Origin of the sequence: Mesorhizobium sp. B3-1-6 (genome assembly GCF_006439555.1) — a bacterium.
Lineage (GTDB): Bacteria > Pseudomonadota > Alphaproteobacteria > Rhizobiales > Rhizobiaceae > Mesorhizobium.
On the sequence record NZ_VFTM01000002.1, the window covers coordinates 50,363 to 162,873 of the forward strand.

Below are 112,511 nucleotides of genomic sequence, written 5' to 3' on the forward strand. Positions count from 1 at the left end.
CACAAGCCCAGTAAAGCACCGCTATTGCCGCTGCGGATTCTGGCGCCGGACCACCGATTCGCGGCGGCGCAACTTGGCTGATTTGTTCGCATCGCCTGCCGGTTTCATGTGCTCTTGTCCGCAATTCAGGCATTTGCGGCAATTGCTTTTCAAACCTCTCTGGAATCGGTCATTTCCCTTGACCTCACAGGAATAATCGCCTTCGATGCGTTTCGTGAATGGGAGGCAGCGCATCGGCAACCGATGCGGGTCCGGGAGTGGGCCTTGAAGTGGGAGCTGCGTTCACAAACGAAAAAAGATCAAGCGTCGCCTGGCGATAGGGGCGCCTGTAACAGAAAAGGGTCTGTGGGTCATGAAACACATTGCAATCGGCATTCTTGGCGCCGCCGCGCTCGGGTTCATGGCGTCCGCCGCTTCGGCCGGCACGCTCGATACCGTGAAGCAGAAGGGCTTTATCCAGTGCGGCGTCTCGACCGGCCTCGCCGGCTTCTCGGCGCCGGACGACAAGGGTGACTGGAAGGGCATCGACGCGGACTTCTGTCGCGCCGTTGCGGCCGCTGTCTTCGGTGACGGCTCCAAGGTCAAGTTCACGCCGCTCAGCGCCAAGGAGCGTTTCACCGCCCTGCAGTCTGGCGAGATCGACATCCTGTCGCGCAACACCACCTGGACCAGCAACCGCGACAGCGCGCTCGGCCTCGATTTTGTCGGCATCACCTACTATGACGGTCAAGGCTTCATGATCAACGCCAAGAAGCTGCCCGGCGTGAACTCCGCGCTGCAGCTTTCGGGCGCCGCCGTCTGCGTACAGAGCGGCACCACAACCGAGCTCAACCTCGCCGACTACTTCAAGAAGAACAAGATGGAGTACAACCCCGTCGTGTTCGAGAAGCTCGAAGAGGTCAACGCCGCCTATGACGCCGGCCGCTGCGATGCTTACACCACCGATCAGTCCGGCCTCTATGGCATCCGTCTGACGCTCTCCTCGCCGGCCGACCATGTCGTGCTGCCCGAGATCATTTCCAAGGAGCCGCTCGGCCCGGCCGTGCGCCAGGGCGACGACCAGTGGGCGCATATCGCGCGCTGGACGTATTTCGCGCTGCTCAACGCCGAGGAAGCCGGCATCACGCAGGCCAATGTCGACGAGATGAAGACGTCGACCGATCCGAACATCCAGCGCCTTCTCGGCACTGAACCCGACGGCAAATACGGGGCCGATCTCGGCCTCTCCAACGACTTCGTTGTCAACATCGTCAAGGCGGTCGGCAATTACGGCGAAATGTTCGAGCGCAATGTCGGCTCGGGCAGCCCGCTCAAGATCGCGCGCGGCATCAACGCGCTGTGGACCAAGGGCGGCCTGCAATACGGTCCGCCGATCCGCTGATTGAAACGTGATCCGGGAGGCAGATCGTCTGCCTCCCGGTTTCTCTTTCCAGGGGACGGTCCATGGCTTCGCAGGAAATTCTTCGCGGGGAGCCGAGTCGCGGCTCCTTCATCAATGACCCGAGAATACGCAGCCTGTTCTTTCAGACGCTGGTCGTGATCCTTCTCTTTGGCTCGATCTGGTGGATCGTCAACAACGTCATAGAGAACCTTCAGCGCCTGCACATCGCTTCAGGCTTCCAATTCCTCAGAAGCAGGGCCGGCTTCGACATTTCCGACACGCCGATCGCTTATACCTCTGACTCGACCTATTTCCGCGCGCTGGTCGTCGGTTTGCTCAATACGATCATCGTTGCCGTCGCCGGCATCGTGCTTGCGACCATCGTGGGCTTCGCCATCGGTATCGGCCGCCTGTCGCAGAACTGGCTGATCCGCAAGATCTGCACCGTCTATGTCGAGATATTCCGCAACATCCCGCCGCTGCTGGTCATCTTCTTCTGGTATTCCGGCGTGCTGGCCGTGCTGCCGCCGCCACGCGAGAGCATCCACCTGCCTTTCGGCTCCTTCCTCAACCAGCGCGGCTTCTATTTTCCGCGCGCCGTTTGGGGGGATGGCTCCTGGCTGATCGGCGTCGCACTGCTGCTCGCCATTGCAATGGCCTGGTTCGTCGCCCACAGGGCGCGACAGCGGCAGAAGGCGACCGGTCAGCAATTTCCGGTCTTCTGGACATCGGTCACGCTTATCGTCGGCCTGCCGGTGCTGGCCTACCTGCTTAGCGGCATGCCGCTCACGTTCGATTTTCCGAAGCAGTCGACCTTCAACCTGACCGGTGGCTTCTGGGTCAAGCCGGAATTCCTGTCGCTGTTGCTGGCGCTCTCCTTCTACACGGCGGCCTTCATCGCCGAGATCGTGCGCGCCGGCATCAGGGGCGTCAGCAAAGGCCAGAGCGAAGCAGCGGCGGCACTCGGCCTCCGCTCCGGTCCGATCCTGCGGCTTGTGGTCATCCCGCAGGCAATGCGCATCGTCATCCCGCCGCTCACCAGCCAGTATCTCAACTTGACCAAGAACTCCTCGCTGGCGATCGCCATCGGCTATCCGGACCTCACCGCGACCGCCGGCACGGTCCTCAACCAGACCGGCCAGGCGGTGGAGGGCGTGTTCATCATGATGATCGCCTATCTGGTGCTGAGCCTTGTGACGTCCTTTGTCATGAACATCGTCAACGCCAGAATGGCGCTGGTGGAGAGGTAGGGCCATGCAGGAACACGATATGTCTTGGGTGCGCACCGAGATGGCGCTTGCGCAGCCGGCCCCGCCTACCGAACGCGGCGCCTATGCCTGGGTGCGCAAGAATCTGGTCGGTTCGGTCGGCGACACCGTCCTCACAATTCTCGGCATCGCCATCGTGCTGTGGATCCTTCCACAGGTCATCAGCTGGGCTTTCCTCAATGCCCAGTGGACGGGGCCGGACCGCACCGTCTGCACCACCGTCACACAAGGCGGCATCCAGCCCGACGGTTGGACCGGCGCCTGCTGGGCCTTCGTCAACGCCAAGTTCGGCCAGTTCATGTTCGGCACCTATCCGATCGAGGAGCGCTGGCGGCCGATCCTGGTCGCCATCCTGTTCGTGGTGCTGTTGGTGCCGATGCTGATCCCGCGCGTGCCGGGCAAAAGACTGAACGCGATCCTGCTTTTCGCGGGATTGCCGGTCGTCGCCTTCTTCCTGCTGCTCGGCGGTGTGTTCGGCCTGCCGGCTGTCGAGACCGCGCGCTGGGGTGGGTTGCTGGTCACGCTCAGCCTTTCTTTTGTCGGCATTGCGGTGTCGTTGCCGCTCGGTGTGATCCTGGCGCTCGGCCGGCGCTCGAAGATGCCGATCATCAAGGTGCTTAGTGTCATATTTATCGAGACGGTGCGTGGCATCCCGTTGATCGTGGTGCTGTTCTTCGCCAGCGTCATGCTGCCGCTGTTCCTGCCCGTGGGCGTCACCTTCGACAAATATCTGCGTGCGTTGATCGGCGTGTCGCTGTTTGCCGCCGCCTATATGGCCGAAGTGATTCGTGGTGGCCTGCAGGCGATCCCGAAGGGCCAGTATGAGGGCGCCGACTCGCTCGGCCTCGGCTACTGGCAGAAAATGGGCCTGATCGTGCTGCCGCAGGCGCTGAAGCTGGTCATCCCCGGCATCGTCAACACCTTCATCGGCATGTTCAAGGACACCAGCCTGGTGCTGATCATCTCGATGTTCGACCTGCTCGGCGTGGTGAAGCAGAATTTCGCCGATGCCAACTGGGCGACGCCGCAGACCGCGAAGTCCGGCCTGATCTTTGCCGCCTTCGTATTCTGGCTGTTCTGCTTCGGCATGTCGCGCTATTCAATGTACACCGAACGCCGGCTCGACACCGGCTATAAACGATAAAAAGGGAACAGGTTATGGCCACCGAAAACGCCGTCAGCGCGGAAGAAATCAAGGTCAACGCCGCCAAGATGCACATCTCCACTACCGATGTCGCCATCGACATCGTCGGCATGCACAAATGGTATGGCGAGTTCCATGTGCTGAAGGACATCAACCTCAAGGTGATGCGCGGCGAGCGCATCGTCATCTGCGGTCCGTCCGGTTCCGGCAAGTCGACCATGATCCGCTGCATAAATCGGCTGGAGGAGCACCAGAAGGGCAAGATCATTGTCGACGGCAAGGAACTAACCAACGATCTGAAGAAGATCGACGAGGTGCGCCGCGAGGTCGGCATGGTGTTCCAGCATTTCAACCTGTTCCCGCATCTCACCATCCTCGAGAACTGCACGCTGGCGCCGATCTGGGTGCGCAAGATGCCGAAGAAGCAGGCCGAGGAGATCGCCATGCATTTCCTCAAGCGCGTCAAGATCCCGGAGCAGGCCAACAAATATCCGGGCCAGCTCTCGGGCGGTCAGCAGCAGCGTGTGGCGATCGCGCGCTCGCTGTGCATGAACCCGCGCATCATGCTCTTCGACGAGCCGACCTCGGCACTCGATCCGGAGATGATCAAGGAAGTGCTGGAGACGATGGTGGGGCTGGCGGAAGAGGGCATGACCATGCTGTGCGTCACCCATGAGATGGGCTTTGCCCGCAAGGTCGCCAATCGCGTGATCTTCATGGATCAGGGCCAGATCGTCGAGCAGAACACGCCGGCCGAGTTCTTCGATCATCCGCGCCATGAGCGCACGAAGCTCTTCCTGTCGCAGATACTGCACTGAGGCGGAGCCCGGTAACAGGTTGCTCGGAGGTTGCTCGAACCACCCCTCGGCTTCGTCATTCTAGGGCGAAGCAAGGAGCGAAGCGACGCGGCGCAGACCCTAGAATCCATGCTGTGACATCGAGGTGTTGCTGCGGTTCAGAATTCTGCACCGTCGCGCCCTACGGCAGAGGTCACGGCATGGACCCTCGGGTCAAGCCCGAGGATGACGAAGTCACGAACGGGTTCGGCCAATCTCGAGAGCTGCGACAAATGTGGCCGACTTACCGCGCCTGATGCGAAAATTCCTGCGATATCTGGCAATGTTCGTCGCAGCGGTGGTGCTTGCCGCCGCGCTCGGCACGCTGGTGCCGCGCCCGCTCTGGCCAGCCGCCGCCCGAGGCGAGGGGACGCGGCACATATTGGTGCTGAGGAACCCGATCCACACCGACATCGCCGTGCCCCTCGATGATGGCGTGCGCCGGCGCTTTGCCTTTCTCGCCGACGCCGGTCTGCCGATCGAGGCGCCAGGGGCGCGCTACATCGTCTTCGGCTGGGGCGGCCGCGCCTTCTATCTGGAGACCCCGACATGGTCGCAGCTGAAGGCCGCGCCGGTGTTGAAAGCGCTCACTATCGACGCTTCGGTGATGCATGTCGATGTCGCCGGCGCGATCAAGGAGCAGCATCCCGCCGTCGCCGGCTTCGACATCGACGAAGCGCATTTTGCGGCGCTGCTCGACCATATCGCGGCGAGTTTTCGGCAGGGGCCGGGTGGCCCGATGGCGATCGAGAATGCTGGGTATTCAACCTTCGACCGCTTCTACGAAGCCAACGGCCATTTCAACGCCCTGGTCGGCTGCAACACCTGGACGGCGGCTGCGCTGCGCACCGCCGGCCTGCGCACGGGATGGTGGAACCCGCTGCCGGTGACGCTGTGGTGGTCGTTGCGGTTGTATGATTAATGCATGTCGCGCAAAAGTGTGCAGCGGTTTTGCGATAGCGACATGCATGAAAACAAAGGCTAAAGCGCGTCGCCTGAATCCGCTTCAGCGCGACGCGCTTTAGTAGCAATTGGCGAGCGCCTCGTTCCTTCGCCCCGCCTATCCGGTCGTCTGCCGCTCTACCGCCTGACCACCTTCCGCTCCTCCCAGCCATAGAGCCAGTCCAAGTCCGCGACGAGCTTCTCCGCCGGCCGCGTCGCCAGCACCAAGTTGCGGACGATCGCCACCGGTCCCCTGGCATGCCAGGCCAAGCGATTGAGCGCGCCGCGTTTCAGCACTTTTTCGACGCGCGGCCGTCTGAGATTCTCCCAAACCGTCAGGCTCTGCCTTGGATCGCCCGGAAAATCGGCGACCAGATTGGCGAGCATCGAGGCGTCCTCGATCCCCATCGCCGCGCCTTGGGCCGCGAACGGCGTCATGGCATGCGCGGCGTCACCGATCAGCGCGATGCCGTCCGGCGTTGCCCAGCGGCGCTGCTCGACCGTGTGAATGGGGAACGCCGTCCAGGGGCCGGCGAGTGCCACCAGCCTCGACAGTGCCGCCGCCGTGCCTCGGATGGCGCCTGAGAGGATCGCAGGGTCCGCATGACCGGACCAGCCTTCGGCGATGCGCTCGCCCTTGGTGAAGGCCGCAAGGTTGAAGGCGCGGCCCTTGCTCACCGGATAGGCGACCATGTGGAAGCCGGGATGCAGGAAGGTGGTGACGCAGTTTGCGGCGCCGATTTGCGCAAAGGCCTGGCCGGCGGCACTTTCCGCAGGGACCGTCGCGCGCCAGGCGAGCTCACCCGAAAAGCGACTCGCCGCAAAGCCGGCCGTCCTGGCAAGCCCCGCGCGAAGCGAAGACCAGACACCGTCCGCTCCGATCAGCAGGCCGCCCGTGACACTCGTCGTTTTGCCGTCGATCTCGACCGTCGCGGTCACGCTTTGCGGGTCGAGGGCGATGCCGCTCACGCGCGCCCCGGTGACAAGCTCTATATCTGGCCAGTCCGCAGCCGTGGCCATCAGCGCTGCCTGCAGGTCGGCGCGGTGCGCCACCAGATAGGGCGCGCCCCAGCGTTTTTCTCCGGCTTCCCCAAGCGGCACACGCGCCAGCTCGCGCAGGCTTCCCGCGTCCTTCAGCACCACCGCTTGCGGCCGGATCGCGTTGGGCAGCAGGCGGTCGAGCACGCCGAGCCGGCGCAGGATGCGGGTCGCGTTGGGGGAAAGCTGGAGGCCGGCCCCGGCCGCTTCGAGTTGCTTTGCCTGCTCGAACAATTTTACCGGGAAGCCGCGCTCGGCAAAGGCAAGCGCCGCCGTCAGCCCGGCGATGCCAGCCCCGGCGATGACGATTTGCCGGGACCGTGTTTCAGCCATGATCTAGCAGTCGTTCATGATCTGCAGGGTCAGGCGGCCTGGTCGACATAGAGGCAGCCGGCCGGCTGCGTTTCCGTCGCCTTCAGCGACGGCGAATAGCGATAGAGCGTCGAGCAGTAGGGGCAGACCTTCTCATTGTCGTCGCCCATGTCGAGGAACACATGCGGATGGTCGAAAGGCGGATTGGCGCCGGTGCACATGAATTCCTTGACGCCGATCTCGATGACCGGGTGGCCCGCGTCGTTCTGGAAATGGGGAATGCTGCCGCCTGCCATCGTCGTCTCCAATTGGGTTCGGCCAGTGGGTGTGACCAGTCTGCATCTGGAGCATAACAGGTCCGTTTGCAAGATCGATGAAATCAAACTGTCGCAAAAGGCTGGCAGAGGATAAGTTGAGCCGGTTAAGCGCATGGGGCCGGTATCGGAGCGATTCCGTGACGATCATGCGTCACAAAGACATGTTAGAGCGTCGTTGAACGGCAATATGCGGCGCCTCCTAGGGACGGCTGCGGGCAAGAGCGGGAAACCATGAACGAACTGAAGCCTGTGCAGAGCGAGTTCATCACCGTCGAGGCGGCAAGCCCGGACGGCGGCAATCCCGACCGTTTCGTCAACCGCGAGTTCTCCTGGCTGCAATTCAACCGCCGCGTGCTGGAGGAATCGCTGAACGAGCACCACCCGCTGCTCGAACGCGTCCGCTTCCTGTCGATCTCGGCAGCCAATCTCGACGAATTCTTCATGGTCCGCGTCGCCGGCCTTGCCGGCCAGGTGCGGGAGGGCATCGCGCTGAAAAGCCCTGACGGCCGCACGCCCGAGCAGCAGCTCGAGCAATTGCTGCGCGAGGTCGAGCGCCTGCAGGAGGACCAGCAGAAGAGCCTCTCGGCGCTGATGGTCCTGCTCAACAAGGAAGGCATCGAAAGCATCACCCGCGATGCGCTGACCAAGGACGAGAAGGCCTGGCTGGAGGAGCATTTCCAGGAGCAGGTTTTCCCGGTGCTGACGCCGCTGTCGATCGACCCGGCGCATCCGTTTCCGTTCATTCCCAATCTCGGTTTTTCCATCGCCCTGCAGTTGCGCCATCGCAAGAATGGCGAGGAGATGAGCGCGCTGCTGCGCCTGCCGGTGGCGCTCAAGCGTTTCATCCGCCTCCCCGACCGCAAGAACCATGTCCGCTTCATTCCGCTGGAGGAAGTGGTCGGTATCTATATCGGCAAGCTTTTCCCCGGCTACGAGGTCAAGGGCTCCGGCACGTTCCGCATCATCCGCGACAGCGACATCGAGGTCGAGGAAGAGTCGGAAGACCTGGTGCGCCTGTTCGAAACGGCGCTGAAGCGACGCCGGCGCGGCTCGGTGATCCGCATCGAGTTCGACACGCTGATGCCGGCCGCGTTGCGGGACTTCGTCGCCGGCGAGCTCGGCGTCTCGTCGAGCCGCATCAGCGTGCTCACCGGTCCGCTGGCGCTCAACCAGATCTCCGAGATCGTCGCCATTCCGCGCGACGACCTCAAATTCACGCCCTACAATCCGCGCTTTCCCGAGCGCATCCGCGAGCATGGCGGCGACTGCTTCGCCGCCATCCGCGAGAAGGACATCGTCGTCCATCATCCATACGAGTCCTTCGACGTGGTGGTGCAGTTCCTGCGCCAGGCCGCCGCCGACCCGGAAGTGGTGGCGATCAAGCAGACGCTCTACCGCACCTCCAACGACAGCCCGATCGTGCGCGCTCTGATCGACGCCGCCGAGGCCGGCAAGTCGGTCACGGCACTTGTCGAGCTCAAGGCGCGCTTTGACGAGGAAGCCAACATCCGCTGGGCGCGCGACCTCGAACGCGCCGGCGTGCAGGTCGTGTTCGGCTTCCTGGAGCTGAAGACCCACGCCAAGATGTCTTTGATCGTGCGCCGCGAGGATGGCCGGCTGCGCAACTATGTGCATCTCGGCACCGGCAACTACCACCCGGTTACCGCCCGCATCTACACCGACCTGTCCTTCTTCACCACCGACCCGACGATCGCGCGCGATGTCGCGCAGCTCTTCAATTTCATCACCGGCTATGCCGAGCCCGCCGAGGAGATGCGCCTTGCCGTATCGCCCTTCACGCTGCGCAACCGCATCCTGAAACACATCTCGGACGAGATCGTCCATGCCCGCGAAGGCCGACCGGCGCGCATTTGGATGAAGATGAACGCGCTGGTCGATCCGACCATCATCGACGCGCTTTACGACGCCAGCCGCGCCGGCGTTGAGGTCGACCTCGTCGTGCGCGGCATCTGTTGTCTGCGGCCGCAGGTGCCGGGTCTTTCCGAGAATATCAGGGTGAAATCGATCGTCGGCCGCTTCCTCGAGCACAGCCGCATCTTCTGCTTCGGCAACGGCCACGGCCTGCCGTCGGACGAGGCGGTCGTCTACATCTCGTCGGCCGACATGATGCCGCGCAATCTCGACCGCCGCGTCGAGACCCTGGTGCCCATCACCAATCCAACTGTGCATGAACAGGTGCTTGGCCAGATCATGCTGGGCAACATCATGGACAACCAGCAAAGTTTCGACGTATTGGCTGACGGCACCTCCCGGCGCGTTGTGCTGGAGGAAGGCGAAGAACCGTTCAACGCGCAGGAATATTTCATGACCAATCCGAGCCTCTCCGGACGGGGCGACGCGCTGAAATCGCATGCGCCCAAGCGCATCGCCCAGTTCAAGCGCCGCAAGAAGAACGGCGCCGCGTGATTGCAGTTTCCCAGGGCCGGCTTCAGGACCGGCGGCCGCTGTCGATCATCGACATCGGATCGAACTCGATCCGCCTCGTCGTCTATGAGGGGCTGGCACGCTCGCCCACGCTTCTGTTCAACGAAAAGATGCTGGCCGGCCTCGGCCGCGGCATCGTTTCGACGGGCAAGCTCGACCCCGAGGCGGTGACGCGGTCGATGGAGGAATTCCGCCGTTTTCGCGCGCTTTCCGATCAAGCCGGCGCCGAGCATATGTATGTGCTGGCCACCGCGGCGGCGCGCGAGGCAGGCAACGGCCCCGATTTCATCCATCGCGCCGAGGACGTTCTGAAAACCGAGATCCGCGTGCTCACCGGTCGTCAGGAAGCCTATTATTCAGCGCTCGGCGTCATTTCCGGCTTCCATCCGGCCAACGGCATCGCCGGCGACCTTGGCGGCGGCAGCCTCGAACTGATCGACATCAATCGCGAAACGATCGGCGAGGGCATCACGCTGCCGCTCGGCGGCCTGCGCCTGCAGGATATGGCGAAGAACTCGCTCGTCCAGGCGCAGAAGATCGCGCGCCAGGAACTGGCGCGGGCAAAGCTGCTCAAGGGCGGGCAGGGCAGGGTCTTCTACGCCGTCGGCGGCACCTGGCGAAACCTCGCCAGGCTGCACATGGAGATGACCAACTACCCGCTTGGCGTCATGCACAACTACGAGATTTCGGCCGATAGCGCGCAGGCTTTCCTGAAGCAAGTGGCCAAGGGCGAGGTCGAGAAGGTGAGGGGCATCGAGGGCGTCTCCAAGAACCGCCGCTCGCTGCTACCCTACGGCGCAGTCGTGCTGCAGGAGATCATGACGGCGATGCAGCCCTCGAAGATCGTCGTTTCGGCGCAAGGCGTGCGCGAGGGGTTCCTCTATTCGCTGCTCGACGCCGAGGAACAGAAATCCGATCCGCTGATCTCGGCCGCGGAGGAACTGGCGCTCTTACGCTCGCGCTCGGTGCACCATGCGCATGACCTGGTCGAATGGACCGGCAAGGCGTTCAAGGCCTTCGGCATCGACGAGACGGAGGACGAGGCGCGCTACCGCCACGCCGCCTGCCTGCTCGCCGATATCGGCTGGCGCGCGCATCCCGAATATCGCGGCAGGCAGTCGCTCAACATCATCGCGCACGCTTCCTTCATCGGCGTCGACCATCCGGGCCGTGCCTATCTGGCCCTGGCCAACGCATACCGCCATGACGGCATCTTCAACGACGGCATCGCGCCGGAGATCAAGGCGCTGGCGCCGCCCAGGCTGCTCGAGCGCGCCCGCGTCCTGGCGGCGATGATGCGCGTGGTCTATCTGCTCACCGCGGCGATGCCTGGCGTAATGCCGCGGCTGAAATGGGAAAGCCGCGGCAACGGCGCGCTGGCCCTGGTGCTGCCGGCCTCGCTTTCCGACCTCTATGGTGAGCGCCCAGCCGGCCGGCTGGCGCAACTGGCACGTATCACCAACCGCCGCCTCGTGCTGGCGGTCGAGGGCGGGCCGAGCGTTTCGGTGAAATAACGGATCAGGTGACGTCGGCGCCGATCCCGAACCCACGCCCGTCAGCCGACCATGCGCCGGCGCCGGCCATGGCGAGCGCCAGGAAGCCGCCGGCAATGGCGACGTCCTTCATCAGCATCTGCTGGTGTAGGAAGGCGAGGGTCGCATCTCCACCGCCTTGGCCGTAATGGCCGATGAAACCTGCAACCACACAGAAGGCGGCAAGCAAAAGCGCCACGATCCGCGTCTGGAAACCGACAAGGATCAAAAGCCCGGCAATCAGCTCGAACAGGCCTGTGCCCCAGGCGGCCAAGGTCGGAAGCGGCAGGCCGAGGCCCGTGAAATAGCTGATCGTGCCGCCGATATTGGTGAGCGCCTGGAAGCCCGACGGCACAAAGAGCGCGGCCAACAGAAGCCGTGAGACCAGAAGCAACGCGTTGCGAAACATGGCCAACTCCCTTGCCGGCGTATGAGGCCGGCTGCCGCTGCAGTCTACGCCTGCAACGAAAAAGCGGCGCGGAAAATTCCGCGCCGCTTGCGTTTAGGGCTTGGGAGGGGAGCAATTCCAGGAAAAGTGTGAAGCGGTTTTCCGTCTGGAATTGCGTCAAACAACAGTGCCTCAGGCGCGCTTTGCGTCGATCGAATAAGCGCCGGCGCCGGACGAGGCGAGCAGCAGGAAACCGCCGGTGATGGCGAGGTTCTTCATGAAATGGATCATCTGGTTCTGATCGGCCCAACCGGTGTGGGCGACAAGAGCGGTCGCAATGGTGAAGATCGCAAGCACCCAAGCGGCGATCCGGGTCTGGAAACCGAGGAGGACAGCGAGCCCGCCAAGCAATTCGATCAGGCCGACGACAACGGCCGTCACGGTCGGCACCGGCAGACCCATCGCGCCGAAATAGCCGGCGGTGCCGGAAATGGCGGTGAGCTTGCCGAAGCCGGAAAGCAGGAAGATGGCCGCGAGCAGGATGCGGCCGAGCAGGATCGTCGTGGAGCTGTTGGACTGGGCGCCGGTACCGGCGATGGAAGAGTTGATGGACATGGCGGTTCTCCGAATGGGTTGAATACCCAGTCAGATAGACGATGTGGACTGTTCACTAAAAGCCGCCTATGTGGTGACACATTGTTCACAGAAAGATGTTTCGACATTTGCCCGGGCGGGCGCGAAAATCATGTCGGCGGATTGGTTGGAGGGAGTAAACTGTGCTGCCGCAAAATCCCTATCGCTTCGTCATCCACGGGGGAAGCAAGGAGCGAAGCGACGCGGCGCAGACCCGAGGATCCATTCCGTGACTTCAAAGCAGCCGCCGCGGTGGAGATTCTGCTCATGGATTCCAGGGTCTCCGCGACGGAGCCTTGCTTCTGCTTCGCCCTGGAATGACAACATCGGTTGCGGCAGCCTGCAACTGTCGAATGGGGGAGCTGTGCTTACCCCGGATGCGTCATGTCCTCCGGCCGCACCAGCCGATCGTAATCGGCTTCGCTGACCAAGCCGGTGGCCAAGGCCTCCTCGCGCAAGGTCGTGCCGTTCTTGTGCGCGGTCTTGGCGATCTTGGCGGCGTTGTCGTAGCCAATGGTCGGCGCCAGCGCCGTCACCAGCATCAGCGAGCGCTCGAGTGCTGCCTTGATGTTGTCCTCGCGTGCCTCGATGCCGATCACGCAATTGTCGGTGAAGGAGACGGAAGCGTCGGCAAGCAGCTGCACCGACTGCAGGAAGTTGTAGGCCATCAGCGGATTGTAGACATTGAGCTCGAAATGGCCCTGGCTGCCGGCGAAGGTGAGCGCTGCATTGTTGCCGAACACCTGCACGCAGACCTGTGTCAGCGCCTCGCACTGGGTCGGGTTGACCTTGCCGGGCATGATCGAGGAACCCGGCTCGTTTTCCGGAAGCGACAGCTCGCCGAGGCCCGAGCGCGGGCCGGAGCCGAGCAGGCGGATGTCGTTGGCGATCTTGAACAGCGCCGCCGCCGCCGCGTTGATCGCGCCATGCGAGAATACCATGGAATCGTGTGCCGCGAGCGCCTCGAACTTGTTCGGTGCGGTCACGAAAGAAATGCCGGTGATCGAAGCGATGCGGTCCGCCACCTTTTCCGCGAAGCCGACCGGCGCGTTGAGGCCGGTGCCGACGGCGGTGCCGCCCTGGGCCAGCTCCTGCAGCCCGGGCAGCGTCTGCTCGATGCGCTTGATCGAGGAGGCAACCTGCGCGGCATAGCCGGAAAATTCCTGGCCAAGGGTCAGCGGCGTGGCGTCCTGCGTGTGCGTGCGGCCGATCTTGATGATGTGATTGAAGGCGCGGGCCTTGGCGTCGAGCGCCTTGTGCAGATGATGCAGCGCAGGGATCAGGTGATGCACGACCCGCTCGGCGCAGGCGATGTGCATGGCCGTCGGATAGGTGTCGTTCGACGACTGGCTCATGTTGACGTGGTCGTTCGGGTGCACCGGCTTCTTCGAACCCATGACACCGCCGAGCATCTCGATCGCCCGGTTGGAGATCACCTCGTTGGCGTTCATGTTGGACTGCGTGCCCGAACCCGTCTGCCACACGACCAGCGGAAAGTGCTCGTCGAGCTTGCCGTCGATCACTTCCTGCGCAGCGTCGACGATCGCCTTGCCGATGGCCGGATCGAGCCGTTTCATCTCCATGTTCACTTCCGCCGCGGCACGCTTGACGATGCCGAGCGCGCGCACGATCGAGGCCGGCTGCTTTTCCCAGCCGATCTTGAAATTGCCCAGCGAACGCTGCGCCTGCGCGCCCCAGTAGCGGTCGGCCGCGACCTCAATGGGGCCGAACGTATCGGTTTCGGTTCTGGTCTTTTCAGCGCTCACGGCAAGTCTCCGTCTGTCGATTTGGGCAAGGGCGTATCGCGTTGCACAAACCGCATCAAGCGGAGATTGCGGGCGGGGAAGATGCAAATCGGTTGAAGGGCGCGCCTCTTCCTTCTCGCTCTGGGCGAGACGGCGGTGACGGCCAATCTCCCCCTCGTGGGAGATGCCCGGCAGGTCAGAGGGGGGCGCGAAGGATCACGGCGTTTGGAAATCCTTCGGGCTGTTTCGAACAGGAGCGAAGGGCTGGCGGGACAGCACCCTCTCTGGCCTGCCCGCCATCTCCCCCACAAGGGGGGAGATCAGCACCCCAGCGGCGGCCCGACAATATCGATGCCGTTCTTGGCGCACAGGCTCGTCAACACCTCAATCATCTCCGGCGTCGGCGCTGCCGCCGGCGGCAGTTCGGCTCGCTCCGCAGGGCGACTAGCCTTGCGCACCATCGTCTCGAAATCCGAACCGCGCGTGACGGTGAGCGTATGGGCGCCTTCGAGAGACTCGACCTTGTAAGTGTGCGGCAGGCCTTTCGGAGCGAGCACCGTTTCGCCGGCGCCGGCAAGCCGCTCGCGGCCGTCGACGACAAAACGTATCCGGCCTTCGAGGATATGAAACACCTCGTCCTCATTGCGGTGCACGTGCAGCGGCGCGGAATCGCCGTAGGGCTGGCGGTGCTCGATGATGCAGATGCCGTCCTCGCCGTCGGCCGACGAAACCTGGATGGCAACGAGCGTGTTGTTGAACCAGAGGAGTTCCTTGCCTGCGATCGTCGTGTTGATCATTGTCATCATTGCTCTCCCTTGTTGAGTGCCGACAAAGCGGCTTCGACGGCGACCTAAGCAAGGACGAGCCGGTGATGGAAATCGAATGATCGTATGGGGCGGATTGATGCGATGAATTTGAACGCGCTCGACCTCAATCTGGTGAGGGTGCTCGACGCGCTGCTGCGCGAGAAGAGCGTGACGCGCGCCGGCGAGCAGATCGGCCTCAGCCAGCCGGCTGTGAGCGCCGCGCTCAACCGCCTGCGCCATGCGCTCAACGACCAGCTCTTCGTGCGCCGCGGCAACGACATGGTGCCGACGCCTCGCGCCGAAAGCCTGGCGGAGCCGGTGCGCGCGGCGTTGCGCGAGATCGAGCGCGCCTTTCAGCCGGCGACCGATTTCGATCCGGCAAGGCTGGAACGGACCTTCACCTTCATGGGCGCGGATTTCTTCTCAATGCTGCTTATGCCGCCCTTCGCCGCGCGCATTGCGGCGGTGGCGCCCGGCGTATCGTTCCGTTTCCTCGACAGCGCCATCGGCGACGTCTCGAAGCTGTTGCAGGACGATCGGATCGACCTTGCGCTGGAGCGCCCGCTGGAGGTCGCGGAGTGGGTCTCAAGCGTGGCGCTGTTCGGCTCGCCTTTCGCCATTGTCGCGGCGAAGGACAACGCCGCGCTCGGCCAGGCCGGCATCGCCGAGGGCGAAGAGGTGCCACTCGACCTCTTCTGCGCGCTGCCGCATGCGCTGCGCTCCATCGATGGATCGATGTCGGGCTTCACCGACGATGCGCTGGGCAGGATGGGCCGGGCGCGCCGCGTCATGCTTGCTTTGCCGCACTTCCAGGCCGTCGCGCTGGCCGTGGCGAACGGGCCTTATCTGGCCGCGGTTCCAACGCAGTTCGCTGTAGCGGCGGCAAAATCCCTGCCGATCGGCATCTATCGGGCGCCGATCCCGATACCATCGCCGGCGGTCAGAATGTACTGGCACGCCCGCCGCGATGATGAGCCACCGCATCGCTGGATCCGCGAGCAGATACTCGATGAGGTGGGAACGCTCGGCTTCAAGGACTGGGACGGCACCGCAAGTGCTCTCCCGGGGGTATAGCTGCCGTTGGAGCGGGAGTGCAGCGCCGAGCAACGCGGACGGTCAAGCGCGGGAGCGATCGCCGGTATGAACCTTATCCGGCCGAGGCTAACCCGACCGGCGCGGGCTGGCGCAGGCCCAGCCGGCCCGCGACGAAATCCTTGACCTGGCGCACGGCCTGTTCGCGCGTGACGCTGCCCGGCTGCAGGCCGAGCCTGAGCCATAGGCCGTCGATCAAAGCGGTGACGCCAAGCACGATCTCCTCCGCCAGTTCCGGCGAAGCGAGGCCGCGCAGGCCGGACAACAGGTTCGAGCGCATGCGCGCGTGGATGACTTTCTGGATGCGCGCCAGCTTCTCGTCGCGCGGCACCTCGGCGCAGAGTGACAGCCAGGCATGGCAGAGCGGCGGCAGGAACAAATGCTCCTCGAAATTGCCCTCGATCACCGCGTCCAGCCGTTCCATCGGCGTCCGCGCTCGCTGAAGCCGGGCCACCACGGCGTGACAAAGCACGGCGTTGGCTTCGCGCATGGCGTGCTCGAACAGCTCCTGCTTGTTGCGGAAATAATGCAGCACAATGCCCTTCGAGGCGCCGGCCTGGGCCGCGACCTTTTCCAGCGTCGCGCCGGCGATGCCTTCTCGCTCCAGAACGGCGAAAGCCGCCTGCCGCAATTCCTTGCGGCGTATGTCGCTGAGACGCGTGAGTTTCACCGGGTCGATCCTCGCATGACGAATCTATGTTGACATTTTCGTCCGTTCAGATCAACAATTGACCAATGGGACAATAACATGACCAAATGGTCAATGGCCGATACGAGGAGAACCGGAATGTTGCGCATGCTTGCGAATGGCGTCTGTGTCGCGGCGCTGATGCTGGCTTCCCAGGTGGCTGGCGCCGCCGAGGCCGAAGGCTGCAAAGCGGTTCGCATGGCCGAGCCCGGCTGGAACGATCTCGCCTTCACCACCGGCGTGGCCAAGGTGCTGCTCCAGGCGCTCGGCTACGAGCCGCAAAGCGAAGTGCTCGGCATCAACGTCATCTATGAAGGTATGAAGAACAAGGACCTCGACCTGTTCCTCGGCTACTGGGATCCGGCGATGGTCACCTATTACGAGCCCTACAAGAAGGACGGCTCGATCGAGAATGTGCGCGTCAACCTGGTCGGCGCCAAATACACTTTCGCCGTGCCGACCTATGTCTGGGATGCCGGCGTCAAGGACCTGTCGGACCTGCACAAGTTCGCCGACAAGTTCGGCAAGAAGATGTATGGCATCGAGCCCGGATCCAATCAGCTCATGATGGACGCCATTGCCGATCCGCAATACGGCCTCGACGGCTGGCAGGTGGTGGAATCGAGCGAGGCCGGCATGCTCTCGGAGGTCGGCTACGAGATCAAGGAGAAGCAGTTCATCGTCTTCCAGGGCTGGGCGCCGCATCCGATGAACACGATGTACGACTTCAAATATCTGACCGGCGGCGACAAGTTCTTCGGCCCGAATTTCGGCGCCGCCACCGTGACCACCCAGGTGCGCAAGGGTTTCCTGCAGGAATGTCCCAACGTCGCAAAGTTTCTGAAGAACCTTGCCTTCGACATCGACATGGAAAATGTCGGCATGGGCTACCTCATCAATGACGGCATGAAGCCGGAGGACGGGGCGCTGAAGTCGATCGCCTTGCACAGGGATCGCCTCGATGCGTGGCTGGCCGGCGTCACCACCTTCGATGGCAAGCCCGGCCTTGCCGCGGTCAAGGAAAAGCTCGGACTGTGAGGCCGGCGCGATCGGAGTCTGAGGAGCGGGAGGTAGAGCAGGCCGCCTGGGCCGGGCGCAAGCGCATCGCCGAGGTCGGCGGTCTCGACCTTGCCTATGTCGAGATCGCCGGTTCGGAGCCGCCGCTTGTCCTTGTGCATGGCTTCACCGACACCAGCCGTAGCTTCTCGCTGCTGGCGCCGCATCTTCCCGGCCGCCGGCTTATCATGCCGGACCTGCGTGGCCACGGCGGCTCGCAGGCGGGCGAGGGCTGCGGCGTCGCCGATTTCGCCGACGACATTGCCGGGCTGATCCGGCGCCTGCGGCTCGACCGGCCGGTCGTCGTCGGGCATTCGCTGGGTGGCATGGTGTCGATCGCGCTGGCCGCTCGGCATCCGGAACTGGTCGGTGGGCTGGTGATCGTGGCCAGCACGCTGAGGCCCGATTTCGGATCGCATCACCAACTGATCGATGGCGTGGCAGCGCTTCGTGATCCGATCTCGCCGTCCGATCCTTTCTATGACTGGTGGCATGCCTGCCGGCCAGGTGTGCCGCGGGCCTTTCTCGCCGGCCTCGCGAAGGACGCGTCCGCGATTCCCGCGGCGCGCTGGCGCGCCATTCTCGAAGAAGTCCGCCGCACCGATCTGACCGCCGCGGCGCGGGCCGTGCAGGTCCCGACACTGATCATCGCCGGCGGGCGCGACCCGCTCTTCGGCGCGGCGCACCAGCACACACTGACCGGGGCGCTGGCCGGATCGCGCCTGGTGTGGGCACAAGATTGCGGTCACAACCCGCATTGGGAAGACCCGGCCTTTGTCGCCGAGGCAATAGCGGGCATGCCGCCGGCCGCATGACTATCTCAGCAGCGAACGGGCCGTAGGCGTCAGACGCAACGTCTCTGCCGGCTTTGTGGAAGCGGCTTGCAAGGCTTCATGGATCGCCCGCCATGCCGGCGAAGCGGCGAGGGCGGCCCGACGGCCGGCGTGGGCATCGCCATCGTCGAACCCTGCGACGATGACGAAGACGTTTCAGCGGCACGCACGGGTAAACGCGGAAAGGTGTTTTCGGCATGCTCGCTGACGAAGGCGCCGAGCAGCCGGGTGCCATTTGCCGCGAGCAGCGGGACCGCCTCCGCCTCGAAACGCCCGGCAAAACCGGCCTCGGCGCCTCGCTGCAAATGATGAATCGAAATCTCAACAAAACCAGGCAAACGCCTTCCGCCGTTCATACTTTCAGCTTCGGCGGCTGTCGGCCGCTGTAAGTCTGAGAGGTCGAACTCCGCACCCCGCCATGCCGGTTTGAGCAACAACACGTTGTCGGAATCGATCATCGTCGCATTGGCGGCATCTCGATGCGCCGCCCAGACGGGGCCGCCATAGAAGGCGCTCAGCGCGTCCTTTCTCGTCTCCATATCCTCGAAACCGCGCAGCCAGACGAACATGTCGGGGCGGTCGAGATCGCGGAACTGGCCGATGACGGTCATGCCGTCGCTTCCTGCGTTTCGACGAACTCCCGATCGAACAGCGCGATCAGCGTTTCGCGCTGCCCGGGCTTCAGCGTGTATTGCCGAAGCTCGACGACGGGTGAGGCAAGGCGGGAAGGTCGGTTCATGGTCAGAAACTCAAAACAGGGTGATCATCCTGTTTTATAAACAGACCGGTTGTCCTGTTTTGTCAATCTGGTATCGTGGTTTTTCCCTTCTCCCGTTGCGGGAGAAGGTGGATCGGCGCGCAGCGCCGAGACGGATGAGGGATGTTCCAGCGGAGTGAGACGCTGGCTTTCCCCGGGGCACCCCTTATCCGCCCTCACTTCGTTCAGGTACCATCTCCAACAAGCGGAGATGGGGAGATCGCCATGGCGATACGCAAGAAACGCACAAACGACCCGGAAGGCATGCGCCGGCGCGTCCTCGACGTGGCGGAGGACTCCTTCCAGGCGCGCGGCTATCACGCCTCGAGCCTCGGCGATCTGATGGCCGCGGCCGGCGTCACCGGCGGCGCGCTGCATCACCATTTCCCGACCAAGAAGGCGCTGGCGCTGGCGGTGATCGAGGAACGGGTGGCGGCGGCGGTCCAGGAGACCTGGATCGATCCGGTGCTGGCGGCATCCTCGGCCCGCGAAGGCGTGCGGGCCGTGTTCGAGGCGGTGGCTGCGGAGCTGCAGCAACAGGGCTATGTGCGCGGCTGCCCGCTCAACAACCTGGCGCACGAGCTGTCGCTGGCCGACGATGAATTCCGCCTGGCGCTCGCCAGGATCTTCGCCGGCTGGCGAAGGGCGATCGCCGATAAGATCCGGGCCGACCAGCTGGACAGCGGAAAGGGCGGGACCGATCCCGATCGCTTCGCCGCGCTTGCGGTGGCTGCTTATTCCGGCGCCATGTCGATGGCCAAGACGTCACAGGATGCAGGGGTGCTGCGGGAGTGTCTGAGGGCGCTGGAAGGTTTCGAGCCATCGCAGAGCGGGTTGACGGCAAAGCGGCGGCGTCGCGTGTTGCCGCGGCGGATGATCGGTTGATGCCGGCGGGGCACAGGCGTGAAGGATCGCGTCGTTTGACAATTACACCTCACTCCCTCAACGGCTTGATCGTCTCGAATCCCACCTCGCTCTGCGCGCTCGTCCCCTCATCGTACCGCCGTGCCAGCACCGCCTGCAGGTCGGGCGAGTAGAGCGCCGTGAACGTGTCGATCACGTTGCCCGTATCGCCGGTGATCGTTTCGCCGACGACGAGCACGTTGTATTTGCAGTCGCCGAGCTTGTAGGTGTCCTTGCCCTTGACGGCCAAAGCCAGTGTCTCGGTGCCCTTCGGCGCCTTTTTTGAAGACAGTCGCACGAATTCGGTCTTGCTCTTGGCGCCCGCTTTCAGCGGGAACAGCTTCTTGAGGTCGCCGAGCGGGATCATCGACAGCCGTCCGGTGTCACTGTCGCGGAACACTTCGATCAGCCCGGCATAGAGATACTGCGTCTGCGGCGAGTCCGATTCATACTTGTTGGCGACCGCGACCATGCCGCCGGACGCCGGCCGGAATTCGCTGCGGATGCCGGCCTTTTCGAGCGCGAAGCCGGCTTTGGCGGTTTTTGCGTCCACGCAGTCCGCGGCCTGCGCGGCGCCGGCGAGCATGGCGAACGCCATGCCGGTTATCAGGATTTTCATGCCTTCCTCCGCTGGATGCATGTGCCAAAGCAATGACAGACCCCCGCCGCGCTGTCGACCCAAGAGCTTGTCATGCCTTGGCATGAAAAGTCTCCAGGCGCTGGGCCGGGCATTGAACTGGACGAGGCGGTTCAAGGGTGTTTAATCGGGTGACGATGAATCGCTCTTCGCCAACAACCGTTTCGCGCCGCATCTTCATGGCTCGGTTGGGCGGCCTCGCTGCCGCCGGGGTCTTTCCGCGCGTGGCCTTCGGCCAGACGGGCCGGCGCATCCAGCCGGTCGACGCCACCTTCCTCTTCATCGCCGATATCCATGCCTGCCGCATGGCGAGCGGGCTCAGCCCCAACTGCCTGCAGGAAGGCAAGACCGATGCAGCGCTTCTGCGCAACGTCGCGGCCCTGAACGCCATTGCCGACAAGGAGTGGCCGGCCGAGATCAACGGCGTTTCCACCGGGCTGCATTCGGCCGGCACCCGCATCGGCACGCCGCTCGGCCTCGTCACTGGCGGCGACATCACCGACGATGGCGGCGGCCAGGTCACCGAGCCCAGCGAAGGCACACAGCTTCTGCAGTTCTCCCAGCGCTATCAGGAAGGCGTCGGGCCGGACCGCGTTCACATCCCGGTCTATGTCGGGCTGGGCAACCACGATCTCGACCAGAACGGCTCGCCGCCGCATGTCGACTGGTATCGCCGCGAACTGCGCGACTATGTCGAGGTCAACCATCGCCCCGGCGTGTTCTTCAAGCCGCCGGTGCCGGCGACCGAATATGACGTCGACACCGACTGCTATTCCTGGGACTGGGGTGGCCTGCATCTTATCCAAACGCACCGCTTCGCCGGCGACACCGGCCATGGCGCGCCGAGCAGCCTGCCTTGGCTGAAGCAGGACCTCGCCACCTATGCCGGCGACGGTCGTCCAGTGATCTTGTTCCAGCACTATGGCTGGGACACTTTCTCGATCGAGCGCTGGGATCCGGTGAAACGCACATACGATGACGACGGCTCCGGCCGCCCGCACTGGTGGGGCGAGGCGGACCGCCAGGCGCTGCTGGCCGCGATCAAGGGCTATAATGTCATCGCGGTCTTCCACGGCCACCAGCACGAAGTGCCGATGATCTACCAGCGCGACGGGCTCGATATCGTCAAGCCGAAGGCGGCCTATATGGGCGGCTTCGCGCTGGCGCGCGTGACGGCCGACAAGCTGGACGTGGTGCTGGGCGAAGCGGCCGGCGACCACGGCGAGATGGTCTTCACCAACGCCTTGGCCAAGCAATTCCAGACATGAAAAGGCCGCCTCGCGGCGACCTCCATAGTCCTGTCGTCAAGGCAAACTGCTGAGCGGTCAGAACGCCCTTTTGACCTTGTCCTTCACGTCGCCATAGCCCTTCTGCACCTTGCCGGCGAGCTTGTCGGCAGCGCCTTCGACCTGGGTCCGCCGGTTGCCGGTGGCCTTGCCGGCCGCCTGCTTGACCGAACCCTTCATTTGCTTGGCAAGACCGGCGACCTGATCCCTGTTCACCATGCGCGCATCTCCTGGATGGAGCCTGGATGCGAGAACCGCATCTCGCGTCCAAACGGACGCGGAGTTTTTTGGTTCCGCAAACCGGCGGCGCGACAATGACTTTCGGCTCGAAGGTGAAGCGGTTAGGTTTGCGCCGCAACCAGCATCAAGAGAGGTCAATCTTGGCGGAATTCACCCTCTATATCGGCAACAAGTGCTTTTCGTCCTGGTCGCTCAGGCCATGGGTGGCGATGAAGCACCTGGAGATCCCTTTCGAGGAGGGCTTCGTGCGGCTGCGCACGCCGCAGACGGCCGCCAACCTCGCCAAGGTGTCGCCGACCGGCCTTGTGCCGGTTTTGAATCATAAGGGCAGGATCGTCTGGGAAACGCTTGCCATCCTTGAGTATCTTGCCGATCTCTACCCTGGGAAGAAGCTCTGGCCGGAAGACCTCGGCGCCCGTCAACTGGCACGCTCGGTGGCGACCGAGATGCATTCCGGCTTCCGCGAGGTGCGCTACGGCTGGCCGATGAATCTGCGCCGGCCGAAATCCCATAAGCCGCTCGATGCCGAGGGCGAGGCGCAGCGGACGAGGATCGAAGCGATCTGGCGTCGGTGCCGCGAGCAATATGGTGACGGCGGCCCGTTCCTGTTCGGTCATTTCACCGCGGCCGATGCGATGTATGCGCCGGTGGTGACGCGCTTCGACACCTATGGCGGTGAGCTGGCGCCCGTCACCCGCGCCTATGTCGATGCGGTATTGGCGACGCCCGCGATGCGTCACTGGTATGCGGAAGCCGCCAGGGAGCCCTGGCCGGAGCCCGGGCCGCACGAACAGGATTGAGCGCGGCCGGGTCCGCAAATTGCGTCGACTGCGCTGATGGGGGACTTCAAGCCCTGGCGGCGCGGCCTATGTGAAGAAGCGGGCCGGGCTCCTGGAGATTTCTCATGACCACCGCAAATTCAATACTCACGGGCAAGGTCGCCCTTGTCACCGGCGCTTCGTCCGGCATCGGCGAGGCCACCGCTGTGGCCCTTGCCGCGGCCGGCGCGAAAGTCGCGGTCGCCGCCCGTCGTGCCGATCGCCTCGAGGCACTGGTTGCGCGCATCGAACAGGCGGACGGCAAGGCGCGCGCCATCGAAGCCGACATCGCCAAGGCCGGCGACATCACCGCGATGGTCGACAAGGTCATATCCGAGTGGGGACGGCTCGACATCCTCGTCAACAATGCCGGCGTCATGCTGCTTGCCCCCGCGGCCGAAGCCGATCTCGACGACTGGCGCCAGATGATCGAGCTCAACCTGATCGGGCTGATGGCGACGACCAAGGCGGCGCTGCCGCACTTGAAGGCTTCGAAGGGCCATATCGTCAACGTCTCCTCGGTGGCCGGCCGTGTCGCCAACCCGGGCGCGGCCGGTTACGCGGCGACCAAATTCGGCGTGGTGGCTTTTTCGGAATCGCTGCGCCGGGAGGTCTATGCCGACAAAGTGCGCGTCACCGTCATCGAGCCGGGCCTTGTGCGTACCGAACTCGGCGATCACATCACCAACGCGCAATCCAAGGCCGGCCTCGAACACCGTCTCGCCACGATGGAAGCGCTGACCGCCGAGGATATTGCGAACGCCATTTTCTATGCCGTCAGCCAGCCGCCAAGGGTCAACGTCAACGAGATACTTATCCGTCCGACAGATCAGGAGCGCTGAGCAATAGAAAACGCCTCTCGCGCGTGTTACGGCGCGGGAGGCGCTTTTGCCGTCAACCGTTCTCGATTGCTCGTGAATTGCCGACGGCTTGAGTAGAAACGGCTTGCCATGACATTGGTTCCGCAGCCGACGAATTTTTTTGTCCTTTTTGCGGATAGTCCCAAACGCCCGCCACGATGTGATAGGAATGCTGCAAGGCCAGGGATGCGGACGTCCGCAATTTAATCTGACGCCATGTTGCTTTGTGCGTGGTCATGGCCGAAAGACGCTCTGCCATTTCGGCATCAGCCTCCGGGCAGGAGAAGATTTTGACCGCTATCTTGAATGAATCATGTGGGCAGGCCTTGCCGAAACCGGCAGGCACACGCTGATGGCCGCCAAACGCGTGCCATCAACGCCGATCGCCGCCGATGCGACCATCGCCGACATGGTCGACACCCTTGACAAGCCGATCGAATATGTTCGCCGAGTGCTGGAAAGGCTCGAACGCTGCAAGCGCGCGCATGGCGATGCCCAGGTGCGCGTTGGCGTGCGCGGCCGCGCCGAAGCCCCGAACTACCTGATCGAGTATGTGCGGGAAGACGCCAAGACCCGTCAGCGCACCAGCTATCAGGATGCCGCCTACAGCGGCAGCACGCATCGTGAGCTGGCGCCGCACCACATCGAGGATGCCAGGAACTGGTCGCCCGAGGAAATGAACATCACCGCGGTCTCGGCGCTGATCGGCCGCTTGCGCAACCCCAATGCGCCATCATCGCGCTTTTCTGACGAGGACTGACATGGCCATAAAATTCTCCGCCAAGGACCAGCCGGCAGCTCCGCCCGCCACTGCCAAGCCAGCCAAGCCGGCGGCGAAGCCGGATGCGTCCGCAGAGGTTGCGACCGATCTGTTCAAGTCGTCGGCCGAAGCGCCGGCGCGCAAGACCAGAAAGAAGTAGCGCCCTTGCCGCAGGACGCCGGTCGCACAGCCAGGCCGCTCGGGCTGCCCGGTCAGTCCTTGGTGTCTGTCGACGAGGATGCCGGTACGGTCGACGTATTCGATTGCCAGAGCTGCGGCGCCTGCTGCTCTTATTCGGCCGACTGGCCGCGTTTTTCGACCGAGGATGACGAACAGCTCGACCGCATTCCGGCCGAGCTGGTAGCTGCGGACCAGTCCGGCATGCGCTGCGAGGGCGGCCGATGTTCGGCGCTCACCGGCGAGGTGGGCAAGCACACGGCCTGCGGCATCTATGATCTCCGCCCCGATGTCTGCCGCGCCTGCATGCCGGGCGGTGACGACTGCCTGATGGCGAGGGCAGCGCATGGGCTCGAACTGCCTATCTCCCCGCTTGTGGGAGTTGAGGACTGGTCCGCCTAGCGGACGCGAAGCCAAGTGCTTGGCTTTGCGGAGGACGAAAACCCGGCAGGGCAGAGGGGGGGCGCTGTCCCGTCGGCGTCTCAGCCGAGCTTCGATCGGACATCCGAATAGATTTCAAAGAAAAGGGACTGAGAGGCCGCGTTCCTTCGCGCCCCCTCTGGCCCGCCGGCCATCTCCCCACAGGGAGGAGATCAAGCTCTCCGCCGCTTGCCGACACCCATTCCTCCCGGTACCTTCCCGTCGGGCAGGGCTGCGGAGGAAATCCATGAGCATCGAATTCCTGTTGACGTCGCTGATCATCGTGGCTTCGCCCGGCACCGGCGTCCTCTACACGCTGAGCGCCGGCCTCTCGCGCGGCGCGCGGGCTTCAATTATCGCCGCCTTCGCCTGCACGCTGGGCATCATCCCGCATATGGCGGCCGCGATCACCGGCCTCGCAGCGGTGCTGCATACAAGCGCCATCGCCTTCGAGACGCTGAAATATCTCGGCGTCGCCTATCTGCTCTACATGGCCTGGAACACGTTGAAGGAAAAAGGCGGCCTCCGCATCGATGAGGACGCCGCGCCGCGCTCGACCGCCAGGACCATCACCTCCGGCGTCCTGGTCAACATCCTCAACCCGAAACTGTCGATCTTCTTCTTCGCCTTCCTGCCGCAATTCGTCAGCACCAACGAGCCGCATGCGCTGCCCAAGATGCTGGAGCTCTCCGGCGTCTTCATGCTGATGACCTTCATCGTTTTCGCCATCTATGGCGTGTTCGCGGCGTCGGTGCGCAGCCACATCGTGTCGCGACCGAAAGTGCTGACCTGGATGCGCCGCAGCTTTGCCGCCGCCTTCGTCATGCTCGGAGCCAAGCTGGCGCTGGCCGATCGCTAACGGACGGTCAGCCCTCGGTTTCGGAAGCCTCGTCGCTTCCGGAACCGGCCGCAGCCCGGACCCCGAGCCGCCAGGCAGAAGGCGGGACGCCGATCATCTTCTTGAAGGCGCGGCTGAACGCCGCTTCGGATTCATAGCCGATGTCAGCAGCGATGCTGGCGACGTTGCTGTTGCCGGCGCTGAGCAGTTCCGAGGCGATCTGCATGCGCCATTTGGCGAGATAGTGCATTGGCGGCATGCCGACGATTCTGGTGAAGCGCTCCGCAAGCACGGTGCGCGACAATGCCGACTCCTTCGCCAGCGCATCCACCGTCCAATTGTGAGCCGGCCGGTCGTGGATCAGCGCCAGCGCCTTGCCCAGATGCGGATCGCGCAGGCCCGCCAGCCAACCGGTCTGTTGCGGCGGCAGCGATTCCACATAGCGGCGCAGCACGTCGACGAACATCAGCTCGCTGAGCTTGGTGAGCACTGTTTCGCTGCCGGCCCGCTTGTCAGCCACCTCCGAGACCGCCTGCCTGATGAACTGGCCGAGCCACCCGCCGTCGCCCCTGGCGTCGCCGGCCTTGATGGCCGGCGGCAGCGCTTCGAGCAGCGGATTGAAGGGCAGGGCATCACAGGCGAGATAGCCGCAGATCAGCCTGACCGAGCGCGAGCCGCCGCCGGCGCAGTTGATGTAGAAAGGCATTCGGCCCGCAGTCGCTATGTCGAGCACGTCGGCCGTCGGCGGGTCGGCGCGCAAGTCGGGATGACTCGACATGATGTGCGGGTCGCTTCTGGTGAAGACCACGACTTCGCCGGCTTCCATCGGGATCGGCTCGTCGCCGATGATCCGCGCGAAGCAGTGGCCGGCCGTTACCACATGATAGGAAATCAGGTGATCCGCGCCGGGAAGTACCTTGGGCAATATCGACGACGGCGCGGGCGAATGGACGGCCCACGGGTCGTGGCCTTCGATGTCGAAAAACGTCGCGCCGGTGAGGCGCACCGTTTTCAAAAGGTCAGAAAGAGCATCCCCGGCCATTCCACCCATTTCCCGCAAGCCGCGCGGCAATCCGGCGCGACATCCCTTTCCAGTTCCGGACGAGCTGTCAAGTAAGGCGGACGCCCCGTCATTCCGTTCAATGGCGGAAGCTTTAAACCCCGACAGCGCTGTGCGGTGCCGGCTCAACCGGCGCTGAGCACGGTCGAACCAAACCTGGATAAGGATCGAAAGTCATGACGGTACATAAGGGCGGGTGTTTTTGCGGCGCCGTGGAAATCGAAGTCCACGGAACCGCCGAGGCAATGGGCTACTGCCACTGCGGTTCCTGCCGGTCGTGGTCGGCGTCTCCGGTGAATGCCTTCACGCTGTGGAAGCCACGGAACGTCAAGGTCACCAAGGGCGCGGAGCTTCTATCCGGCTTCAAGAAGTCCGAGATGAGCGACCGCCAGTTCTGCACAAAATGCGGCGGTCATCTGATGACGGATCATCCGCCGCTCGGATTGGTCGACGTCTATGCCGCCACCATACCGACGGTGGAATTCAAGCCGGGGGTCCATGTCAACTACGCAGAGACGGTCCTGCCGATGAAGGACGGACTGCCGAAGTTGAAGGATTTTCCCGCCGAGCTCGGCGGCTCCGGCATCGCCGTCCCGGAATAGGTCCGGACGATGGCCGACGATTTCAGACAACCGCAATTCACGACAGGAGGACAGCAATGGATATCGCGACGTTTCGCGCCACGCAGGAGCCGATCAAGGATCTTTATCGCAAGGACGCGCGGGCAGCACTTCTTACCTTGAAGGCCAGGGGCAATGCCGACGACTCGAAGGTGACCTGCAAGGTCGAGACCGGACGCGGTCTTGCCTTGGCGGGCATCCATCCGAAGGCCGGCGGCAGCGGGCGGGAGCTTTGCTCCGGCGACATGCTGCTGGAGGCGCTGATCGCCTGCGCCGGCGTCTCGATGCGGGCGGCCGCGGCCGTGCTGGAGATTCCGATCAAGTCGGCGGAGATTTCCGCCGAGGGCGACGTCGATCTTCGCGGCACGCTCGGCGTCACCGAAGGTGTGCCGGTCGGCTTCAAGGAAATCCGCCTGCGCTTCGACATCGAGTCGGATGTCGAGCAAGGCCGGCTGACCCAGCTCATGGAACTCACCGATCGCTACTGCGTGGTCTTCCAGACCATCCAGCGCAGCCCGAAGACCTTCGTAAAACTCAACCGGGTTGTCTCGTAGGTCGCGGCTTGCCCGGGATCCAGATCCTGGCGGGGACGGATTCCGGACTGGGCCTGAGCGCGGCTCTTCCGCGCCAGGCCCTATCCTTTCACATAGCCCATCGCCTCGACGATTTGCCCATCCGCGACACGCATTAGGTTGACCCCGCGCAGCGAACTGCCGTCGGACATCCAGAAGCGCCAGCGGATCGTAGCGCGGTCGCCGGCGACGAACGTCTCTTCGACATCGAAGCGGGTGCCGGGTCCGGTGGCGATCGCCGACCACAATTCGACGCAGGCGGCCTTGCCGATGCGGCGGGCGCCGTCCGGCGCCGGCGTGGTGTTCTCGATCACGCAATCCTGCGCCACCAGTTCGTCCAGTGCCGACGGATCGTGACGCTGGAAGACGTCGTTGTAGCGCCGCATGATTTCCGCCGTCTCGGCGGAGCGCTTGGCCGCGGTGATGTCGATGATCAATTCCTGGGTCATTGGATTTTCCTCCTTCCGTTTCAGTGGTCTGCAAGGTTCGCCTTGAGCGTGATTGAGGCGACGCCGGCCAGTGCCCGCGAGACGAGGCAGGCTGCCTTGGCCTTTTGCGCCAGCCGCTCGAAGTCCTCGGCCGAGATGCCGGCGATGCTCGCCTCGGTCTCGAGCTCGATGCGGGTAATCGTCGGCCCGGCCGTGGTCGCGCCGAGATGCACGTTGGCAATGGTGTGGATGCTCTTGGCCGTGTGGCCTTCGCCGCCGAGTATGGCGGTAAGCGCCATCGAGAAGCAGCCGGCATGCGCGGCCGCTATCAGCTCTTCCGGATTGGTGCCCGGGCCGTTCTCGAAGCGCGACGGGAAGGAATAGGCGCCTTCGAACACGCCGCTGCCCAGCCGCAGCCGGCCGGATCCTTCCTTGAGCGTGCCCTGCCACTGGGCCGAGGCTTCACGGATTGTCATGGCTGGTCTCCTCTCTGTTTGCAGGAAAGTGTGGTGGTCACGCGCCATCGATGACGACCTTGCCGAAGACGTCGCCCCGCTGGAAATGACGGCAGGCCTCGCGCGCCTCGGCAAAGGGGAAGACCTTGTCGAGGACGGGTTTCAGCCGGTGCGCGGCGACAGCGGCAAGCATCGCCTCCAGCCCGTTGCGGCTGCCGACGAACAGCCGGCCGATGGTGACGAGGCTGCGCTGGTAGACGGCGCCCGGGATCTCGACCGATTTGCCGTTGTGGTCCTGCACGGTGAGCAGCACGATGCGCCCGTAAAGCGCGCTGGCGATCAGCGATTGCGTAAAAGTCGCCGGGCCGCCCGTCTCGACGACGAGATCGATCCCGCCGGTCGCCTCGCGCAATTTCACGCCCCATTCCGGCGTTCCGGCTACCGCGATGACGAGGTCGGCGCCGAGCGTCCGCAGCCTTTCGGCTTTCTCGGCTCGCGAGGTGACGGCGGCCACGCGACAACCCATGAGCTTAGCGAACTGCAGCGCAAACAGCGCGACGCCACCTGAGCCAATGGTGAGAATCCATTGTCCGGGCTTTGGAATCTCGGCGCCCGTCAGCGCACTCCAGGCGGTCAGCCCGGCGCAGGTGAAGGTCGCCGCCTCTTGCCAGGAGAGGTGGTCGGGCAGCCGCACGGCCCATTGCTCGTCGAGCAGCGCGTATTCGCAAAGCATGCCGTCCAGCGTGCAGCCGAGCTGATCGACGATGCCCGGATGCATGCGGCCGTCGATCCAGCGCGCGAAATAGCTGCCGGTGACGCGGTCGCCGATGGCAAAGCGGGTCGCACCGTCGCCGACTGCGACGACTTCGCCGGCGCCGTCGCTCAGCGGCACGATGCCGGCGCGGGGTGCCAGAGGATAGGTGCCGTTGAGGATCATCGTGTCGCGGCGATTGAGCGAGGTGGCGCGCACCCGCACGACGATCTGACGCGGACCTGGCTGCGGCATCGCCTCCTCGCGCAATGCCAGTTTGTCGATGCTGCCTTGCCCCTCGAGCCGATAGGTTTGCATTGTTGTCGCTCAAATATGTAGACCGATTTACATATTATGTAGACCGATTGTCATATTAGGGGCAAGTCCTATAATGCAAGCTCCTGACAGAGGTTGACAGTCGAGAGGTCGACGTGGCGACGGACACACGCACCCGCATGATCGAGGCGACCGGGCTGCTCATTCGGCAGCGTGGCTATCACGGCACGTCGCTCAACGACATTTTGAGCGCCAGCGGCGCGCCCCGCGGGTCGCTCTATTTCCATTTCCCGGGCGGCAAGGACCAACTGGTCATCGAAGTGACGCGCGCCAGTGTCGCCGATGTGACCGAGCGGCTTGGCGCCGCGCTGTTGGAGGAAAGCGACCCAGCCGTTGCCGTGCACCACATCTACCAGTCGGTGGCCCGCATGCTGGAAGAGAACGAATTCTCGCTCGGCTGCCCGGTCGCGCCGTTGGTGCTCGATGCTCCGAACGATGTGCCGGACCTGGCTGAAATCTGCCGGTCGGCCTTCGAGCAGTGGATCGGACTGCTGCGCCAGGCTTTCGTCAGGGCAGGGGTGCCGGAGCGGCGCGCGCAGGCGCTGGCCCTGCTGGTCGAATCTTCGCTGGAGGGCCTTATGGTGATCGCCCGCGCCACCCGCGACCGCACGCCGGTCTTGACTGTCGCCGACGAAGTGGCCGCGCTGATCGAGCAAGCGGTGCTTGCTGGCAAGGTAGCCCGGGAGGCGGACGCTACCGCCTTAGGATAAAGGGCTTTGCCGGCTCCGGAAATATCGGCTTAACTCCCCAGGTCTTGCCGCGACGGGGCGGCCGGCGAAGCGGTTTCGGGAGCAGGCGTTGGGGCGCAGACGGTCGGATCAGGCGGTTCGCGGACCGCAATTTGCCAGGTATCTCGACTGGAACCGCGCATTTCAAGTACAACGGCCTCCGCCGAGATGGCGCTTTCCGGCTCGGGGAGGTGCCTGCCGGCGGCGTTGACTGGACGCCGCTGCTTTCGCGCCGGCCGCTGCAACCGGACACGCGCCATGTTTCTCGCGTGGCAGAAACGAGCGGGCCGGTTTCCTGCTGGCCGAGCAAGGTATTTCGGTCGACCTCGCGGAAAGGCTGGTCGCTGCGCGGCCTCTAGCGGATGGGCCGTCGCTTCCTTCGTTGGTGTCGATCTGGAAGGCGTGAAGGCCATGCTGGACGGACCGGGCAATGAAGGCTGAGGGAAAGCTCGCGGCCGGCCTGAAGGCGTTGCGGCGACTTATCTTCACGGCGAAGCGATTTCGTTTCGGAATGCCGATCAAACGTTGATCGCCCCGATAATCCTCGCAAAACAAGAAAGGGCGCCTCTCGGCGCCCTTTCCGTATCAGCTTGGTAGCCTGGATTAGAAGTCCATGCCGCCACTCAAGCCCGTTTGCGGGCTTGAGCAATGTTAGTTGATGGGCGTGCTTTATGGACTTCTTAGAAATCCATGCCGCCACTCAAGCCCGTTTGCGGGCTTGAGCAATGTTAGTTGATGGGCGTGCTTTATGGACTTCTTAGAAGTCCATGCCGCCACTCAAGCCCGCTTGCGGGCTTGAGCGATGTTAGTTGATGGGCGTGCTTTATGGACTTCTTAGAAGTCCATGCCGCCCATGCCACCCATGCCGCCGCCAGGCATACCGCCGGGCATGCCGCCAGCCGACTCCTTCTTCGGAGCCTCGGCGATCATGGCTTCGGTGGTGACCAGCAGGCCGGCGACCGAGGCCGCGTCCTGGAGAGCCGTGCGCACGACCTTGACCGGATCGACGATACCCATGGCGATCATGTCGCCATATTCGCCGGTCTGGGCGTTGTAGCCGAAGGTCGCGCCCTTGTTCTCAAGGATCTTGCCGGCAACGATCGATGCTTCCGCACCGGCGTTGGACGCGATCTGACGGGCCGGAGCCTGCAGGGCGCGACGAACGATGTTGATGCCAGCGGTCTGGTCGGAGTTGGCGCCGGTTGCCTTGATGTTCAGCGAAGCGCGCAGAAGCGCGACGCCGCCGCCGGGAACAATGCCTTCTTCGACGGCCGCGCGGGTCGCGTTGAGGGCGTCATCGACGCGGTCCTTCTTTTCCTTGACTTCGATCTCGGTCGCACCGCCGACGCGGATGACGGCAACGCCGCCGGCCAGCTTGGCGAGACGTTCCTGCAGCTTCTCCTTGTCGTAGTCCGAGGTGGTTTCCTCGATCTGCTGCTTGATCTGGGCAACGCGGCCCTGGATCTCGGCCTTCTTGCCGGCGCCGTCGACGATGGTGGTGTTCTCCTTGGAGATCGACACCTTCTTGGCGCGGCCGAGCATGTTGAGGCCGACATTCTCGAGCTTGATGCCGAGGTCTTCGGAAATGACCTGGCCGCCGGTGAGGATGGCGATGTCTTCCAGCATGGCCTTACGGCGGTCACCGAAGCCCGGCGCCTTGACGGCGGCGATCTTCAGGCCGCCACGCAGCTTGTTGACGACCAGCGTGGCCAGAGCCTCGCCTTCGACGTCTTCCGAGATGATGACCAGCGGCTTCGAGGTCTGCACGACAGCCTCGAGGATCGGCAGCATGGCCTGCAGGTTGGAGAGCTTCTTCTCGTGGAGAAGGATGTAGGCGTCTTCCAGGTCCGCAACCATCTTGTCGGCGTTGGTGACGAAGTAGGGCGACAGGTAGCCGCGGTCGAACTGCATGCCTTCGACGACTTCGAGCTCGGTCTCGGCGGTCTTGGCCTCCTCGACGGTGATGACGCCCTCATTGCCGACCTTTTGCATCGCTTCCGCGATCATCGAGCCGACCGAGGCATCGCCATTGCCGGCGATGGTGCCGACCTGGGCAACTTCTTCCGAGGTCTTGATCTTCTTGGCGTTCTTGATCAGCGTCGTGACGACGTCGCCAACGGCGAGGTCGATGCCGCGCTTCAGGTCCATCGGGTTCATGCCGGCGGCAACCGCCTTGTGGCCTTCCTGGACGATCGACTGCGCCAGAACCGTTGCGGTCGTGGTGCCGTCGCCGGCGATGTCGTTGGTCTTCGAAGCGACTTCGCGGACCATCTGTGCGCCCATGTTCTCGAACTTGTCCTCGAGCTCGATTTCCTTGGCGACGGTGACGCCGTCCTTGGTGATGCGCGGGGCGCCGAACGACTTGTCGATGACGACGTTGCGGCCCTTGGGGCCGAGGGTGACCTTCACCGCGTCGGCGAGGATGTTGACACCGCGCAGCATGCGCTCACGGGCATCGCGGGAGAATTTTACGTCTTTGGCAGCCATGTTTTAGCTCCTGGCAGGGGCTCGGGAAGAGCCCGAAGATGAAGATTCAGGTGAGGCCGATGATCAGCCGATGATACCCATGATGTCGGATTCCTTCATGATCAGAAGGTCTTCGCCATTGAGCTTGACTTCGGTGCCTGACCACTTGCCGAACAGGATGCGATCGCCGGCCTTGACATCCAGCGGCACGAGCTTGCCTGCTTCGTCGCGGGCGCCGGAACCGACGGCGATGATCTCGCCTTCCTGCGGCTTCTCCTTAGCCGTATCCGGGATGATGATCCCGCCGGCGGTCTTGGATTCGGATTCGACCCGGCGAACGACCACGCGGTCATGAAGCGGGCGGAACTTGGACTTTGCCATGTTTTCTTCCTCGAATGAGAACGGTGAGAACTGTTCCTCCATCCGGCGAGGCCGGATATGGGTTAGCACTCACCAAAGACGAGTGCTAACGTGGCGCTGAAATAGGCCGGCGCCTTGCCGGAGTCAAGGCGCGCGCAAGGGGGAGGCGACGCGAAATTTTTCTCACGCGGAACGCCAGCCCGAAAAGCACCGGGTGTCGCGAGGCGCCGACGAGCAATCTCGTCCGTCAGTCCCGGCGCTTCGGCGACCGCAGCACCAGCAGCGGGTAGCGTTCAGCGAGCCCGTATGTGCCGGTCGAGGCCAGCCGGACATCATCGAAGAAGGTCTGGGCTTCCTCGATGAGTGCTGCCGCGGGGGCGAAATTGTAGATGACCGACGAGTTGCGGTAGACGTCGATGGTTCCGATGACCGGCAGCTCCCATCCTGTGCGAGCCGCAAGCTCTTCGCGATCCGGAAACAGCGCTTCGAATTGTTCGAGGATGCCCCTCACCGGTATCGTGTAGTCAGGCGCGCCGCCGATTGCGGTCATCGCCACGCGCCATTTGAGCTCGTGGAAGGTTGCGACGCCGCCGCTCAGCGCCAGGGCGCGGATATCCTTCGGGTCGTCTGGAGTCCCGGGGGAAGCATAAAGCCTGATGCCGGCGCGCCCGTCTGCTTTCAGCGCACGCGCGATCGAAGCAAACAGTGTGCGCCTGGGGTCCGCGGCGCCGATGACCGTGAGGCATCCATCGCCGATCAGCGCATCGACGCTTGCGCCTGGAAACGGCAGGTCGAACCAGTCGCCTTGCACCGCCTTGCGCGTTTCGGTGTCGCCTGGCCAGATGCCGGCAATCATGTCGGCGGATTCGTCGACCGCCGTCATACTGGCACCCAGCCCGGCGAGTTCCGGCGTCACGCCGAACATCACGACGTGCGACCGGGCAAGGTCGAGCTCGCGGTCGTAAGTTTCGACCACCTCCGCCGGCGGCCGCAGAGGTGAGCCGAGCAACTGCCAGTGCTTGCGAATTGCATTCCAATGTTGCGTCATGCAAACCCCAGCCCAGCAGCGCGTTGTATTCGATCGAATAATCGACGACGCTCGATAAGCCAAGTGGGGGGCGGGCATGGCGCGCATCGCGGTGATCACGCACGAGTTCGACCGCTTCCAGAGCCGGCGCGGACTGCTGATGCGCCGCGATAGCCCATATATGCTCTTCGACCTGCTGGAAGAGCTGAAGCGCCGCGGCCATTCGGTCCAGATATTGAGAGGCACCTCGGCGAAGCCGGCCGCCGACATCGTGGTTTTGCATCTCGACGTGACCGTGACGCCGCCCGACTATGTCGATTATGCGCGGCGCTTTCCCTTCTGCCTCAACCTTGGGGCCGCCGACATTTCGAAACGCCGCATCAGCGGCGCCGTGATTGGCCAAGGCGACGACTGGCAGGGACAGGTCATCGTCAAGAGCAGCCTCAACCATTGGGGAACGCCGGAACAGCAACTGAACCAGCGCGCACGGCGCGCCGGCAGGCCGGAGCCGTTTCCCGGCGTCGAACCTTTCGACAAATACGAGATCCATGCCTCGCTCGCCGACGTTCCGGCCGAGGCCTTCGAGCGCCAGGATCTGCTCGTCGAGAAATTCATTCCCGAACCGGAGCCGGACGGTTTTGCCGCCCGCTTCTGGCTGTTCTGCGGCGAGCGCGAGCGCTGCACCCGCCATGTCTCGCCGCAGAGCCTCGTCAAGGGCGACGACACCATCCGCCGCGAGGCGGTTCCGGTTCCGGACGAACTGCGCGCGCTAAGGCGCCGGCTCGGCTTTGACTACGGAAAATTCGACTTCGTCATGCACGAGGGCAGGGCGGTGCTGCTCGACGCCAACAAGACGCCCGGGCGAGCCAGGAACCTGTCGAGCTTCATCGCCGCCGGCAATGCCAACCTTGCCGACGGCTTCGAGGGACTGATCCGCCAGGTCACCTAGATGTTCATGCCGCCTGACACTTCGATGCGCTGGGCGTTGACCCAGCGATTGTCGTCCGACAGCAGCGAGGCGATCATCGGGCCGATGTCGTCGGCAACGCCCGCGCGGCCGAGCGCGGTGACGCCGGCCACCATGCGGTTGATCTCGGCGTTGTCGCGCACATGGCCGCCATTGAAGTCGGTCGCGATGGCGCCTGGCGCCACGGTGTTGGCGGTGATGCCGCGCGCGCCAAGCTCCTTGGCAAGGTAGCGCGTGAACACCTCGATGCCGCCCTTCATCATCGCGTAGGCCGACGATCCGGGCGCGGCGAAACGGGCCAGCCCGCTCGAGATGTTGATGATGCGGCCGCCATCGCCGATCAGCGGCAGCAGCGCCTGGGTGAGGAAGAACACGCCCTTGAGATGGGTGTTCATCAGCGTGTCGAATTCCTCTTCCGTCGTCTCGGCGATCATCTTGCGCAGGCCGGTGCCGGCATTGTTGACGAGATAGTCGAAACGGTCGCGCTCCCAGGTTTCGTGAAGCGTCTTCTTCAACGCCGCGACGAAAGCCGGGAAGCTGGCGATGGCGCCGGTATCCAGCTCAAGCGCGGCGGCCCGGCCGCCGGCGGCCTCGATCTCGGCGATTGCCGTCTTCGCCTCATCGGCGCGAGAGCGATAGGTGACGATGACGTCGACACCCCGGCGGGCGAGGTTGACCGCGGTGTTGCGGCCGAGGCCGCGGCTGCCGCCGGTGATGAGGGCAATGGGACGAGTGGTCATGGCGAGATCTCCTTCTTCTTGGATGGAGATGCATATACTCGCCTGACCGCCCGATATAATCGGGCATGGATTGCCAACACTATTCAGTCCATGCGAACAATCGGCGATGGATCGGTTTGACAGCATGCGGCTCTTCACCCGCGTCGTGGAACGCCACAGCTTTACCGCGGCTGCCGCCGATCTCGGCCTGCCGCGCTCCAGCGCCACCGCCGCGATCAAGCAGCTCGAGGAGCGGCTCGGCGTGCAACTGCTCCGCCGCACCACGCGCCACGTCACCACGACGCTCGACGGCGAGGCCTATTACCAGCGCTGCCTCGGCATCCTCGCCGACATCGAGGACGCCGAGGGCACCTTTGGCGCGCATGAGGTGCAAGGTCGGCTCAGCATCGACATCAACGGCCATTTGGCCCGCACCCTGGTCATCCCGGAACTGCCGGCGCTGCTCGCGCGCCATCCCGGGCTCAGCGTGCATATCGGCGAAGGCGATCGCTTCGTCGACCTGGTGCGCGAGGGCGTCGACTGCGTGGTGCGTGCCGGAACGCTGCCCGACAGCGACATGATCGCGCGCCGCATCGGCATGGCGCGCGAAGCGACACTCGCCAGCGCCGCCTATATCGAGCGTCACGGCCTGCCGAGCACGCTGGACGAGCTCGCCGGGCATATGATGATCGGCTTCGTCTCGTCGCGCACCGGCCAGGTGATGCCGCTGGAATTCACCGTCGACGGCAAGATCCGCGAGATCGTGCTGCCATCGCGCGTCACTGTCTCCAATTCCGACACCGCCGCCACGCTGGTGCGCCAGGATTTTGGCCTCTACCAGGCGCCGCGCCGCCGCTTCGCCGCCGACATCGAGGCCGGCCGGCTGGTCGAGGTGCTGCCCGGCAACCCGCCGACGCCGACGCCGATCTCGGTGCTCTATCCGCGCAGCCGACAATTGTCGCCACGGGTGCGGGTGTTCGTGGACTGGCTGGTGGAGATCCTGGGGCCGAAGCTGGATGTGTCTTAGGAGATCTTCGCAATGCTGGCGGGACAGCGCCCCCCTCTGGCCTGCCGGCCATCTCCCCCACGAGGGGGGAGATCAGCTGTCGCGCCGGCTTTCGCCACTCTCCGACGTTGAAGAAAGGGCGCCGCCGGCGAAGCTGCCAATCTCCCCACCTGTGGGGGAGATGTCCGGCAGGACAGAGGGGGGCGCGAAGGAACTCCACGGTTCCATTCTTCAGCAAGCCGAGACCTACAGAAACAACCGCAACTGCGTGTGAATGATCGACCGATAGTCGTCGATCGTGCGCCGGCCTTCTTCCTTGTCCTGCGTCAGCGCCAGCCGCACGACGCCGCCGGCAAGCTGGAAGATGAGGAACACGACGCGCCCGAACGCCTCGCGCCGCTCCGGCTCGATCATCGGACCGACATGGTCGCAGAACATCTTCGCCTGATGCCTGGTCTCGGCGATGTCGAGATGCTGCAGCGCCTTGTCGGCCTGGATGGCGTTCTGCAGGTCCTGGATGGCCGGGTCGGCGGCGACGCGGGCATAATAGTCGTCGAGCAGGCGGTCGGCCGCCGCGGTCACGTCGCCCAGCCCGCCTATCCCGGCGATGATGGCGCCGAATCGCGCCCGGCTTTCCTCGGAAAACCGCTCATAGAGCATCGCCAGGATCGCCGACTTCGACGGAAAATAGTGGTAGACGGTGGCGATCGGCCCGCCGGCCAGCGCGCCGACTTCCTTCATCGTCACCGCGTCGATGCCCTTTTCGCCGATCAGCCGCATGGTGGTGGCGAGGATCGCGTCGATGCGCTCGCGGCTGCGCTCCTGCTTCGGCCTGCGCCGCGGTTCCGTCGCCGTTCGCCTTGTCTGCGTCATGCGCCAAATCCCGTGGGAGCTCGCGAATTCGTGGTTGACAAGAAACATGATCAAGTATCAGTTTTGCCAAATGCTGACAACTTGTCAGTTTTTCGATCGAGCTGCAAGGGAGGGCACTCGTGACCGCATCGCAAGCCGCGCAGGCGGAAAATGACGACTGGCTTGTCGGCAATCCGAGCGGACTGCAGCTCGCCTCGGCGCTGTGGATCGGCTCGGTCGGCCTGCTCATCCTTGGCCTGCAGCCGGTGCTGCTCGGTGCGCTCTACACCGAAGGGCATGTCACCGGCGACGAACTCGCGCTGGTGGCCACCGCCGAGATGATCGCCATCGCCATCGGCTCGGGCGTAGTGGCGATGCTGCTCCCTGCCAGGAACATGCGCCGGAAGAGCGCGGTGCTGCTCGTGCTGCTCGCGCTCACCAATTTCTGGACCGCTTATGCCGGTACTCCCAATGCGCTGATCGGCGCGCGCACGCTGGCCGGCTTGGCGGAGGGCGGGCTGGTCGCGGTCGCCACCGAATTGATCGCCCGCTCGCGTCGCGCCGAGCGCATCGGCGGCTATTTCGTCACGCTGCAGACCTTGGCGCAATGCGCGCTGGCGCTGATCCTCGCGCTTTATGCCGTGCCGCGAGCTGGCTCGGCCGGCGGCTTCATCGCGCTCGGCATCGTCTGCCTGCTGTCGCTGGTCGTGGCCTGGACCGTGCCGGACGACTATGCCGACCTGCCAAAGGAAGAGCAGTTTGCCAATGTGGCGACCGTGCCGGCGATCACCGCGCTCTTGTCGATCTTCTGCTATTTCATGTTCTTCGGTGCCGTCTGGGCTTTCCTCGAGCCCATCGGCGCCCAGTTCGGCATTGATGGCCGCACCGTCGGCCTGATGGTTTCGGCGAGCCTTGCCGCGCAGGTGCTCGGCGCCATGACCGCGACGATCTTCGAGGCGCGCATCGACTATCGTTTTGCCATCACTGCCATCGGGGTCATCGCGGCGATCAGCTCGGTGCTGCTTGCCTCCGGCCCGGGTCTTTCGACGTTCTGGGCCGTGGCGCTAGTGATGGGCTTCATCCTGCTCTTCATCGTGCCTTACCAGATCCGCCTCGCCATCACCGCCGACGAGACGCGCACCGCCGCACTCCTGGTGCCGGCCGCGCAACTCTTCGGCCTCGCCATCGGCCCGATCGCCGCCTCGCTTCTGATCGACGGCGAGAATTTCCGGCCCGTGCCCGAATTCGCCGCCGCCACCGCTCTGGCCAGCGTGCTTTTGCTCGGCGTCTTCGTGCTGGTCGCGCGCCGGCGCGGCCGGGCCTGAGCGGGAGGATTGGGATGGCAGCCGCCTGGAGCAACTGGTCGGGCTTCGTCACGGCTTCCCCGCAATTGATCGCGACCCCGGCCGATGTCGGGGAACTGGCCGAGCTGGTGCGCTCGGCGCCCGGACCGCTGCGCGTCGCAGGCGCCGGCCATTCCTTCACGCCGCTGGTGCAGTCCGACGGCACCATCGTTTCGCTGGAGAAGATCGAGGGGCTCGTCACGCATGACGCTGTCGCCAACCGGGCGCGGGTGAGGGCGGGCACGCGGCTCGGCGCCCTGATGCATATCCTGCAGGACATCGGCCAGGGTCTGCCCAACATGGGCGACATCGACCGCCAGGCGATCGGCGGCGCGCTGGGCACGGCGACCCATGGCTCGGGCTCCGCGCTCGGCGCCTATCACACGCAGCTCGAGGCGCTGCAGCTGGTGGATGGGCAAGGCAGGCTGCGCGAGTACAGCCGCGCTGGCGACCTCGACATGATCCACGCCACCGGCGTCGCGCTGGGCAGCTTCGGCGTGCTGACCGAAGTGACGATGAACAACATGGCGACCTATCGGCTGCGCCGCCGCAAATGGATTCTGCCGGTCGGCGACATGCTCAAAAACTTCGAGACAATGATGGCCGCGCATCGCTCGGCCGAGTTCTACTACATTCCCTTCGCCGACTACGTGCAGTTCATTGCCAGCGATCTCAGTGGCGCAGCGCCGACGCCGCGGCCGACCGAGGATGACGAGGAAGGATTGGCGACTTTGCGCAAGCTGCGCACCGCTTTGCGCTGGCTGCCGTCGCTGCGCCGCGCGCTGATCAGGGGCGCGGTGAAGAAAGTGGCCTCCGAGGACTATGTGCAGGATTGGCTCAACGTCTACGCCAGCGACCGTCGCACCAAATTCAACGAGATGGAGTACCACCTGCCTTACGAGGAAGGCCCCAAGGCGTTGGCCGAGATCATCGCGCTGACGGAGAAGCACTTCCCGGAAGTCTATTTCCCGATGGAGGTGCGTTCGGTGGCGCCAGACGAATTCTGGCTTTCGCCTTTCTACAAAAGGCTGACCTGCTCGATCGCCATCCACCACGATGCGGCGAACGACCCGCTGCCCTTCATGCGCGCCGCCGAGCCCATCTTCCACAAGTATGGCGGCAGGCCGCATTGGGGCAAGATGCACGGCCTGAAGGCAACGGATTTCAAGAAACTTTATCCGCGCTGGGACGACGCGATGGCGGTGCGGCGCGACATCGATCCGCAAAACCGTTTCGTCTCGCCTTACATGGCCAGCCTGTTCGGCATCCAACAATGAGCGCCTATTTCATCGCTCTGTCCGACGCATTGCGAGCCGCCGAGATTTTCCGGCCCTGCCTTGTTCTCGACCGAGACCGGCTGGACGGCAACATCGCGCTGGTTAAGGAGAGGCTGGCGCCGGGCCTGGCGGTGCGACTGGTCGACAAGTCGCTGCCTTGCATGCCGCTGCTCTTGCACATCGCGCGAGCACTTGAAACCAACCGCTTCATGACCTTCCATCCGCCGGTGACGCAGGCAGTGCTCGACGCTTTTCCCGAGGGCGATTTGCTCTATGGCAAGCCGATGCCGGTCGGCGCCGCCAGGGCCGCGCTGACGAGAGGCGGCGCCGGCTGGTGGTCGCGCGTCTGCTGGCTCATCGATACGCCGGAGCGGCTGGCGGAATATGGCGCGCTCGCTGCGGCGCTCGACACCGAATTGCGCTTCGCTTTCGAGGTGGACGTCGGCCTGCATCGCGGCGGCTTTTCCAGCCCCGCCGAGATCAAGGCGCTGCCGATACCGGATCGTCTGCACTGCGAAGGCATCATGGCCTATGAGGCCCATGCGCCGGAAATCCCCGGTTTATTCGGCGGGGCGGAGAAGGCGCTGAAGCAGGCCTCGACCAAGGCTGCCGGCTTCATCGATGCGCTGGAGCCGGAGGCGCGCCGCATCCTCAACATCGGCGGCTCGAAGACGGCGCTGCTGCATGGCTCGGGCGTCGCTAACGAAGTGTCGATCGGCTCGGCCTTCGTGCTGCCCAAGGATTTCGACACGCCCGGCCTCGGCGGTTTCCAGCCGGCGGCTTTCATCGCCACGCCGATCCTCAAGGCGGTCGATGCGATGCTGCCGGGGCCGCCGGCGGTTTCCAGGGCGTTTCAATCGCTCGGTCTCTTCGCGCGCAAGGGCTGCTATCTCTATGGCGGCAAGTGGATGGCCGAGCCGGTGTTTCCCGAAGGCATGAAGCCGAACGGACTGATCGGTTTATCGTCCAACCAGCAGTTCATGAGCCTGCCGGCAGGCGCGGATGTTAAGCCCGGCGACTACGCCTTCTTGCGGCCGACGCAGAGTGAGGCGGTGCTGCAGCATTTCGGGGCGATTGCGGTGTTTTCGGCCGCGCGCATCGTGGAGTTCTGGCCGGTGCTGCCGATGGGGTGAGGGGCGCTTCAGCGCTCGCTATTAGCACTGGTGACCGTGAGGTCGTCATTCTAGGGTCTGCGCGCGTCGCTGCGCTCCTTGCTCCGCCCTGGAATGACGAAGGCGTGGCCTATTCATTGACTCAGTCAACTAAATGGTTGATCCTGTCCAAGACAGGAGGATCTCCCATGACGATCCACGACCACCCCGGCAAGGAGCGCATCGACACGGTCCGGTCCTTCAACCGCTTCTACACCCGCCAGATCGGCCTGCTCGACGAGGGCCTGTTGAAGAGCCCGTTCTCGCTGACCGAGGCGCGGGTGCTCTATGAGCTTGCGCATCGCGACGGGCTCGTCGCCAGCGACCTGGTGCGCGAGCTTGGCCTCGACCCCGGCTATGTCAGCCGTCTTCTCAAGAAATTCGAGGAGCGCGGCCTGGTCGAGCGCGAAGCCACCGAGGCAGATGCGCGCCGCGCCTCGATTGCGCTGACGCCCGCGGGCAGGCAGGCCTTCGCGCCGCTCAACCAGGATTCGCACGACCAGGTGCGCGCGCTGCTCGATCGCCTGGCGCCTGTCGACCAGGAGCGGCTGGTCAAGGCCATGCGCGCCGTACAGGAGCTGCTCGGCGACAAACCCGAACCGAAGGAAGCCTACATCCTGCGGCCGCTGCAGGTCGGCGACATCGGTTGGATCACGCGCCGCCAGGGCATGCTCTACACGCAGGAGTATGGTTGGGACGGGACCTTCGAGGCGCTGGTCGCCGAGATCCTCGGCGAATTCGTCAGGAAGTTCGATCCGAAGTGGGAGCGTGCCTGGATCGCCGAGCGCGCGGGCGAGGTTGTCGGTTCCGTCTTCGTCGTGCGCAAGTCGCCGGAGGTGGCGAAGCTCAGACTGCTCTATGTCGAGCCATCGGCGCGCGGTCTTGGCATCGGCGCGCGCCTGGTCGACGAATGCATCACCTTCGCGCGCGCCAAAGGCTACAAGACGCTGACCTTATGGACCAACGACATACTGGGCGCGGCCCGCCGCATCTACCAGGCCGTGGGTTTCAAGCTGGTCGACGAGGAGCGCCACCATTCCTTCGGCAAGGACTTGGTCGGGCAGACATGGGATCTGGAGCTTTAGCTCTTTCCCTTCTCCCGCAAGCTGAAGGGAAGGCGCTCACCCCTTCACCGGCAACCAGATCTCCAACCCGCCATTGCCGGTGCGCGCGTCGAATTGGGGTCCGTAGCGCTCGAATTCCGGTGCGTCGGCGATCTCGTGGCCGGAGGCCGGCAGCCAGCTGTTCCAGATCGTGTTGATGGTCCGGCGGATGGTCGAGATGTGCTCGCGATGCGAGAACACCGCATATTTCTGCGCCGGCACCCGCACACGGTAGAAATCCTTCGGCAGGTCGCAAAAATCCGTCACCTGGACGCCGGCGACATAGTCGAAATTGCCGGCATCGTCGCCATTCGTGCACACGCCGTAGAAGACGCCGGGCACTTCGCCTGGAATGTTGCCGATATAGGGGGCGAAGCGCTGCCATTGCATGGGAATGCCGGCGCTGGTCTCGCAGCTGTAGCGTTCGCCGAGACCGGCGATGAGGAAGGGGCGGCTGGTTTCGAAGCGCGGCGACTCGAGTGTGGCGAGAAGCGAACTGTCCATCAGAATGGGCTCCACGAGGTTGAGGTTTCGCGTCGAGCCTTGCGCGCGCACCAGTTCCGGCGTGGTGCCGAACGCATCGCGAAAAGCCCGCGTGAAAGCCTCATGCGAGCCGTAGCCGGCATCGAGCGCGACCGAAAGAATATCGGGCGCGCCGCCGGCCAGCTTGCGCGCTGCTTCGCTCAAGCGGCGCGCCCGCATATAACCCATGACCGACCGTCCCGTGGCGGCGCCGAAGGCGCGCGTCACATGGAAGCGCGATACGCCGCTGCTTTGCGCTATTTCGTCGAGACTGATCGCGTCCGGCAGATGGCTTTCGACAAACCACAGCGCTTTCTCGGTCGGGTTCATGGGTCCTCGCATTTGGCGCGGCGACATTAGCCCTCGCGCCGCCGGCCAGTTTGATCGAAATTGCGCGCTGGGCAATAATGCGCTTAGACCATGCCGCGTCGAGTGGAAGCGACGCGGCGCAAAGCATTGTCCGGGGAGAGGTGTCCCGATGGCGCCGGCGACAGCCGATCAGGCCTTTTGTTTTGGCGGGTTCACGCTCGACCTTGCCATGGGCACGCTGCGCGGCGTCAACGAGCCGCTGTTCCTGCGCCCGAAGGCTTTCGCGCTGCTGTCCCATCTTGCCCGCAACATGGGCCGCGTGGTGCCGAAATCGGAACTGATGGATGTCGTGTGGCCGGGCGTCTACGTCACCGAGGATTCGCTGACGCAGTCGGTGCGCGAGATCCGCAAGGTGCTGGGCGACGACATGGTGCGCACCGTCTCCAAGCGTGGCTACATGCTGGCAGCGGAAGCCGAAGCGGCGCCCGAGATAAGCACGCAGCCGATCGTCGCCGTGGTGCGCTTCCGCAATGAGAGCGGCGATCCGGCCGACGAGGCCATGGTCGATGGATTCGCGGAAGACCTGATCAATGGCGTCGCGCGCTTCGGCACCGTCACTGTGCTGGCGCGGAACTCCAGCTTCTCCTTTGCCTCCTTCGGCCGAGACGAGTGGCCGCAGATCCGCGCCCGCATTGGCGCCGACTATCTGGTCGAGGGCTCGCTGCGCCGTCAGGGCGAGCATGTCGTGGTCGCTGTCAGTCTGGTAGACATCGCCACCGCGAGCCAACTCTGGGGCGACCGCTACCAGTCGCATGGCGAAGGCCTGTTCGCCATCGAGCGCGAGATCGTCGAACAGATCGTCAGCCGCCTGGTCACGCGGGTCGCCAATGCCGGGCTGCAGCAGGCGTCACGCAAGCCGGTCACCAGCCTTGCCGCCTACGAGCTCCTGATACGTGGCTTTGCGCTGCTGCGCGACCCGGCCCAGACCGACCAGCGCGGCGCCGAGGCCTTGTTCGAGGCGGCGATCGCCAAGGATCCGAATTACGGGCTGGCCTACACCTATCTCGGCTTGGCGCGCTCGCTCGACGGCGAATTCGGGCGTGCCAGCGATGCCGTGCTGGAAAACGCGCGCGACCTTGCCGACAAGGGCCTGGCGCTGTCGCCGGACCAGCCGACCGGTCATCGCGTGCAGTCGCTGATCCGCCTCTACATGCGTGATCACGAGGCGGCCGAGCACCACATGCGCATTGCGCTTCAGCTCAACCCTTACGATGCCGACAGCATCGAGCAGATGGGCATGCTGCTGACCATGCGCGGCCGGCCGCTGGAAGCGCTGACCTGGCTGGCACGCGGCATCCGCATCGATCCCTTGCACCCGCATTGGTACCAGTTCGATCGCGCGCTGGCGCTCTACATGATGGGCGAGTACCGGCAGGCGGCCGACGCACTGGAACTGGCAACGCGTCCAGCGCCGTGGATCCGCACGCGGCTCGCGGCCTGTTATGCCCAGATGGGCGACATGGAGAAGGCGCGGCGGCAGATCGCACTCATCGAGGAGGGCGCCCCGTTCTCGCCGATCGACTATGCGCTGCGCGGCGTGCCGTTCGAGAACAAGGCTGATGCCGAGCATTTCGCCGAGGGTGTCAGGCTTGCCCTCGGCTAAGGCATGTCGCCCGGAAGTGTGCAGCGGATAGCGACATGCATCAAAAACAGCGACTTAAAAGCGCGTCGACTGAATCCGTTTCAGGGCGACGCGCTTTAGCTGACGCCCGAGGCGATCAATCGGCCACGACCACGATGTAGCGGCCCTGATAGAGCCGGTAGTAAGTGCCGCCGCAGCGCCAGACGTCAAAACCGTTGACCTTGGTGCGGACGCAGCCGGTGGGCAGCGTCGCGACCCAGGCCGTGGTGTGCCGCAGCACGCGCCAGGTGGTGGTGCGGCGGGCGACTCCGGCGGCGCTGCGCGGCGTCCACGGCGCCCCGATGCGGGCCTCGGCGGTGCTGACCGGCGACAAAGCGGGCACGGCGCTGCCGACGATTTCGACAGCGGTGATCGCAAGGGCGAGCAGAGCTGCGGCCGAGCGGTATTTCTTCAAGGATTTCATGGGCATGTTGGTTTCTCCAGATGTTGGTTGAAGTCTAGCGGGAGGATTGAGCGGCAAGCCGGGTCGAGCCCGTCAGCGCCGCCAGGTGAGCAACCACGAGCACCCAGTGCGCCGTGGTTGTGACGTAGCCGACGACGAGCACGTCCGCGGCGACGAAGAACTGCCAGAACAGAAGGTTCGCCGTTCCAAGCAGCATGTGCACGGCAGCCAGGACGGCATGCCAGTTGCGGGAATAGGCGATGCGCCAGAGCGTCACGCCGATGATCAGGGCAAGCCCGTGCGCCTCGATGAAGCCGATGCCGGTACCGGGCGCATCGCCGAGCAGGATTGCTTCCGGGCCGCGCCCGAAGAAGGAGCCGGCAATGTCGGTGAAGAGCCCGCCGGCCGACGCCAGCATCAGGAAGCCGGCGTTCAGGCGAACGAAGAGGTTTCCGTAGAAGGAGGACATGATCTTGATCTTGCCTTTCTGTTTGTTGTTGGGATGCGGCCACGGCGGCGTCGCCGCCGTGGCTTGCCGTGCCTCGCCGCTCAGGCGGCGATGGCCTGCGGTTCGGCGGTGGCGGTGACCGGCTCGGTCCCTGCCGCGGCGTGTTCCGGCACCTTGATGCGGAACCAGGCGACGTAGAGCGTCGGCAGGAAAACCAGCGTCAGCACGGTCGCCACCATCAGGCCGCCCATCACCGCATAGGCCATCGGTCCCCAGAACACGGTCGGCGCGATCGGGATCATGCCGAGGATGGCTGCTGCCGCCGTCAGCAGGATCGGCCGCAGCCGGTGCGTGGTGGCGCTGATCACCGCCGCCCACGGCTCCTCGCCGGCGGCGATATGCTGGTCGATCTGCGCGATCAGGATGACCGAGTTGCGGATCACCATGCCGATCAGCGACATCACGCCGAGGATGGCGACAAAGCCCATCGGAGCCCCTGACAGAAGCAGCGCGCCGGCGACGCCGACGATGGCCAGCGGAGCGGTGAGCAGCACCAGCACCAAGCGCTGGAAGCTCATCAACTGGATCATCAGCACCGTAGCCATGATAAACAGCATCAGCGGAAAGACCACGAAGATGCTGGCCTGCGCCTTGGCGCTGTCCTCGATGACGCCACCCTGCTCGACGCTGTAGCGCGCCGGCAGCTCGGCCTTAAACGTGGCGATCGCTTTCTCCAGCCGCTTCGACACGATGGTGGCGTTCTCGCCCGTCGCGACGTCGGCCTGCACGGTCACGGTCGGCAGGCGGCCTCGACGCCAGATCAGCGGCGGCTCGGTCTGGTAGCTGAGCTTCGCCACCTGTTCGAGCGGCACGCGCCGTCCGCCGGAGGCGCTGATCGTCAGGCCGCGCAGCGTGTCGATGCTGGCGCGTTCCGAATCCACGGCGCGGGCGACGATGTCGACGAGATAGGTGTCGTCACGCATCTCGGTGATCTTCGAGCCGGACAGGATCGCGTTGATCGTCTCCGACAGCTGCTGCGAGGAGATGCCCAGCGCACGCGCCCGGTCCTGGTCGACCTCGACCTTGATGACCTTGGCCGGCTCGTTCCAGTCGTAGTTGATGTTGCGGACCGCTGCGTCGCTGCCGAGCACCTGCGCGAACTGCTGCGCGAGACTCCGCGTCTTGTCCGGGTCTGGACCGCTGACACGGAACTTCAGCGGCCAGCCGACCGGCGGGCCAAGTTCCAGCGGCGTGACGCGGGCCATGACGTCGTCGAAGCCGGTCGACAGCTCCTTCTCCAGCCGGTCGATGACCGCCTGGCGCACGGCATGGCCCTTGGTCACCACCACCGCCTGGGCGAAAAAGTCGTTGGCCAGCTGCGCGTCGAGCGGCAGGTAGAAGCGCACCGCGCCCTGGCCGACATAGAAGCTCCAATGGTCGATGTCAGTATCGGAAGCGAGCAGCTTCTCGACGCGCTCGACGACCGCGTCCGTCGCCTTGATCGAGGCGGTGCGCGGCAGTGTGAGATCGAGCATGACCTCCGGCCGGTCCGACTTCGGGAAGAACTCCTGGCCGACGAAGCCCATGGCAACGACCGAGAGCGCGAACAGCCCGGCGGTCGCCGACAGCACCAGCCACTTCGCCCGCATCGCGGTTTCGAGCAGCACCTGGAAGCCACGGGCAATGCGCGACGGCTGGTGGCTGCCGCCGTGTCCCTTGATGCGGTCCGGCAGAATGAAGACGCCGGTTAGCGGCGTGAACAGCACCGCGACGACCCAGGAGACGACGAGCGCGATGGCGACGACCGCAAACAGCGAGAAGCAGTATTCGCCGGCGCCGCTCTTGGCGAAGCCGACCGGCACGAAGCCGGCGATCGTCACCACCGTGCCGGTCAGCATCGGGAAGGCAGTCGAGGTATAGGCATAGGTGGCGGCCGAGATCTTGTCGTAGCCTTCCTCCATGCGGGCGATCATCATCTCGACCGCGATCATCGCATCGTCGACCAGTAGGCCGAGCGCGATGATCAGCGCGCCGAGCGAGATACGCTGCAGCGATATGCCGAAATACTGCATGGTGACGAAGGTGATCGCCAGCACCAGCGGGATGGCAACCGCCACGACGACGCCGGGGCGCCAGCCAAGCGCCAGCAGTGACACGGCAAGCACGATGGCGATCGCTTCGCCGAGGCTCTTGGTGAATTCGCCGACGGATTCTTCCACGACATGCGACTGGTCCGCGACCATGCCGAGCTCGGCGCCGAGCGGCAGCTCGGCCTCCATCTCATGCATCTTCTCCTTGACGTTTTCGCCCAATGCCAGCGCGTCGCCGCCTGCCGTCATCGAGACGGCGATGCCGACCGCTGGCTTGCCGTTGAAGCGGAACATCGGCTGCGGCGGGTCGGAATCGGCGCGCTTGACCTCGGCGACGTCGCCCAACCGGAAGTAATGGCCGTTGGCGTAGAAGTTGATCGCCTTCAGGCTCTCTTCCGACGTGAAGGAACCGGACACGCGGATGGCGATGCGCTCGGGACCGGCGTCGACCGTGCCGCTCGGCGTCAGCGCGTTCTGCGCCTGCAACGCCTGCGTCAGCGTGCCGACGTCGAGGCCGAGCGCCGCCACCTTCTGGGTCGAGAATTCGAGATAGATCTTCTCGTCCTGCTGGCCGATCAGGTCGACCTTGGCGACGTCCTTCACCGTGAGCAGCCCGGCGCGCAGGCTGGTCGCCATATCCTTCAGCTCGCGATGGCTGAGGCTGCCGGAGGTGAGCGCGTAGATCAGCGAATAGGTGTCGCCGAACTCGTCGTTGAAGAACGGGCCCTGCACCCCCGACGGCAGCGTCGGCTTGATGTCGTCCAGCTTCTTGCGCACCTGATACCAGAGCGGCTGCACCTGGTCGCCGGCAACAGTGTCCTTCAGGTTGACGAAGACGACGGATTCGCCCGGCTTGGTGTAGCTCTTGACGTAGTCGAGATCGGGCAGTTCCTCGAGCTTCTTCTCGATGCGGTCGGTGATCTGTTCGACCGTGTCGCTGGTGCTGGCGCCTGGCCACATCGTCTTCACCACCATGGTCTTGATGGTGAAGGGCGGGTCCTCCTCGCGGCCGAGACCGCGATAGGCGTAGAGGCCGGCGAGTGCGGCCGCGATCATCAGGTAGACGATGAAGCTGCGGTGGCGCAGCGCCCATTCGGAAAGATTGAAGCTGGTCATGATGCAAAGCCCTCTCAGCGCGCGAAGGCGCGTTCCGCCGGCTTCTGCCGGCTGGCGAAAACAAGTGATGGTTTGGGTCCGGTCAGCGCCCGCCATTTGGCGGGCGCCGCGGCAAGTCAGGCCAGGCTGTGCATGGTGCCCGGTACGCGGTATGGCGCCCGCTCGGACGTCCTTGGTTTGATGGCGAGGCCGGCGAGGTAGCGCTGGAAGCTCGCCGCCTCCTGCACCGGCGAGGCGAGCGCGACATGCCCGTCCGGCCTCACCAGATAGGCGGCGTCGCGCTGCAAGGCGGCTTTCGCGGCGGTTTCCGACCAGGCGAAGCCGTGAACCGGAATGCCGGTCGATGCCAGCATGGCCCGGAATTCCGCATTGACCTCGCCATAGACATGCACCTGCCAGTCCAGCGAGCGCAGCGGCTCGAAATTGTCGCTGCTTGGCATCGGCACATAGGGCAGGCGGTCGCCGCCGCTGACCTTTCCCGCTGTGCCCGAGCTGATCGGGCCGGCGCGGTACTGGATCGCCGCCTGCGAGATGACGCCGAAGAAGGCGCGCGAGCCGTATGACGTGTGCAGCGCGATGTTCAGGATATTCGGCATCAGATAGCGCCGGAACAGGCCGACGAGCCGCGAGCGGCTGGTGGCGATGCGGAACGCCTGGTCCGTGCTCTCGATCAGTCTGTGGGCGAAGGCGATGCGCTCCGGCTCATAGCTGTCGAGCAGGCGCGGATCGGCGCGGCCCTGGACGACGGCAGCGAGCTTCCAGGCAAGGTTCACCGCATCGCCCATGCCGGTGTTCATCCCCTGTCCGCCGGCCGGGCTGTGAATGTGGCCAGCGTCGCCGCAGAGGAACACACGGCCGACGCGAAAATTCTCGGCGACGCGATGATGGACCCGGTAGGTCGAGAACCAGTTGACCTCGTCGACCGTTACGCCGGTGTCGCGCTCGACGTCGGCGCGTATCGCCTCGAAGCTGATCGTCTCGTCCGCCTCATGCGCCTTCGGCACGATGCCGATCAGCCGGATCGAACCCGACTGCCGGACCGGCATGACGATGGCAAAACCGTAGGTGCTGATGGTCGTGTCCATGCCGTTGCGGGTGATGTCGCCACGGCCTTTCACGTCGACGACGTAGAAGGACTGTTCGTAGGCGCCGCCAGGAAAGCCGATATTCAGCCCGTGGCGCACTGTGCTGTGGGCTCCGTCGCAACCGGCGAGGTAGTCGGCGACGACGGTTTCCGTCTGGCCTTCCTTGCTCAGCGTCGCGATGACCGCGTGGCCCTTGTCCTGGAAAGCGATGAGCTCCGTGCCGCGCTCCACCTCGACGCCGGCGCGCTCCAGATGCGTGATCAGCACGCGCTCGTGGATGTCCTGCGGCAGCGCGAAGGCGAAGGAATAGGGGCTGATGCCGCGGCCGAAATCGGCGAGCGGGAGTCTCGCGGCGACGCCTGCCGGCGTGTGCACGGTGAGCTGTTCGATCTTCACGCCCGCTGCAAGCACGTCGTCGACGATGCCGATCTGGCGGTGGAATTCCAGCGTGCGCGCCTGGACGGCCAGCGCGCGCGAGGTTTCGCCGGGAGCGGCGGCCTTGTCGAAGATGCGCACCGGAACGCCGAGCTTGGTCAACCAGAGCGCGAGCGTCAGCCCGGTCGGGCCGGCGCCGGCGATGAGGACCTTGGTCTTTGACATGGTCATTTTCCTTCTCCCTCAACGATACGGACTTTTTCGTGTTCCCGCAGCCGGTTAACGCCGGCAGTGACGACCCGGTCGCCCTTGGTGAGCCCGGCACTGACGACTACGCGGTCGGTCTCGTAGCGGGCGATGGTGACCGGCTTGAGCTCGACAGCCGACGAGGCCGACACCACCCAGACGGCGGGCTTGCCTTCCTTGTCGAACAGCGCGCTGCCCGGCAGCAGCACGACAGGCGCGCCGGCGATCTCGACGCGGCCGGCGACACTTGCGCCGAAGCGCATCTCGTCAGGCGCATTCTCGAGCGAAACCTTCACCTGGAAGGTGCGGGTGGCGGCGTCGGCCATCGGCGCTATCTCGCGCACAGTGCCGGCGGTCGAGACTGCCGGATTGCTGAGCAGCGAGACGGTGACGGTGGGTATCTTTCGACCGCGCCGGGCGCTGGTAAAGGCTGCTTCCGCGATAGAGAACACCGCGTCGCGGCTCTCCGGATCGGCGACGCGTACCACCATCTGCCCAACATTGACCGATTGGCCGGCCTCGGCGCCGGTGGCGGTGACGATGCCGTCGAATTCGGCCCGGAGCTCGGTGTAACCGAGCTGGTCCTTGGCCATCGCGAAGGCGATGTTCGCCGATTTCAGCTTGGCCTCGGCCGAGCGCAGATTCTTTAGCGTCGCGTCATGGTTGGCGCGTGTCGTGAAACCCTTGGCGAGCAGCACGCTGATACGCGCTTCGGCGGCGCTGGCTTCCACCAGCACGGCCTCGGCCGCTGTCACATCGGCTTCCGCGCTGGCCAGCCGGTTTCGATAATCCTGGTCGTCGACCCGGGCGAGCACCTCGCCCTTCTTCACCGTGGCGCCGACTTCGGCGGTGCGCCGGATGAGCTTGCCGGAAACGCGAAGACCGAGATCGCTCTCCAGCCTCGGCTTGATCTCGCCGATGGCGACGCGGTTATCCGCGACGGGTTCCGGCGAGACCGAAACTGCCTTGACCAGCTTGGTTTCGGGCGTGCCCGGCGCGACGTTCGATGCTTCGCTTCTGGCGCCGTGCCAGACCATCACGGCACCGCAAGCGAGCGCGGCGATGGAGCCGGCGACAAGGCGGCGCCTGAGCGGCTTGTTGTGCCCAAGAGGACTGTTGTGAAAACGTGCGGCAATCATGTTGTCTCCATGCCCAAGGTTGCGGCCGCGCTTGGGAGGACGCGGCGGCCGGGAAAACTGCGTTGGCTGGCAGGGGATCGAGGCGTTGCAACCTGTCCTTAGCCAGCCCGATCTTTTTGCGATTTCGGCTCCGGCAAATCCCGAACGGTTTCTGAAAATTTTCCGATGTTTGGGTGAGACGGCGCGAGGAGGGATTGACTGCTACGCATTCGTTGGTATGTAACGTTATTACATATCATAACGAGAATCGAACCACGAATGCATTTCTCCAGGCAGGTCGCTTCACGCGGTGATGAACGCGCGCAGAAGCCGTTGCGACTCGCGCGCGGACAACCTACGATGGCTGCGTCATGGTCCCCGAGCCGCAAGGCGAGGGGTGAAAAGGGAACACGGTGAGATCCGGTCTGGATTGAACCCGTGGCTGCCCCCGCAACTGTGAGCGGCGAGCTCCATCCGAAACGCCACTGGCCGGCAAGGCTGGGAAGGCGGATGGCGCAACGACCCGCGAGCCAGGAGACCTGCCATCGACATGAGTTGACCGGACGGGGTGTGCCGGGAGGAGACGCGAGCACCGGTCTTGTCGGCCGGCTCGTCCAGCATCCTTCCGTCGCCATTTTGGAAAGTGACGGAAATGTTGGACGCCTCGAGAGCAATTTCAGGAAAAGTGTGTAGCGGTTTTCCGTCTGGAATTGTGTCAAAACAAAGAGATAGAGCGGTTCGCCGTTTCCGTGAAACGGTGAAACGCTCGAGCCATCGCATCATCGTCTGTTCTTTGTGCCGCGATACCGTGACTGGGCTGAGGTCCGGCGAGGGTTTGTGCGCCGACCTGCGCTCCAGGCTTTCCTTGCAGCCGGCGCCTTCCTTTGCCATCGAGACCATCGACTGCATGGCGGGTTGCGCGCGGCCGCTCACCGTGGCCTTCATGGCGCAAGGCAAAGCCACCTATCTCTTCGGTTCCATCGACAGGGGCACCGACGCCGGCGCGCTGGTCGAATTTGCCAGGCTCTATGCCTCGCTGCCCGACGGTTGGTGCAATTCCGGCCAGCGCCCGGCAAGGCTCGCCGGCAAGATACTGGCGCGCATCCCCGCCGCGGGTAAGGCCAGGGAGCAAGTCCGGTGAGCGTGCCCCTGCTTGAAGCCCGCGATCTGGGCGCCACGGCAAACGGCCGGACGCTGGTCGAGGATGTCAGCCTGTCGCTGGCGGCGGGTGAGCGCCTCGCCATCATCGGCCCGAACGGCGCCGGCAAGACGACCCTGCTGCGCATGTTGTGCGGGGCGTTGTCGCCGAGCCACGGCGAGGTTCGCCTGGCCGGCCGCCGGCTGGACAGGATCACCGCCGCCGAGCGGGCGCTCAGCATCGCCGTGGTCGGCCAGACGGACCAGCCGGATCCACGGCTGGCGCTCATCGACTATGTCGAGCTTGGCCGCGTCCCGCATGCCGGCCTGAGGCGCCGGCACGACGACCGCGACATCGTCGTCGAAGCACTGCGCCGGACCGGGCTCTTGCCACTGCTCGCGCGCAGCATCGGCTCGCTCTCCGGCGGCGAGCGCCAGCGCGCGCAGCTCGCCCGTGCCATCGCGCAAGAGCCGAAGATCCTGTTCCTCGACGAGCCGACCAACCACCTTGACCCGCGCGCCCGCGCAGAACTGCTCGAACTGGTGGCCGAATTCAGCATGACCGTGGTCGCCGTGCTGCACGATCTCGCCTTGGTGGCGCCCTTCGCCACCAACGTCGCGGTGATGAGCAACGCCCGGCTGCACGCGCTGGCACCGCCGCGCGAGGCGCTGGCGCAGCCGCATATCCGCGAGGTTTTCGGCATCGACGTGCTGCGCCTGCGGCACCCGACCGAGGACCGCGAGCTCACCGTCTTCGAGCTGCCCACGCGCGCTTCCTCGCCATCCTGAACCTGCCCAACCCAAACAAGGAGCACCATCCCGTGAAACGCCTCGCTTTGTCGTTTGCCTTCTCGCTTCTCGCCTCGGCCGCCTTCGCCTTCCCGGTCACCGTCGACAGCTGCGGCAAGGCGCTCACTTTCGATGCACCGCCAAAACGCGCCGTCATCCAGGACCTCAACATGGCCGAAATGGCCTTCGCGCTGAAGCTGCAGCCGTCGATCGTCGGGCTTACCGGCATCACCGGCTGGTACAAGGTCGGCCCCGAGTTCAAGGCGGAGCAAGGCTCCATCCCGGAGCTGGCGCCAAAATATCCGACGCTGGAAAACCTCGTCGCCGTGCAGCCGGATTTCTTCTTCGCCGGCTGGTATTACGGCATGAAGCCGGGCGGCGAGGTCACGCCCGACACGCTCGCCCCGCACGGCATCAAGACGCTGGTGCTGACCGAAAGCTGCGTCCATCTCGACAAGAACCGGCCCGTCGCCTCGATGGACTTGCTCTATGGCGACGTCGAGAAGCTCGGCAAGATCTTCGGCAAGGAGACGGAGGCCGAAAAGCTGGTCGCCGGCTGGAAGGCCGAGCTTGCCGATATCACCGCCAAGGTCGGCGACCGCAAGGGCACGCGCGTGTTCCTCTACGATTCCGGCGAGGACAAGCCCTTCACCGCCGGCAAGTTCGCCATTCCCAACGCCATGATCGCAGCCGCCGGCGGCGAAAACATCATGGCCGACATGGAGACGAGCTGGGGCAACACCGACTGGGAGACGGTCGCCTCGCGCAATCCGCAGTTCCTTATCCTGCTCGATTACCAGGATGGCGGCGGCTACAGGAAGCTGCTCGATTTCCTTAAAGTCCATCCGGCCATGAAGGAGACCGACGCTGTCAGGAACGAGCGCTTCGTCGCGCTGCGCTACGCCGAGCTGACGCCCGGACCCGCCAATATCGAGGCGATCGGCGAGATCGCCAGGGCCATGCATCCGGAAGCGTTTTAGGCCTGGAATTCTGATGGGATGGGGATGGCTTCATTGATGGATCGCCTGCCTGTGAATCGCCCGCCTTGGAGATTGGCCAAAACACTCGCGACTTCGTCATCCACGGGCGGAGCAAGGAGCGAAGCGACGCGGCGCAGACCCGAGGATCCATTCCGTGACGCCGAGGCGTTGCCGCTGCTCAGAATCCCGCACCGTGGCATTTCTCGCGCCAGGTCACGGCATCTACGCGACGGAGCTTCGCTCCTGCTTCGCCCTGGAATGATGGGTGGACGGCCCCTTGCGGCATCGACGAAGTCGCGGATGCCTCGGCTAATCCCGAACGCCGGTATCGCGGCGCCAGGTCCCACGCCGTGAATCTGCGCCACCGATCGTTCGCTTTGGCCATGATGCTTGGCGCGGCGCTGCTGGTCACGCTCGGGCTGCTTTCGATCGCCTATGGCTCGACGCTGATACCTCTGCGCCAGGTCGTCGGCGCGCTGGCGCATGCGGCCGGACTGGGCAGCCAGAGCTCATCCGGCCCGGTCGGCAGCATCGTCGTCGACCTGAGGCTGCCGCGCACGTTGCTGGCGATCGCCGTCGGCGCCGGCCTTGGCGTGGTCGGCGCGCTGCTACAGACGGTCACTCGCAACGACCTCGCCGATCCGTTCCTGTTTGGCCTCTCCTCGGGCGCGGCGGCCGGCGCGGTCTCCGTCATCACCGTATTCGGCGACACGTTCGGCGTCTGGACGCTGCCGCTTGCCGCCTTCACCGGCGGCGTGCTGGCGGCGGGGATCGTGCTTCTGCTGGTGTCGCGGGTGAAGGGGCAGGGGCCTGAGCGACTGATCCTGGCCGGCCTCGCCGTCTCATTTCTGTTCACTGCCTTGACCAACTATCTCGTGTTCGCCGGCGACCAGCGCGCCGCCCATTCGGTGTTGTTCTGGACCATGGGCGGGCTCGGCCTGGCGCGCTGGGACAATATCGGCCTTGCCGCCTTGGGCGCCGGCATCATCCTCATCTATGGCCTGCGGAACCACCGCCGCTTCGATGCTTTCCTCGCCGGCGAAGGCGCCGCCGAGAGCCTTGGCGTGCCGGTGGCGAGGATGCGCCGCGCGACATTCCTCGTCGCCGCCCTGGCGACCGCCATTCTCGTTGCCGTGGCCGGCGTCATCGGCTTCGTCGGCCTGATGATCCCGCATCTCAGCCGGCCGCTCTCCGGCCCCTTGCATCGCAACCTAGTCATCGCCTGCGCGCTATTCGGCGCCATCCTGCTGTTGGCCAGCGATCTGCTGGCCCGCACGCTTTTGCCGCCCCAGGAACTGCCGATCGGCATCATCACCAGCTCGCTCGGCGCGTTCTTCGTCGTCACCTTGCTGATGCGTAACCGGCTCTGACCGGTAATTAAACCGTCCAGAAACAGCGCACGATGTGGAAGAAGATCGGCGCAGCGAAGACCAGGCTGTCGGTGCGGTCGAGCATGCCGCCATGAACCTTCGATCAGGTGGCCCCAGTCCTTGACGCCCTGGTCACGCTTGATCGCCGAGGCGACGAGTCCGCCGAGAAATCCCATCGTGCAGGCGACGAAGGCATCGGAGCTATCTTCACCGGACACTAACCATCGACGCATCGGGTGCCTGATATCTCGATTTGCCGGCTACCTGGCACAAAGCATCCACTTGAATAGTAAGCACGCTTATTATATGTATCGCTCATGGTTTCAGATGGTATCGACAGATTGGGATTTTTGATCCACGACGTGCAGCGCCTGATGCGCAAGCGTTTCGAGGTGCGTGCCAGTGGGTTGGGTCTTTCCTCGGCGCAATGGCGGCTGATGGTGCGCGTTGCCAAGGAAGAGGGCATCACTCAGGCGCGGCTGGCTGAGCTGCTCGAAATCGAGCCGATCAGCGTCTCGCGCCTCGTCGATCGCATGGAGGAGGGCGGCTGGATCGAGCGCCGCCAGGATGCCACCGACCGGCGCGTGCGCATGATCTTCCCGACCGAGAAGGCGAGCGCCGCTTACGCCGACGTCAAAAGCCTTGCCGGCGAGGTCTATGAGGAGTCGTTGACTGGTGTTTCGCCTCAAGAGCGGCGCATCCTGATCCGGGTGTTGGACACGATCGTGCAGAACCTGACGGACGGCGAGGCATCGTCCCTCGAAAAGATAAAGAGCAGGGAAGGGGCGGCGGCATGAGCGCGGTAGCCAAGCGGGAAGACGACAACGTCACGAAACTGAGTGCGCCGGCACAGCCGGTCGCCAATGCGTCGGCGCAGCCGGTCGCCGAGGCCCCCGCACAGCCGGCTGCCGCTCCGGTCGCGGTGGCGCCTGCGCCGCAGCCGGCTCCGGCCGCGCCGAAGAAGAAGCGCCGTCTCGGCCGCTTCCTGTTGATGGTCGCCTTGCCGCTGGCCCTGCTCGTCGGCGGCGCGTATGTCTGGGTAACGGGCGGCCGCTATCAGGAAACCGAGAACGCCAATCTGCAGCAGGCCAGGATTTCGGTCGCCTCCGACACGGCCGGCCGCATCGTCCAGGTCGGTATCGCCGATAACCAGCTGGTCAAGCAGGGCGACCTTCTCTTCGTCATCGATCCCGAGCCTTACAGGATCGCGCTCGCCCAGGCCGATGCGGCGGTCGCCGCCGCGCGCCTCAATGTCGAGCAGTTGCGCGCCGCTTACAGCCAGGCGACGGCGCAGGAAAGGTCCGCCTCCAGCGAAGTCGACTATGCGCAGTCGCAATATGGCCGCGCCGCCGATCTCGCGCAGAAGGGCATCAACGCCAAGTCCTCGCTCGACCAGGCCCGCAACGACCTCGACAAGGCCAAGCAGCAGTTGGCTGTCGCGCAGCAGGGCATCGTCAGCGCCAAGGCGGCACTCGGCGGCAATCCGGATATCGAGACCGACAAGCATCCGACCGTGATGGCGGCCTTGGCCGCGCGCGACAAGGCCGCCTACGATCTGGCGCAGACAACCGTGAAGGCGCCGGCCGACGGCGTCATCTACCAGGCCGCCTCCTTCAAGGTCGGCCAGTATGTCTCCGTCGGCACGCCGCTGTTCGCGCTGGTCGAGACCGGCGACACCTGGATCGACGCCAATTTCAAGGAGACCCAGCTCACCAACATGAAGCCGGGCCAGAAGGCCGAGATCGTCGTCGACACTTATCCGGGCCGCACCTTCGAGGCGATCGTCAAGGCGATCGGCGCCGGCACGGGCGCGGAGTTCTCGCTGCTGCCCGCGCAAAACGCCACCGGCAACTGGGTCAAGGTCACGCAGCGCATTCCCGTACGTCTGGAGTTGACCGATCCCGATGCCAAGATGGCGCTGCGCACCGGCATGAGCGCCACCGTTACCGTCGACACCGGCGTGGCGCGCGGCCTGCCGTCGATCTTCGGCCACGCCACGGCAGGGGAGCACGCGCAGTAACGACAGCGAGGTCCGTCGCGACGCGGCGGGCATCGAGGGGATTGGTCTGATGGGACGAGTGACAAGGATCAGCGAGGCAAGCCGCATGGCGGCTGGTTCGAAAGCTGGGGCCTCGTCGCGGACCCGTCGGTCCTCAGGTTTCCGGGCGGCAGGCATCCGCTCCAACAGAGACTTTCGGTCGATGTAACCCCCACATCGATAGTCGCGTCCCACCGCGATGAAGGTCTCTCAACGGAAGGCTTTGCCGCCCGGAAACCTAGAGCCGGATGATTTCAGGTCTGTTCGGCCTGAAATCTGAATCCGCCTCTAAATCAAAGAGATAGGGCATGATGGTCGTCCGAAAACCGCTTCACGCTTCTCGGCATCATGCTCTAGTGTACACGGTTTTGTTACCTGCTGGAAGTTCAGCATCATGAGCGCGCCCGAAGCCTTCAAGGAAGTGCCGCATCGCGGACTGATCACGGTCGCGCTGATGCTGGCGACGATCATGCAGGCGCTCGACACCACGATCGCCAATGTCGCGCTGCCGACCATGACCGGCGACCTCGGCGCGTCGCCCGACAACATCAACTGGGTGCTGACCTCCTATATCGTGGCCGCGGCGATCATGACGCCGGTCACCGGCTGGCTTGCCGACCGGCTTGGCCGCAAGGAGCTGTTCCTCGCCTCCGTTGTCGGCTTCACCATCTTCTCCATGCTCTGCGGCCTTGCCTGGAGTCTCGAGACGATGGTGCTCTTCCGGCTGCTGCAGGGCGTGTTCGGCGCGGCCATCGTGCCGCTGTCGCAGACCTTCCTGCTCGACATCAACCCGAAGGAGCGCCATGGCCAGGCGATGGCGATCTGGGGCGCCGGCATCATGCTTGGGCCGATCCTGGGGCCGACGCTCGGCGGCTGGTTGACGGAAAACTTCAATTGGCGCTGGGTGTTCTTCATCAACCTGCCGGTCGGCATCCTCGCCTTCCTCGGCATGGCCGCCTATCTGCCCGTCGTCGCCAAGCGCATGCGCGGCTTCGACTTCTTCGGCTTCGCCATGCTGTCGATCGGCGTCGGCGCGCTGCAGCTTCTGCTCGACCGCGGCGGCGAGGTCGATTGGTTCAACTCCGCCGAGATCTGGATCGAGCTCGCTCTGTCGCTCACCGGCTTCTGGGTGTTCATCATCCACACGGTGACATCAGAGCATCCCTTCATCGATCCAAAAATCTTCCTCGACCGCAATTTCGTGACCGGGCTGGGCTTCATCTTCGTCATGGGTGTGCTGATCCTGGCCTCGATGTCGCTGTTGCCGCCGATGCTGGCAAACATCTTCGGCTACCCGACCGTGACCATCGGCGTCGTGCTGGGTCCGCGCGGCATCGGCACGATGATTTCGATGCTGGTCGTCGGCCGCATCATGCACAGGATCGATGCCAGGGTCCTCGTCGCCATCGGCTTCCTGCTCACCGCGCAGTCGCTCTATACGATGGCGAGCTTCACGCCGCAGATGGACAATTGGCTGATCATCTCTTCAGGCATCGTCCAGGGTCTCGGCATGGGCATGGTGTTCGTGCCGCTGTCGACGGTCGCCTTCGCCACGCTCGACGCGCGCTACCGCACCGACGCCACCTCGCTGTTCAGCCTGGTGCGCAATCTGGGCTCGTCCATCGGCGTATCGGTGGTGGCGGCGCTGATGGTGCGCAACACCCAGATCAACCACACCGAGCTTTCAGCCTTCATCAACCCGTACAACCCGAACCTGTGGGCCGCGTCTCCGGCGGCGGCCGCCGGCGATCCCGCAGCGCTTTCGCAGGTCGACCGTGCGGTGAATGCCCAGGCGATGATGATTTCCTACATCAACGACTTCAAGATCCTGATGGTGATGACGCTGGCCGCGATTCCATTCGTCGTTCTGCTGCGCAAGCCCAGGGCCGCGCCCGTAGGCGGGGCGCCAGCGGCGCATATGGATTGATAAAGTCGCTGATCTAAGCCGGCCGCCTTTTCAACGGCCCAGCACCAACGCCCAATAGCGCAACGCCGGATCTTGGCCGTCGCGCACGTAAGCCAGCCCGAAACGGCTGAAGTCCGTATCGAGCATGTTGCGGCGGTGGCCGGCCGAATGCATCCAGATGTCGAACAGCTTCTCAAGGTCGAAACGGCCCTCGGCGATGTTTTCGGCGGCGGCGCCACGCACGCCATTGTCCTTCATGCGCGAGGCGAAATCCTTGCCCCAGCCGGTGGTGTGGCTCATGCGCTCGCGCGAGGCCATATAGCCGGCCTGCTGCAATGCCGCCTGTTCGAGCTGCGTGTCAGGGGCTAGCGCCGGCAGCCCTGCCGAGGCGCGAAGACCGGCCAGTGTCGCCGTGGCGGACGAAGAGACGCCGGCGCCTTCGCCGGTCGGCGCCGTGACGGTGCTGCAGGCGGCGATGCCGGCAAGCGCCGCCAGGCCGGCGGCCTTGAGCAGAAAACGGCGGTTCAGGTCGGGGAGGGCTGTGATGGCGATGCTCATCCGGCCTCTGATACCGGCGATCGTGGCTTTTGCCGGGCAGGCGATGAAAATCGCATGAGGCGGCGACTTTTCCCGGAAGATCGATTATGATGCGGTCGTTCTTGAAGTGGCAGCCACGGGCGGCCACCGCAGGCGGTGACCGACCCGCGCTGATCTGGCGCATGATTGCTTGGCGAGAACCTCCTGGTTTTCGGGCTCATGCACTGACAAACGGAGGACGGTTATGGCCGGTTTTCATGTCATGACGGACGCGCGCGGGATGCATGTGCAGCCCACGGTGCGCCACATCTCCACCTCGGACCTCTGGGATGCGCTGAAGCTCGGCGCCGAGGATTTCTGGGCCAAGCCGTCGCACTATGTGTTCCTGTGCCTGATCTATCCGATCGTCGGCCTGATCCTGACGCGGTGGAGCTCCGGCTCCAACGCCATTCAGCTCGTCTATCCGCTGATGTCGGGCTTCGCGCTGATCGGGCCCTTCGCGGCCATTGGCCTCTATGAGATCAGCCGCCGGCGCGAGCTCGGCATGAGCAGCCGCTGGCATCATGCTCTCGACGTGCGCCATTCGCCGGCGCTGCCCTCGATCGCGGTCATCGGTATCCTGCTCTTCGCTCTGTTCCTTTTGTGGCTGTTCGCCGCGCAGTCGCTCTATACCGGCCTGTTCGGCGCCGAGCCGCCCGCCTCGGTCGGCGCCTTTGTGCGCGACGTGCTGATGACCGGCAAGGGCTGGACGCTGATCCTCGTCGGCAACGCCGTCGGTTTCGTTTTCGCCGTCGTCGTTTTGGCCACCACCGTCATTGCCTTTCCGCTGTTGCTCGACCGCGATGTCGGCGCCGTCTCGGCGATCGAAACCTCGGCCCGCGCCGTCATGGCCAATCCTCTGACGATGGCGCTTTGGGGGCTTACGGTCGCCGTGCTGCTGGTGGTCGGCTCGATTCCGCTGTTTGCCGGGCTTGCCGTCGTCATGCCGATCCTCGGCCACGCGACCTGGCATCTCTACCGCAAGGTGGTCGAGCCGGAGCAGATCCGGCCTGTACGCCGGCCGATGTAGACGGCTGCGTTCTTGGAGGTGACGGCTATCTTTGCGCCTCGGTCGCCATCTTCAGGGCCAGCGCCGTCAGCACCGTGCCCATCATCCAGCGCTGGACGACCAGCCAGAACGGCCGTCCGGCGAGGAAATTCGCGATGGAGCCGGCCGTCACGGCGATGATGGCGTTGACGGTGAGGCTGATCGAAATCTGCGTCACGCCGAGCACCAGAAGCTGCGGCAGGACATGGCCCTTGGCCGGATTGATGAACTGCGGCAGCAACGACAGATAGAGCACCGCCACCTTCGGATTGAGCAGATTGGTCATCAGCCCCATCACGAAAAGCTTGCGCGGCCTGTCTCTCGGCAACTCGCGGACCTGAAAGGGCGAGCGCCCGCCGGGCTTCAGCGCCTGCCAGGCGAGCCACAACAGATAGAGCGCGCCGGCGAAGCGAAGCGCGTCGTAGGCATAAGGCACGGCGAAGATGAGCGCGGTGATGCCGAAGGCCGCCGACACCACGTAGAACAGGAAGCCCAGCGCCACGCCGCCGAGCGAGATCAGCCCGGCTTTCGGCCCTTGCGACAGCGAGCGCGAGATCAGGTAGATCATGTTCGGCCCAGGCGTGAGCACCATGCCGAGGCAGATCAGCGCGAAAGTGAGATGGTTGGCGGCGTCGGGCATCGATGGCTCCGGAAAGTGCCCGAGATGTGCGCCGCTTCGCGGGAACTCGCAAGGGGTTGGCGGCTGGTACCTGTTGCGCCAGTGCGCCTTATCCGACCACGCGCAGGTTCGACAACTCGTTGGCAATCTCCTTGAAGTTGTCGGAGAGCGTTGCGCCGGTCGCGTTCCAGAACAGCTTGGCCGGTTTGCTGGGGTCGGTCGGATCCTTGCGGAAGCGGGAATCGGAAGAGCAGGCCTTCAGCGCGGCCATCGCCTTCTGGTCGCTTGAACTGGTCGACGACATGTCGAGCGCCACCGTCATCACCATGATCTTGGCCGCCTTGGCGTTGTCGCACAGCTTCGCCATCTGCTCGTTCATCGCCGCGGTGTAGTTGCTCGACGAGTAGTTGAACTGGCCGATGGCGCTCGACGTGCCGCCGAACAGGCGGGTGACCGAGGTGCCGTTGTAGCCGACGCCGGTATAGCCGTAGGCGGCATAGGTCGACTTGTTGCCGGCCGGGTCGGAATTGACCGTCGAATAGGTGTTCTCGCCGTCGGTGAGAACGATGACGACCTTGTCGTTGCCGCGCTCGGATTCCGGACGGCCTTCGGTAAAGGGTTCGGCGCTCGATACGCTGCGCCAGCCCCAGGCCGTGCCTTCGGGCACATTGGTGTTGCCATTGGGTTGCATCAGGTCGATCGCCGCCTTGATGGCCGCAAGCCCGTCCGCATTGGTGACGTCGGTGAGCGGCGTGATCGGCGTGGTGGTGCAACTGTAATTCGGGCCGGCGCCCTTCGATAGCACCGGCGCATCGATCGGCCGGGGCATGAAATACTTGGCCATGTTGGATTGGCGGGTCTTGCCGGTGATGCTCGACGGATCGTCGTTCCACCAGCTGTTGGCGGCGCCGTAGGTGACCGGGTTCGGCTCATCCGGATCCTGGGTCACCTTCCACTGGTTGCCTGGCTCGTCGGGCGCGAACATCGGCACGAACATGGTCGCCGGATCGCCGACGCCGATGCCGGTGTTGTTGGGCCCGCCCGAGGCCGGCGTGTCGTCGACATTGTAGGGATAGGGGCGCACTTCCACGCAACCCTGCCAACTGGCGAACGGGCCATAGGTGTCGTTGTAGTCATATTCGTTGTGGCTGCGCTTGCAGGTGTTGTCAGAGCGGTACTGGTCGCACACGACGCGTTTGCTGCCGACGATGCGCTCATGGCTGGTCACCACCTGCATGTCGCGATAGAGCGAGAAGCGGCTCAACACCTGGTTTTCGGTTTCCCCCCAGCCGGTGCCTTTCTTGTACCATATGCCGCTGATCTTCTGGGCGTATTTGTCGGGCGCGTTCAGCGTCGACCAGTCGAAATTCTCATTCGCTATCGGCGACAGCCCATAGACGTCCATCCACGGGGCGTTGTCGTTGTCGGGCCCAACATTGACCGATGCCGCGAACGGCACGAGGCTGAACTGGACCGGCTTGTCGATCTGCTTGATCTGCGATGCCTGCTGCGCCAGCGTGTCGACAAGCTGCTTGGCGGCCTGCTTGAGCAGGTCGATGCGCTTCTGTCCCGTGCCTGTGCCAGGCGTTGTCATGGAGCCCGAATTGTCGAGCACCATCGCCACTTCCAGCGTGTTCTTCAGCCGCACCTGAGAGTCCATGTCGAGGTTGATCGACTTGTTCGCATCGGCCGTGGATGCGCCGACAAGCAGCGAGGAGGACGGATAAAAATAAGGGTGGTAGTTCAGCGTCGCGCTCATCGTGAGCAGGCCGCCGCCGGCCTGGCTGGTGGGCAACGTGATGTCGAGCGAGATGTTGGCGGGGTCGATGTTGTTGAGGTTGGCGTTGAAGAAGTCGACCGCGTAGGCTCTGATCTGATCGTCCGTGGCGCCTTCGGCAAGCCGCCGCGCCGCGGCGAAATTGGCGGCGTCGAGCGCGTTCAACACCATCTGCTTCTGGCGGTTGAGCTCGCTGAAGTCGACCGCCATCGCCACCGCCCCCATCAGCGGCACCATGGCGATTGCCGTCATGAGCGCATAGTTTCCGCGCCGGTCGCGGCAGAAGTGACGCCAGAATTCACGCATTTCAGGTAAGCGGCCCCCGCGCCGACGGATTTTCTGTCGGGCCACACTTCCACAAAACGCTGAAGGACCGGTTTGGTAAACCGCTCGATTGCTTAACGGCGGCTTCACCAACCGCTAACCAAACCAATTCTACGGCATGGCCCACGATGAAAAACGCCCGCCTCGCGGCGGGCGTCCTCGATCGTTTGTCCGAGCAGATCAGCTGACGATGCGCAGGTTCGACAGCTCGTTGCCGATCGCCTTGAAGTCGTCCGACAGCGTGGCGCCGGTCGAGTTCCAGAACAGCTTCGCCGGCTTGGTCGAGTCGGTCGGATCCTTCCTGAAACGCGAGTCCGATGAGCAGGTCTTCAAGGCTGTCATCTGCGCCGCCTCGGCCGTGTTGGTGGAGTCGAGGTCGAGCGCGATGGTCATGACGATGATATTGGCCGCCTTGGCGTTGTCGCACAGCGTGGCAAGATGCTCGCTCATGGCCTTGGTGTAGTTGGCGTTCGAATAATCGGTCTTGCTGACATTGGTGCTGGTGCCGAGGAATGGCCGTCCATAGGTGTAGGTGCTTCCGAACGGCTTCGTCTGGCTGCTCGAGCCGTTGCCATAGGCAAGGTATCCAAGGGACGAATAGATCGCCTTGTTGCCGGAGAGATCGTTGCCGCCCTGGTTCCAGTTCGATCCTGAATAGCTTTGCGCGGTCACCGACGTCGGCGTGTAATAGGTATTGGCGCCGTCGGTGAGCACGATCAGTACCTTGTCATTGCCTTTTTCGGTCTCGGCGCGTCCCTCGGTGAAGGGCGCCGTGCTCGACAGCGTCCGCCAGCCCCAGGCCATGCCTTCCGGGACATTGGTGGCGCCGACGTCGACCATGGCGTCGATCGCATTTTTTACCGTCGTGGCGCCGGCAGAGGTCGAGACATCGGTCAGCGGCGTGATCGCCGTCGTGCTGCAACTGGTGTTGGGGCCGGCATTGCTGCCGTAGGCAGGGGTGACCTTGGTGCCATAGTTGAAATATTTCGGCATGTATTTCTGGCGCGTCGGGTTGTCGGTGCTCGGCGTGACGTCGAGGTGCCAGTTGTTGTTTGCCGGCCGGGAGTTGCTGTCGGTATTGTCGGTTTCGTCAGGCGCGAACATCGGCACGAACAGTGTCGCCGGCGTCGAGGTCGAGGCGGCCGTATCCTGGATGTTATAAGGATAGGGACGGGACTCGACGCAGCCGCCCCAAGTCGCTATCGGGGCGTAGGTTATGTTGGACGTGCAAACGTTGTTCCAGTCTTTGGTGCACGCCGAAATCCGCTGCATCCATTTGTAAAGCGAGAAACGCGTCAGCGGCTTGTCTTTCTGGGAGGCGTCCCAATCGGTGCCGCGCGCATACCAAATGCTGCCGACCTTCTCGACATATCTCTGTGGCCAGGGCGAATTCGCCTGGGTCATCGTCGTCCAGTCGAAATTTTCGTGCTGGATGGGCGAGATGCCGTCCTGGTCCATCCAGGCCGCCGACGCGTTCGCCGAGCCGATATTGACCGAGGCAGCGAACGGAACCAGGCTGAACTGAACCGGCTTGGAAACCTGCTTCATCAGCTGCGCCTGGCCGGCAAGTTGGTCGACAAGCTGCTTGGCGGCGCTCTTCAAAAGGTCGAACCGCACCTGGCTCGAGCCGTGGCCGAGCTCGGTCATCGAGCCCGAATTGTCGAGCACCAGCGACACTTCCAACGTGTTCTTGAGTCGGATTTCAGACCGCGCCGATAAGTTGATAGTGGTCTGGCCGGGTGTTCCGCCGAGCAGCGCGACCGCGGCCGGCAGGAAATAGGGCTTGTACTTCAGGCCGGCTTCGAGCACCAGCGTGCCGCCGCCGGCATTGTTGTTCGGCAATGTGACCGTCAGCGTCGTGTTCGCCGGAAGAACGTGCCTGAGATTGGCCTCGAAGAAGGTTTTAGCATAGGCCTTGGCGTCCGTGTCGCTGGCCCCGCCGACGATCTGCTGTGCCGTCGCGATGCCGGCGGCGTCCAGCGCGTTAAGTGTCTCCTGCCGTTCCCGCACCAGTTCGGTATAGTCGATGGCAACCGCCACGCCCCCCATCAGTGGTATCATCGTGATGGCCGTCATCAAGGCGTAGTTTCCCCGCCTGTCGTGAAAAAAATCGCGGATCATTGTGCTTACCCCCGCCAAAGATCCATGTTGGAGTACGACCATGGTCGCAGTCGGTTTGGTACTATGGTCATAAATCGTTAAATTTCAGCTTTCGCGAAACTGTCAAGAACGCGGCGCCTCTTTGACTGCGCGTTAACCCTGTGCAACCGGCGGTCCGCCCATGGCGGATACCTGTTGCCCCGTCCGCGCTTGACGGAAGGACAGGTCGGGAAAGCTGGTGACAGGATGAGGCGCTTCGGCTATGCGGGGCGGACCGCGGCGGCCTTCAGCGCGATGCGGTTCATGATCGAAATCAGGGACACGGCATGGCGGATTCGCCTGACATCATCGCTTCGCTCGACGATCTGGTGGGGCGCTACGCCGCCATACTGTGCGACGTATGGGGCGTCGTGCACAACGGCGAATGGCATTTTCCGGCCGCTGCCGCCGCACTTGCAAGGGCGCGCGCGGCCGATGTGCCTGTCGTGCTCATCACCAATTCGCCGCGTCGCAGCGCCGACGTCGTCGCCCAGATGAAGGTGATCGGCGTCCCTGGCGATGCCTGCGACCGGGTCGTCACGTCCGGCGACGTGACCCGCGACCTGATCGCCGATGGCCCGAGGAAGATCTTTCATATCGGCCCCGAGCGCGATTTCACGCTCTATGACGGGCTCGATGTCGATCTGGTCGAGGAATTCGAGGCCTCGGGTATTGTCTGCACGGGCCTCTATGACGACGAGGTCGAGAAGCCCGCCGACTATGCCGAACTGCTGCAGCGGCTGCGTGCCCGCAATCTGCCGTTCATTTGCGCCAATCCGGATATCCTGGTGGAGCGCGGCGAGCGCACCATCTGGTGCGCCGGCGCGCTCGCGCGGGATTACGCGCAATTGGGCGGACGCACGCTGATCGCCGGCAAGCCCTTCGCGCCGATCTACGATGTCGCCATGAAGGAGGTCGCCGGCCTTCTTGGCCGCGCCGTCGAGCGCAGCGAGGTTCTCGCCATCGGCGACGGCATGATGACGGATGTCAAGGGCGCGGCCGACAACGGTTTCGACGTGCTCTATGTCTCGGGCGGCATCCACGCTCGCGACTATGGCGATCCGCTCCGTCCCGACCCCGCAAGGCTGGCGGGCTTTCTCGAAAAGCACGGCTACCGGCCGGTCGCCGTCATTCCGCGCCTGCAATAGGTTGGTGGTCTGGCCATGACGGACGCCTCGATATGAAGCAAGCTTTCGAACGTCTTTCCGCGGTCTCGCCACTGCCCGCGCATCTGCGCGGCGGCGTCGTGGCGATCGGTAATTTCGACGGTGTCCACCGCGGCCATCAGTCCGTCCTGGAGCGCGCGCTGACCGAAGCCCGCCGCAGCGGTGTGCCCGCTTTGGTGCTCACTTTCGAGCCGCATCCGCGCAAGATCTTCCGGCCACAGGTGCCGCTCTTCGTGCTGACGCCGCCACCGATGAAGGCGCGGCTGCTTGCCGGGCTTGGCTTTGCCGCCTTGGTCGAGCAGCCGTTCACGCGCGATTTCGCCTCGCTGTCGCCCGAGGCTTTCGTGACCGACGTGCTGGAGAAGAACCTCGGCATCCGCCATGCCATCACCGGTTTCGACTTTCATTTCGGCAAGGACCGCCAGGGTGGCCCGGCCTTTCTGATGGCTGCCGGAGAACGGCATGGCTTCGGCGTGACGCTGGTCGATGCCTTCCGCGATGAGGGCGCGGAGGTGGTTTCATCGAGTCGCATCCGGGGACTGCTCGCCGAAGGCAAGGTGGAGGAGGCCGCCGGCCTGCTCGGCTACCGTTTCACCGTCGAAGCCGAGGTGATCGGCGGCCAGCAGCTTGGCCGCACCCTCGGCTTCCCGACCGCCAATATGCGGCTTTCGCCGGAAGCGGCCTTGAAGGAAGGGATTTATGCCGTCCGCTTCCGTCGCGCCGACGGCACGCTCCATGATGGCGTCGCCAGCTTCGGCCGGCGTCCCACCGTCGACGACAATGGCGCGCCGCTGCTCGAAACCTACGTCTTCGATTTTTCCGGCGATCTCTATGGCCAGACCTGCCAGGTGTCGTTCTTCGGCTTCCTGCGGCCGGAGCTCAAATTCGACGGCCTTGATGCGCTGGTGGCGCAGATGAAAAAGGACGAGGCCGAGGCGAGGGCGCTGCTGGCGGGCGTGCGCCCGCTCTCGCAACTGGACGCCGAGATCGCGTTCTAGTGCGTTTCACGGAAACGGCGAAACGCCCTATCTCCTTGTTTTGACGCAATTCCGGACGGGCACGGCGAAGTCGCCGAGCCCAACCACTACACACTTTTCCTGGAATTGCTCGGATCGTCTTCAGTCTGCCGCTCGATCAAAGGCTGACTCGCATGGGTGAAGCATTTCACCGGCCGCGGGCGCTTGATTGCGCAGAAAGCGCTAATGAAGATAGACCTGATGGTGTGGGCCGTTGTCCTGCCCTGCGCGGCGCTGTTCATCCTCTGCGACGGACTTAGCGCGCATTGGGGCAAGACCGGCAGCGGCCGCAGCCTGGCCATCGTCATGCTGCTGTCGCCGGTATCCTACTTCATGTTTGCCTTCATCAACACGCGACTGAATCTTGCCGTTACCGGCGCTCTGGTCAATACGATTGTGGTGGCCGGCGCCGTTCTGGTCGGCGCGGTCGTCTTCAAGGAGGACGTTTCGAAAGCCCAATATCTCGGCATTGCGCTGGCACTTGCCGCAGTCACGCTTCTCAACGCCGACTGACGGAAGCCTACCGCTTCAGCGCCAGGCCGATGGCGATGAAGCTCCATCCCTGGAAGACCAGGTCGATCGCCAGGAAGATGCCAAGCACCCAAAGGCTGTTCACCGGCCAGCCCATGGCGATCATCAGGCCGAGCAGAATGGTGATGATGCCGGCCGCGAGCAGCCATCCCCAGCCTTGCTGCGGCCGGTGATTGAAGGCCACCCAGGACCGCAGAAGCCCCGAAGCGACGAGCGCGATGGCCAACAGCAGCGTCAGCACCGCCGAGGCCAGCAACGGGTTGTCGAAGGCGAAGAAGCCGGCGACGGCGTAGAGCAGGCCGCTCAGCAGCCAGTAGAAGAAACGTCCCCAGGTCTTGACCCCGAAGGCGTGGATGATCTCGATGACACCTGCCATCAGCATCAGCCAGCCGACGACATAGACCGAGGCGACGGTGGCGATGAACAGATTGCCGAAGGCGATGCCGCCGAAGATCAGCAGCAGCACGCCGAGCGCCACGAACCATCCCCATTTGTCCCGCGTCTGGCCGATCGCGTCCTTGAGAGCGTCGCTTGGCAGAGTCATGGTTTCATCTCCCTCGAAATTCACCACCGGTCGTGCGGCGAAAGGAAGCTAAACCCAACGGCATTGTCCGTCCAGCAACACAGGCCCAGCCCGCGGGCGGCCGGCTGTTCCATGACCTTCCTACCACGATCGAGAATCGCGACGATTTGATAGCCACCGGGCGGGCGGCGCGAGAGCATGCGCTTTCCTTCAAGCCCGGGGGTGAGCTCGGCCGCTACATCGTCGACGAAACCTGAGCCGGTTCCGGAATACCGGACAGGCAAGCCGCGTATCCCGGCAACCATAAAGGCGGCTATTGTCGCGACGGCCGGACTTTGTCCGGGAACGGCGCAAGCGTCGCCTCCAGTGTCTCCCGGCCGGCCTGCTCCCAGCCTCGCGCCACGAATTCTCTGGCCTTCGCTTCGTATGGAGCACGGGCCGCGGGCGAAGTGATCCACTCTCGCATGGCGTTTTCCCATCCTTCGACGTCGAGCGGATCAAGGCAGAGTCCCGACGAGCCGACAACTTCGGCGATGGCTCCGCCCGTGGAGGCGATCAGCGCCTTCCCATAGGCCAGCGCCTCCACGGGCGGCAGCCCATATCCTTCATAGAGCGACGGATACACGCAGAACGCACTGTTGCGGTAAAGGCGGGACAACGTTGCGTCGTCGACGTTGTCGAGATGGACAAGACTCTTGCCGTAGTCGGGATGGCTGTGAAGCTTCGCCAGGATCCCGTCGACCATCCAGCCGCTGCGGCCGACGAAAACCAGCTTCATGCCGCTGCGCGCAACCGTTCCGTCCAGGACGATGCGCCTCCAGACATCCATGAGCAGCGAATGGTTCTTGCGTGGCTCGATGGTGGAAACGAACAGGATATAGCGATCGGTCTCGATCCCGTCCGGCAGGCCGCCGTCCGCCTTCGATTCGCGGGCGCTGTCGCAGCCGAGAGGGACTTGTTTCAGCTCCGGCAGATGGACGCCGAGCTTGGCGGCGTAGTCCTCGACGTCAGTGGTGACGCACCTCGACGTCAGGATGAAGCGGTCTGCCAGCCCGAACGCTAGGTTCACGTAGTCGGTGAATCTCTTGACGTCGTGCGGCTTGTACCATTCGGGAAACTGGATTGGAATGATGTCGTTCAAGAGCACGATCAGCTTTGCGCCGGCCAAGCGCGCCTCGCGCGAAATGACCTCGATATCGGTATGCGCCCAGTCGTTGTTCATCAACAGCAGATGGTCGCCGGGCGAAAGATCGTATTTGTCGCCGGCCACGGTCCTGAGCGGGACGATACGAGCGCGTGAACCGCCCTCGCGAGCGACCTGCCGCTGCTCGGTTTCCTTCATCAGCCGGTTTTCGATCCGCTCGAGGAAACGAAGAAAAGGGCTGCCGGGATGGCGCCAGCCGAACGCGCCAATTTCCGTTATCAGCATCCGGCGCGGTCTTATGATCGTCATCAGCAACCGCCGCGCCCATTTCGGCCAGCGATCGTAAAACCTTATCTTGATGCGGGCCGGGTCCGGGTAAAAGCTCATGTCGCATGAAATGTCGCCGGCGATGATTTCCGCTGCCATACCAGGCGAAACCTGTCTAAGGACCCGCTCGATCGGGTCGAACACGGTGAACGCCACATCGGAAGCCTTGAATGCGGCCGCCGCGGCCGCGTAGTGGCGTTGCACGCGGACTAGGCCGACCGGAGGGCCGAGCCAACGCGCCATGCTCGAGAGATCGACGACGAGACGCATCATTCGGGCCGCATCAGTTGAGCCGCATTCTTGCGGGACGCGCGATCATCCTGCGCCAGGCCAGTCGAGGTCCCAGCGCGAGCGTCCTGAAGGAGGGCGCGCCGACAGCTGCGAGGAACAGCAGCTTTAGAGTGAGGGTGAGGGGTATGTCCGCGGTTCGCAGCAGCAACTCGATGTCGCGTCTCTCCGGGCTGGAGATGCCGACCCCCATGGCGGCGCGCGACGCCAGAAAGCTTGCGATGGCCTGCGCGGGTTGGCCGTTCGCGTCGAACGGCTCGGCGCGATGGCGACGCAGCAGCGCCGACTGCCTGGCCAATGCCGCCGCTGCCTTTTGCTGATCTTCCTTCATGCGTGATACCTGTCCCGGATGCGATCTCAGCTTCACGAGCCGCGCATCCATGTTGGCCAGTTTTCCCGTTTCGGAAAGCCGCAGCCATAGATCGTAGTCTTCCGCGTGGGTGAATGCGCGGCGGTAGCCTCCCGCGCGCCGGACGGCCTCGGTCCGAAACATCACTGTCGGATGAAGCATGGGATTGTATCTGGCAAGCGCTTCGCGCAACGGGTCGCCGCCGGCGGGGACGTCAACCGGCCTCAACGGATTTCCGTCCCGGTCGATCTGCAACCCCGCCGTACCGAGCAACTGCAGATCGGCATCCGCGTCGAAACACGCCACCTGCAGGCGCAACCTGCCGGGCAGCGAGACATCGTCACAATCCATACGCGCCACAAGAGGGGCCTGCGCGAGCGAAAGCCCCATGTTCAGCGCATCGACGATCCCCTTGCCGCGGTTGGCGACAAGCCTGACGCGGCTGTCGCGGTCGCTGATCGACGTCGCGATCGCGGCGGTGTCGTCGCGAGATCCATCGTCGACCACGATGACTTCGATATCCGCCAGATCCTGGTCCAGGATGCTTTGCAGGGCCTCGCCGACATATTGCGCGCCGTCTCGCACCGGAATGATCACACTCACTGTCGGCAATGGAACTGTCCTTGCGATAATCGGTCGTGACCGAGTGGCCGTTGAATTGTCGAATGTCGGCGGCCTGGTTTCAAAATTCCAATTCCAAAGTTTCGTCGGTCTGTCGACTGTCAATCTCTTTGTCCGGCCGATCCGAGCGCGATCTCAAGCGCGGGAGCGAGCAGTCGCAGGACCGCCTCGCGCTTTTTCGCCTTCACAGAAAGGTCGCCGTCGAGGCCGACTTCATGAAGCCAGCTTCCCCGCCATTCGCAATAGGCCTGTCTGAGCTCAATTCCCGGCAAGGCGGCGAATGCGGTTATCGTCCGTTGCGGCACCGCGTTGGGATCCGCATTCCGATAGAGCACTTCCCAATTGGCTCCGCCAGTGTCGAGGCCGGCGAACCAGTCGAGCCCGAAATCGAGAGGCTCGCGGCCGACGGCGTCGAACCGAAAGAAGCAATAGCCGGCCCACAAATACCATCGCGCGCCTGCCCAGCGCAGATCGCCGTAAAACGCCGCGTCTTCAAGAGGTTCGAAGGGGTCGCATGGCTTCGTCGGGAAAAGGTCCTGGTCGAGGAATCCGAACGCGGCCGGCGCGCCAGGCTTCAGGATGTTGTGCCACATCCAATTGAGCGCCGCGCCGTGGGACCGGCTCGGGTTCCTTACGGTCCATGGATTGGCCGGCAGCCTGACATAGGCGGCGCCGTGAGCCGCGCATACCTGCCTGTTCTTGCCCGCGCAAGCTTCGCCGACGCTGTTGTCGGCCACGATATGGAGATCGTGGCGAACAAGTCCGCTCGTCAGCCGCAACTGCAGATCCAGGCATTGAGCATCGCCAAAGGCAACGGTCAGCAGGACATGGCGACCCCGGGCGGCCGCGCGGATGCCCTGGATGTCGCCATCCTTGGCCGGCTGGCGCAGAAACCTCCGGTCGATTTTCCGGTAACGGGCAGTTTTGACGGCGTGCAGCAGCGGCTGCAGCCTCAGCCATTGCCGCCAGTCATATTCGCGCAGGACCCTTGGCACGGCTGTGGCGGCTTTCAGTCGAACCCGGCTTCGCAGCCGCGATCGCCCCGTGGAACTTTCATGAGCGCGCTCCGGTTGGTCTTGGCGGGAGAAAGGTAGAACGCGACAGCATCCAAGTCTCTTGATAACCGGCTATATACAGCATATTCGTGGTTTCAACACGGCCAACATTTAGGCGCCCGGCCGTGTTTGTTTGATTGGGGAAGTCTGGGGCGCACCCGGAGTCTCTCTCCGTCGATCCGACTTGGGGGATAAGGCGGCGCTCCGGAAAATGAGATGAAAATCTGCTGCGCAATCTCTGCCCTCTTCATGAATGGAGGGCTGCAAAGGGATTGTCTCAACATCAGCGACCGACTGGTCCAGCGCGGCCATAGCGTGACGATCCTGACGACCCGCCAGGTCGGTCATGTCGAGAGTTCGGCTGCGATAAAAATCCAGCCGGCACGGGTTCTCTCGAACCCTGGCACCGAATATGCGCTGGGTAGGACCGTGCTGACGGCCAGGCGGGACTTCGACTGCGTGGTCGGTTTCAACAAGATGGCGGGCCTGGATATCTACTATGCCGGCGACCCGCCCTATTTTGTGTCGAAGCTCGGGTGGTGGCGGCCGTTTTCGCCCCGCTTCATGCGCCAGCAGAAGCTCGAATCGATGATCTTTGCCCCTGGCAACGCCGTGCAGATCATTGCACTCAGCGAACACCAGGCAACGCTTTACCGCAACTTCTGGCGGACGGAGGAATCGCGCATTCACGTCGTCGGACCGACGCTCGATCCGAAACGCCGCAGACCGGAGCTGCTGGCTGTCGACCGCAATGAAATCCGCGATCGTTTTGGGCTTCCGCGCGAAACGGTCATCGCCCTGACCATCGCCAACAGATTGAAGGTGAAGGGTCTCGACCGGGCGATAAAAGCGCTTCAGCCGTTCCCGGAGATCCATTGGCTGGTCGCCGGCCTTCGAAAAAACAGCGAGGAGGAAACGCGGCTTCTCGGCCTGATTGCCAAATCCGGCATATCGAAAAGGGTCACTCTGCTGGGCATCCAGGAGGACATCCCGGCGGTCGTGGTCGCGAGCGACTTCATGCTGCACCCGGCTCGCCTGGAAAATACGGGCACGGTTATTCTCGAGGCGCTCGCAAACGGCCTGCCGGTCATCGCATCGGACGCCTGCGGATATGCAAAATATGTCGGAGCCAGCGGGGCGGGACTGGTTGTGGCCAGTCGCGACGACCCCGAAATCTGGCGGCAGGCAATCCTGAAAGCCGGCAACCCGGCGGTCCGGGACCAATGGCGCGAGGCGGCTCTTGCCTACGGCGCGTCGAACCCGCTTTCCGGCGGACTGGAAGCAGCCTGCGATCTGATAGAGACGCTGCGCCGCAACCGACGCTCCGCTTAGCGCAGCGACACCGGCGATTACAAATCGTCAAGGGCGATGCCGCTTATCGGCGGCATTGGGTGAAAAGCGACCCCCACCGGCCACGGCCGGCCGATCGCGTCCTTCATGGCATCGCTTTGGTCGACTTCCCTCCAGATGTGGCCGGCGCATCCTGTCGTGAGGGAAGGTAGTCCCAATGGCACTGCCGTCCAGAGTCGCCGCTATTGCAAAGATGTGCCGAAGCTGGTGTCATCCCGTTTTGCACCACTGGTGAGGCACGGTGATGAAGCGCTCCTTTGGGCTTACCCTGTTTTCCTCAACTCTCGCTCTGTGCGCTGCCGCTTCGGCGTCCGCTTCCGCAGCCCAGCCTGGCGATCCGCCGGCCGGCATTGCCAAGATAGAGACGGTGGTCGTCATCTTCGCGGAGAACCGCGCTTTCGACAATCTCTATGGCCATTTTCCTGGCGCTGACGGCATCGACAAGGCGAGCCAGGAAAGCCTGCAGCAGCGTGACCGTGACGGCTCCGTGCTGTCCGAACTGCCGCCGGTGTGGGACGGGCTGACCGCCAAGGGCGTCACGCCGCCCGTGACACAGGCGATGACCGAACACCTTGCGAACGCGCCGTTCACCGTGAACGACGCGAAGGGTTTCAACGTCCCGCTTACGGTCGTGACGCACGATCTCTGGCATCGCTACTACCAGAACCAGATGCAAATCGACGGCGGCAAGAACGACATGTTCGTCGCCTGGGCCGATTCGGGCGCCATGCCGATGAGCAACTGGGACGCCTCCAAGACCGACATGTGGGCGGTCGCGCAGAAATACGTGCTGGCCGACCACTTCTTCATAGGCGGGTTCGGCGGCTCATTCTTCAACCACCAATGGCTGATCTGCGCCTGCGCGCCCTACTACGCCGATGCCGACAAGAACCCTGCCAAGCCGTCGATCTCGGTGACGGACGACAGTGGCACGGCGCTGAAGGTCGCCGACAATTCACCGAAATCGGCGCGCGACGGCATCCCGAAATTCGTCTCCGACGGCAACCTGACGCCGGATTTCTACGCGGTAAACACGATGCAACCGCCTTTCCAGCCGAGCGGCAACGATCCGGCGCCTGGCGGCGATCCGCGCCTAGCGGACCCGGCCAAGCCGACGACCCTCCCACCGCAGACCGAGCCGACCATCGGCGACATGCTCAGCCTCAAGCACATAAGCTGGGCATGGTATTCAGGCGCCTGGCAGTACACCCTCGACCACGGCAACCACACGCCGATCCCGAATTTCCAGTATCACCACCAGCCGTTCAACTATTACGCCAACTTCGCGCCTGGCACCGAGGCCAGGCGCGAACATTTGCGCGACGCGGGGCTGGGAGGCGTGAGCTTCACCCAGGCGATCGACGATGGCGCCCTGCCGCAGGTTTCCTTCTATAAGCCGCAGGGCAATCTCAACGAGCATTCCGGCTATGCCGACATCCAGGCGGGCGACCGCCATATCGCCGATGTCATCGCGCATCTGGAGAAGAGCCCGCAATGGCCGCACATGCTGGTCGTCGTCACCTATGACGAGAATGGCGGCATCTGGGATCATGCCGCGCCGCCCAAGGGCGATCGCTGGGGGCCCGGCACGCGCATCCCCGCAATCATCGTTTCGCCCTTCGCCAAACACGGCTATGTCGATCACGCGCCCTATGACACCACCTCGATCCTTCGCCTCATCACGGAGCGTTTCGAACTGCCTGTGCTGCACGGCATCGTGGTTCGCGACCGGGCCGTTGCCGCGCATGGCGAGCCACCGCTCGGTGACCTTACCGGCGGGCTCGACCTGAATTGATGGCCCGTATCCGGAGAACGAGGATGGACGCTGACAGAATTGTCGCGCTGGTCACCGCTGGCGGCATCGAGATCACCGACCGCCGGCGTAACGCTACGGATGACGGTTGGTCGCTCAGCTTCGCCAACGGTGCCACGGTGGAAGTGGGTGACGACGGCTCCGCGCGCATTGGCGGAAAAGGCACCAAGGCCGTGGCTAGGTTGCTGGACCAGCCGGTCGCGCCGCGCGACACCTGATCTGGTGGCCGTCCTCATCCGGATGCTGCCGACCATGTTACGGATTTTAAGTCAAATTTTACCGAACGCACGGCATGGCTTGAGCGCTGGCAGGTGGTGCCGCCGGCGCGTTTCGCGTAAGGGGTGACGATGCGTATTGTCGGGACGATTCCGCTGGCCGTCGCCATGGGCCTGCTCAGTGCACCTGTCGCCCAAGCGGGCGAGGGCAGCTGGATATCCGGCGACTGGTACCTGACGCTCGGCGCCACCGCGCTGGTCGCGCCGAATTTCGAGGGCGGCAAGAAATACATGCTCAGCGCCCAACCGATCGTCTCGCTCGGCAAGGTCGGTCCGGAGGCGCGCTTCACCTCGCGCAACGACAACATCTCGCTGGCGCTGATCGATGACGGTTCCGTTCGCGCCGGCTTGACCGGCAAGTTCATATTCTCGCGCGAGAGCAAGGACGAGCTCAAGGGCCTTGATCCCGTGCGCTGGGGCGGTGAGGTGGGCGGCTTCTTCGAATTCTATCCGCTGGATTGGCTAAGGGCGCGCGCCGAGCTCAGGCACGGCATCCGCTCCCATAACGGCTTCGTCGCGGACATCGCCGCGGACGCCTTCTATGACATCACGCCGACCGTGCGCATTTCCGGTGGTCCGCGCGTTTCCTTCGCATCGTCCGACTATTTCGACGCCTATTACGGCGTCAACGCCAAGGAAGCTGTCGCTTCGGGCCTGAGCGAGTACCATCCCGGCGGCGGGCTGAAATCGACGGGGCTCGGCGGCGCGATCACCTGGAAAGTGACCGAGCCGATGACGGCGAGCGTCTTTACCGAATATTCGCGCCTGATGGAGCCGGCGGCCGATTCCAGCTTGGTCAAGGAACGCGGCGACCGCAATCAGTGGACCTTCGGGGTCTCGACCACTTACCGCTTCAATTTCACCATGTAGGCCGTGAAAGCGGCTTCATGCCTTGAAATCCGCGCTTTATTCCTGCCGCGCCATCCGCTAAAAGCCACGCCATGACGAGCTTTTCGCGCCTTTTCGCGATCGCGATACGAATTACGGGCCCGGTGTTCCGGGCGGCCTGAGCGCCGCTGGAGCCGCCGGGATTTTTCGCGCGCGCCCCTCGCGCTTTTCAAGAAAATGCTGGTCCAACGCCCGGGCTTCCCGCCGCCGGGCAACGCAGATGGCAGATCAATGACCGACACCGTTGAAACGATCGACTATTCCAAAACGCTCTATTTGCCGCAGACGGACTTCCCGATGCGTGCCGGCCTGCCCGAGAAGGAGCCTGGCCTGGTCAAGCGCTGGCAGGACATGGACCTTTACAAGAAGCTGCGCGAGGAGGCCGCCGGCCGCGAGAAATTCGTGCTGCATGACGGGCCGCCCTACGCCAACGGCAACATCCATATCGGCCATGCGCTGAACAAGATCCTCAAGGACGTCATCAACCGCTCCTTCCAGATGCGCGGCTATGACGCCAACTACGTGCCGGGTTGGGACTGCCACGGCCTGCCGATCGAATGGAAGATCGAGGAGCAGTATCGCGCCAAGGGCAAGAACAAGGACGAGGTGCCGGTCAATGAGTTCCGCAGGGAATGCCGTGAGTTCGCCCAGCACTGGATCAAGGTTCAGGGCGACGAGTTCAAGCGTCTTGGCGTCATCGGCGATTTCGACAATCCCTATACCACCATGGCGTACCATGCCGAGTCGCGCATCGCCGGCGAACTGTTGAAATTCGCCTTGTCCGGCCAGCTCTACCGCGGCTCGAAGCCGGTGATGTGGAGCGTGGTCGAGCGCACCGCGCTCGCCGAGGCCGAGGTCGAGTATCAGGACTACGAGAGCGACACGATCTGGGTGAAGTTCCCGGTCGCGAGCCTCGCCCAGCCGGTCGCTGGCGCCGCGCTGGACGAGGCAGCGCTCGACCTCGTCGAGGCGCATGTCGTCATCTGGACGACCACGCCTTGGACCATCCCCGGCAACCGCGCGGTGAGCTATTCGCCGCGCATCGCCTATGGCCTCTATGAGGTCACGGCGGCCGAGAACGCCTTCGGCCCGCAGCCCGGCGAGAAGCTGATCTTTGCCGACGCGCTGGCGCAAGAGTGCGCCGTCAAGGCCAAGGTCGCACTGAACAGGCTTCACAGCGTCTCGGCCGAACAGCTTGGGAAGCTTACGCTTTCTCATCCTTTCAAGGGCCTCGGCGGCGGCTATGAGTTCCCGGTGCCGATGGTTGCGGGCGAGCATGTCACCGACGATGCCGGCACCGGCTTCGTGCACACCGCGCCCGGCCATGGCCGCGAGGACTTCGACGCCTGGATGGAGGCCGCGGGCGAGTTGCGGGCGCGAGGCGTCGACACCGTGATCCCCTTCACGGTCGACGATGCCGGCTTCTTCACCAAGGATGCGCCGGGCTTTGGCCCAGGGCGCGAAGGTGGCGCGGCGCGCGTCATCGACGACAATGGCAAGAAGGGCAACGCCAATCAGGCCGTCATCGACGAACTGATCGAGCGCAACGCGCTCTTCGCGCGCGGCCGGCTGAAACACAGCTATCCGCACTCCTGGCGCTCCAAGAAGCCGGTCATCTTCCGCAACACGCCGCAATGGTTCGTCTATATGGACAAGGACCTCGGCGACGGCACGACGTTGCGCAGTCGCGCGTTGAAGGCGATCGACGACACCCGTTTCGTTCCGGCGGCGGGCCAGAACCGCATCCGCGCCATGATCGAGGAGCGCCCCGACTGGGTGCTGTCGCGCCAGCGCGCCTGGGGTGTGCCGATCGCGGTCTTCGCCGACGAGGACGGCAATGTGCTGAAGGACGAGGCCGTCAACGAGCGCATCATGGAGGCTTTCGAGAAGGAAGGCGCCGACGCCTGGTTCGCCGAGGGCGCCAAGGCACGCTTCCTCGGCAATCATGACGCCTCGAAATGGCACCAGGTGATGGACATCCTCGACGTCTGGTTCGATTCCGGTTCGACGCATGTCTTCACGCTGGAGGACCGTCCGGACCTCAAATGGCCGGCCGACGTCTATCTCGAAGGCTCGGACCAGCATCGCGGCTGGTTCCATTCCTCGCTGCTCGAAAGCTGCGGCACCAGGGGCAGGGCGCCTTACGACACGGTCATCACCCATGGCTTCACCATGGACGAGGAAGGCCGCAAGATGTCGAAGTCGCTCGGCAACACCGTCGTGCCGCAGGACGTCATCAAACAGTCCGGCGCCGACATCCTGCGGCTCTGGGTGGTCACGACCGATTATTGGGAAGACCAGCGGCTCGGCAAGAACGTGCTGCAGACCAATATCGACGCCTACCGCAAGCTCAGGAACACCATCCGCTGGATGCTGGGCACGCTTGCACATGACGACGGCCGGAACGTGCCGGTCGAGACGATGCCGGAACTGGAGCGGCTGATGCTGCACCGGTTGTCCGAGTTGGACGAAATGGTGCGCCAGGGCTACGACGCGTTCGAGTTCAAGCGTGTCACCCGCGCGCTGCTCGACTTCATGGTGGTGGAGCTTTCGGCCTTCTACTTCGACATCCGCAAGGACGCGCTCTACTGCGACGGCCCTTCGAGCCTGCGCCGCAAGGCCGCCGTGCAGGTGGTGCGCCACCTGTTCGAATGCCTGGTGAAGTGGCTGGCGCCGATGCTGCCCTTCACCACGGAAGAAGCCTGGCTCGACCGCCATCCGCAAGCCGTGTCGGTGCATCTCGGCCAGTTCCCCGCGATCCCGCAGGACTGGCGCAACGAGGCGCTGGCCGAGAAATGGCGCAAGGTGAGGCAGGTGCGCCGCGTCGTCACCGGCGCGCTGGAGATCGCGCGCGCCGAGAAGCTGATCGGCTCTTCGCTCGAGGCGGTGCCGGTGGTGACGCTCGACGACGCGGCGCTGGAGGCCGCGATCACCGATGTCGATATGGCCGAGATGGCGATCACCAGCGATCTCGTCGTCAAACACGGCAAGGCCCCGGAAGGCGCCTTCACGCTCGACGACGTCAAGGGGGTGGCGGTGGTGGTGGAGAAGGCCGAGGATCGCGGTCTGGTCAAATGCGCGCGCTCCTGGCGCTACACCGCCGATGTCGGGCAGGATCCGGAATTTCCGGATGTCTCGGCCCGCGATGCCGCCGTGTTGCATGAGCTGAAGGCCCTTGGGCGGCTGTAGTCCTGTCGATAAGCCGGTGCACAAATGCCACGCCGGGCGGCCTGAAACCGCCCGCGCGTTGCCCTTAACAAGTGGTTGAGGTAAACACGCGACACTCCGGCAGACAAATTGTCGCCGGATTTCCATCGCAAATGCGGGGAAGAAGGGGACCGTGCCCTTGGCCGGTGGCGACTGAAAGGCTGTTAGAGTGGGACTTTTTGGCATGACCGACAGAACGTTCGCGCGCGCCGCGCTGATGGCGCCGCTTTTGGTATCGGCCATCGCCCTGTCAGGCTGCGTGGGTTCGCCGACCTATGGAACCGACAAGACGGCAGCCGCGCAGCTGTTCGACGATGTCTCCGCGGCTGCCTCGATCACCCCGAAGCGCAAAGATCCGATCGACTACAAGCCGCGTCCTGATCTGGTGAAGCCCGCTCCCGGGCAGAAGGAAAGCCTGCCGCCGCCGCAGCAGAGCATCGAGACGGCGAGCGCCGACTGGCCCGAATCGCCTGAGGCGCGCCGCGCCCGCATCCGCGCCGACGCCACCGCGCACCAGAACGATCCGAATTACCAGCCGGAAGCCGTCGAGGATATCCAGACCAATCCCGAGGCGGTGAAGAAGGCATTGGCCGAATCGGGCTCCAGCCACCCGCCGGCCTGGTCGCCGGATGACAACTCGGCCGCCCGCAGGGCTCAGATCCAGCGCAGCCTTGCCGAACAGAAGCAGGGCGATCCGACCGTTCGCAAATATCTGAGCGAGCCGCCGCTTGCCTATCGCCAAGCTGCCGGCACCGCGCCGCAGAACGAGCTCGGCGAGGACGAATACAAGAAGGAGCGCCGCCTCAAGGCGCAGGCCGAAGGCAAGAAGGGCGGCTGGTTCGACTGGCTCGGCCTGTGAATATTGAATAGTGAAACGCTGCCTCACTGCTCACTAACCACTACTCACTTCATCATTCATCGCCATTCCGTCTCTCGCGAAAAAAGTCCTTGAGGATGAGGGCGGCGTCGCTCTCGCCGATCCCCGGATAGACGTCCGGCGTGTGGTGGCAGGTGGGTGAGGCGAAGAAGCGCACGCCGTTGACCACCGCGCCGCCTTTCACATCGGCGGCGCCGAAATAGAGCCGCCGCAGCCGGGCGAAGGAGATCGCGCCGGCGCACATCGCGCAGGGCTCCAGCGTCACGTAGAGATCGTGGCCGGTGAGACGTTCGCTGGCGAGCTTCCGGCAGGCCTCGCGGATCGCCAGCATCTCGGCATGCGCGGTCGGGTCCGAGAGCTCGCGCGTGCGGTTGCCGGCTTTCGCGACCACCGTGCCGCCGTTGGCGATCACAGCGCCGACCGGCACTTCGCCGCGGCTGGCGGCCGCCTCGGCCTCTTCAAGCGCCAGGGCCATGAAATCCGGTCGTTTCAAGCGGTTTCCATTCCGATTACTTCTCGCCACCCGAGAGTGATCCTGTTATTTAGCGCGAGACCCTGAAAACCGGAATCGGTTTTTGCCGCGCCGCTGGATGCGCAAAATCAAGATGACACTGCCTGCGTTGAGCGTCCGCAAGGGCGCGCGGCGCTGTAGCAGGTGAAGACGAGCAAAGTAATGGACGACGACAAGAAATCTCCACGCGGGCCGCGCAAGGGCTACTCCAGACCGACGGGCGGGCGTGACGGAAAACCGGCCCACGGCGCCAAGAAGCCGTTCACCAAGCGTGAACGACCGATGGCTGCCGAAGGCGAGCGCCGCGACTTCAAGCGCAGCTATAAGCCACGCGAGACGGGCGAGGGCGCCGGGCGCGCCGAAAAGCCGTTCCGCAAAGGTCCGCGCCCGGAAGGCAAGCCCTTCGAGAAGCGCGAGGGCCGCAAGCCTTACACACCGCGCGGCGACCGGTCGATGGCTGCGGAGGGCGAGCGCCCGGCCCGTGATTTCAAGCGCAGCTACAAGTCGCGCGAGATGGGGCCGCGTGAAATGGGTGAAGGCGGGGAGCGTGGCGACAGGCCGTTCCGCAAAGGTCCGCCGCGCGACGGCAAGCCTTTCGAAAAGCGTGAGGACCACAAGCCTTACGCACCGCGTGGCGATCGACCGGCGGCTGCCGAAGGCGATCGGGGCGAACGACGTTTCGACCGCCCCAAGCGGGCATTCGACGACCGTCCCAAACGCGATTTCGCCGACCGGCCGAAGCGAGACTTCAGCGATCGTCCACGCGGAGCTGGCGGAAAGCCGGAAGGCGGCTTCAAGCCACGGCCGCGGCCCTCGGAAGCTGCGCCCGAAAGCGGCGAGCGCATCGCCAAGCGGCTGGCGCGCGCCGGCATCGCCTCGCGCCGCGACGCCGAGGAACTGATCGCGGCCGGTCGCGTCAAGGTCAACGGCAAGGTGCTGGACTCGCCGGCCTTCAATGTCGGCGCCAACGACATCATCCATCTCGACGGCACCGAGATCCCGCCGATCGAGCGCACGCGTCTCTTCCTGTTCCACAAGCCGGCGGGCGTCGTCACCACCAACCGCGATCCGGAAGGCCGCAAGACCGTCTTCGACGTACTGCCGTCCGACCTGCCGCGGCTGATGACGATCGGCCGGCTCGACATCAACACCGAGGGCCTGCTGCTTTTGACCAATGACGGCGGGCTGTCGCGCGTGCTCGAACTGCCGGCCACCGGCTGGCTGCGGCGCTACCGCGCGCGCGTCCACGGCAAGGTCGAGGAGAGCGCGCTCGCCGGCCTGCGTGAAGGCATCGCCGTCGACGGCGTCTTCTACGGCTCGATCGAAGCCTCGCTCGACCGCGAGCAGGGCACCAATGCGTGGCTGACCCTGGACCTACGCGAAGGCAAGAACCGTGAGGTGAAGAACATCCTCGGCGCGCTTGGCCTCGACGTGACGCGGCTGATCCGCATCTCCTACGGACCGTTCCAGCTCGAGGATTTGCCCGAGGGCCATGTGCTGGAGATCAAGGGCCGCGTGCTGCGCGAACAGCTCGGCGAACGGCTGATCGAGGAGTCCGGCGCCAATTTCGATGCCGACATCCAAAAGCCGTTTTCCAACAAGCCGGTGCGCGGCGGCGGCCCTCGCCGCGAAGAGGTCGACCGGCCGAAATTCACGCGCGACGGCGACCACCGGCCGATCGGCGAGGGCGGTCTGATCAAGGCGCGCAAGCGCCGCGAAGGCAGCCGCGACGAGGCGCTGAGCAAGCTCTCGACAAAGCCGGACAGGGCGTTTGGGCCGGACCGGGCGTTCGGCGAGCGCGGCCCTAAATCCGACCGCGGCGGTTTCGGCGAAAAGCCGCGTGGTGGCTTCGGCGACAAGCCTCGTTTCGGCGGCAAGAAATCCGAGCGCGAGCAGCGGCCGATCGAACCGCCGGGCCAGCGCAAGGCCAATGTCTGGATGGCGCCGGGCGCTCGACCGATCGGCAAGGGCAGGGCGGAAGCCGATGCCGCCAGGGCCGCCGAGGCGAAGGCGCGCAAGGCATCCTATAAGCCGGGCGGCAAGGGCAAGCCGGGCGCGAAGCCGTTCGGCAAGCCCCGCGGCGAGCGCCCCGAAGGCGATGGCGGCGACAGGCCGCGCGGTCCGAAGAGGGGCGGCAATGCGGATCGTCGGCGGTGAGTTCCGCGGGCGTCCGCTGGCGACGCCGAAAAGCAATGCCATCCGCCCGACCACCGACCGCACCCGCGAGGCGGTGTTCAACGTGCTCGCGCATCGCTATGCCGAAAAGCTCGAAGGCGGCCGCGTGCTCGATCTCTTCGCCGGCACCGGCGCGCTCGGACTTGAGGCGCTGTCGCGCGGTGCTTCCTACTGCGTTTTCATCGAGGAATCGACGGAGGGGCGAGGCCTGATCCGCGAGAACGTCGAGGCCTATGGACTCACCGGCCGCACCAAGATTTTTCGTCGCGACGCCGCTCATTTGGGTGAGGCTGGCACGCTCTCGCCCTTCGGCCTGATCTTCGCCGACCCGCCCTATGGCAAGGGGCTTGGCGAACGCGCGCTGCGCTCGGCCAAGGCCGGCGGCTGGCTGTTGCCCGGCGCCTTGTTCGTGGTCGAGGAGGCGGCCTCGGCGCCGTTCGAGGCAGGCCCGGGTTTTTCCGTGGTGGACGAGCGGGGCTATGGCGAAACGGTCATTCGCTTCATCGAGGTTGGCTAGCGCCGCCTCGAAAATGACTCACAATTCACTTTGCCTTGCCAACAACCTTGCCTATCGTCGCGCAACCGCGACCGGAGAACTTGATGAGACGAACAGGAATTGGGCTGCGCGCAGCGCTTCTGGCCAGCGCGCTGGCGCTTGCGGCGGCCGCTCCGGCCCGCGCGGCCGATGACGGCGAGGTCAAGGATTTCCTGCTCGACAACGGCATGGAAGTGGTCGTCATCCCGGACCACCGCGCCCCGATCGTCACCCACATGGTCTGGTACAAGATCGGCAGCGCCGACGAGCCTCTCGGCAAATCCGGCATCGCGCATTTCTTCGAACACCTGATGTTCAAGGCCACGACCAACCACGCCGCCGGCGAGTTCGACCGCGCCGTGTCCGAGATCGGCGGCTCCAACAATGCCTTCACCTCTTACGACTACACCGCCTTCCACGAGACGGTGCCGCCTTCCGCCCTCGAACAGATGATGGGCTTCGAGGCCGATCGCATGCGCAACCTCATCCTGACAGACGATGTCATCAAGACCGAGCGCGACGTGATCCTGGAGGAGCGCCGTTCGCGCATCGACAGCAATCCGCAGGCGGTGCTCGAGGAGGAGGTCGACGCGACGCTCTGGCAGAACCAGCGATACCGCATTCCGGTGATCGGCTGGATGCAAGAGATGGAGCAGTTGAACCGTCCGGACGCGAAAGCCTTCTACGACGCCTACTACCGGCCGAACAACGCCGTGCTGGTGGTGGTCGGCGACGTCGATCCCGACGCGGTGAAGGCGATGGCCGGGCGCACTTACGGAAAGGTCGCCCGCGGCCCGGACCTGCGGCCGCGCATCCGCCCCGTGGAGCCGGAGCAGAACACGAAGCGCACGGTGACGCTCGCCGACGCGCGCGTCTCGGTGCCGAGCTTTTCGACGCAATGGGTCGTGCCGTCCTATCACACGGCTAAGCCCGGCGAAGCCGAGGCGCTCGACCTGCTTGCCGAGATCCTCGGCGGCGACAACCGCAGCAGGTTGTACCAGCAGCTCGTCGTCAAGCAGGGTATCGCCTCAGAGGCCGGCGCCTACTTCCAGGGCACCATGCTCGACGCCACCAACTTCACCGTCTATGGCGCCCCGCGCGGCGACGCCAGGCTTGCCGATGTCGAGGCGGCTGTCGATGCCGAGATCGCCCGCATCGTCAAGGACGGCGTGAGCGACGATGAGCTGGAGCGGGCCAAGACCCGCTATGTGCGCTCCATGATCTTTGCGCGCGACAAGCAGGACGACATGGCCAACATGTATGGCTCGACGCTTGCCACGGGCGGCAATGTCAAGGACGTCCAGGAATGGCCGGACCGCATCCGCAAGGTGACCGCCGATGAAGTCAAGGCGGCTGCCGCCCGCTACCTCGTGCTCGATCGTTCCACCACCGGCTATCTCTTGCCGCAGCAGCAGGCGGGGAATTGATGATGAGCATGGTTCTTGGCCATACGATCGCTTCTCCTTCTCCGGCGAGCGAGGAAGGCAAGCTCTATCGCGCCGTCGCCACCCTTTGCTTCGCCCTGTTCTTCCTGCTTTTGCCGGTGCTTGCCGCGCGCGCCGAAATGAACATCCAGGAGGTGAAGTCGAATAAGGGCGTCACCGCCTGGCTGGTGGAAGACCATTCGATCCCACTGGTTGCGATCCGTTTCGTCTTCGACGGCGGCACGGCGCAGGACCCCGCCGGCAAGGAAGGCCTAGTCAACCTGATGACCGGCCTGTTCGACGAGGGCGCCGGCGACCTCGACAGCGAGGCCTTCCAGTTGAAGCTCGACGATGCCGGCGCGGAGATGAGTTTTCAGGCGGCGCGCGATGGCACCTATGGCTCGATGCGCATGCTGTCCGACCAGAAGGACGAGGCTTTTGGCCTGCTGAAGCTGGCGGTGAACAGCCCGCGCTTCGATCAGGCGCCGATCGACCGCATCCGCGCCCAGACACTCTCCGGCATCCTCGCCAATGAGCGGGATCCCAATACGATCGCCCAGCAGCGCTGGCTGCGCGCGATCTATGGCCAGCATCCCTACGCGCGGCCGGACGAGGGCAACAAAGATAGTCTCGTCACCATCACTGCCGACGACCTCAAGGCCTTCCACAAGGCGAACTTCGCCCGCGGCGGCCTGCATGTGGCGGTGGTGGGCGACATCGACGCCGCCACGTTGAGCGGCAGGCTTGACGAGGTGTTCGGCGACCTGCCGGACAAGCAGACGCTGGCGCCGGTTGCCGACATCACGCCCAAGCTCGGCCAGCAGCTCGAAGTGAATTACGATCTGCCGCAGACCTCCCTGCAGCTTGCCTGGCCGGGCGTGAAGCGGAGCGATCCCGATTTCTACGCCGCCGTGCTGATGAACGAGATTCTCGGCGGCTCGACTTTCACGTCGCGCTTGTATGAGCAGGTGCGCGAGAAACGCGGCCTTGCCTATAGCGTCAGCTCCGATCTCGTCGATCACGAGCATTCCAACGCGCTGCTGGTGACGACGGCGACGCGTTCCGACCGCGCCGCCGAAACGCTTTCGATCGTGCGCCAGGTGGTGAAGGACATGGCCGAGAACGGCCCCACCGAGGAGGAACTCGCGGCGACCAAGAAATACATGGTCGGCGCTTACGCCATCAGCAATCTGGATTCGTCCAGCTCCATCGCAGCGACGCTGGTGGAGCTGCAGATCGATGATCTCGGCATCGATTATATCAAGCGGCGCGCGGCTCTCATCAACGCGGTGACGCTGGCCGACGTGAAGGCGGCGGCGAAGAAGCTCCTGTCGTCCGACCCCGCGGTGATGGTCATTGGGCCGCCGCTGGTGCAGGTGGCGGGAGGCGGCAAGGGATGAGCCCGACCTTCGGGGTGGCCTTTGGCGGCGGCGGCGCGCGCGGTCTCGCGCATATCCACATCATCGAGGCTCTCGACGATCTCGGCATCAAGCCGGTGGCGATTGCCGGCTCGTCGATCGGCGCCATCATGGGCGCCGGCATGGCGTCGGGCATGAAGGGTGCCGAGATTCACGATTATGCCCGATCGATCCTCGGCAGCCGGGCTGAAGTGGCCGCGCGCATGTGGCGCTCGCGGCCGGGCACGATCGCTGAGGCCATGCAGGGCGGCATCCGCGTCAGCCAGTTCAACATCGAGCGCATTCTGAAGGCTTTCCTGCCCGAGGCGATCCCGCAGACATTCGAGGCGCTGAAGGTTCCGCTCAAGGTGACGGCGACCGACTATTTCGGCCACAGCCTTGCGGTGTTCGCCGAAGGCGACCTGCATTCGGCGCTTGCCGCATCGGCGGCCATCCCGGCGGTGTTCCGCCCGGTGACGCGCGAGGGCCGCGTGCTGATCGATGGCGGTATCTACAACCCCGTGCCTTTCGACCTCATCGAGAAGGACGCCGACATCATCATCGCCGTCGATGTCGTCGGCGCGCCGAGCGAGGCCGAGCGCAGGCATCCGACCACAGTCGACCTGATGTATGGCGCCACCCAGCTGATGATGCAGTCAATCATCGCCAACAAGCTCAGGCAGCACCCGCCGGACATTCTGATCCGGCCGAATGTCTCGAAATACCGCGTGCTCGAATTCCTCAAGATCGAGACGCTGATGGCCGAGACGGTCGAGATCAAGGACGAATTGAAGCGCGCCGTCGAGAAGGCCGTGGAAGCGCATGGCGGCAGGCGGGGAGAAGGGCGGTTTAAGTAGATCCGTGGAAGGCTCAGGCCTCGGCCAGGCTGGATCGCCGGTGTAAGCCGCCTCTCGACCTGTCGCGGCGCGCATTTTACCACTAGCGGCGAACAGACCGCACATCATAATGTCGCGCCCATTCGAAGTGCCTTGAGGCCGCATGACCAAGCTCCTTTTCACCCGCGTTCCTTTCAACCCGGTCTCTCTCGGGCTCGTCTGCAATTTCATTGCGCACTATCCGCCCTTCGACGGATACGAGTTTGGACAGATGGTGAAGTCCTTGCGCTACCAGATCGAGCAGCAGACGCACCTCATCGGTTCCATTGACGATGCGATCGTCGCTTACGTCGGCTGGATCGTGACCAACTGCGAAATTGCCGAAACGTGGGTTGCAAACAGAGGGCCACTCAACCCCGATCTCAGCGGCAACGCGATTGCCGCGACGATTATGGCTACGCGCTCGTCCTCGCACATCCTGCCGATGATCAAGGAAGCGAAACTGCTCAACCTCGACAAGTCGGTCTACTGGAAGCGCGATTTCATCGACGCCCGCGGTGCCATGAAACGCGCCGTCCGCAAACGGGACGCGTGATGGAACAGGCTACCCCAGGCGAGGCGCTGACCCAGGAAATCCTGATCCGCCTCGGCGACCGTTACGCCTCGATGTTCGTGCGCATCTGGCAACCGGCCGGCCAATCGCGCGGCACCGTGTTCTGCCTGCACGGCTTTGCCGGCAATGGCTCCGATTTCGATTACCTAGCGGCGTTCCTCTGCCGCAACGGCTATCTGGTGATCTGCCCCGACCTGCTCGGACGAGGGCGCAGCGCCTATCTCGGCGCGGGCTACGATATGGATCTCTATTCCAGGTGCCTACGCGCGCTCAGCCAGTTTGCCGGTAAGGAGAACCATTTCGTCGGCACGTCATGGGGCGGGCTGATCCTGCTTCTATTTCTCTACGCGAACCGCGGCCGCGTCGACAGGATCATCCTCAACGATGTCCCCCTGATTGGCGGGCCGAAGGTCGACGCCTTACGAAACGAAGCCATCCGCGAAGCCGCGCTTGTATTCCAGACGCGCGCCGAGGCAGGTCAATATCTGCGTGCCTCAAATCCAGGCATGGGGCGGGTGGAGAGGCCGGTCCTCGACCGCTTCATCGATAACAGAATTGCCGCGAGGGCTGGCGAGTTTCGTTTGGCCTACGATCCGGCCACGACCGGGAATTTCGAGGCCATGACCGGCCGCGAATACGACCTGTTTCCCATGGTCGCTAAGCTCGACGCCCAGGTCATGCTCATGTACGGCCGCGAGAGCGGGTTCATCGACAGGCAGGCCTTTGAACGATCCCGCTGCGCCCGACCCGATCTTTGCATCGTCGACAATATCGATGTCGGCCATCCGCCGTCGCTGATGACGCCCGATCAGGCTCTCCTGATCTTCGGGTTTCTGTCCGCCATGTGAGCAGTATCCGTCATGGCGGGATCGCACTTCGATGAAACATATACCCGATTGCTCTCAGCTGATCTCGATCGCGACGGCGCGGCCGAAAATCCGTATAGAATCCTGATTTGCACCACGCCGAGAACCGCCGGCCATACCTATTGCCAGGTCATGCGGCATTTTGGACTTGGCCTGCCCACCGAATACTTCCAGTGGCAATTCGCGGTACCGCTCATGCGGCGCTGGACGGGAGACGACACATTCGACGTCCCGGCGCTCGATCGCGGTGCGTCGTCATATGGAAAGCATCTTCTGATGCGGCGCTCAGTCGAAGGCGTATTCGCGGCCAAGCTGTTTTTCGGCAATCTGGACTTCGCCCGCCTCTCGATCGGCGAGGATGATGCAAGCTCGTTCTATGTATTCCTGTCCCGCCGGAACAAAGTCGATCAGACGGTCAGCCTGCTTTCGATGCTGCATACTGGTCAGCCATTCGATGGCGGGGAAACGCTGCCCGGTGTCCCTATGTTGAGAACGATAAGTCAGAAGGCGGTTATTGACACCGTGCGACACATCGCGGACTCCGAGGCAAAGTGGCGGAGCTACCTTTCGACCATTGACGTGACGAGGGTTGCTCATGTGGCCTATGAGGATTTCGTCGTCAATCCCCACGACAATGTGAAGGCGACGATGCGGAACTGGTTTCCAGCCCGCAATCTGCGCAATGATGCCCTCGCTGCAAATGGTCGCTACAGCAACGACGCCTCCGTAAAGTCGATTATCGCAAGACAGTTCGGAGGCTTGATCCGTCAACTTTGGCGCGACATGCCTGTCGAGGCGGAGCAGAGCCGATCAGCGCCTTGACACTTGGACGGACATGCCGCTCGCCGGGCGCAGCGCCAGCGCATAGTCGAAGCGGATAACGTCGTCGGCGCGAGTAAAGGCGAACTGGCGCACGACCGCGCGAACCGCCTGCTCCACCTCGAGTCGGCCCAGGCGTGCGCCCCCGCACATACGCGGTCCGGTTAGGAAGGGAATGAAGGCGCGGCGGTCGAAACTGTTGTTGATGAACTCCTTGCGGCTGGCATCGAAAGTCCTCGGATTTTCCCAGAATTCAGGATGCTGGTGCACACCGACGAGGGACAGCATGATAAGTTGCCCGGCCCGTAGCGACGTGCCATCCAGAACCGCATCGGTGCTTACTTCGCGGGTGAGGAACGGTATAGGTGGGAAATAGCGCATCGTCTCGTTGATGAAGCAGTCAGTAAACGGTGTCTGTGCCTTGCCGCCAGCAATCTCACTATAGATACGCTCCTGCACCTGCTGGTTGGCGCCGAGCCTATCGATCACCCACTGCACTGTCGTGACGGTGGTTTCGACGCCAGCGAACAGATTCATCACGAATTCTTCGATCGGGGAAAAGCCGTCGATCCCGGCTGCTCTTTCCGAGAAACGGTCCATTTCCGCGGCCGCCCGCGGATCCGCCATCAGTTGCGAACCGAAATCCGCGATGACCGCGCGGGCATCTTGGATGGCGCTGTCTCTTTCGGCATTGGTTGGCGTGACCCAGGAATAATACTGCAGGCGGCGCAATGTCTCACGGACTCGGTCGAAAAGCACAGCGGTTGGTCGCGCTTCCGCGACAAGTCCGAAGGCCTGATAGAAAATGGTCATGGCGCCGGTGAAAAGCGCCTGGTGGATTCCTGCGAGGGAGGTCTCGCAATCGGCAAGGTCGCCGCTGAATATATCCGACACGCTTTGCCCATGGGCGGGTTTGGCCGCCGCGAGATAGCGATCCTGGGTGATGGCGCGTCTTGTCGCCCATTCCTCGTCATTGGTGTTGAAGCGGCTGAAGCCGAGGGCCGAGATCAGCGAGAAGTTCTTCCGGAACAGGGCAGGCGACTTGACGATCTCGTCGACGCTCTCCGGATGGTCGAATACGACGAGGTTGCCGATTTCCTTAGCGCCGGTTGCTCGTCCATCATCCTGCCCGCTCCGCGCGAATAGGTTGTAGACGAGACTGTTGAGCATGCCTTCAATTTGTGCTGGATCGCTCACCCTACCTCCATGTCTGAACGCACGACCACTTCGGTATTCGTTCAGCTAACGATGTCCCTTATTGTTGCAAAAATGCGACAGTCACGCCGCAAAGTCGTTGGCATCCCGCAGCGGCAATAGGCGGTTATAAACTTGTCTGCAATAACAACCCGGCTGGAATCTGGGTGGGGACTTAAATGCATTCGCAGGGCACGGGTAAATTTTTAGCTACGGTGGCGGCTTCGGCTGCCTCCCTAACGGCAACAGGCGTGGCCACGGCTAACGCAACCGAGGCGCAGCCCTCGGATCAGACGGTCATTGATTCGCGCATCAAGATGTCGTTCGAAGGCTCGTACTTCTGGAACAATCTCCATAACGACGACAAGCTGAGCAGCGACAAGCTGGGTAAAGGCAACGGTGATATTTCCGGGGCAGTTTCGCTGACCAAGCAGATCTCTCCGGACTGGGATTGGCGTCTTGCCGCCGCTGTCCAACTCGGCAAGGACCGCTCTGCCCTCCTCTTCGAGCAGCCTGAGACGAACCCTGAGGGCCTTGTTACAGGGACTTACAGCGACGGCTACAGCTTCCAGACTTTCGATTTTGACGTCGGCAAGCACGTCAAGGTGCAACAGGCCGATATCCGTTTCTTCGGCGGCCTGCGGCTGGTGCATTCCGACGAGACATTGGGCGAGATTTCCGAAAAGTTCACCCCCACCAATCCTGCCGACAAGGGCATCGCCGCTGACAAGATCGGTACGGCCGAGTACTGGGGCATCGGCCCGCGCGTTGGTGCGGAAGCTTACTATCCGGTTGGCGAGAACTGGGGCCTGACAGGCTCGGCTTCGGGCGCAGTCATGTGGGGCCGCCGCACCGCGCATGTCGGTGTCAATATCTCGTCCACAAACCCAGACGAACACTTTTCCGAAACTCTGGCCAGTCAGGGCTCGAACGAAACGGTCTCGAACCTCGACGCATCGCTTGGCCTGAGCTGGACGCCGATAACGAACGCTACCTTCACTGCTGGTTACAAGATCGAGGCGTGGCACGATCTGCTTGTGAACGCAGATCACAAGAATCAGGTTTTCCAAGGCCCGTTCCTGCGCCTCGAAGTAAAGATGTGATCGCGGCGGCCGGTCAGGGTGACTTCGGAGACAGGTTTCGAGTCCAGGTTCGCATCTAACAGGAACGTTAAACTGCACTATGTCGCGGCGGGCTCCGGCCCGCCGATCCTTTTCCTGCACGGCCTTCCCGACCATGGCCTTGGTTGGCGCAGGCAGATCGAGGCTCTGCGCGGCAGTTTCAGGGTGCTGGCACCGGATTTGCGCGGATTCGGGCGAAGCGACGCGCCGCGGGGACATGCCCACTACACGCTGCTGCCGCATCTGGTCGAGGACGTGCTTTCGGTGCTCGTGGCCGAACAACTCTCCCAAGCCTCGATCGTCGGTCATGACTGGGGCGGGACCATTGCTTGGTGGCTGGCCATGCGGATCCCGCAGGTGGTTCGCCATCTGGTTGTCCTTTCCTCCCCTCATCCGCGCAACTATCTGCGCGCCATCGCCGATCCAGCCAACACCCGGTATTTCGCCTATGTGCGCCGCTTCCAGGAGGCAGGCGCGTCCGCCATGCCGGCGCCGGAGGAGCTTGCCGGATGGGTCGCCGACGAGGCCGACCGACAGGCTCTCGCAGCGTCGCTCCGGCATTCCGATCCGGAGGCGATGCTGGGTTACTACAGGGCCAATATTCCGCTCGGCAGGGTGCCGGACATCGGTCAATTGCCTCTGGTCAAAGCACCGACGCTGGTGATGTTCGGCGCCCACGATCCCTATGTTCCGGCCAGTGCTTTCGAAGGCACATTCCGCGAAGTCGACAACATCAGCTCCGTGGTGGCGCTGCCCGACGCCGGCCATTTCATCCATCATGAGGCCGCCACCTTCGTCACGCGTGAGATCGAGGGTTGGGTGTCGCGGCCGCTGTCGAGCTTTCGGGTCGCGGGATAGAGACGCGATCGGCAATCGGCAGTGCGAACCGTCGCAGTGCAGATGCGAGCTGATGAGTGGGAGCCGGGCAGCGTCAGCACGGTTGCCACTTTGAGCCCTCGTTGCTGTAAGGTTTCCGGACAAGGCGTTGGGCCTTCTTCATGCCCCCTTGCGTTCACCCTTGTTTTCGGATTAGATTTCGCTTGAGAAAACCTTTTCCCAAATCGCCCTGCGCTTGCTGACCTCATCCGTCATCACCACGCAGGCCGATAAGAGAAAACCTTTTCCCAACTCAGGGAATGGTTGCACGATATGTCTTCGGATGCCTCACCTGTCTCCGCCAAGCCGCCGGTCACGCTGCGCGAGGTCGCTGCCGCGGCCGGCGTCAGCGTCGCCACGGCGTCGAAGGCGCTGAACGGGCAGGGGCGGATGACGGCGGAGACGCGCGAGCGCATCCGCGAGACGGCGCGGCTGCTCGGCTTCCGGCCGAACAGCCTGGCCCAGAGCCTCCTGCGAAAACGCTCCTTCACCGTCGGGCTGCTCACCAACGATACCTATGGCCGCTTCTCGCTGCCGCTGATGGCTGGCGTTTCGGATGCGCTGGTCGACAAGGGCGTCTCGGTGTTCCTGTGCAATGTCGAGGATGACCAGCGGCTCGGCCAGCTGCATGTCGAGGCCATGCTTGACAAGCGCGTCGACGGCATCGTCGCCACGGGAAAACGCATCGACCGCCATCTGCCCGTCGATCTCTCCAACTTGCGCATCCCGGTCGTCTACGCCTTCACCCAGCCCGATCCCGGCGCGGTCGGCCTCGTCTCTGACGACGCCGGCGGCGCGCGGCTGACGGTAGAGCAGTTTGTGCGGCTCGGGCGCCGGCGCATTGCCCATGTCACTGGACCGGCGAGCTTCGAGGTGGTGCACACGCGGGCCGGGGCGTACCGCGATGTCCTGACGGAGAACGGCCTGGCCTTGAGCGAGCCGCTGCTGGGCGCATGGTCGGAAGCCTGGGGCCACGATGCCGTGGCAAGACTGTTCAGCAAGGCGGGCAGGGAGGGGTGGCCGGACGCCGTCTTCTGCGGCAACGACCAGATTGCCCGCGGCGTCATCGACGCGCTGCGCGAGCGCGGCATAAGGGTGCCCGAGGATGTTGGCGTCATCGGCTTCGACAATTGGGAGATCGTGGCCGAGGCGACGCGTCCGCCGCTGACTTCCATCGACATGAACCTGGCGAGCCTCGGCCGCGAGGCCGGGCTTGCCCTGCTTTCGCTCGTCGACGGCCAGCCGGCCGTGCCGGGCATCAGGAAACTGCCGTGCCGGCTGGTGGTGCGTCAGTCATGCGGCAGTCCGCCGCAATGAAGCAACAAGGCCACGCGCCCGAACAAGCAGGGCGGCGTGGGCAGAACAGGGAGGAGAACCATGAGGAGGAGTAAGATGAAGACCATTTTTGCCAGGCTTGCCCTTGCGGCAGCCGTCATTGGTGGCGGCCTGCAGGCGGCGTCCGCCGAGACCGCCAACATCTGGGTGCGCGCCGACGGCTCGAACTTCATGCCGCGCATCGTCGACGCCTTCAACAAGACCAACAAGGACCAGGTCAAGCTCGACATCATTCCCAATGCCGAGATCATCCCGAAATATGGCGCGGCCGCCGCCGGCGGCACGGCGCCCGACGCGCTCTCGCTCGACCTGATCTACACGCCGTCCTTCGCCGCCGCCGGCCAGTTGGAGGACATCACCGACTGGGCGAAATCCTTGCCCTATTTTTCGAGCCTGTCGCCGGCGCATGTGAAGACCGGCACCTACAAGGACCGCATCTACGGCCTGCCGTTCTCGGCCGACGCCTCGGTGCTGATCTGGAACAAGAAGCTGTTCAAGCAGGCGGGGCTGGACCCTGAGAAGGGCCCGACCAATTGGGCCGAGATCGAGGCCGACGCCGAGAAGGTCAACGCGCTTGGCGGCGACATCAAGGGCTTCTACTTCTCGGGCAATTGCGGCGGCTGCAACATCTTCACCTTCACGCCGCTGATCTGGGCCTCGGGCGGCGACATCCTGTCCGAGGACGGCTCGAAGGCGACGCTCGACAGCCCGCAGTTGCGCGGCGCGATCGACCTCTACCGCTCGATGGTCAAGAAAGGGCTGGTGCCCGAGGGCGCGCAGACCGATACCGGCGCCAATTTCTTCGCCGCCTTTGCCGGCGGCAAGATCGGCATCTCGCCGTCCGGCGCCTTCGCCATCGGCGCGCTCAACACGCAGTATCCGGACGTCGACTACGGCATCACCTTCCTGCCGGGCAAGGATGGCGGCTGGTCGTCCTTCGCCGGCGGCGACAATTTCGTCGTCACCAAGGGCACCAAGAAGATCGCCGTGGTGAAGGAGTTTTTGGACTTCGCCTATTCGCTCGAGGGCCAGACCATCCTTGCCAAATATGGCAGCCTGCCGGTGCGCAACGACATCGCCAAGGATGCGCTCAAGGATCTCGACCCGCGCTACCAGGTGGCGGCCGAGGCGATGGCCAAGGGCAGGACGCCCTATTCGGTGGTGTTCAACGACCTGATCAACTCTGCCAACGGTCCGTGGACGCAGATGATCAACGAGGTGTTCTTCGGCGACGACGTCGACGGCGCCATCAAGAACGCGCAGGATACCATGCAGTCGATCATCGACCAGGCGCCGAACAAGTAACACAGGGCCAGCCGGCGGCGAGGATCGCGCACCGCCTCGCCGCCAAGGCTCTGACCGGCCGCCCGCTCCGTCTCCCTGGCCGGGCGGCCGGATGATCCATCGCTGAATGGCAGGGACTGACGCGTTGAGAAAAGACCCCTTCATCCGGCCGCTTCGCGGCCACCTTCTCTCTGGTGGGGAGAAGAGTTTGGCGCCGACGCTTGCGATCTCCTCTCCCCTTGGGGAGCGGTCGGATTGCCCCGGATTGCCCTTCGCAATCCGGTCGGCAATCCGGGTGAGGGGGCGCAGGCGGGCTGGCTCCACCTTCTCCCTTTGCGGGAAAAGGGGGCCGAGCGAAGCTCGGTCGGATGAGGGGCGCTCCAGGGAACGCCGACGCCTCACTCCGCTGGAACACCCCTCGTCCGTCTTGGCACTGCGCGCCGATCCACCTTCTCCCGCAAGGGGAGAAGGGGAGGCCCAGCCATGACCGCCATCGCCACCACCTCCGCGCCCGCCCGAGCCCGCGCACGCACCAGCCGCCGGCAATGGGTGGGCCTGCTCTATGTCCTGCCGGCGGTCGCCCTGGTCACCGTCTTCTTCGTCATCCCGCTCGGCATGACGGCGTGGATGTCGCTGCACAACTGGCCGCTGATGGGCGAGCATTCCTTCATCGGCCTCGACAACTACTTTGCCATCCTGCGCGACACGCGCTTCTGGAATGCGCTGAAATTCACCTTCTATTACACGGTGATCGTCACCATCGCGATCTTCGCCGTCGCCTTCCCGCTGGCGATCTTCATCGAAAGACCGCGCCCGCTCACCAATCTCTACCGCACCGCCTTCTTCATGCCGGCGGTGGTGGGTTTTGCTTCGGCAAGCCTGCTCTGGTCGTGGCTCTTGAATGTCGATTCCGGCCTGTTCAGCCCGGCCGCCTTCGACCTCGGCCTGACCGGCAAGAAGGTCAATCTTCTCGCCACCTTCCAGCCGGCCTTCTGGTCGATCATCGCCATGGTGGTCTGGAAGGTCGCCGGCTTCACCATGATCATCCTGATGACCGGTCTGCAATCGATCCCGCAGGATTTGCAGGAGGCCGCCGTCATCGATGGCGCCGGCCCGTTCGCCAGGTTCAGGGCGATCACCTTGCCGCTGATGCGCCGCACGCTGGCGCTGGCGCTGATCCTGTCGGTCGCCGGCTCGATCCTGGCCTTCGACCAGTTCTACATCATCCTGCGCGGCGGCCCGCGCAACCAGACGCTGACGGCCGTCTACTGGATCTTCAACCAGTCCTTCGTCTCGTTCAAGCTCGGCTACGGCGCGGCACTCTCCATGGTGCTGCTGGTCATCCTGGTGGCGCTCAGCCTCATCCAGCTCTGGCTGCTGCGCAAGCCCGAGGGGCTCGACTGATGGCCGAGGCGATGTCGCAAAACCGCAAAGCGGCCTTCAGCCTCGCCAGGCACTCGACCGGCATCGTCGCCTCGGTGCTGTTTTTGGCGCCGATCGTGTGGACGGTGCTGTCGACCTTCAAGCCGGCGCAGGAAGCGCGCCAGCCGCCGCTGCCGCCCTGGCCGACCACCGGCTTCTCGATCGAGAATTATCAGACGCTGAACTCCTTCGGCGACGGGCTCTGGGTCTCGGCGCAGAACAGCATCTATGTCTCGGTGATGACGGTGCTGCTCTCGGTTCTGGTCAGCGTGCTCGCCGGCTACGGTTTTTCGCGCTTCCGCTTTCCGTTCCGGGATTTCTTCTTCGTCCTCATCCTGTCGACGATCATGATCCCGTTCCAGTCGATCCTGACGCCGATCTTCCTGGTGCTGACGAAACTCGGCCTGCACAACACGCTGACCGGGCTGGTCTGCGTCTATGTCACGCTGCAGCTGCCGTTCTCGATCTTCATGATGCGCAATGCCTTCGACGCCGTGCCACGCGAGATCGAGGAGGCAGCGCGCATGGACGGCGCCAACAACGTCACCATGCTGGTGAAGGTGATGCTGCCGCTGGTCTGGCCCGGCGTCGTCACCATCGCGCTGTTCGCCTTCCTCGGCGCCTGGAACGAGTTCCTGGCAGCACTCGTGCTGATGACCGACCAGTCCAAATTCACCTTGCCGGTGATGATGACCGCGCTTCAGTCCGGCCGCTTCGGCGCCATCGACTGGGGCGCCGTGCAGGCCGGCGTCACGGTGATGATGGTGCCCTGCCTGATCCTCTTCCTGGCGCTGCAGCGCTTCTACATCCGCGGCCTGATGGCCGGGGCCGTCAAGTAATTCGAATGGAGTGAAATCATGACCGCATCGCAGCCCGCCGCGCAGACCGGCACCTCCGCCAGGCCGAAGCTTGCCTTCCGGCCGCTTCCCGTGCCGCAGGTCGATGTCCGCGGCTTCTGGGGCGACCGTGTCGATGCCGTGGCCGCCAAGACCGCCGGCATCCTCTACGACCGTTGTGTCGAGGCGCGCATGCTGGAGCAGATCGATCCGGACGTGCCGTCACCGGGTGTCGTCATCCCCTTCCATGTCAGCGACGGTTTTACCGCGCGCACCGTGACCACCCAGATGTTCTGGGATTCCGACTGGGGCAAGACGATCGAGACCGCGGCCTATTCGCTCTACCGCCGCCGAAATTCCGATCTGGAAAAGAAGATCGACGCCGTCATCGACATGTACGGCAAGCTGCAGCAGGAGGACGGCTATCTGTCGAGCTGGTACCAGCGCATCCAGCCCGGCCTGCGCTGGACCAATCTGCGCGACTGCCACGAGCTCTACTGCGCCGGCCACCTGATCGAGGGCGCCGTCGCTTACTTTCAGGCGACGGGAAAACGCAAGCTCCTCGACATCATGAGCCGCTATGCCGACCACATCGCCTCGATGTTCGGCCCCGAGCCGGAGAAGAAAAAAGGCTATTGCGGCCATGAGGAGATCGAGCTGGCGCTGGTCAAGCTCGCCCGCGTCACCGGCAACGACAAGTATATGAAGCTGGCAAAATACTTCATCGACCAGCGCGGCCAGCAGCCGCATTACTTCGACGAGGAGGCGCTGGCGCGCGGCGCCGACCCGAAGGATTTCCACTTCAAGACCTACGAATACAACCAGTCGCACAAGCCGGTGCGCGAGCAGGACAAGGTCGTAGGCCATGCGGTGAGAGCCATGTACCTCTATTCCGGCATGGCCGACATCGCGACCGAATATGGCGACGACACGCTCAAGGTGGCGCTCGAGCGGCTATGGGACGATCTCACGACGAAAAGCCTCTACGTCACCGGCGGTCTGGGTCCGTCGGCCGACAATGAAGGCTTCACCAACGACTACGACCTGCCCAACGAGACCGCCTATGCCGAGACCTGCGCTTCGGTCGGCCTGGTGTTCTGGGCGAGCCGCATGCTGGGCATGGGTCCGAACGCGCGCTATGCCGACATGATGGAGCGGGCTTTATACAACGGCTCGATCTCGGGCCTGTCGCTCGACGGCTCGCTGTTCTTCTACGAGAACCCGCTGGAGAGCCGCGGCGGCCACCATCGCTGGAAATGGCACCGCTGCCCGTGCTGCCCGCCCAACATCGGCCGCATGGTGGCCTCGATCGGCAGCTATTTCTACGGCCTCGCCGACGATGCGCTGGCGGTCCACCTCTATGGCGACTCGACCGCGCGCTTCGAGATCGCCGGCCGGCAGGTTACCTTGGTCCAGACCTGCAACTATCCCTGGGATGGCGCGGTCGCGATCGAGGTCGGGCCGGAGGCGCCGATTGCGTTCACGCTTCATCTGCGCATGCCTGCTTGGTGCCGGAAGGCAGCGCTTCGGATCAACGGCAAGCTGGTCGATCTCGAAGCGGCGACGGTCGACGGCTATGCCGCGATCCGCCGCGAATGGCGCCAGGGCGATAAGGTCGAGCTCGATCTCGAAATGTCGATGGCGCGCCTCTTCGCCAACCCGCAGGTGCGGCAGGACATCGGCCGCGTCGCGCTGGCGCGCGGCCCGCTGATCTACTGCGTCGAGGAAACCGACAATGGCGGCGGGCTGCATCGCATAGCGCTATCGCGCACGGCCAGGCTCGAGGCCAACAAGGAGCCGAACCTGCTCGGCGGCGTCGTCACGCTTTCGGCCATCGGCAGCCGGGCCGAAACGAAGAACTGGGGTCACGATCTCTATCGCCCCGAACCGCCGGCGACGAAGGAGACGAAGCTCAAGGCCATTCCCTATTTCGCCTGGGACAATCGCGACCCCGGCGAGATGCTGGTCTGGCTGAGCGAGGGGTAGGGCACCTGCGTCGTCTCGGCGGGACGAACTTCCGCCGGCAAGTCCTTCACGAATGGCGTGCAAGCCTACTGGATATTTGCAACGGAGGCGGATAGTGCCGACGCTCGATCGGGCGTTTCGGCATTCATGCTCACTTCCGTCACCAGCTTGCGGCGCAGGGCCGTGACGTAATCGCGCGGCTCCTTCGGTGACATCACGAAGGCCTGTGAGCCGCCGATAACCGACTGCTCAAAGTAGGAAGCCAGCGGTTGGCGAGGGTCTTCGTCGTCGGCCGGAATGGCGATCGCGTTGATCGTGTAACCCTTGGCGATGGCGTTTTCCCGGCTTGGCTGCACAGGCAGCCCGTCATTGTTCTCGCCATTCGAAGAGATGTCGATCACCTTCTTCATGGCATTTCCTGGAAACTCGTCGAGCAGGAGGCTTCCGACATCGATTGCCGTCGAAACCGAAGTTCCGCCCCGGCCTCGACGGATATGGCCGGTGTCGCCCGTCTTGCTGATCACCGACGCGGCCGCCTTGGCATCGTCCAGTCCGCAGATGCGTGTCCAGGGCAGCACGGTGCGCGAGCGACCCGGGCTCGACCATTCGAAATAGGCCACGCCGATGCAACCGAGATAGTTCTGGGAGATGGCGCGGATGATTTCGGGCGAGGTGAGCGCTTCGGCGTGGCCTTCACGCTGCATGTCGGCGATCTTGGGATCGATCGAGGAGGAGAAATCCACGGCGAAGACCACGGCTACGTCGACACGCATCGACGCCAGACCGACGTTGTTTGCATCCGCGACAGGTCCCCAAAGTATTGAGGTCGCGAATGTCGCCAGTCTCAGCAATGAATTGATATGCCTGATCGGCTCCGCATCAGAGCCAAAAGTCCCATGAATACATTCGACCATCTTATTTCCCCCTCTGACAAGAAACTTGTCGAGAAATCAGCTATTCCTCTTTCAGGGGATGCTAAATGAAGTGCGTCACGATAACGCTTGGAATGGCGGGCTTGGCGTTTGCGAGGCGTTAGTTTTGAGTTAGAATTTCGTCAGGCTGGGGGCCCGTTGGCAATGCAGGGTGGGAAAGGCTTCATTGCTGGCAGGATTTCTCTCTTCGGTGGTTTTCGAATTGAGAGGGAAGCTGGCAGTGAGCTCTTGCTGACCGGAAAGCGCGGTGCCGCTATCCTCGCCTATCTTGCCCTTTGTCCCGGTATGGCGGCGCCACGCGAGCGGCTGGCCGACCTGCTTTGGAGCGACAGCGACAGCGAACACTCACGCAACAGCCTGCGGCAAACGCTCAGTGTCCTGCGCCGGGATTTGTCGCGCGCGGGTATGGATATCATCCAGTCCCACAAGGAGCTGATTGGGATAAAGGCAAACGCGGTGCGGGTTGACGTGGAGGACTTCGAAGCCGGCCTGTCTGGCCGGTCTGCTTCGGAGCTCGAAACCACCCTGGCGCTTTATACGGGGCCGTTTCTCGACGGGTTTCATGTCGGCACCAATGTTTTCGACGATTGGGCGGCACAGGAACGCGAAAGGCTGCTGAGCCGCGCGCTTCCGTCGCTGGAGAAGCTCGCCCGTCTCGTGGATGCCGAAAGCGGGCTTGCCGTGGCCGATCGAATTCTGGCCATGGAACCGACGCGGGAGGAAGCCTACCGGCTGAAGATGGAACTGCTCGTTGCGGGCGGTCAGCGAGACCAGGCGTTGCGAACCTTCGAGGCTTGCAGAAGCGTCTTGAGGAAGGAGTTCGGTGTCGATGTCAGCGCCGAGACACGAACGCTCTGGCAATCGCTGCTTTCCTCGACAGGGTCACCGTCAAATCCGCAGACGGCCAACGGAGCCATCGCCGGTCAGCGCTCGGGACGCCCATCCATCGCCATGGCCGACTTCGTCAATCTGACGGGACAGCGCGGCGACGACTTCTTCGCCAAGGGTCTGGTCCACGATATCACCACGGCGCTCTCCGAGGTGGCCGACTATATCGTTATCTCGGCCCTCGAGAAAAACGGCGAGGAGCCGAGGGCGCAGGACAGCTTGCGGGCGCGTTACACGCTGAAGGGCAGCGTCCAGCGGTCGGGAGACGGGCTGAGGGTGAACATCCAGCTTGTCGATGCCGCGGGTGGCCACAATGTCTGGGCTCAGAAGTTCGACGGCCAATCGGAAAGCGCGCTTCAATTCCAGGACAGGATCGCGCAGTCGGTCGTGCTGGCGGTGAGCCTTGAGCTTCAGTTGACCAACTGGAAGGTTCGCGACAAGAGCCCGCCCGGTCCTCCCGAAGTGCGCCGGCTGGTGAACGAAGCCCTGATGAAATATTTCGAGATGACCCGGGACTCGTTGCTGGTCTCGAAGGATCTCGCCGAAAAAGCTCTGGCGATTGCGCCCGACAACGTCCGCGCGAAACGGACGCTGTCAATCGCGACGACCATGGGGGGTGCGTTCGGCGCCTTGCCTCGCAAGCAGGAGCATATCGACCGTGCGATCGAGCTTGCCGAGGACTCGGTAAGGGCCGTGCCCGACGACGAAATTGCCCGCTGCATCCTGTCATTCGCCTACGAATGCGATGGCCGGATCGACGAGGCGATCGTGCAATGCCAGCACGCAATCAGCCTCAATCCGAGCTATCCCAGCGGCCACGGCGATATTGCGATGCTCTTCGCGCTGCGCGGACAGGTCAGCGAGGCAGTGCGCGCGGCCAACGAAGCGATCCGGCTTGGAACGCATGACGTCATCGACTTCTGGCGCCACCACGGCCTAGTTTTGGCGCTGTTTGCCGGTCAGGACGATCGGCGGGCACTCGAAGTCGCCCGCAAGGTGGTCAGGATAAAGCCGGGATTCGTGCGCGGCGCCCTTTATTGGGCGGCAACCGCTTCGGCGACAGGGAACAATGAAGAGGCCTCGCGGGCCATCCATCACTGTCTGTCACAGCTTCCACATCTCAACCTGGGCAATGTCGCTCCTGGGTTCATGCCCCGCTATGTGAGGGACGACCATCACGGCAGGTTCCTCGAGATGCTGTCGAGAGCCGGCCTTCCTAGCTCCTGATCCGCGAACCTTCGACGGACCGAAGGCCACTCTTGCATGGCACCGCTACAAATGCACGAACGCCGTCAGCGGCAGGTGGTCGGAGGCGACGCGCGACAGCGGCGTGTCATGCGCCTCGACGCCTGAAACCAGATCGTGCCGGTTGCCCATGATGCGGTCGAGCGCCAGCACCGGCAGGCCGGATGGGAAAGTCGGCACCGCCGGCGGCGTCGGGCCGAATGTCGTGTGCAGCGTGTTCAGCGCCGAGCGGTTGCCGAGCCGCCATTCGTTGAGGTCGCCGAGCAGCAGCGTCGGCCTTTCGTCGGCGCTGCTCATGATGTCGAGCACGACGCGGGCCTGTTCCGAGCGCGAGCGGCGCAGCAGGCCGAGATGCGCGGCAATGACTCGCAGCGACCGTTTCTCGTCGAGATCGATCTCGGCGACCAGCGCGCCGCGCGGCTCCAGCCCCGGCAGCTTGATCTGGTGGACGTCGCGCACGCTGCCGCGCTTGAACAACAGCACGTTGCCGCGCCAGCCATGTCCCTTGCCGTTGCCGATGACCGGCACCGGCACCAGCCCGGTATCGTGTTCGAGGCGGGCGAGATCGAGCAGACCGGCGCGGTCGCCGAAGCGGTTGTCGGCCTCCTGCAGGGCGATCACGTCGGGGCTGATTTCGCGGATGACGCGCCCCGTCCGATCCGGATCGAACCTGCGGTCGGTGCCGATGCATTTGTGGACATTGTAGGAGGCGACGACGATCTCGGCGCCGTTGACGCGCTTGCGCGGCGTCGCCCGCGCCTTGCGCGCGCTTCTGCCGCGGATCGAGAGCAGCACCGTCTCGGGCAGACTGCGTCCTTTGATGTCGTCTATCTCCATGATCCCGATGCTCGATTTCCTGCTCTAAAGATAGGGCGATCCCAGCCACAGCAAACGGTCGAAGACGCGGATTATGAACGGTCTTTCCCTCAGCGTCTGCAGCGTCACCGGCTGGGCCGTGGAGATGGCCGCCGCGATGCGGGCGTCGATCTCGGCGGCGAAGTTTTCATCCAGGACTTCCATGTCGATCTCGAAATTCAGCCTCAGCGAGCGGGCGTCCAGATTGGAGGAGCCGACATAGGCCCACACGCCGTCGATCGCCATCAGCTTCGAATGGTCGAACGAGCCTTCGTGGCGCCAGACGCGGCAATAGTGCTTCAAGACCTGGTCAAACTGCGCCGTCATCGCATGGTCGACGAGGAAAAGGTTGTTCACCGCCGGCACGACGATGTCGATTTCGACGCCGCGCCGGCCGGCCGTGGTCAGCGCGCTGATGAATTCGCGGTCCGGCAGGAAATAGGGCGACATGATGCGTATCGATTTGCGGGCCACCGAAAACGCGCCCATCAGCAGCTTGAGATTGGTTTCGTTGGACGCGTCCGGTCCGGTCGCGACCGCGCGCACCAGCATCGGCTGTCCGGGCGGCGGCACCGCGCGCTCGACCTGCCAGGGCCCGTCCTTCAGGGCCTCGTTGCCGGCAAAGCGCCAGTCCTCGGCGGCAACCGAGAACAGATCGGCCACCACCGGCCCGGTGACTTCGAAATGCGTGTCGCGCGAACTGTCGGAACCGGCGAATTCGGTCGAGAATCCCTTGCGGATGTTCATGCCTCCCGTGAACGCCACCGTGCCGTCGACGATCAGGATCTTCCTGTGGGTCCTGAGGTTCGCATAAGGAAGTCTCAGGCCCATGACGATGTTGCCGTTGAAGAGATCGACGGTGACGTCGGCTTCCCTGAGCTGCTTCAGGATGCTGGGCACCGAGTAGCGCACGCCGACGGCGTCGATCAGCACCCGCACGGTGACGCCGCGCTTGACGGCATTGCCGAGCGACTGCACGAAAAGCGCGCCCACCGCGTCATTGTCGAAGATATAGGTTTCGAGCAGCACGCTTCTTTGCGCCGAGTCGATCGCCCGGCACATCGCCGCATAGGCCTCATCGCCCGTCTTGAGCACGGCGATGGTGTTTCCCGATGTGAGCGGACGCCGCGCCACCCTGTCGCCAAGCGTCTTCAGCCCGGTGAAGCGCTGGCCGAATTCGGCGCTGATCAGGGCTTCGAGCGCGACGTCGCGGTCGTGCCTGGCGGCAGCCGCCTCGCTGGAAACGGGACGCATGGCGCTGATCGTCGCGCGGCGGATGCGGTTGATGCCGGCGATGGCGTAGATGATCGCGCCGAGAAAGGGTGACAAGAGCATCACGCCCACCCAGCCGGTGGCGGCGCGCACGTCTTCCTTGGTCATGATGGCGTGGACGATGCCCACCGCCGCCATCGCCAGCGACAGGATCAGGATAAGCGTGGACCAGTGACTCGCAATCGCCTCGAACATCGGCTCGACTATTGTGCGAGCCGGCGCGGAAGGCAATGCGGGTGAGTTGTTCCCGCGCTCCTTCGGATACCTGAGACCGGGTGGCAAGAACCGCGGTCATGCGCTCGGCCAGTTCCGCGACCGGCCCGGCATAAAGGGAGACCACCATCGAAGGCTCGGCGCCAAGTCGGGCATAGGGCCGGACGCGATGCCCGATCGTCACGCTCCGCGGCAGCAGCGACAGGCCGAGCCCGGGGCGGCGGCTTTCTCATCGCCGCGATACCGCCCTGGATCGTCGCGGTGCTGCACGACATGACCGGCGGTTTTCGCGCCGGCTGGCTGCTGCACCTGCCTATATCGCCATCGTGACAGTGCTGACCTTGCGTCTCGCGCCCGACAGCTACGGGCGGTCCATGAGGCTGCCTACCGTCAACGCGCTGGCATAGGTTCGTGCCACGGTGTGACCCAACCGTGTAACCGTGGCTTTGCCGTGTCAGCCATCGGTCGAGATGGTTACCGCCCTCCAGGCTTCGATCTCTTGCTGCAGGCGCTGGATACGCTCGACCACGAGCCTGAGGGCGTCGCTGCCAAGCAGGAGCTGCGGTGGCGGGGCTTCGGATTCCACCAAAGCCAATACGGCCGTCGCAAGCTTGTCGGGATCGCCAAGCTGGTTGCCGCTTTTCGCCTGTCGGGCCTCCCGGATCGGATCGAAAAGCGCATCATAGTCGCCGATGGACCTTTCGGTCCGGACCATGGATCGCCCGGCCCAGTCCGTCCGGAAAGAGCCGGGGCAGACGGCCGTAACCCGAACGCCGAACGGAGCCATTTCCGAACGCATCACTTCCGATATGCCCTGGAGCGCGAACTTGCTGCCACAGTAGTAAGCAATGCCCGGCATTGTAATCATGCCGCCCATCGACGTGATGTTGACGATGAATCCGCGGCGTCGCTCGCGGAACCTGGGAAGAAACGCCTTTGTGACCGCCACGGCGCCGAAGACGTTCACGTCGAACTGACGCCGCATCTCTTCGAGCGGGGACTCTTCAAGCACGCCCTCGTGGCCATAGCCGGCATTGTTGATCAGGACGTCGACGGGTCCGTGCTCTTCCTCCGCCTGCGCGACGACGTCCGGCACGTGGTCGAACTCCGTGACATCGCAGATGACCGTCCGGATCGCGGGAAGGGCTCTGGCAAGTGCCGCGCGTGACGTCTCGGACCGTACGGTGCCAATGACCGTATGGCCCATCTGGATGGCGGCGGAGGCGATGGCGAGGCCAAAGCCGGAATTGGCGCCGGTGATGAAGAAGGTCTTTTCTGCCACGGTTTGCGGTCTTTCATTGATGGAGTGCGCCTTGGCAAATAGTATGGGGCGATGGTGTCTTCGATTGCAATTTCTATGAATGGCTTGCCAAATCCTATTGAAGCGGACATCGGACGAAGACGGGAACTGGTCGAGTTGGCCACAGCTCTCGCCGACCGCACTGGATACAATGCGACCGCACTTGAGAGCGTGCGGGTGCTCCGGACGGAGGCAGTGCTCCATGACGTCCCGGTGCTTTATGAGCCGGGCGCGGTGTTCGTCCTGCAGGGGAGCAAGCGGGGCATCCTGGAGCGGGAGGTCTACCTCTACGATGAAGAACATTATCTGGCCGTATCGGTGCCGGTTCCGTTTCGAATGGAGTCGACGGCCAGCCCCGATCGCCCGCTGCTTGCGGTCTATGTCGAGTTCGACATGCGGCTGGCGGCCGAGATTGCAGCACAGCTGGAAACGCATTCCGCAATGGCAAGCGGCAGGCCGCGAAGCCTCGTCTCGAGCAGGATGGGCTCCGACATCGAGGATGTCCTGCTGCGCCTGCTGACGGCGCTTCGCAATCCTGCCGAGACCGCCGTTCTTGGATCAAGCCTTCTGCGCGAGCTGCATTACCGGGTCCTGATTGGCCCGCAAGGCGGCGCGATGACCGCGGCCCTGCAGCAAAGGGGCCGGTCGGGGAGGATCGTGCGGAGCCTCGCATGGCTGCGGGAAAACTACAGCTCCGAAATCTCGGTCGGCGATCTGGCGGGAGAAGCAGGCATGAGCGTGCCTTCCTACCACGTTCATTTCAAGGAGATGACCGGAAGCAGCCCGATGCAGTACGTGAAAGCGATGCGGCTGCACGAGGCAAGACTGATGATCGTACGCAAGGGCACGATCGCTCAGGTCGCGGCTTCGGTCGGCTATGCGAGCGCGGCTCAGTTCAGCCGCGACTTCAAGCGGCATTTTGGACGGACGGCTTCTGAGGAGATGAACTGGGTCCGTCGTCACCTGGGCGAGCTCGCCTGGGCGAGTAGTCCGCCATTGGCGCTCAGCCGGCTTCAGGGGCCTTTGGCTTCCTGAAGAAGCCCGACAGAATGTTCGGACCCGCTTCGCCGGGCCGCAACCTGATCCCGTCCTCGAAGCAGTTCAGCGTCACGCACTCGAAGCCGCTGGCCGCGAGGAGCGCTACCAGCGAGTCGCGGTCGAAATGGTGCAGGTGCTCGTTGGGGAGGCGCATGCGCCACTTGGCGAACCATGTGTCGCCGTCGGCGCCGAGCTCGCGCCAGCGGCAATAGGGGACGGCGACGGCCAGGTGGCGGGTCTGAAGCCGGGAAAGGAAACCGAGATCAGGGATGTGCTCCAGCACGTCGAACATAGCGACAAGGTCCCAGGTGCCGGCGAGCGCCTCGTCCCAGTCGACGAAGCGGACACCCTTGGGCAGGGGAAACTCGGCGATATCGCAGCCGGCGCAATCGGTGACGCCGGTTATCTTCGCGGCTTCGATAAATGTGCCCGTGCCATATCCGATTTCCAACACGGAACGAGGAATCTCGCCGGTAATGCCGAGCACCCAGCCAAGCCGCTGATAGCCGAGCTTGATGGTCCGGTCGCTCAGGTCCTCGTAGTAGGAGATGTATTTCTTGTCGTATTTGATCGGTGTGAAATCGATCTGGTGGATCACCCCGAACCTGTCCACTTCATAGTTGTCCAACATGTCCGCGCGGCCTCCGGATGCCGAGTTCCTTATATGGTCAATGACACGCAGCCACGGTTCTAAGCGCCTCGGCACGTGAAGGCGCGGGCAAAGTCCCGATCCGCCGAACAGAGGCGTAGAACCTTGGATAGTCGCCGGAGCACAAGTCGAGCAAGCGAAGAAACGCCGGAACCTCTTCGCTGTAGACGGCGGTCGCGGCAAGCTTTGCGTTGTTGATCGGGCTATCGAACCAGGCGTCGTAACCGCGGTATCCGGCCCATCGCTTGCCGCGCATTTGCCGGTAGCGTATCCGCAACCTGTCGATCGTGGCGGCTTTGGCGGCCGCCATCCGCTCCGGGCTGCGCGGGCTTCCATAGACCTGGCTCAACTCGTCCCGGGTTTTCGATATCAGTCCGAGAAAATCCGCCTTGCGCTTGCGATCGACTTCGTAACTGCGCAATCCGGCGCGATTGCCGGTGGCGCGCAGCCATTTCCTCGTACCGGTGGTTTCGACGGCAACCGCGAAAGCCTCGTTGAACGCGGAGTCGCCGTTCACATAGACTTTCTGATGCGCCAGCTCATGGAAGACAAGGCTTGCCAGATAGGTGTCGTTCTGACGCAGCATGGTGCTGAGCAGCGGGTCGCTGAACCAGCCTAGCGTGGAATAGGCCGTGATGCCCGTCACATAGACGTCCAGCCCCTGTCGCTGCAGTTCAGCGGCATTTTCGAGCGCGTCCTTGCGCGAAAAATAACCCTTGTAGGGAACGCAGCCGAACACCGGAAAGCACCATGTTACCGGCGCGAGAGAGAATTGCGGCGCGGCAAAGACCGCCAAGGTCACGTCGTTCCGACCGAGGTCGACATAACTGCGATAGCTGCTGTTATCGGGCAGCGCCAGGTCTTCCGTGGCAAAGCGACGTATGGCGCTGGCCGACGTCAGCTTGGTGCGCAACGCCTCTGGCGTCGAAGGATCATGGATCAGCTTCGCAACATTCTTGCGCGCGGCCATGATCCCGACATGGCCCTCCAAAGACTGCGCATAGTAGGAAATGCTGGTGCATCCGGTCACGCCGGACGCCATGATCGCAGCGGCAAGCAATCGAAAAACGCGCTTCAAAGCTTGCCCACCGCCTGCTCATCTCCCATGGAGCAAATGTCTCCATTTGCTCCCCTGTCTCAGGCGCGTCTATTTTCGTCAAGACCTGAAGGGTAGCGGGCCGGACACTCGATTTCGCAGCGGTGATCGGGCAATACGGCGCTCAAACGAAGATCTCACCCTCGCCGCGCGGCCAGCCGCAGCCACGGCGCGAGATGGAACGCCGCCATCAACAGATACATCGGCACCATGCCGCTGAGCGCCGAGGCGCCCGACATGCACATCATGTCGTGTCCGTCATAGGCAGCCGTCAGCAACGCCATCATTGCGAAGGTGGGCGCCGCGGCGAGACAGAGCCAGTCGGCGAGGCCGAAGCCGCTCAGGCCGGCCGGGCGAGGGGAGTCGATGCTCATGATATCCACCTTCTGAAGCGGGCAGGTTTCAAGCACATAGGAACAAGGGCGAAGCGATCGGCTCCGGCGGCGCAACTCCACGCCGCCGGTTCCGCTTCATGCTCAGGCCTTCTTGTTGCGGAACGCGGCTTCACCGGCATCCGACACCTCGACCCATCTCTGGTCGGGCGCGGCGCCTTCCTCGTAGCTGTCGTGCCAGTTCCACCACTTGTAGGTCTGGGTCTGCGGATAGCCCTCGGGCGAATCCTCCCACACCTCCTGACGGCCGAGTGGCGTGACGTCGAGATAGCTCCACACGGTGCCGAACGCTTCGTCGCCACGGTTGTTGACGAAATAGGTGCGGAAGATGCGCTTGCCGTCATGGATGAAGACGTTGTGGCCGTGCCATTCGTCGACGCCGAAATCCTTATCCCAACTGTCGGTGATGGTGTACCAGGGCATCTTCCAGTCCATGCGCTTCTTCAGCCGCTGGATGTCGGCCTGCGGCGCGCGCGAGGCATAGGCAAGCGTGGTGTCGCGGGCGTTGAGGTGGGCGAGGTTG

108 protein-coding genes, 1 pseudogene and 1 riboswitch (1 of these 110 cut by a window edge) are annotated in these 112,511 nt (G+C 64.0%); of the genes and pseudogenes, 63 read left to right on the forward strand and 46 right to left on the reverse strand.

Translation table 11 applies throughout. The features are described from left to right. Positions 1-352: 352 nt before the first annotated feature. The 5 genes from FJ414_RS02520 to FJ414_RS02540 all read left to right on the forward strand — a co-directional run bounded on the left by FJ414_RS02520 (position 353) and on the right by FJ414_RS02540 (position 5,551). On the forward strand, positions 353-1,381 hold the full coding sequence (locus FJ414_RS02520) for an amino acid ABC transporter substrate-binding protein (protein WP_140640998.1): 1,029 nt from the start codon (positions 353-355) through the stop codon (positions 1,379-1,381). A 62-nt stretch (positions 1,382-1,443) separates the two neighbouring features. Further along, positions 1,444-2,631, forward strand: a complete 1,188-nt coding sequence (locus FJ414_RS02525; RefSeq protein ID WP_140641000.1) for an amino acid ABC transporter permease — start codon at positions 1,444-1,446, stop codon at positions 2,629-2,631. Between the two features lie 4 nt (positions 2,632-2,635). Beyond that, positions 2,636-3,793: an amino acid ABC transporter permease gene (locus tag FJ414_RS02530; RefSeq protein ID WP_140641002.1), complete on the forward strand. Its 1,158-nt coding sequence runs from the start codon at positions 2,636-2,638 to the stop codon at positions 3,791-3,793. Positions 3,794-3,807: 14 nt separating this feature from the next. After that, positions 3,808-4,611: an amino acid ABC transporter ATP-binding protein gene (locus FJ414_RS02535; protein ID WP_095768430.1), complete on the forward strand. Its 804-nt coding sequence runs from the start codon at positions 3,808-3,810 to the stop codon at positions 4,609-4,611. A 274-nt stretch (positions 4,612-4,885) separates the two neighbouring features. Then, a complete protein-coding gene (locus tag FJ414_RS02540) occupies positions 4,886-5,551 on the forward strand; it encodes a TIGR02117 family protein (RefSeq protein ID WP_140641004.1) in 666 nt (221 codons plus the stop codon). Between the two features lie 158 nt (positions 5,552-5,709). On the opposite strand, the gene FJ414_RS02550 is transcribed toward FJ414_RS02540, so the two are convergent. Both FJ414_RS02550 and FJ414_RS02555 read right to left on the reverse strand, forming a co-directional pair. Further along, positions 5,710-6,942 (reverse strand): FAD-dependent monooxygenase, encoded by a 1,233-nt coding sequence (locus FJ414_RS02550; protein WP_140641006.1) that lies wholly within the window; start codon positions 6,940-6,942, stop codon positions 5,710-5,712. A 29-nt stretch (positions 6,943-6,971) separates the two neighbouring features. Next, complete coding sequence (locus tag FJ414_RS02555) at positions 6,972-7,217, reverse strand: zinc-finger domain-containing protein (protein ID WP_027169907.1); 246 nt, start codon at positions 7,215-7,217, stop codon at positions 6,972-6,974. 252 nt (positions 7,218-7,469) lie between these two features. On the opposite strand from FJ414_RS02555, the gene FJ414_RS02560 reads away from it, so the two are divergent. Together FJ414_RS02560 and ppx are read left to right on the forward strand one after the other, a co-directional pair. Further along, positions 7,470-9,665 carry an RNA degradosome polyphosphate kinase gene (locus FJ414_RS02560; RefSeq protein WP_140641008.1) on the forward strand — a complete coding sequence of 732 codons (2,196 nt, stop codon included), beginning with the start codon at positions 7,470-7,472 and terminating at the stop codon, positions 9,663-9,665. Beyond that, positions 9,662-11,197: an exopolyphosphatase gene (ppx, locus tag FJ414_RS02565; protein WP_140641010.1), complete on the forward strand. Its 1,536-nt coding sequence runs from the start codon at positions 9,662-9,664 to the stop codon at positions 11,195-11,197. Before FJ414_RS02560 ends, ppx begins: the two co-directional genes overlap by 4 nt. 4 nt (positions 11,198-11,201) lie before the next feature. Here the strand turns inward: ppx and FJ414_RS02570 are convergent, their stop codons facing one another. From FJ414_RS02570 to FJ414_RS02585, 4 genes are all read right to left on the reverse strand, one after another. Continuing rightward, positions 11,202-11,624, reverse strand: coding sequence for a DoxX family protein (locus tag FJ414_RS02570; RefSeq protein ID WP_140641012.1), 423 nt, complete (start codon positions 11,622-11,624; stop codon positions 11,202-11,204). 171 nt (positions 11,625-11,795) lie between these two features. Then, complete coding sequence (locus FJ414_RS02575; RefSeq protein ID WP_140641014.1) at positions 11,796-12,218, reverse strand: DoxX family protein; 423 nt, start codon at positions 12,216-12,218, stop codon at positions 11,796-11,798. A 386-nt stretch (positions 12,219-12,604) separates the two neighbouring features. After that, complete coding sequence (gene fumC, locus FJ414_RS02580; RefSeq protein ID WP_140641016.1) at positions 12,605-14,002, reverse strand: class II fumarate hydratase; 1,398 nt, start codon at positions 14,000-14,002, stop codon at positions 12,605-12,607. A 299-nt stretch (positions 14,003-14,301) separates the two neighbouring features. Further along, positions 14,302-14,784, reverse strand: coding sequence for a cupin domain-containing protein (locus FJ414_RS02585; RefSeq protein WP_140641018.1), 483 nt, complete (start codon positions 14,782-14,784; stop codon positions 14,302-14,304). A gap of 105 nt (positions 14,785-14,889) precedes the next feature. Here FJ414_RS02585 and FJ414_RS02590 point away from each other — a divergent pair, with 105 nt between their 5' ends. Further along, on the forward strand, positions 14,890-15,861 hold the full coding sequence (locus FJ414_RS02590; protein WP_140641020.1) for a LysR family transcriptional regulator: 972 nt from the start codon (positions 14,890-14,892) through the stop codon (positions 15,859-15,861). A 73-nt stretch (positions 15,862-15,934) separates the two neighbouring features. Here FJ414_RS02590 and betI read toward each other — a convergent pair whose 3' ends face one another. Then, entirely contained in the window at positions 15,935-16,549 is a 615-nt protein-coding gene (gene betI, locus FJ414_RS02595; protein ID WP_140641022.1) for a transcriptional regulator BetI, read from the reverse strand. A gap of 117 nt (positions 16,550-16,666) precedes the next feature. Between betI and choX the strand changes: the two genes are divergently transcribed. Further along, the gene (gene choX / locus FJ414_RS02600; protein WP_140641024.1) at positions 16,667-17,605 is read left to right on the forward strand and encodes a choline ABC transporter substrate-binding protein; all 939 of its coding nucleotides are present in this window, start codon (positions 16,667-16,669) and stop codon (positions 17,603-17,605) included. Then, positions 17,602-18,438 (forward strand): alpha/beta hydrolase, encoded by an 837-nt coding sequence (locus FJ414_RS02605; RefSeq protein WP_140641026.1) that lies wholly within the window; start codon positions 17,602-17,604, stop codon positions 18,436-18,438. The genes choX and FJ414_RS02605 overlap by 4 nt, the downstream gene beginning before the upstream one ends. Before the next feature lie 29 nt (positions 18,439-18,467). On the opposite strand, the gene FJ414_RS02610 is transcribed toward FJ414_RS02605, so the two are convergent. Both FJ414_RS02610 and FJ414_RS32070 read right to left on the reverse strand, forming a co-directional pair. After that, positions 18,468-19,067, reverse strand: a complete 600-nt coding sequence (locus FJ414_RS02610) for a hypothetical protein (RefSeq protein WP_348639984.1) — start codon at positions 19,065-19,067, stop codon at positions 18,468-18,470. Next, the gene (locus FJ414_RS32070) at positions 19,064-19,195 is read right to left on the reverse strand and encodes a hypothetical protein (RefSeq protein ID WP_348639985.1); all 132 of its coding nucleotides are present in this window, start codon (positions 19,193-19,195) and stop codon (positions 19,064-19,066) included. The genes FJ414_RS02610 and FJ414_RS32070 overlap by 4 nt, the downstream gene beginning before the upstream one ends. Before the next feature lie 243 nt (positions 19,196-19,438). On the opposite strand from FJ414_RS32070, the gene FJ414_RS02615 reads away from it, so the two are divergent. After that, positions 19,439-20,098 (forward strand): TetR/AcrR family transcriptional regulator, encoded by a 660-nt coding sequence (locus tag FJ414_RS02615; RefSeq protein WP_140641028.1) that lies wholly within the window; start codon positions 19,439-19,441, stop codon positions 20,096-20,098. Positions 20,099-20,147: 49 nt separating this feature from the next. On the opposite strand, the gene FJ414_RS02620 is transcribed toward FJ414_RS02615, so the two are convergent. After that, a complete protein-coding gene (locus tag FJ414_RS02620; protein ID WP_140641030.1) occupies positions 20,148-20,735 on the reverse strand; it encodes a hypothetical protein in 588 nt (195 codons plus the stop codon). 155 nt (positions 20,736-20,890) lie between these two features. Between FJ414_RS02620 and FJ414_RS02625 the strand changes: the two genes are divergently transcribed. Beyond that, on the forward strand, positions 20,891-22,021 hold the full coding sequence (locus tag FJ414_RS02625) for a metallophosphoesterase (RefSeq protein ID WP_140641032.1): 1,131 nt from the start codon (positions 20,891-20,893) through the stop codon (positions 22,019-22,021). 57 nt (positions 22,022-22,078) lie between these two features. Here the strand turns inward: FJ414_RS02625 and FJ414_RS02630 are convergent, their stop codons facing one another. Continuing rightward, a complete protein-coding gene (locus FJ414_RS02630; RefSeq protein WP_140641034.1) occupies positions 22,079-22,258 on the reverse strand; it encodes a CsbD family protein in 180 nt (59 codons plus the stop codon). A gap of 161 nt (positions 22,259-22,419) precedes the next feature. Between FJ414_RS02630 and FJ414_RS02635 the strand changes: the two genes are divergently transcribed. Together FJ414_RS02635 and FJ414_RS02640 are read left to right on the forward strand one after the other, a co-directional pair. Continuing rightward, positions 22,420-23,079: a glutathione S-transferase family protein gene (locus FJ414_RS02635; RefSeq protein WP_140641036.1), complete on the forward strand. Its 660-nt coding sequence runs from the start codon at positions 22,420-22,422 to the stop codon at positions 23,077-23,079. Positions 23,080-23,183: 104 nt separating this feature from the next. Beyond that, positions 23,184-23,939, forward strand: coding sequence for an SDR family NAD(P)-dependent oxidoreductase (locus FJ414_RS02640; protein WP_140641038.1), 756 nt, complete (start codon positions 23,184-23,186; stop codon positions 23,937-23,939). Between the two features lie 52 nt (positions 23,940-23,991). On the opposite strand, the gene FJ414_RS02645 is transcribed toward FJ414_RS02640, so the two are convergent. Then, positions 23,992-24,303, reverse strand: a complete 312-nt coding sequence (locus FJ414_RS02645) for a hypothetical protein (RefSeq protein ID WP_140641040.1) — start codon at positions 24,301-24,303, stop codon at positions 23,992-23,994. Between the two features lie 6 nt (positions 24,304-24,309). Between FJ414_RS02645 and FJ414_RS02650 the strand changes: the two genes are divergently transcribed. The 4 genes from FJ414_RS02650 (at position 24,310) to FJ414_RS02660 (ending at position 26,173) form a co-directional block, all read left to right on the forward strand. Then, complete coding sequence (locus tag FJ414_RS02650) at positions 24,310-24,717, forward strand: hypothetical protein (RefSeq protein WP_095768506.1); 408 nt, start codon at positions 24,310-24,312, stop codon at positions 24,715-24,717. Position 24,718: 1 nt separating this feature from the next. Continuing rightward, entirely contained in the window at positions 24,719-24,877 is a 159-nt protein-coding gene (locus tag FJ414_RS31340) for a hypothetical protein (RefSeq protein ID WP_181175604.1), read from the forward strand. Positions 24,878-24,939: 62 nt separating this feature from the next. Beyond that, on the forward strand, positions 24,940-25,296 hold the full coding sequence (locus FJ414_RS02655) for a YkgJ family cysteine cluster protein (protein ID WP_181181504.1): 357 nt from the start codon (positions 24,940-24,942) through the stop codon (positions 25,294-25,296). A 265-nt stretch (positions 25,297-25,561) separates the two neighbouring features. Then, the gene (locus FJ414_RS02660) at positions 25,562-26,173 is read left to right on the forward strand and encodes a LysE family translocator (protein ID WP_140641042.1); all 612 of its coding nucleotides are present in this window, start codon (positions 25,562-25,564) and stop codon (positions 26,171-26,173) included. Positions 26,174-26,180: 7 nt separating this feature from the next. Here FJ414_RS02660 and FJ414_RS02665 read toward each other — a convergent pair whose 3' ends face one another. Next, entirely contained in the window at positions 26,181-27,194 is a 1,014-nt protein-coding gene (locus FJ414_RS02665) for an AraC family transcriptional regulator (protein WP_181181505.1), read from the reverse strand. 194 nt (positions 27,195-27,388) lie between these two features. Between FJ414_RS02665 and FJ414_RS02670 the strand changes: the two genes are divergently transcribed. Together FJ414_RS02670 and FJ414_RS02675 are read left to right on the forward strand one after the other, a co-directional pair. Next, positions 27,389-27,814, forward strand: a complete 426-nt coding sequence (locus FJ414_RS02670) for a GFA family protein (protein WP_140641046.1) — start codon at positions 27,389-27,391, stop codon at positions 27,812-27,814. 56 nt (positions 27,815-27,870) lie between these two features. Then, the gene (locus FJ414_RS02675) at positions 27,871-28,386 is read left to right on the forward strand and encodes an OsmC family protein (RefSeq protein WP_140641048.1); all 516 of its coding nucleotides are present in this window, start codon (positions 27,871-27,873) and stop codon (positions 28,384-28,386) included. Positions 28,387-28,466: 80 nt separating this feature from the next. On the opposite strand, the gene FJ414_RS02680 is transcribed toward FJ414_RS02675, so the two are convergent. From FJ414_RS02680 to FJ414_RS02690, 3 genes are read right to left on the reverse strand one after another with little or no spacing between them, the layout of a single operon-like run. Beyond that, positions 28,467-28,853, reverse strand: coding sequence for a nuclear transport factor 2 family protein (locus FJ414_RS02680; protein WP_140641050.1), 387 nt, complete (start codon positions 28,851-28,853; stop codon positions 28,467-28,469). 20 nt (positions 28,854-28,873) lie between these two features. After that, complete coding sequence (locus FJ414_RS02685; RefSeq protein WP_140641052.1) at positions 28,874-29,308, reverse strand: OsmC family protein; 435 nt, start codon at positions 29,306-29,308, stop codon at positions 28,874-28,876. 37 nt (positions 29,309-29,345) lie between these two features. Next, positions 29,346-30,356: an NAD(P)-dependent alcohol dehydrogenase gene (locus tag FJ414_RS02690; RefSeq protein ID WP_140641054.1), complete on the reverse strand. Its 1,011-nt coding sequence runs from the start codon at positions 30,354-30,356 to the stop codon at positions 29,346-29,348. 113 nt (positions 30,357-30,469) lie between these two features. On the opposite strand from FJ414_RS02690, the gene FJ414_RS02695 reads away from it, so the two are divergent. Next, complete coding sequence (locus FJ414_RS02695) at positions 30,470-31,084, forward strand: TetR/AcrR family transcriptional regulator (RefSeq protein WP_140641056.1); 615 nt, start codon at positions 30,470-30,472, stop codon at positions 31,082-31,084. Between the two features lie 852 nt (positions 31,085-31,936). On the opposite strand, the gene groL is transcribed toward FJ414_RS02695, so the two are convergent. The 3 genes from groL to FJ414_RS02710 all read right to left on the reverse strand — a co-directional run bounded on the left by groL (position 31,937) and on the right by FJ414_RS02710 (position 34,976). Then, positions 31,937-33,589, reverse strand: coding sequence for a chaperonin GroEL (gene groL, locus FJ414_RS02700; RefSeq protein WP_140641057.1), 1,653 nt, complete (start codon positions 33,587-33,589; stop codon positions 31,937-31,939). A 63-nt stretch (positions 33,590-33,652) separates the two neighbouring features. After that, positions 33,653-33,949 carry a co-chaperone GroES gene (gene groES, locus FJ414_RS02705; RefSeq protein WP_006203049.1) on the reverse strand — a complete coding sequence of 99 codons (297 nt, stop codon included), beginning with the start codon at positions 33,947-33,949 and terminating at the stop codon, positions 33,653-33,655. A 226-nt stretch (positions 33,950-34,175) separates the two neighbouring features. Beyond that, a complete protein-coding gene (locus FJ414_RS02710) occupies positions 34,176-34,976 on the reverse strand; it encodes a class I SAM-dependent methyltransferase (protein WP_140641059.1) in 801 nt (266 codons plus the stop codon). Positions 34,977-35,052: 76 nt separating this feature from the next. On the opposite strand from FJ414_RS02710, the gene FJ414_RS02715 reads away from it, so the two are divergent. Next, positions 35,053-35,904: a hypothetical protein gene (locus FJ414_RS02715; RefSeq protein WP_140641061.1), complete on the forward strand. Its 852-nt coding sequence runs from the start codon at positions 35,053-35,055 to the stop codon at positions 35,902-35,904. On the opposite strand, the gene FJ414_RS02720 is transcribed toward FJ414_RS02715, so the two are convergent. Continuing rightward, complete coding sequence (locus FJ414_RS02720; RefSeq protein ID WP_140641063.1) at positions 35,901-36,662, reverse strand: SDR family oxidoreductase; 762 nt, start codon at positions 36,660-36,662, stop codon at positions 35,901-35,903. The genes FJ414_RS02715 and FJ414_RS02720 overlap by 4 nt on opposite strands. Before the next feature lie 106 nt (positions 36,663-36,768). Here FJ414_RS02720 and FJ414_RS02725 point away from each other — a divergent pair, with 106 nt between their 5' ends. Continuing rightward, positions 36,769-37,668 carry a LysR family transcriptional regulator gene (locus tag FJ414_RS02725; protein ID WP_140641065.1) on the forward strand — a complete coding sequence of 300 codons (900 nt, stop codon included), beginning with the start codon at positions 36,769-36,771 and terminating at the stop codon, positions 37,666-37,668. A gap of 225 nt (positions 37,669-37,893) precedes the next feature. Here FJ414_RS02725 and FJ414_RS02735 read toward each other — a convergent pair whose 3' ends face one another. Further along, the gene (locus FJ414_RS02735) at positions 37,894-38,520 is read right to left on the reverse strand and encodes a TetR/AcrR family transcriptional regulator (protein ID WP_140641069.1); all 627 of its coding nucleotides are present in this window, start codon (positions 38,518-38,520) and stop codon (positions 37,894-37,896) included. Between the two features lie 119 nt (positions 38,521-38,639). Between FJ414_RS02735 and FJ414_RS02740 the strand changes: the two genes are divergently transcribed. The 4 genes from FJ414_RS02740 to FJ414_RS02755 all read left to right on the forward strand — a co-directional run bounded on the left by FJ414_RS02740 (position 38,640) and on the right by FJ414_RS02755 (position 43,355). Continuing rightward, on the forward strand, positions 38,640-39,824 hold the full coding sequence (locus tag FJ414_RS02740; RefSeq protein WP_140641071.1) for an MFS transporter: 1,185 nt from the start codon (positions 38,640-38,642) through the stop codon (positions 39,822-39,824). A gap of 14 nt (positions 39,825-39,838) precedes the next feature. Next, positions 39,839-41,119, forward strand: coding sequence for a D-arabinono-1,4-lactone oxidase (locus FJ414_RS02745; protein ID WP_140641073.1), 1,281 nt, complete (start codon positions 39,839-39,841; stop codon positions 41,117-41,119). Beyond that, positions 41,116-42,252 (forward strand): alanine racemase, encoded by a 1,137-nt coding sequence (locus FJ414_RS02750; protein ID WP_140641078.1) that lies wholly within the window; start codon positions 41,116-41,118, stop codon positions 42,250-42,252. The genes FJ414_RS02745 and FJ414_RS02750 overlap by 4 nt, the downstream gene beginning before the upstream one ends. A gap of 167 nt (positions 42,253-42,419) precedes the next feature. Continuing rightward, positions 42,420-43,355, forward strand: a complete 936-nt coding sequence (locus tag FJ414_RS02755) for a bifunctional helix-turn-helix transcriptional regulator/GNAT family N-acetyltransferase (protein WP_140641080.1) — start codon at positions 42,420-42,422, stop codon at positions 43,353-43,355. Between the two features lie 36 nt (positions 43,356-43,391). Here FJ414_RS02755 and FJ414_RS02760 read toward each other — a convergent pair whose 3' ends face one another. After that, positions 43,392-44,225: an AraC family transcriptional regulator gene (locus tag FJ414_RS02760; RefSeq protein ID WP_140641082.1), complete on the reverse strand. Its 834-nt coding sequence runs from the start codon at positions 44,223-44,225 to the stop codon at positions 43,392-43,394. Positions 44,226-44,373: 148 nt separating this feature from the next. Between FJ414_RS02760 and FJ414_RS02765 the strand changes: the two genes are divergently transcribed. Continuing rightward, entirely contained in the window at positions 44,374-45,867 is a 1,494-nt protein-coding gene (locus FJ414_RS02765) for a winged helix-turn-helix domain-containing protein (protein WP_140641084.1), read from the forward strand. Positions 45,868-45,982: 115 nt separating this feature from the next. On the opposite strand, the gene FJ414_RS02770 is transcribed toward FJ414_RS02765, so the two are convergent. The 5 genes from FJ414_RS02770 to FJ414_RS02790 all read right to left on the reverse strand — a co-directional run bounded on the left by FJ414_RS02770 (position 45,983) and on the right by FJ414_RS02790 (position 52,787). Then, complete coding sequence (locus FJ414_RS02770) at positions 45,983-46,315, reverse strand: hypothetical protein (protein WP_246672278.1); 333 nt, start codon at positions 46,313-46,315, stop codon at positions 45,983-45,985. A gap of 28 nt (positions 46,316-46,343) precedes the next feature. Then, positions 46,344-46,757 carry a hypothetical protein gene (locus tag FJ414_RS02775; RefSeq protein WP_140641086.1) on the reverse strand — a complete coding sequence of 138 codons (414 nt, stop codon included), beginning with the start codon at positions 46,755-46,757 and terminating at the stop codon, positions 46,344-46,346. Between the two features lie 80 nt (positions 46,758-46,837). Then, the gene (locus FJ414_RS02780; protein WP_281405791.1) at positions 46,838-49,942 is read right to left on the reverse strand and encodes an efflux RND transporter permease subunit; all 3,105 of its coding nucleotides are present in this window, start codon (positions 49,940-49,942) and stop codon (positions 46,838-46,840) included. Between the two features lie 116 nt (positions 49,943-50,058). After that, positions 50,059-51,633: an FAD-dependent monooxygenase gene (locus FJ414_RS02785; RefSeq protein WP_140641088.1), complete on the reverse strand. Its 1,575-nt coding sequence runs from the start codon at positions 51,631-51,633 to the stop codon at positions 50,059-50,061. Next, positions 51,630-52,787, reverse strand: a complete 1,158-nt coding sequence (locus FJ414_RS02790) for an efflux RND transporter periplasmic adaptor subunit (protein ID WP_140641090.1) — start codon at positions 52,785-52,787, stop codon at positions 51,630-51,632. The genes FJ414_RS02785 and FJ414_RS02790 overlap by 4 nt, the downstream gene beginning before the upstream one ends. A gap of 334 nt (positions 52,788-53,121) precedes the next feature. Further along, positions 53,122-53,328: riboswitch (cobalamin riboswitch) on the forward strand. Between the two features lie 195 nt (positions 53,329-53,523). On the opposite strand from FJ414_RS02790, the gene FJ414_RS02795 reads away from it, so the two are divergent. From FJ414_RS02795 to FJ414_RS02810, 4 genes are all read left to right on the forward strand, one after another. Continuing rightward, on the forward strand, positions 53,524-53,907 hold the full coding sequence (locus FJ414_RS02795; RefSeq protein ID WP_181166967.1) for a DUF1636 family protein: 384 nt from the start codon (positions 53,524-53,526) through the stop codon (positions 53,905-53,907). Further along, positions 53,904-54,692: an ABC transporter ATP-binding protein gene (locus tag FJ414_RS02800; protein WP_140641092.1), complete on the forward strand. Its 789-nt coding sequence runs from the start codon at positions 53,904-53,906 to the stop codon at positions 54,690-54,692. Before FJ414_RS02795 ends, FJ414_RS02800 begins: the two co-directional genes overlap by 4 nt. A gap of 32 nt (positions 54,693-54,724) precedes the next feature. Further along, positions 54,725-55,672 carry an ABC transporter substrate-binding protein gene (locus tag FJ414_RS02805; protein WP_140641094.1) on the forward strand — a complete coding sequence of 316 codons (948 nt, stop codon included), beginning with the start codon at positions 54,725-54,727 and terminating at the stop codon, positions 55,670-55,672. Between the two features lie 383 nt (positions 55,673-56,055). Then, the gene (locus FJ414_RS02810; RefSeq protein WP_140641567.1) at positions 56,056-57,042 is read left to right on the forward strand and encodes an iron ABC transporter permease; all 987 of its coding nucleotides are present in this window, start codon (positions 56,056-56,058) and stop codon (positions 57,040-57,042) included. 7 nt (positions 57,043-57,049) lie between these two features. On the opposite strand, the pseudogene FJ414_RS02815 reads toward FJ414_RS02810, so the two are convergent. Beyond that, positions 57,050-57,227, reverse strand: a pseudogene (locus FJ414_RS02815) (phosphatidate cytidylyltransferase); the annotation flags it as partial. Positions 57,228-57,359: 132 nt separating this feature from the next. Between FJ414_RS02815 and FJ414_RS02820 the strand changes: the two are divergent. From FJ414_RS02820 to FJ414_RS02830, 3 genes are all read left to right on the forward strand, one after another. Further along, positions 57,360-57,839, forward strand: a complete 480-nt coding sequence (locus FJ414_RS02820) for a MarR family transcriptional regulator (protein ID WP_140641096.1) — start codon at positions 57,360-57,362, stop codon at positions 57,837-57,839. Further along, positions 57,836-59,062, forward strand: coding sequence for an HlyD family secretion protein (locus FJ414_RS02825; RefSeq protein WP_140641098.1), 1,227 nt, complete (start codon positions 57,836-57,838; stop codon positions 59,060-59,062). The genes FJ414_RS02820 and FJ414_RS02825 overlap by 4 nt, the downstream gene beginning before the upstream one ends. Before the next feature lie 412 nt (positions 59,063-59,474). Further along, the gene (locus tag FJ414_RS02830) at positions 59,475-61,007 is read left to right on the forward strand and encodes a DHA2 family efflux MFS transporter permease subunit (RefSeq protein WP_140641100.1); all 1,533 of its coding nucleotides are present in this window, start codon (positions 59,475-59,477) and stop codon (positions 61,005-61,007) included. Positions 61,008-61,037: 30 nt separating this feature from the next. On the opposite strand, the gene FJ414_RS02835 is transcribed toward FJ414_RS02830, so the two are convergent. Further along, positions 61,038-61,544, reverse strand: a complete 507-nt coding sequence (locus FJ414_RS02835) for a CAP domain-containing protein (protein WP_140641102.1) — start codon at positions 61,542-61,544, stop codon at positions 61,038-61,040. Positions 61,545-61,767: 223 nt separating this feature from the next. Here FJ414_RS02835 and FJ414_RS02840 point away from each other — a divergent pair, with 223 nt between their 5' ends. After that, positions 61,768-62,592: a DUF2189 domain-containing protein gene (locus tag FJ414_RS02840; protein WP_140641104.1), complete on the forward strand. Its 825-nt coding sequence runs from the start codon at positions 61,768-61,770 to the stop codon at positions 62,590-62,592. Positions 62,593-62,617: 25 nt separating this feature from the next. Here FJ414_RS02840 and FJ414_RS02845 read toward each other — a convergent pair whose 3' ends face one another. The 3 genes from FJ414_RS02845 to FJ414_RS02855 form a co-directional block, all read right to left on the reverse strand. Beyond that, on the reverse strand, positions 62,618-63,250 hold the full coding sequence (locus tag FJ414_RS02845) for a LysE family translocator (protein ID WP_140641106.1): 633 nt from the start codon (positions 63,248-63,250) through the stop codon (positions 62,618-62,620). Between the two features lie 88 nt (positions 63,251-63,338). Further along, entirely contained in the window at positions 63,339-65,312 is a 1,974-nt protein-coding gene (locus FJ414_RS02850; RefSeq protein ID WP_140641108.1) for a pilus assembly protein, read from the reverse strand. 198 nt (positions 65,313-65,510) lie between these two features. Beyond that, positions 65,511-67,451, reverse strand: coding sequence for a pilus assembly protein (locus FJ414_RS02855; protein WP_140641110.1), 1,941 nt, complete (start codon positions 67,449-67,451; stop codon positions 65,511-65,513). Between the two features lie 305 nt (positions 67,452-67,756). Here FJ414_RS02855 and FJ414_RS02860 point away from each other — a divergent pair, with 305 nt between their 5' ends. From FJ414_RS02860 to FJ414_RS02870, 3 genes are all read left to right on the forward strand, one after another. Further along, entirely contained in the window at positions 67,757-68,617 is an 861-nt protein-coding gene (locus FJ414_RS02860; protein ID WP_140641112.1) for a TIGR01459 family HAD-type hydrolase, read from the forward strand. A 32-nt stretch (positions 68,618-68,649) separates the two neighbouring features. Next, positions 68,650-69,633 (forward strand): bifunctional riboflavin kinase/FAD synthetase, encoded by a 984-nt coding sequence (locus FJ414_RS02865; RefSeq protein WP_140641114.1) that lies wholly within the window; start codon positions 68,650-68,652, stop codon positions 69,631-69,633. A 204-nt stretch (positions 69,634-69,837) separates the two neighbouring features. Next, a complete protein-coding gene (locus FJ414_RS02870) occupies positions 69,838-70,164 on the forward strand; it encodes a hypothetical protein (RefSeq protein WP_140641115.1) in 327 nt (108 codons plus the stop codon). Between the two features lie 7 nt (positions 70,165-70,171). Here FJ414_RS02870 and FJ414_RS02875 read toward each other — a convergent pair whose 3' ends face one another. The 4 genes from FJ414_RS02875 to FJ414_RS31345 all read right to left on the reverse strand — a co-directional run bounded on the left by FJ414_RS02875 (position 70,172) and on the right by FJ414_RS31345 (position 74,027). After that, the gene (locus FJ414_RS02875) at positions 70,172-70,726 is read right to left on the reverse strand and encodes an HdeD family acid-resistance protein (RefSeq protein ID WP_140641117.1); all 555 of its coding nucleotides are present in this window, start codon (positions 70,724-70,726) and stop codon (positions 70,172-70,174) included. Between the two features lie 292 nt (positions 70,727-71,018). Next, the gene (locus FJ414_RS02880) at positions 71,019-72,449 is read right to left on the reverse strand and encodes a glycosyltransferase family 1 protein (RefSeq protein WP_140641119.1); all 1,431 of its coding nucleotides are present in this window, start codon (positions 72,447-72,449) and stop codon (positions 71,019-71,021) included. Positions 72,450-72,459: 10 nt separating this feature from the next. Further along, on the reverse strand, positions 72,460-73,539 hold the full coding sequence (locus tag FJ414_RS02885) for a glycosyltransferase (protein ID WP_181181506.1): 1,080 nt from the start codon (positions 73,537-73,539) through the stop codon (positions 72,460-72,462). Continuing rightward, a complete protein-coding gene (locus tag FJ414_RS31345; RefSeq protein WP_181181507.1) occupies positions 73,536-74,027 on the reverse strand; it encodes a hypothetical protein in 492 nt (163 codons plus the stop codon). The genes FJ414_RS02885 and FJ414_RS31345 overlap by 4 nt, the downstream gene beginning before the upstream one ends. A gap of 81 nt (positions 74,028-74,108) precedes the next feature. Between FJ414_RS31345 and FJ414_RS31350 the strand changes: the two genes are divergently transcribed. The 7 genes from FJ414_RS31350 (at position 74,109) to FJ414_RS02920 (ending at position 82,881) form a co-directional block, all read left to right on the forward strand. Then, positions 74,109-74,528 carry a hypothetical protein gene (locus FJ414_RS31350; protein WP_181181508.1) on the forward strand — a complete coding sequence of 140 codons (420 nt, stop codon included), beginning with the start codon at positions 74,109-74,111 and terminating at the stop codon, positions 74,526-74,528. Positions 74,529-74,738: 210 nt separating this feature from the next. Beyond that, positions 74,739-75,821: a glycosyltransferase family 4 protein gene (locus FJ414_RS02895; RefSeq protein ID WP_246672294.1), complete on the forward strand. Its 1,083-nt coding sequence runs from the start codon at positions 74,739-74,741 to the stop codon at positions 75,819-75,821. Between the two features lie 262 nt (positions 75,822-76,083). Then, positions 76,084-77,634: an acid phosphatase gene (locus FJ414_RS02900; protein ID WP_140641127.1), complete on the forward strand. Its 1,551-nt coding sequence runs from the start codon at positions 76,084-76,086 to the stop codon at positions 77,632-77,634. 23 nt (positions 77,635-77,657) lie between these two features. Next, complete coding sequence (locus FJ414_RS02905; protein ID WP_140641129.1) at positions 77,658-77,870, forward strand: hypothetical protein; 213 nt, start codon at positions 77,658-77,660, stop codon at positions 77,868-77,870. 129 nt (positions 77,871-77,999) lie between these two features. Beyond that, a complete protein-coding gene (locus FJ414_RS02910) occupies positions 78,000-78,797 on the forward strand; it encodes a MipA/OmpV family protein (RefSeq protein ID WP_140641131.1) in 798 nt (265 codons plus the stop codon). 249 nt (positions 78,798-79,046) lie between these two features. Beyond that, positions 79,047-82,004 carry an isoleucine--tRNA ligase gene (ileS, locus tag FJ414_RS02915; protein WP_140641133.1) on the forward strand — a complete coding sequence of 986 codons (2,958 nt, stop codon included), beginning with the start codon at positions 79,047-79,049 and terminating at the stop codon, positions 82,002-82,004. Between the two features lie 202 nt (positions 82,005-82,206). Then, complete coding sequence (locus tag FJ414_RS02920; RefSeq protein WP_140641135.1) at positions 82,207-82,881, forward strand: hypothetical protein; 675 nt, start codon at positions 82,207-82,209, stop codon at positions 82,879-82,881. Between the two features lie 52 nt (positions 82,882-82,933). On the opposite strand, the gene FJ414_RS02925 is transcribed toward FJ414_RS02920, so the two are convergent. Beyond that, on the reverse strand, positions 82,934-83,392 hold the full coding sequence (locus FJ414_RS02925; protein WP_140641137.1) for a nucleoside deaminase: 459 nt from the start codon (positions 83,390-83,392) through the stop codon (positions 82,934-82,936). A gap of 180 nt (positions 83,393-83,572) precedes the next feature. On the opposite strand from FJ414_RS02925, the gene FJ414_RS02930 reads away from it, so the two are divergent. From FJ414_RS02930 to FJ414_RS02965, 8 genes are all read left to right on the forward strand, one after another. Continuing rightward, positions 83,573-85,567: a pseudouridine synthase gene (locus FJ414_RS02930; protein WP_140641139.1), complete on the forward strand. Its 1,995-nt coding sequence runs from the start codon at positions 83,573-83,575 to the stop codon at positions 85,565-85,567. Next, on the forward strand, positions 85,548-86,102 hold the full coding sequence (rsmD, locus tag FJ414_RS02935) for a 16S rRNA (guanine(966)-N(2))-methyltransferase RsmD (RefSeq protein WP_140641141.1): 555 nt from the start codon (positions 85,548-85,550) through the stop codon (positions 86,100-86,102). Before FJ414_RS02930 ends, rsmD begins: the two co-directional genes overlap by 20 nt. Before the next feature lie 83 nt (positions 86,103-86,185). Then, the gene (locus FJ414_RS02940) at positions 86,186-87,547 is read left to right on the forward strand and encodes a pitrilysin family protein (RefSeq protein WP_140641142.1); all 1,362 of its coding nucleotides are present in this window, start codon (positions 86,186-86,188) and stop codon (positions 87,545-87,547) included. A gap of 2 nt (positions 87,548-87,549) precedes the next feature. Then, positions 87,550-88,944, forward strand: coding sequence for a pitrilysin family protein (locus FJ414_RS02945; RefSeq protein ID WP_246672280.1), 1,395 nt, complete (start codon positions 87,550-87,552; stop codon positions 88,942-88,944). After that, positions 88,941-89,798, forward strand: coding sequence for a patatin-like phospholipase family protein (locus tag FJ414_RS02950; RefSeq protein ID WP_140641144.1), 858 nt, complete (start codon positions 88,941-88,943; stop codon positions 89,796-89,798). Before FJ414_RS02945 ends, FJ414_RS02950 begins: the two co-directional genes overlap by 4 nt. Positions 89,799-89,940: 142 nt before the next feature. Beyond that, positions 89,941-90,372 (forward strand): hypothetical protein, encoded by a 432-nt coding sequence (locus FJ414_RS02955; protein WP_140641145.1) that lies wholly within the window; start codon positions 89,941-89,943, stop codon positions 90,370-90,372. Continuing rightward, positions 90,372-91,238 (forward strand): alpha/beta hydrolase, encoded by an 867-nt coding sequence (locus FJ414_RS02960; protein WP_140641146.1) that lies wholly within the window; start codon positions 90,372-90,374, stop codon positions 91,236-91,238. Before FJ414_RS02955 ends, FJ414_RS02960 begins: the two co-directional genes overlap by 1 nt. A gap of 12 nt (positions 91,239-91,250) precedes the next feature. After that, a complete protein-coding gene (locus FJ414_RS02965; RefSeq protein ID WP_140641147.1) occupies positions 91,251-92,078 on the forward strand; it encodes a Stf0 family sulfotransferase in 828 nt (275 codons plus the stop codon). On the opposite strand, the gene FJ414_RS02970 is transcribed toward FJ414_RS02965, so the two are convergent. Then, entirely contained in the window at positions 92,067-93,272 is a 1,206-nt protein-coding gene (locus FJ414_RS02970) for a cytochrome P450 (protein ID WP_140641148.1), read from the reverse strand. The two genes, FJ414_RS02965 and FJ414_RS02970, sit on opposite strands and share 12 nt — an antisense overlap. A 176-nt stretch (positions 93,273-93,448) precedes the next feature. On the opposite strand from FJ414_RS02970, the gene FJ414_RS02975 reads away from it, so the two are divergent. From FJ414_RS02975 to FJ414_RS03005, 7 genes are all read left to right on the forward strand, one after another. Then, positions 93,449-94,372: an Lpg1974 family pore-forming outer membrane protein gene (locus tag FJ414_RS02975; protein ID WP_140641149.1), complete on the forward strand. Its 924-nt coding sequence runs from the start codon at positions 93,449-93,451 to the stop codon at positions 94,370-94,372. Positions 94,373-94,390: 18 nt separating this feature from the next. Then, positions 94,391-95,248: an alpha/beta hydrolase gene (locus FJ414_RS02980; RefSeq protein ID WP_140641150.1), complete on the forward strand. Its 858-nt coding sequence runs from the start codon at positions 94,391-94,393 to the stop codon at positions 95,246-95,248. A 291-nt stretch (positions 95,249-95,539) separates the two neighbouring features. Further along, a complete protein-coding gene (locus FJ414_RS02985; RefSeq protein WP_140641151.1) occupies positions 95,540-96,583 on the forward strand; it encodes a LacI family DNA-binding transcriptional regulator in 1,044 nt (347 codons plus the stop codon). Positions 96,584-96,658: 75 nt separating this feature from the next. Further along, on the forward strand, positions 96,659-97,906 hold the full coding sequence (locus FJ414_RS02990; protein WP_140641152.1) for a sugar ABC transporter substrate-binding protein: 1,248 nt from the start codon (positions 96,659-96,661) through the stop codon (positions 97,904-97,906). A gap of 462 nt (positions 97,907-98,368) precedes the next feature. After that, a complete protein-coding gene (locus FJ414_RS02995; RefSeq protein WP_140641153.1) occupies positions 98,369-99,289 on the forward strand; it encodes a sugar ABC transporter permease in 921 nt (306 codons plus the stop codon). Continuing rightward, a complete protein-coding gene (locus FJ414_RS03000) occupies positions 99,289-100,146 on the forward strand; it encodes a carbohydrate ABC transporter permease (protein WP_140641154.1) in 858 nt (285 codons plus the stop codon). Before FJ414_RS02995 ends, FJ414_RS03000 begins: the two co-directional genes overlap by 1 nt. Positions 100,147-100,164: 18 nt before the next feature. Further along, a complete protein-coding gene (locus FJ414_RS03005; RefSeq protein WP_140641155.1) occupies positions 100,165-102,129 on the forward strand; it encodes a glycoside hydrolase family 127 protein in 1,965 nt (654 codons plus the stop codon). Positions 102,130-102,194: 65 nt separating this feature from the next. On the opposite strand, the gene FJ414_RS03010 is transcribed toward FJ414_RS03005, so the two are convergent. After that, positions 102,195-102,881, reverse strand: coding sequence for a DUF1194 domain-containing protein (locus FJ414_RS03010; protein ID WP_246672281.1), 687 nt, complete (start codon positions 102,879-102,881; stop codon positions 102,195-102,197). A 303-nt stretch (positions 102,882-103,184) separates the two neighbouring features. Here FJ414_RS03010 and FJ414_RS03015 point away from each other — a divergent pair, with 303 nt between their 5' ends. Beyond that, positions 103,185-105,155 carry a BTAD domain-containing putative transcriptional regulator gene (locus FJ414_RS03015; RefSeq protein ID WP_140641569.1) on the forward strand — a complete coding sequence of 657 codons (1,971 nt, stop codon included), beginning with the start codon at positions 103,185-103,187 and terminating at the stop codon, positions 105,153-105,155. Between the two features lie 45 nt (positions 105,156-105,200). Here the strand turns inward: FJ414_RS03015 and FJ414_RS03020 are convergent, their stop codons facing one another. The 3 genes from FJ414_RS03020 to FJ414_RS03030 all read right to left on the reverse strand — a co-directional run bounded on the left by FJ414_RS03020 (position 105,201) and on the right by FJ414_RS03030 (position 108,795). Continuing rightward, positions 105,201-106,010 carry an endonuclease/exonuclease/phosphatase family protein gene (locus FJ414_RS03020; protein ID WP_181166970.1) on the reverse strand — a complete coding sequence of 270 codons (810 nt, stop codon included), beginning with the start codon at positions 106,008-106,010 and terminating at the stop codon, positions 105,201-105,203. Between the two features lie 24 nt (positions 106,011-106,034). After that, a complete protein-coding gene (locus FJ414_RS03025) occupies positions 106,035-107,495 on the reverse strand; it encodes a phospholipase D-like domain-containing protein (RefSeq protein WP_140641157.1) in 1,461 nt (486 codons plus the stop codon). Between the two features lie 472 nt (positions 107,496-107,967). Continuing rightward, positions 107,968-108,795, reverse strand: a complete 828-nt coding sequence (locus FJ414_RS03030; RefSeq protein WP_140641159.1) for an oxidoreductase — start codon at positions 108,793-108,795, stop codon at positions 107,968-107,970. A 75-nt stretch (positions 108,796-108,870) separates the two neighbouring features. On the opposite strand from FJ414_RS03030, the gene FJ414_RS03035 reads away from it, so the two are divergent. After that, positions 108,871-109,848 carry an AraC family transcriptional regulator gene (locus tag FJ414_RS03035; protein WP_140641161.1) on the forward strand — a complete coding sequence of 326 codons (978 nt, stop codon included), beginning with the start codon at positions 108,871-108,873 and terminating at the stop codon, positions 109,846-109,848. On the opposite strand, the gene FJ414_RS03040 is transcribed toward FJ414_RS03035, so the two are convergent. The 4 genes from FJ414_RS03040 to FJ414_RS03055 all read right to left on the reverse strand — a co-directional run. After that, a complete protein-coding gene (locus FJ414_RS03040) occupies positions 109,817-110,482 on the reverse strand; it encodes a class I SAM-dependent methyltransferase (protein ID WP_140641163.1) in 666 nt (221 codons plus the stop codon). The genes FJ414_RS03035 and FJ414_RS03040 overlap by 32 nt on opposite strands. A 37-nt stretch (positions 110,483-110,519) precedes the next feature. Continuing rightward, a complete protein-coding gene (locus FJ414_RS03045; protein WP_140641573.1) occupies positions 110,520-111,542 on the reverse strand; it encodes an aminopeptidase in 1,023 nt (340 codons plus the stop codon). 191 nt (positions 111,543-111,733) lie between these two features. Next, positions 111,734-111,970 (reverse strand): hypothetical protein, encoded by a 237-nt coding sequence (locus FJ414_RS03050; RefSeq protein WP_140641165.1) that lies wholly within the window; start codon positions 111,968-111,970, stop codon positions 111,734-111,736. Positions 111,971-112,072: 102 nt separating this feature from the next. Further along, a protein-coding gene (locus tag FJ414_RS03055) for a DUF899 family protein (protein ID WP_140641167.1) crosses the window boundary here: on the reverse strand, positions 112,073-112,511 show its 3' portion. 311 nt of this gene lie beyond the right edge of the window; 439 of the gene's 750 nt are visible here — the last part of the coding sequence; its start codon lies off the right edge, out of view; its stop codon occupies positions 112,073-112,075.

Excerpts from the sequence above, each read along its gene's own strand:
- FJ414_RS02520 (WP_140640998.1), top strand. The coding sequence starts at position 353 with ATGAAACACATTGCAATCGGCATTCTTGGCGCCGCCGCGCTCGGGTTC.
- FJ414_RS02525 (WP_140641000.1), top strand. The coding sequence starts at position 1,444 with ATGGCTTCGCAGGAAATTCTTCGCGGGGAGCCGAGTCGCGGCTCCTTC.
- FJ414_RS02530 (WP_140641002.1), top strand. The coding sequence starts at position 2,636 with ATGCAGGAACACGATATGTCTTGGGTGCGCACCGAGATGGCGCTTGCG.
- FJ414_RS02535 (WP_095768430.1), top strand. The coding sequence starts at position 3,808 with ATGGCCACCGAAAACGCCGTCAGCGCGGAAGAAATCAAGGTCAACGCC.
- FJ414_RS02540 (WP_140641004.1), top strand. The coding sequence starts at position 4,886 with ATGCGAAAATTCCTGCGATATCTGGCAATGTTCGTCGCAGCGGTGGTG.
- FJ414_RS02550 (WP_140641006.1), bottom strand. The coding sequence starts at position 6,942 with ATGGCTGAAACACGGTCCCGGCAAATCGTCATCGCCGGGGCTGGCATC.
- FJ414_RS02555 (WP_027169907.1), bottom strand. The coding sequence starts at position 7,217 with ATGGCAGGCGGCAGCATTCCCCATTTCCAGAACGACGCGGGCCACCCG.
- FJ414_RS02560 (WP_140641008.1), top strand. The coding sequence starts at position 7,470 with ATGAACGAACTGAAGCCTGTGCAGAGCGAGTTCATCACCGTCGAGGCG.
- FJ414_RS02570 (WP_140641012.1), bottom strand. The coding sequence starts at position 11,624 with ATGTTTCGCAACGCGTTGCTTCTGGTCTCACGGCTTCTGTTGGCCGCG.
- FJ414_RS02575 (WP_140641014.1), bottom strand. The coding sequence starts at position 12,218 with ATGTCCATCAACTCTTCCATCGCCGGTACCGGCGCCCAGTCCAACAGC.
- FJ414_RS02585 (WP_140641018.1), bottom strand. The coding sequence starts at position 14,784 with ATGACAATGATCAACACGACGATCGCAGGCAAGGAACTCCTCTGGTTC.
- FJ414_RS02590 (WP_140641020.1), top strand. The coding sequence starts at position 14,890 with ATGAATTTGAACGCGCTCGACCTCAATCTGGTGAGGGTGCTCGACGCG.
- choX (WP_140641024.1), top strand. The coding sequence starts at position 16,667 with ATGTTGCGCATGCTTGCGAATGGCGTCTGTGTCGCGGCGCTGATGCTG.
- FJ414_RS02610 (WP_348639984.1), bottom strand. The coding sequence starts at position 19,067 with ATGACCGTCATCGGCCAGTTCCGCGATCTCGACCGCCCCGACATGTTC.
- FJ414_RS32070 (WP_348639985.1), bottom strand. The coding sequence starts at position 19,195 with ATGAACCGACCTTCCCGCCTTGCCTCACCCGTCGTCGAGCTTCGGCAA.
- FJ414_RS02615 (WP_140641028.1), top strand. The coding sequence starts at position 19,439 with ATGGCGATACGCAAGAAACGCACAAACGACCCGGAAGGCATGCGCCGG.
- FJ414_RS02620 (WP_140641030.1), bottom strand. The coding sequence starts at position 20,735 with ATGAAAATCCTGATAACCGGCATGGCGTTCGCCATGCTCGCCGGCGCC.
- FJ414_RS02625 (WP_140641032.1), top strand. The coding sequence starts at position 20,891 with ATGAATCGCTCTTCGCCAACAACCGTTTCGCGCCGCATCTTCATGGCT.
- FJ414_RS02630 (WP_140641034.1), bottom strand. The coding sequence starts at position 22,258 with ATGGTGAACAGGGATCAGGTCGCCGGTCTTGCCAAGCAAATGAAGGGT.
- FJ414_RS02640 (WP_140641038.1), top strand. The coding sequence starts at position 23,184 with ATGACCACCGCAAATTCAATACTCACGGGCAAGGTCGCCCTTGTCACC.
- FJ414_RS02650 (WP_095768506.1), top strand. The coding sequence starts at position 24,310 with ATGGCCGCCAAACGCGTGCCATCAACGCCGATCGCCGCCGATGCGACC.
- FJ414_RS31340 (WP_181175604.1), top strand. The coding sequence starts at position 24,719 with ATGGCCATAAAATTCTCCGCCAAGGACCAGCCGGCAGCTCCGCCCGCC.
- FJ414_RS02660 (WP_140641042.1), top strand. The coding sequence starts at position 25,562 with ATGAGCATCGAATTCCTGTTGACGTCGCTGATCATCGTGGCTTCGCCC.
- FJ414_RS02665 (WP_181181505.1), bottom strand. The coding sequence starts at position 27,194 with ATGGCCGGGGATGCTCTTTCTGACCTTTTGAAAACGGTGCGCCTCACC.
- FJ414_RS02670 (WP_140641046.1), top strand. The coding sequence starts at position 27,389 with ATGACGGTACATAAGGGCGGGTGTTTTTGCGGCGCCGTGGAAATCGAA.
- FJ414_RS02675 (WP_140641048.1), top strand. The coding sequence starts at position 27,871 with ATGGATATCGCGACGTTTCGCGCCACGCAGGAGCCGATCAAGGATCTT.
- FJ414_RS02680 (WP_140641050.1), bottom strand. The coding sequence starts at position 28,853 with ATGACCCAGGAATTGATCATCGACATCACCGCGGCCAAGCGCTCCGCC.
- FJ414_RS02685 (WP_140641052.1), bottom strand. The coding sequence starts at position 29,308 with ATGACAATCCGTGAAGCCTCGGCCCAGTGGCAGGGCACGCTCAAGGAA.
- FJ414_RS02690 (WP_140641054.1), bottom strand. The coding sequence starts at position 30,356 with ATGCAAACCTATCGGCTCGAGGGGCAAGGCAGCATCGACAAACTGGCA.
- groL (WP_140641057.1), bottom strand. The coding sequence starts at position 33,589 with ATGGCTGCCAAAGACGTAAAATTCTCCCGCGATGCCCGTGAGCGCATG.
- groES (WP_006203049.1), bottom strand. The coding sequence starts at position 33,949 with ATGGCAAAGTCCAAGTTCCGCCCGCTTCATGACCGCGTGGTCGTTCGC.
- FJ414_RS02710 (WP_140641059.1), bottom strand. The coding sequence starts at position 34,976 with ATGACGCAACATTGGAATGCAATTCGCAAGCACTGGCAGTTGCTCGGC.
- FJ414_RS02715 (WP_140641061.1), top strand. The coding sequence starts at position 35,053 with ATGGCGCGCATCGCGGTGATCACGCACGAGTTCGACCGCTTCCAGAGC.
- FJ414_RS02720 (WP_140641063.1), bottom strand. The coding sequence starts at position 36,662 with ATGACCACTCGTCCCATTGCCCTCATCACCGGCGGCAGCCGCGGCCTC.
- FJ414_RS02725 (WP_140641065.1), top strand. The coding sequence starts at position 36,769 with ATGGATCGGTTTGACAGCATGCGGCTCTTCACCCGCGTCGTGGAACGC.
- FJ414_RS02735 (WP_140641069.1), bottom strand. The coding sequence starts at position 38,520 with ATGACGCAGACAAGGCGAACGGCGACGGAACCGCGGCGCAGGCCGAAG.
- FJ414_RS02745 (WP_140641073.1), top strand. The coding sequence starts at position 39,839 with ATGGCAGCCGCCTGGAGCAACTGGTCGGGCTTCGTCACGGCTTCCCCG.
- FJ414_RS02750 (WP_140641078.1), top strand. The coding sequence starts at position 41,116 with ATGAGCGCCTATTTCATCGCTCTGTCCGACGCATTGCGAGCCGCCGAG.
- FJ414_RS02755 (WP_140641080.1), top strand. The coding sequence starts at position 42,420 with ATGACGATCCACGACCACCCCGGCAAGGAGCGCATCGACACGGTCCGG.
- FJ414_RS02760 (WP_140641082.1), bottom strand. The coding sequence starts at position 44,225 with ATGAACCCGACCGAGAAAGCGCTGTGGTTTGTCGAAAGCCATCTGCCG.
- FJ414_RS02765 (WP_140641084.1), top strand. The coding sequence starts at position 44,374 with ATGGCGCCGGCGACAGCCGATCAGGCCTTTTGTTTTGGCGGGTTCACG.
- FJ414_RS02770 (WP_246672278.1), bottom strand. The coding sequence starts at position 46,315 with ATGCCCATGAAATCCTTGAAGAAATACCGCTCGGCCGCAGCTCTGCTC.
- FJ414_RS02775 (WP_140641086.1), bottom strand. The coding sequence starts at position 46,757 with ATGTCCTCCTTCTACGGAAACCTCTTCGTTCGCCTGAACGCCGGCTTC.
- FJ414_RS02780 (WP_281405791.1), bottom strand. The coding sequence starts at position 49,942 with ATGACCAGCTTCAATCTTTCCGAATGGGCGCTGCGCCACCGCAGCTTC.
- FJ414_RS02785 (WP_140641088.1), bottom strand. The coding sequence starts at position 51,633 with ATGACCATGTCAAAGACCAAGGTCCTCATCGCCGGCGCCGGCCCGACC.
- FJ414_RS02790 (WP_140641090.1), bottom strand. The coding sequence starts at position 52,787 with ATGATTGCCGCACGTTTTCACAACAGTCCTCTTGGGCACAACAAGCCG.
- FJ414_RS02810 (WP_140641567.1), top strand. The coding sequence starts at position 56,056 with ATGATGCTTGGCGCGGCGCTGCTGGTCACGCTCGGGCTGCTTTCGATC.
- FJ414_RS02820 (WP_140641096.1), top strand. The coding sequence starts at position 57,360 with ATGGTTTCAGATGGTATCGACAGATTGGGATTTTTGATCCACGACGTG.
- FJ414_RS02825 (WP_140641098.1), top strand. The coding sequence starts at position 57,836 with ATGAGCGCGGTAGCCAAGCGGGAAGACGACAACGTCACGAAACTGAGT.
- FJ414_RS02830 (WP_140641100.1), top strand. The coding sequence starts at position 59,475 with ATGAGCGCGCCCGAAGCCTTCAAGGAAGTGCCGCATCGCGGACTGATC.
- FJ414_RS02835 (WP_140641102.1), bottom strand. The coding sequence starts at position 61,544 with ATGAGCATCGCCATCACAGCCCTCCCCGACCTGAACCGCCGTTTTCTG.
- FJ414_RS02840 (WP_140641104.1), top strand. The coding sequence starts at position 61,768 with ATGGCCGGTTTTCATGTCATGACGGACGCGCGCGGGATGCATGTGCAG.
- FJ414_RS02845 (WP_140641106.1), bottom strand. The coding sequence starts at position 63,250 with ATGCCCGACGCCGCCAACCATCTCACTTTCGCGCTGATCTGCCTCGGC.
- FJ414_RS02850 (WP_140641108.1), bottom strand. The coding sequence starts at position 65,312 with ATGCGTGAATTCTGGCGTCACTTCTGCCGCGACCGGCGCGGAAACTAT.
- FJ414_RS02855 (WP_140641110.1), bottom strand. The coding sequence starts at position 67,451 with ATGATCCGCGATTTTTTTCACGACAGGCGGGGAAACTACGCCTTGATG.
- FJ414_RS02860 (WP_140641112.1), top strand. The coding sequence starts at position 67,757 with ATGGCGGATTCGCCTGACATCATCGCTTCGCTCGACGATCTGGTGGGG.
- FJ414_RS02865 (WP_140641114.1), top strand. The coding sequence starts at position 68,650 with ATGAAGCAAGCTTTCGAACGTCTTTCCGCGGTCTCGCCACTGCCCGCG.
- FJ414_RS02870 (WP_140641115.1), top strand. The coding sequence starts at position 69,838 with ATGAAGATAGACCTGATGGTGTGGGCCGTTGTCCTGCCCTGCGCGGCG.
- FJ414_RS02875 (WP_140641117.1), bottom strand. The coding sequence starts at position 70,726 with ATGACTCTGCCAAGCGACGCTCTCAAGGACGCGATCGGCCAGACGCGG.
- FJ414_RS02880 (WP_140641119.1), bottom strand. The coding sequence starts at position 72,449 with ATGATGCGTCTCGTCGTCGATCTCTCGAGCATGGCGCGTTGGCTCGGC.
- FJ414_RS31345 (WP_181181507.1), bottom strand. The coding sequence starts at position 74,027 with ATGTGGCACAACATCCTGAAGCCTGGCGCGCCGGCCGCGTTCGGATTC.
- FJ414_RS02895 (WP_246672294.1), top strand. The coding sequence starts at position 74,739 with ATGAATGGAGGGCTGCAAAGGGATTGTCTCAACATCAGCGACCGACTG.
- FJ414_RS02900 (WP_140641127.1), top strand. The coding sequence starts at position 76,084 with ATGAAGCGCTCCTTTGGGCTTACCCTGTTTTCCTCAACTCTCGCTCTG.
- FJ414_RS02905 (WP_140641129.1), top strand. The coding sequence starts at position 77,658 with ATGGACGCTGACAGAATTGTCGCGCTGGTCACCGCTGGCGGCATCGAG.
- FJ414_RS02910 (WP_140641131.1), top strand. The coding sequence starts at position 78,000 with ATGCGTATTGTCGGGACGATTCCGCTGGCCGTCGCCATGGGCCTGCTC.
- ileS (WP_140641133.1), top strand. The coding sequence starts at position 79,047 with ATGACCGACACCGTTGAAACGATCGACTATTCCAAAACGCTCTATTTG.
- FJ414_RS02920 (WP_140641135.1), top strand. The coding sequence starts at position 82,207 with ATGACCGACAGAACGTTCGCGCGCGCCGCGCTGATGGCGCCGCTTTTG.
- FJ414_RS02930 (WP_140641139.1), top strand. The coding sequence starts at position 83,573 with ATGGACGACGACAAGAAATCTCCACGCGGGCCGCGCAAGGGCTACTCC.
- rsmD (WP_140641141.1), top strand. The coding sequence starts at position 85,548 with ATGCGGATCGTCGGCGGTGAGTTCCGCGGGCGTCCGCTGGCGACGCCG.
- FJ414_RS02940 (WP_140641142.1), top strand. The coding sequence starts at position 86,186 with ATGAGACGAACAGGAATTGGGCTGCGCGCAGCGCTTCTGGCCAGCGCG.
- FJ414_RS02945 (WP_246672280.1), top strand. The coding sequence starts at position 87,550 with ATGAGCATGGTTCTTGGCCATACGATCGCTTCTCCTTCTCCGGCGAGC.
- FJ414_RS02950 (WP_140641144.1), top strand. The coding sequence starts at position 88,941 with ATGAGCCCGACCTTCGGGGTGGCCTTTGGCGGCGGCGGCGCGCGCGGT.
- FJ414_RS02955 (WP_140641145.1), top strand. The coding sequence starts at position 89,941 with ATGACCAAGCTCCTTTTCACCCGCGTTCCTTTCAACCCGGTCTCTCTC.
- FJ414_RS02960 (WP_140641146.1), top strand. The coding sequence starts at position 90,372 with ATGGAACAGGCTACCCCAGGCGAGGCGCTGACCCAGGAAATCCTGATC.
- FJ414_RS02965 (WP_140641147.1), top strand. The coding sequence starts at position 91,251 with ATGGCGGGATCGCACTTCGATGAAACATATACCCGATTGCTCTCAGCT.
- FJ414_RS02975 (WP_140641149.1), top strand. The coding sequence starts at position 93,449 with ATGCATTCGCAGGGCACGGGTAAATTTTTAGCTACGGTGGCGGCTTCG.
- FJ414_RS02985 (WP_140641151.1), top strand. The coding sequence starts at position 95,540 with ATGTCTTCGGATGCCTCACCTGTCTCCGCCAAGCCGCCGGTCACGCTG.
- FJ414_RS02990 (WP_140641152.1), top strand. The coding sequence starts at position 96,659 with ATGAAGACCATTTTTGCCAGGCTTGCCCTTGCGGCAGCCGTCATTGGT.
- FJ414_RS02995 (WP_140641153.1), top strand. The coding sequence starts at position 98,369 with ATGACCGCCATCGCCACCACCTCCGCGCCCGCCCGAGCCCGCGCACGC.
- FJ414_RS03000 (WP_140641154.1), top strand. The coding sequence starts at position 99,289 with ATGGCCGAGGCGATGTCGCAAAACCGCAAAGCGGCCTTCAGCCTCGCC.
- FJ414_RS03005 (WP_140641155.1), top strand. The coding sequence starts at position 100,165 with ATGACCGCATCGCAGCCCGCCGCGCAGACCGGCACCTCCGCCAGGCCG.
- FJ414_RS03010 (WP_246672281.1), bottom strand. The coding sequence starts at position 102,881 with ATGCGTGTCGACGTAGCCGTGGTCTTCGCCGTGGATTTCTCCTCCTCG.
- FJ414_RS03015 (WP_140641569.1), top strand. The coding sequence starts at position 103,185 with ATGCAGGGTGGGAAAGGCTTCATTGCTGGCAGGATTTCTCTCTTCGGT.
- FJ414_RS03020 (WP_181166970.1), bottom strand. The coding sequence starts at position 106,010 with ATGGAGATAGACGACATCAAAGGACGCAGTCTGCCCGAGACGGTGCTG.
- FJ414_RS03025 (WP_140641157.1), bottom strand. The coding sequence starts at position 107,495 with ATGTTCGAGGCGATTGCGAGTCACTGGTCCACGCTTATCCTGATCCTG.
- FJ414_RS03035 (WP_140641161.1), top strand. The coding sequence starts at position 108,871 with ATGAATGGCTTGCCAAATCCTATTGAAGCGGACATCGGACGAAGACGG.
- FJ414_RS03040 (WP_140641163.1), bottom strand. The coding sequence starts at position 110,482 with ATGTTGGACAACTATGAAGTGGACAGGTTCGGGGTGATCCACCAGATC.
- FJ414_RS03045 (WP_140641573.1), bottom strand. The coding sequence starts at position 111,542 with ATGGCGTCCGGCGTGACCGGATGCACCAGCATTTCCTACTATGCGCAG.
- FJ414_RS03050 (WP_140641165.1), bottom strand. The coding sequence starts at position 111,970 with ATGAGCATCGACTCCCCTCGCCCGGCCGGCCTGAGCGGCTTCGGCCTC.